Raw genomic sequence first — 115,343 nt, 5'->3', positions numbered from 1 at the left:
AGAGCGTATCGATACGAATAAATGGGCTGTCAGTGTGCGCGGTTTTAACGGCCGCTTCGCCAATAAACTGCAAGTCCTAATGGATGGGCGCAGCGTCTACTCCCCTTTATTTTCAGGCACATTGTGGGAGCATCAGGATACGTTGATGGAAGATATCGAACGTATCGAAGTGATTCGCGGGCCTGCCGCTGCGGTATGGGGCGCGAATGCGGTAAATGGCGTGATTAACATCATCACCAAGAAAGCCGCCGACACCCAGGGAACACTTCTCAGCGCGGGCGGTGGAAGTTTTGAACACGCCTTCGCCGGTGCGCGTTATGGCGGGAAAATTAATGAAGACACACCGTTCCGTGTTTATGCTAAAGGCTTCACGCGAGACAATACGGCATCGCTATCCGGAGAAAACAATCGCGACCAATGGCATTCGTCCAGGGGAGGATTCCGCGTAGACCATAACCGCGGGATTGATCAGTTCACCCTGCAAGGCGATGTTTTCTTTAATTCCAACGGCGATAGAATCAATAAAGCGGTACTCGATTTGCCAACCATTCCGGTCAACGGTTACCGTGGCTATGAAGAGGGTGGAAATATCCGTTTCCGTTGGGACCGGACAATGTCCGATCGCTCTTCCATCATGTTTCAAACCTACTATGACCGTATCCGCCAGAAGATATTGCCGGTTGTTGATTATGATGCTGAAAGCTTTGATCTTGATTTTCAGCACCGTTTTTCCTGGCTCGACCGGCATGACTTAACCTGGGGTGCGAATTACCGGCTTTATCACAATACGTTCTTCGATACCGACATCATTAATTTTAATCCGCGCACGCGCACCAATCAGCTCTTCAGCGGTTTTATTCGCGACGAAATCTCGCTAATACCGGATTACTTGCGGTTTTCAATCGGCACGCGTTTGGATCACAATGATTTTAGCGGATTGGAGGTACAGCCCAATGCACGTCTCATGTGGACTCCCGATGCTGATAACTCGCTCTGGATGGCGGTTTCACGCGCAGTTCGCACCCCTTCGCGCGCTGAACACGACATTCGTATCAATTCGGCGCAAATACGTGATTTTCCGGGATTGTCGATATTACCTTTCCCGCTATTGGCAGTAATCCAGGGCTCACACGGTTTTAATTCCGAAAAACTCATCGCTTATGAATTAGGCTATCGTCATCAATTCTCTCCGCGCGCGTCCGTCGATATTGCCGGATTTGTTAACGATTATAGCCAGCTGCGCGATGCCAGTTTTGGCGCATTGTCGCTGAGTACGGGAATGCCCATTCAACTGTTGTTGCCGGTCATGGGCAATAATAAAGCATCCGCATTAACTTACGGATTTGAGATTTCCGCCGACTGGAAACCAACCGACAAATGGCGCTTGCAAGGAAATTACAGTTTTCTGCACATGGATATCTCCGCGAGTTCCCTGACTAGAAAGTTTGATCCCATTACCAGCGGGGCTGACAAAGTCAATCCTCAACATCAAGTGTCGCTCCGTTCAAACTACGATTTTTCGGATAAATTGGAGGCTAATCTCTGGTTGCGCTACATCAGTGATATTTCGTATTACAACATCCCCGGCTATGTCACGATGGATGCCAAAATAACGTATAAACCGGTCAAAAACCTTGAGTTGTTCGTTGTCGGACAAAATCTGTTTAGTCAGAATCATCGAGAGTTCGTGGCTGATTTCCTGCCTTCATCACCGGCCTTCATTCCGCGAGGAATCTATGGCGGGGCACAGTGGCGCTTCTAATCAGAATAATGAATATGCCCACACTTAACCAGCTCATCAGACGCTCAGGCACAATCGTGAAACGATGTGTCTACGGCTTCATTTTGGCCCTGGGGTTAGGTTACGGTCTGCCGGTTACACACTCAATCGCCCAGGCGGGCGGCATCACTGAATATCAAGTCAAAGCGGCTTTTATCTATAACTTTGTCGCATTCACGCAATGGCCGGACACTACCGGACAAACCATCCATCTTTGTGTTTACGGCGAAGATTATTTTGGCAGTGAAATCGATAAATTACAGAGCAAACCATTGGATAAGCGCACTATCAAAATAGTGCGCATCAACAATCCGGAAAAATTGGCGGGTTGCCAAGTGGTATTTTTCTCCAAATCGGTCGGCAGTTCGCTATCAAACTTATTAAGCAACTTACCGGCGCAGCCTATCCTCACCTTAGCCGACAGCCCTGATGCCATAGCGCAAGGCGTGATCATCAGCATGAATCTGATCAATGAGAAAATTGTATTTGAAATTAATCTGGAAATTGCACGCAAGTCCGGATTGGATATCAGTTCAAAATTACTACAACTTGCTGTCAAAGTGTATCAATAGCCCCGGCATTCGATTGCCGGAGTCCTTCCTAAACGTCACTGCGATTATCCCTGTACAAAAATTCCTGCCTTTTGTAAGAAATAATCCTTTTTTATCAGCCAACTCCTGCCATTGCGCTGATCCATAGCATGCGAAAATTTCACCCGAATATTGATCGAGTTGTGAAGCCGTCGCAGTCATTCCAAGCGGTTGCGCTGCCACATCCGATCTAACGTGTGTTGAAACTTGTTCAGTTCAACCCTGAAAACCTTTGTAGTACCCACATCAGTGCAAAGAGACCGTTGTAGATGAAAACATCCCTATGAAGATATTTTGTCCATTTACTCAATTGCATCGCATTCACCGGCCACCAAAGCAGCAGCATCGTAAAACCTTGACGCTGCGGCTTGCAAGCTTGTTTCTGCTTGGATACCTTGCGAATCCGGCGATGGCGGAGAACCAATCGATCAATAATCAGTTTCTGAACCTGAGCATTGAAGAACTGATGAACGTCAAGGTAACCACGGTCTCGAGAAATCCGCAACGGCTTACCCAAGTGGCATCCGCAGTTTTTGTCATCACCCAGGACGACATCCGCCGCTCCGGCGCAACGAGTATTCCGGATGCGCTGCGTATGGCGCCCGGTGTGCAAGTCGAGCGCGTTGGTACCGATAAATGGGCCATCAGCGTACGCGGTTTTAATGGCCTTTATGCCAACAAGCTGCAAGTGCTAATGGACGGCCGCAGTGTCTATTCACCGATTTTCTCCGGCGTATTATGGGAGCAGCAAGACACGCTGATGGAGGATATCGAACGCATCGAAGTGATCCGCGGGCCTGCCGCCACATCGTGGGGATCCAACGCAGTCAACGGCGTCATCAATATTATCACCAAGAAAGCCGCCGATACCTAGGGCGCGCTCTTTACCGCCGGCGGCGGAAGTTTCGAGAACGGTTTTGCAGGCGCCCGCTATGGCGGCATGATCAATGAAGACACACCTTTCCGTGTCTATGCCAAAGGATTCACCCGAGGCCAGACTCAAGCGCTTTCCGGGGAAAGCGCCAACGATCAATGGCATTCGGCCAGGGGTGGATTCCGCATCGACCATAACCGTGGCATCGACCAATTTACCTTGCAAAGCGATTTCTTTTCCAATTTTGATGGCAGCACGCTGGATAAAAGCGCTTCCAATCTATCGACCAACCGCTCCGGTGACATGCGCGGACATAACGAAGGCGGCAATATCCGTTTTCGCTGGGACCGGACGTTCTCCGAGCAATCCGCTTTTATGTTGCAAGCCTACTACGACCGCAGCCGGTCGCAATTATTGCCGATCGGGAAATTCGATGCCGAAAGCTTCGATGTGGATATGCAATACCGGTTCCCTCTGTTCGAGCAGCATAATCTGACGTGGGGCGCCAATTACCGGCTATATCACAACAAAGTTCCCGATACCAATCTACTCACGCTTTCTCCACGCGAACAAACGAATCATTTAATCGGCACGTTTATCCGCGATGACATCACGCTGATACCGGATCGCTTGTTGTTTACAGTAGGCAGCCGGTTTGAGCATAACGATTTTACCGGTATGGAGATACAACCCAATGCGCGCCTGATGTGGACACCCAATACGGAGAATTCGATCTGGATGGCAGTATCCCGCGCCGTCAGGACGCCTTCTCGCGCTGAAAATGACGCCATCATCAATATCACGCCACAATTACAAAGCTCTATCGGATCACCCCTGTTGCCGTTTCCTATCAGCGCATTATTAAACGGTAGCAGTGGCTTCAATTCCGAGAAATTGATCGCGTATGAATTGGGATACCGCCATCAGTTTTCGCCCCAGGCTTCCATCGACATGACAGGTTTTATCAACGACTACAGTCAAATGCGGGATTCAGCTCTGGGCGCTTTATCACTGAGCACCGGATCCCCGAGGCAGCTTATTTTCCCTTTCACGATCAGCAACCAGGGATCCGCGCTCACCTATGGTTTTGAGACATCGGTTGATTGGAAACCCAAAGATAACTGGCGTTTGCAAAGCAGCTATAGTTTTCTCCATATCGACTTCTCCTCAAAAAATTTCCTGACGAAATCCGATCCTACCGGTGGAGGTGCAGAGAAAGTAACGCCGCAACATCAATTGTCGGTTCGTTCCAACTACGACTTTTCCGAACGGCTGCAATTCAATCTTTGGCTGCGCTATATCAGTAATATCGGGTTTTATCATATCCCCGGCTACGTCACGATGGATGCCAAGCTGGCATACAAGCCGGCAAAAAATATCGAGCTATTCGTGGTTGGACAAAATCTATTCAGTCAAAACCATAGAGAGACGGTATCCGAGTTCACGCCCATTGTTCCTGTGTTCATTCCACGGGGTGTTTATGCTGGCGTGCAGTGGCGCTTCTAGCGAGAATGTGAGCATGCACTTTTTGCATTGGCTATTGCGACTGCCGGATAGCCGCGTGACGCGCGGCATCCGGGCCTGCCTATTCGCTTTATTTCTCGGTTATGGCTTGCCTGCCGCGCACTCGCCAGTCTACGCGGGCGGCGTTTTGGAATACCAAGTTAAGGCTGCTTTCATTTACAACTTTATCGCATTCACGCAATGGCCCGGCACCACCGGCCCTACGATCAATCTGTGTGTATATGGGGAAGATTACTTTGGCAGCGAAATCGACAAATTGCAAAGCAAACCGGTCGACAAGCGGCTTATCAAGGTCGTGCGTACCACCGTCCCGGAAAAATTGGCGGATTGCCAGGTCATTATCTTCTCCAAATCGGTGAGCGGCAGCCTGTCGAGCTTACTGAGCAATTTACCCAACCAACCTATCCTGACCTTGGCCGACAGCCCCAATGCCATATCCCACGGGATAATGATCAATATGAGTCTGGTCAATGAAAAAATCATATTCGAGATTAATTTAGGAATTGTCCGCAAATCGGGATTGGATATCAGTTCAAAACTGCTTCAGCTGGCAACCAAAGTGCACCAGTAAGCACTATCTGACTTGCAATGCTCAGAAATGCTCGCTTTTTCCCGGTCAAATCCTTCTTTAGATCGAATACTTGAAATGTACAATATTTCTTATCCTTTCCATTGATGATCAAGAAGAAAGTCCATCACGGATACTTATCCATACCATCCAGTTAACCGGAGATTTAACTATGAAACGGCTCATTCTATCGGCTTGCACATTTATTATGATCGCTCACATTCAGCTTGCTTTCGCCACCCTATCCAGCGACACGGAAAAATTGCTCAATTGGGCTGAAAAGACCTTCCCGCAGTTCTTCCCTAATCCTCAAGTCACGCAAAATATCGAACCGTGGCTATTCCGCTATTATCCGGAGACTGGCGTTTATGCGGGTGTCAATAAAAGTGACAATACTGCTTATGTGCTTGGCGGGCCTTGGGGAAACAATCCGGCAGTGGTCGATACACTCGCTAACCTGATCACCCAGATCGACAGTTCCGGCGGCAGCAGCGGCATCGCAGGTTGTGATACAACTGATGCGCTTTCCGGCGTATCTTATAGTCAAAGCGGCACTGTCGTGACAGTGACAACGAACGGTCAATGCGTCACCGCACCGGATATCTCTAAAACCAATCTCTGCCAAGTGCCTCAGCAAACAGCGGCGAGCGGTGTTTCCTTGCTCGGCAGCAATACTATAACCGAATCCCGCATCGAAGGTTTGTCGACCAGTATTCCGGGATTGCCCAATCCGTTTCAAGCCATTGTAGATGCCGCGGCCAATGTTAAACACTGCACGATGAATGCACCGGCTGCTACTGCCAATCTGGTTGTGAATTCCGATCTATGTCTCGATATTACAGCGCCCATCAGCGAAACACTGGCGGATCTGCCAATCACAGGCATCGTAGTTTCTCCGCCGGTGAAATATTACACAAAAGGAACCTATACCAGTCAAACGGTCAGCGATTGCTTTGCTACCGACGCCACTACCATCAGCGACGCTTTCACAGGAGAAGTTTGGGTGAAACAAAGCGACAGTTTCGTCAAGATTCAATAACAAGCACGGATTAAGGCTGGCACGAAACCATCCGCGCGAATCATCTCAAGGTTGTGAGCTCGTTAAGTGCAGCTGACAAACGAACAAAACGAGGTTCTCCAGGCGACAATTCATTGGCCGCCTGGAGGCTATGGCGTGCTTCTTCAATCAGCTCCGGAGCCGGGCCTTTTTTCTGCATATAGGTAATGATCACATACGCCAGATTGAGTAGCACGCGTATGTTTGCCGGCATCGCACTATAGGCATCGCGCATCGCACTTAGCGCTTCTTCGTACTGCCCTTTACTGATCAGCAATACCCCACGATTCATGATCAGCATGGCTTCTTGCCGTGAAGTTTCAATCAATTGGCTGCCTTCTTCGCCCATACCAGCTTGGTCAAATATTTCTGCAACATCGCGCAGTAAAGTAGCGCTTTCAGGATTATTCTTGATTTCACTTTGCAGTAACTGAATGGCTTTCTCTTTATCGCCGGTCGTCAAGAGCAATCGGGCAATTTCCAAAGCTCCGTCAGAATCCGGATGTATGCTGTCATTGCTGATCGATTGACCCAGCTCATCGGCGATCTGTTTCGCCTTTTCGGTATTTCCACTTTGATGATGAATTAATCCTTCAACCGCCAATGCTTTCGTGCGCACTTCGTCCGCTGCAAAATTTTTATTGAGCTGCCCCAGTACTTTCAGTGCTTGTTCGGCGTTTTTATTGGCACTGCATGCTTTGGCAAGACCTAGATAGGCATCCGCCGTTCGCAACACGGAATTCTCTCCAAGCGACACACTCTTGCGAAATGCACGTTCGGCATCTTCCAGCTTACCGAGTTTCATCGCAACCTGACCGAAGTTTTTCTGCCGTGTCACTGAATTCGGCGATAACTTCACTGTACGCTCAAGAACATTCCCGGCTTCTTCCAGATCACCCATCACTTGCAACGTATGCGCCAGCAGATCTTGCGCTTCAAGATAAGCCGGATTCGCTTCTGTGGTTTCTTCCAGCAAATGCTTGGCCGCATCCAAATCATTTTTCTTCAGCAATATTTTGGCCAACGCCGCTTTGGCCCAGGGAAGATCGCGTACAGCCAGAATATCTTCCAGCACTTGTTTGGCACGGTCATACTCACCGCTAACCAGCAACAAATCACACTTAGTGCGAAGCAAGTCAGCCGCATGAGCCTTATCCGAAGCCAGACGCTGATCGCACAAATACATGGCTTTAGAATAATCTTGCTGTTTAATGGCCTTGTATATTTCCGCAAACGCCTCTTTTTTTGTCCAAATTTTGGCTAACCGTGAACGCAAGCTCGCTTCCGTGACCGGTTTCAGCAAATAGGCATCCGGCTGATATTCCGCAGTCCCGGTAACCGCTTCCATGGTTTTTTCCGCAGTGATCATGAGCCAAAGGCAAGAAGGCCCGACAAGCGATTGATACTTTGCTTCTTCAAGCACTTGCTGACCATTCTTTCCGGAACCCAAAATAAGATCGCAGAGCACAATATCAAATGGCACCTTTTTCAACCAGGCGATCGCTTCATTGCCATTGGTTGCCATATGTATCTTCTTCATTTCAGCGCCGCAACTACTGAGCATATCGCGCAGAATACTGCGCATCTCCATGTAATCATCGACGATCAATACATTTTTCCCTGAAAAATTTAACTCAGTGGCAGGTATTGAGATGTCTAGCGGATTAATATGCATGATTCAAAAATTAGGATGAATGATTGTTACGGCAGATGTAGTACGAAACAAGCGCCTTGCAGTGAGCCGCCGTTCTCCAGGCAAAGAGCGCCTTGAGCGCCTTGAGCGCCTTGATTACGATGCATTCTTGCCACCATGGCGGAAAAATAAAGCCCCAAACCGGTATTACCGCCATGGAAATCGACGCTCTGCATGACATTACCGTTTCCTTCCAGTAACTCAGGCGGATAGCCATCACCATCATCTTCAACACGCAACATTAATCCACCATCATGCTCTTCGGCACTGATCAAGATATGATCATGCGTATGGCGCATGGCATTATTTAGCGCATTACCGATGACACCGCTGATGAGATCCTCATCAAAATACCAGTACAGTCCGGGATCTACCCGGATTTCCAGGTGGATGTGGCGAAATTTGAGCAACTGCGCATATTGCGCTACGGTCGTATGCAAAAAGTCATCCAGGCAAACGGACTGCGGATCAAAGGGATATATTTTTTGACCCAGCTTATAGAGTGTCAGTAATTGAATCAGGCGGTTATTGATGCGTTTCGCTTCATGATTCATTTGCACCAGTTCGGTATGCGTGGAAAGCTCGGCCGCTTCAGCCGATGTCAGCACCTTATCCAGACCGCAAATGAGCATGCTGACCGAGTTTTTCATGTCATGCACGGAAGAAACCAGAAAGTTTGCCATATTGAACACAACCGGGGTGTTGGTTGTATTCGTCTGCTTCTTATTCGATATTCCTATCATATGATTCCCCGCATAGCATGCGTTTTCAATTCGTTATCAATGGGGAATCTAACGGCAAATCACTTTAAACCTGTAGTGTTGAAGCACAATCAGCAAGTTAGGGATAGTTTCCCAGGGAAATGCTGATTCATTGATTGCACGAGCGAATCACTTCGTTGCATTAATCAACGCTTTCCTAGAATCACATGGCACTTTCTTAAGTTCTGCAATATTTCAATGCCCCCCTGAATCACAGCGTCAGGTTGGGGGTGATTCAGCTCCGCGGCAATTTGTTGCAGCGCCATCCGTCCCGGCACAGGATCATCGCCGGAAAGCAATTGCAGCAACCGCGCAGTGACTGGGTTGATTTCGATAAAACGCACGTCAAAACCAGTGTCGCGATAAACAATCAGATGCGTTGGTTTGTCATCGGCTTCCTTGGGTTGAAAAGCCGGACCGATTCTATGCACGGGGAAGCGGTAGCTCAATGGCCAAGCTAACGGTGAAATAACAGGGACTCCCTCCAACAGATCGCCATCAACATCCATTTTCGTTGCGTCAATTTTTTCGTCCAGCAACGAAAGTGCTAACTCGATCCACTCATAATGCGCCAGCTCGAGCAGAAAAAGCGGATCATCCGGTTGCGGCTTGCGTTCATGCTCCAGATATTTCAAGAACTCGCGCGGCATTTCCGGGAACAGCGGCGTATGCGATAGGTGATGGGCGAAATAATCCCGGATCATGGTATGCCAGCGCGCATCCGGCGTGATTTGCCGCAATACCGGAAACGTGTTGGCGATAAAACCCTCCACGTTGTTATAAAACAATTCGCGGTAGATTTTCATGCGCCGGTCTTCGATCCCCTCCGGGCAAGAATTTCTCTCCGGATCGCGGATATGCGCTGCAAAAGCATATTGCTGCCGCACAAAATCGGGACGATCAGCCGTGTTGTACGTGCTCACCGGTTTGATCCTGCCATTTGGATTGCAGTGTGCGAATGACTTCCACTTCTTGCAGCAGCTCCGCCAGTGGCGGCAAATTAAAATCGCGTTCCAACAAGGTCGGAATAACGCCAAAATGCTGATATGTTTTTTCGAGTAATTGCCAGACCGGATCGACGACATCCGCGCCATGCGTATCCACAATCAGATCCTCGGCTTCCTGGTAGTGTCCAGCAACATGAACATAGCGAATGCGCGATGCGGGTAGCTGTTGCAGGAATGTTTCGGCATCGTAACGATGGTTGATGCTGTTCACATAAATATTATTCACATCCAGCAGCAAGTCGCAATCCGCCTCGTGCAGCACGGCGTTGAGGAAATCAATCTCTTTCATCTCCTGACCAGACGCCGCATAGTAGGAAACATTCTCCATTGCGATACGCTGCTCCAGGATATCCTGCACCCGCCGGATGCGCTCCGCCACATAGTGCACCGCGTCTGCGGTAAAGGGAATCGGCAGCAAATCGTACAGATGTCCGTCGTCGCTGCAATAACTCAGATGTTCACTGTAATAGCGGATTTGATGCTCGTGCAAAAACCGCTTCAGCCGTTGCAGAAAAGCTTCGTCCAACGGTGACGGCCCTCCGATCGAAAGCGATAGTCCATGACAAATAAAAGGAAATTTCTCGGTCAGCTCACGAAACTGTTTTCCGTACCGTCCGCCGACACCGATCCAGTTTTCCGGAGCAACTTCCCAGAAATTCACCGGCTGCGCGGTTTGATCCGCCAGCGCACCGAGCAGTGAACGCCGCAGACCCAAACCAGTACCATGAACTGGATAACACAGACCGTTCATGGTTTTCACGGATTACTTCTTATTCGCTCCACACTTACCTTCACCGCATTTACCTTCTTGCTCGGCTTTCTTACCGCCGCATTTACCTTCCATATTTTGTTTCATTTCTTTTTTACCGCCACACTTACCTTCACCGCACTTGCCTTCCATATCTTGCTTGGTTTCCTTGCCACCGTCTTGCGCCGGTTTATTCGCACCGCTGGCATCAGCCAATTGCATGTAGCCGCCTGATAATTCATTCATCGCAAATGGGTTGGCAACAGTGTCAGCCGACAGATTGCTAGCCGCCAAGCTGGTGACTAATGCGGTGCTTAATGCCAGTGAAATGGGTTTCATTGATTTTTTCGACATTGATTATTTTCTCCATAAAAATTGATCGTAACTGCAAACGCCAATGATAACGCCAAATCGGCGCGAAGTCGCTCGTTTCTCCCGCTCAGTCTGAACGGCGCTCGCCATGCATAACACCACTAGCCGCCAATACCGGCTAAAAACCAGCACATCCCATTTTTACGCGGCCAGCATCAATCTGGCCTATCTTACTTTTGTTGCCTGCGCCTCTCTGATAAACTCAGCGCTTCGAAAAATATTATAAAAATATGCCAGTTAACTAAGGAGCTCCGAATGTTTGACAAACCCAACCAGCTTGTTTTTTACATCAATGCCGCAATCTTTGTCTTTGGTGTATTGGTTGCACTGCTGACGAAATTCATCGTGATTGCACTGATCGTTGCAGTCTGCGCCGCGTTGCTGATTTACGAGCAAATCAGACAGAACAAACACGCGTTTTCCATCGCGGATTTAAGAAAAATACTGACGGTGCACGATACTTGCGGGAAAAAAGCGACATTGACGCAAACACAAATGACCACCGCATGTCATGTTGATAATTCAGAATACTGGTTTAAAAATATCCGCTCGATCGGCAGCATCAGCAATTTCCGCATCAATAACACCGATCCAGCCGAACTACGAAAAGAAAACGACAGCTATCAAGTCTGCATGAAATTCCCGCCGGAATTAAAAGTCATCAACGGTTCCGATTTAACCCTGACATATCAATGCGAAGGCGCTTTCACCCAGAACGAAGGCATACTCTCCCATGTCGTCGACGATGACACGAAACGATTACGCCTGATCGTTGAATTACCCGAAGGACGCGCTATTTCAACCGCCCGTTTTTTCAGCATCCATAACGGCAAAGAAGAAGCGTTGCTACCACCCGTAATCACCGGGCAAACCATTGAAGCGGATATCAAAAACCCGAAACGGGGAGTGGAATACTGTCTGCAGTGGAGTTGGGAAGAAGAAGGCTTGATCAAAAAAGTAAGCTGCATGTTCTAAGCGGCCATCAAACCGTCATCCAGCCCGTTTACAGTAACAGGATTGAATCAGCAGAACGATTACTTGAATTTCCAGCCGGGCAGATCGGATTTCTCAATCCAGTCTGCCCAGCTTCTCACCACCGCCTTGATCGCTCAAACATCGCAAACCATTGAATCTTCTTAAAGCACTCGCTGCGGTCAGCAGCATGACTTTCATATCGCGCATACTCGGTTTTGTACGCGATATCATCATCGCGCGGATTTTTGGCGCGGGTATGGAAACAGATGCTTTCTTTGTCGCATTCCGTATTCCGAATCTGTTGCGGCGGATGTTTGCCGAGGGTGCGTTTTCTCAGGCGTTTGTGCCGATTCTCGCCGAGTACAAGAACAACCGCACCATTGAAGAAACCCGCGGACTGATCGATCACATCACGATGCTGCTAGGCACCATACTATTTTTCATTTCGCTGGCCGGTATTTTTGCGGCGCCGCTGATCATTTATGTCAGCGCGCCCGGTTTTTCCGCCGATCCGGATAAATTCCAGCTCACCGTTCAGCTGCTGCAAATCACCTTCCCGTATATTTTATTTATCTCGTTGGTAGCACTGGCCGGGGGGATTCTCAACACTTACGGCAAATTCAATGTACCCGCCGTTACTCCGGCGCTGCTGAATATCGCATTTATCGGTTGCGCATTATGGTTGACGCCGCTTATCGATCCGCCGGTTCTAGCACTAGCCTGGGCGGTTTTTATCGGTGGCATTTTGCAGCTGGCGTTTCAAATACCCTATCTGTTGCGGCTCAAACTCATGCCGCGCATCCGCTTCAAAAATCCCGACACCGGTGCGTGGCGCGTGATCAAACTGATGGGCCCAGCCATTTTCGGTGTCTCGGTTAGCCAGCTCAGCCTGTTGATCAATACGATTTTTGCCTCGCTGCTGGTCACCGGTAGCGTCTCCTGGCTGTATTACGCCGACCGGCTGATGGAATTTCCCGCCGGTCTGCTCGGCGTCGCGCTCGGCACCATCCTGCTGCCATCGCTAGCAAAGCATTACAGCAATAACAGCAACGATGAATACTCCCGCCTGCTCGATTGGGGTCTGCGCATGACCATGCTGCTAACGCTCCCGGCCGCGCTAGCGCTCGCCTTGCTATCAGTGCCGCTGATCACCACACTGTTTCACCACGGCGCATTCACCGAACACGACGTATGGATGACGCGCGAAGCGCTGGTCGCATACAGCGTCGGCTTGCTCGGCATCATCCTGGTAAAAGTGCTCGCCCCCGGATTCTACGCCCGCCAGAACATCAAAACACCGGTTAAAATCGCCATCATCACGCTGCTCGCCACGCAAGTGATGAACCTCGCCTTCATCGGCTCACTCCAGCATGCCGGACTAGCGCTAGCTATCGGCTTGGGGGCTTGCTTGAATGCCGGACTGCTGTTTTACCAATTGCGCAGCCAGAAAATCTACCAACCGCAACCCGGCTGGCTGGTTTTCTTCGTCAAAATACTGCTGGCGCTGGCGGTCATGGGCATCGTGCTGTGGTTCACTGCCGGCAATGACGCAACCTGGCTGACCGGTTCGGCATTGTCCCGCGCCACACAACTCAGCGGCGTGGTATTGGCCGGCGCCGCCAGCTATTTCACCGCGCTCTGGCTGCTGGGATTCCGCCTGAAAGACTTTACGAATCGGCAAACGATGTAATACCTATTGCCGGTATGCACTGGTGGTAAATTTTCTTAGCGATTAAAACAGAGAGAATCTGCATGAGCCTGAACGAGGCGGATACCCGCTACCACCTGATTGATCCCATCCTACGTGAACCGTGAGCGTATTACGCTCGAAACCATCCTGACCCCGGCTCCGGTCGAACCCAGTGGTACCAAAGGCCGCCGCCGCAAGGGTCCGGGACGCACCGACTATTTGCTGTGCGTGCAGATTGGCGAGATGCCAAAATCCTTACCGGTCGCCGTACTCGAAGCTAAGAAGGAAAGCGAAGACCCGCTGAAGGGTATGAGCAGGCCAAAGGATATGCCAAGAACCAAGAAGATTGCGAGCGCTTCGACGTCAAATATGTTTTCTCGACCAATGGTAACTTATATGGCGAATTCGATTTTTTCACCAACTTACAAAGCGGCCCTTTTGCGTTTATCGACTTCCCGTCGCATCCCGATCTGACCACCCGCTATGCGAGGGATACCGGTATAAACATGGCCCGGCCCGAGGCTGCGATACTGTTCCAGGCCGACAGCCTTGCTTGGGCGCAAAGCCGCTATTACCAAGATGCCGCGATCCGCGCCGCTTTTGAGAAAATTCTTATCGATCAACAAGCGGGATTTGCGCCGCGCGTACTCCTGACACTGGCTACTGGCGCAGGTAAAACCATTATCGCCACTAACCTGCTGTGGCGCATGAGCCAGGCTGGACAGCTACCCAAACCGGCGTTGTTCCTGTGTGATCGCGACGAATTGCGCGAGCAGGCTTATACCAAACTCAAAGCTGCTTTCGGCGACAACGCTCGCATCGTCCACACGGAAAAAGGCAGCAATGCCGCGCAGAATGCTCGTATTCATATTGCTACTTACCAGACGCTCGGGCTGGATGATGACGAAGGTTTTGCCAGTTTCCTGTCCGAGCACTACGGCAAAGATGCCTTCAGCGTCATCATCATCGACGAATGCCATCGCTCGGCTTGGGGCAAATGGTCAGAAGTACTCAAACGTAACCCGAGTGCTATTCACATTGGTCTCACGGCCACCCCTCGGCAGCTGCATGAATCGAAAAATGCTAGCTCGGAAGATCAAGAAATTACTGCCAACAATCGCAAATATTTTGGCGAACCGGTTTATGAATACACGCTCATTCAAGCGCAGGAAGACGGTTATCTGGCCGCCTGCGAGATCGTCAAACGCAAGGCCAGTATCGACAGTGTCACCTTCACCAAGGAAGAAATCCTCCAGGCAGGCGTGAAGGACATCAAAACCGGCAAACTGCTCACTACCGAGGACCTCACCAAGAACGAATACACCGGCAAGGATTTCGACGACGAACTGTTCATCGAACTACGCACACCCAAGATGTGCGCAGACCTGTTCAAACTGCTGTGCGAAAACGGCGGGCCGGAACAAAAAGTCATCATCTTCTGCACGCGCGAAATTCACGCCGATCGCGTGGCCCAGCACATGAACAATCTCTACGTTCACTGGTGCAGGAAAAACGGGCACACGCCCAAGGATCACTACGCCTTCAAATGCATGGGCGGCGCCAATAACGGTTCGGACATGATCGAACCGATGCGCGGCTCCGGCGAGCGCGCTTTCGTCGCCTGCACCGTTGACCTGTTGGAAGCCGGTGTGGATATCGAGCGGCTGAACGCTGTGGTGTTTTTCCGCTACCTGCAATCGCCGATCAAGTTCTACCAGATGGTCGGGCGCGGCACCCGCATTCACGAAGAAACGCAAAAGTACAAATTCTGGCTTTATGACTACACCGATGTCACCAGCCTGTTCGGTACCGACTTCATCACCAAGCCGCCGCGTCCGGGCGGTGACGATGGTAATGATGGCGAGTCTCCGCGTGTAGCCGAAATACGCGGACAGTACGTCGTCGTCAATCCGCAAGGGCGCTTTATCCTGGTACAACGCGACGGGCGCGACACACCGATTCCGGTGGACGAATACCGGCGCGAAGTCATCCAACGTGTGGTGTCTGAGGCGCACAACTTCGACGACTTCCGCGCGCTATGGATCGAAGCGCAAAAACGCCGCCAACTGATTGACCACCTGCTGGGCGACAACTTCAGCCCGGAAGTGATCCGAGAAATCGACCAGATGACCGATTTCGATTTGTACGACTTCCTTGGGCACCATAGCTACCACACCCGAGCGCTCAAACGCGGCGAACGCGGCGAGTTGTTCATTCAAGGCAACCAACCGTGGTTCAAAGGCATGGACACCAAGGCTGCCATCGTGCTCAAGGGCCTGGGCCATCAGTTTGCGGCGGGCGGCACCGATGCACTGGAGACGAAAGCGCTATGGGAAGTACCGGAGATCAAGCTGGCGGGTGGATTGGATGCATTGCGGCCATTGGGTAAACCGACGGACGTGATGCGCGAAGCCAAGGGGAGGTTGTTTGGGGTATGAGTCAGTTACAGGCAACCCTTAGCGAAGTCGTCGAATTTGTTCGCGGCGTGACATTCGATAGAGGCCAACAGCTCGCTGTGCCTACGTCAACAAGCATTGCTGTTCTGCGAGCCGGAAACATTCAAGATTCACTGAATACGACCACAGATCTCATTTTTGTACCCAGTAACATTGTTTCTCCAACACAGATACTCCGTAAGGGAGATATCGCCATCTGTCTCTCTTCAGGGAGTCCACAGGTCGTTGGTAAGACAGCGCCGCTTGAATCGGAATGGTCTGGAACGATTGGAGGCTTCTGCGGGATTGTTCGGTCGAAAAACATCGACCCCACATACTTATCTTTTTGGTTGCGAGGACCGCAGTACCTGAAGTGGCGCGACGAACAAGCTCGCGGCGCAAACATTCAGAACTTGCGTTTCTCCGAGCTTGCCAAGCTGACAATTCGCCTTCCAGAGCGATTGGAGCAACGCCGCATCGCCGCCCGCCTCAAAGCCCAACTAGCCGAAGTGGAAACCACGCGCCAAGCAGTGCAAGCACAATGGACAGAGTTTCAGTTACTCAAGAGCAAAGCTTTTCAATCTCTCTTTGACAACATTGCAGACTGGCGACCAATCGGTAGTGTTGCCAGATTGCAGTCCGGTTACGCATTCAAGAGTGAAACCTTCAAACCCTCGGGCATTCGACTGCTGCGTAACGCCAACATCCTTCCTGGCAAGGTGTATTGGGACAATTCGGTACACATCAGTGAAGAAGATGCCCAGAAATTTCCTTCGTATGAGTTGGCTACGGGCGATGTCCTGATCAGTTTGGATCGTCCGATCATTTCGAGCGGCATCAAGGTGGCGCGAGTGAGTGAAACCGACTTACCAGCACTCCTGCTACAACGTGTCGGGCGGTTTTTGTTGGATAAAAGCCGGTGCGACGCCGACTACTTGTACGCTTATTTGCAGACTGATCGCTTCATTACAGAGATATCCGGTCACGACCAAAGTCTGGGCGTACCGCACATTTCGCCTACACAAGTTGAAGCAGTAGAAATCCCACTACCCGACTTACCAACTCAACGGAGAATTGCTAAACGCTTGGTTGAAATTACTGATACTTGGACGATGGCGACGAAAGCGCTACAACGGCAATTGGAAGATCTCACTGTGTTACCACAGCACTTGCTCGCCCAGGCTTTCGAGAATTAGAGATGATACGATCCAAGAAAACCGGCAAAACTCCTAAAGCTATTGCCTCCTCCCAGTCGCTATCGAGCTTCGTTAAGAGCATCTGTGACGTGATGCGCCGCTCCAACTGCGCCAGCGCGTTGCAATACGTGCCGGAGCTGACGTGGATTTTGTTTTTGCGCATTCTGGATGCGCAGGAAGCGCGCGATCAGGAAGAAGCAGAAGCCGTCGGCGCGAACTTCACACCGGCGCTGCGCAGCCCTTACCGCTGGCAAGACTGGGCTGCGCCGCCGCCCAAGAATGAGGCGGACAAATCTGGTCACCCCAAGACACCGGAAGGCCAGCCTTTTGGCTGGAAGCGGCAGGAATTGTTCGCTGCCGGTGACGGCAAGCTATTCGACTTCATCAATAAGGAGCTGTTGCCGCACTTGCACAGCTTGGACATCGACACCCGCACCGGCCTGCCTAACCCTGCGGCCAGCCGCAAGCAGCGCATCATGGGCCGCACGATGACAGCGGTGGAAAAAGTGCGCGTGGATTCTGAGGCCAATCTGCGCGACATTCTCGACAAGGTGCACCAGATCAATATCGATCACGTGGACGATCAGCACTTCTTCACCTTGTCGCAGGTCTACGAAGATTTGTTGCTGAAAATGGGCGAGAAGAATTCCGATGGCGGCCAGTTTTTCACCCCGCGCGAGGTGATCCGCGCGATGGTGCATACCGTGAATCCTTCTCTGGGCCAAACCGTGTACGACCCTTGCTGCGGCACCGGCGGCTTTCTCGCCATCGCCTACGAACACATCGCACGCAAACTCGGCAACCAAGCGCGCAGCACCGACCTCGATACACTCAAGCACGACACCTTTTTCGGCCGCGAAAAAGAAAATCTGGTATTCCCGATTGCACTGGCGAACCTAGTGCTGCACGGTATCGACCAGCCCAATTTGTGGCACGGCAATTCTTTGACGCGCCGCGCCACCTACGCGGCGTTGTTTGATCAAGCGCCTAAGACCTTTGACGTAATCCTCACCAACCCGCCCTTTGGCGGCAAGGAAGGCAAGGACGCGCAGAAAAACTTCGCCTACGAAACCAGCGCTACTCAGGTGCTGTTTGTACAGGACATCCTCGGCGAGCTGGCACCGCACAGGGCACCTGCGCGATCGTGCTGGACGAGGGCTTGCTGTTCCGCACCAACGAAAGTGCCTTCGTAGAGACAAAACGTAAGCTGGTAGACGAATGCGACCTGTGGGCCATTGTGAGTTTGCCAGGTGGCGTATTCTCGACCGCAGGCGCGGACGTTAAAACCAATTTGCTGTTTTTCACCAAGGGCAAGAAAACCCCGCTGACGTTGGCGCATTTTGGCTTTGCGCCTGATGGCGCAGTGCTGTCCGATGCGCAATTACCCGCCATTCTCACCGCCGACTGGCAAGCGGATGAGATCAACACTGGCAAGCCCTTTCCCAGCTATGCACGCATGCTGCAACTGCGCGGCAAGCCGGAAGGCGAAAGCCGTTATTCGTGGACGGTCGATTTCGCCGCCCGCCGCGCCCAGGCGCGTGAGAACATGCAACCCTTGCTGGACGAAGCAGCCAATTTCAAGGCCGAGGTGGTGGACCTCAAGGAGCGGCTGAAACGCCTAAAAAAGGACAAAGCTGCCAGTGACGCGATTGCAGCGCTTGAGGTGCAGATTCGCGAGAAAGACAGAGCGGCACGAGATCTGGAAACCCAAGCCGCCACCATTGATGCAGCAGTGTTCGATCTGAAAGCGGTTAATCCGAACACAGTAACCAAGGTGGATGAACGTACACCAGCGCAAATTATCGAGAGTATTCAGGAGCAAGGACGGATTGTTATGGACGCGCTGGCACGATTGAACGTGTTGATGGCGGAAAAAATTTGAGCCGCACGCTTTGATTGACGCCAGCAAACATCCAAACTGCTTGTAATCCCCCTTTGATTGGTTTAACGTCTCGATTGGTAATCGATTAACCCGCTGAACGCGGCAGCAAGGGCGAAACGCTATGTTCAATTTAGGTTCCATGCTCAATCTGGGCTCGACCGACCCGGTCATCGGACGGGCGCACACCATCGTGTCCTGCTCGGCTGCGGAGCTTTTCCAGTATATTGGCGCGGGCCTATTCGATAACTATCCTAAGTGGTCTCCGGAAGTGAAAGAGCTGGAGCAAATCACGCCCGGTCCCGTCCGGCTCGGAACGGAAGGGCGACAGGTGCGGGTTGATCAGGGGCGGCGCTCGGAATCGAAGTTTAAAATTTCTGCTTTTGAGCCGGGTCAGCGCATCACGCTGGTCGGCGTATCCGACCCTTTCCGCTGCACTTATGAATTACAGGAAATCAGTCCGGCGCAATCCACCAAATTGACATTTTCTTTTGAGTTGCTGGAAATTCTGGCGATTATGCGTCCTTTTGAAGGATTGGTGCGGGTTGCCATCAAAGACGGTGCGGGCAGAACAGTACAAAACATCAAGCGCTTGGTTGAGGCGAAGCAATCATGAAAATTCCCGCTCGTCCGCAACCGCTTTGGCTGATGATCTTCACTGCAATCGCTTAATGTCCAAGGAGAACTGATGACACAACATACCTCTTCCAATATTCAAATGCCGCGCGTCGATGATCGTCCGGTATGGGATGTGGTGTTCGCGGTTTATGGTTATCCGGCGTTATTGCTGGCGCACCGGCTCAAAGTTTTCGCTTTGCTGGAGGATAATCCGCGCACTTTGACGGAGATTTGCGATGCGCTCAACATCAAGCCACGTCCCGCAGAAGCGATCCTGACGGTCGCTACCGCGCTGGGCTTTTTGTCGCTACAGCAGGAGCGTTATGCGCTCACTGCGGTGGCGGAAGAATATTTGTTGCAGAAAAGCCCCAATTACTTCGGTTTTCTCTGGGATCTGATGATCGACAATTATCAGGTATGTTCCTTCACGAGCCTGGAAAAATCCATTCTGACCGACTCACCGCAAACTTACGGTGGCGGCGATATTTATCAATCGCACGAAGAACAAGTCGAGCTGTTGCATCGCTTCACCAGCGGCATGCATAGCATGAGCATGGCTTCCGCGCTGGTTTGGCCGGGGGTTTTGGATTTCTCCCGGCACCGGATGATGCTGGATATCGGCGGCAGCTCCGGCGCGCATTCGATCGGCGCGGCTTTGCGATTACCTAATCTGCAAGCGATTGTTCTGGATTTTCCACAGGTATGCGAAGTAGCCGAGGGATACATCGTTGAATACAACTTGCAAGAGCGCATTAAAACCTGCGGCGTTAATATCTGGAGCGATCATTGGCCATCCGCCGATCTGCATTTCTTTTCCAACATGTATCACGATTGGCCGCCGGAAAAATGTCATTTTCTGACCGCAAAAAGTTTCAGGTACTTGGAATCCGGCGGACGTATCGTGATTCATGAAATGCTGTGCAACGACGATAAAACCGGCCCATTCGCACCGGCGGCGTTCGGCATGATGATGATGGGCTGGACAGAAGGAAAGCAATACTCTGGTTTGGAACTCTCAACCATGCTGAAAGAAATCGGCTTTGAGGACATCCAAATCCATAAAGCTTCTGGTTATTACAGTATCGTAACCGGGCGAAAGCCTTAATTTCCGGTCATTGCGCTATCCGTCTGCGCAGCTAGGCTTTTCGCTAGGTTTATCAGTGATTCCGAATCTTCGAGCCCGTCGAGAAAGCGCTGAGGGATACCAGCCAGTCCCACCTGAGCACCAACGAGCGCACCGGTGAGAATCGCACGCGCTTGATTCTGGCCTCCGCCATTGACGGCATGTAGCACGGCGGACTCAAAATCATCCCGGAAACGAGCGGCAAGATAATACGCTGCGGGCAGTTGATGATAAATCGCGCACGGCATGCCATAGACGATCGACACCTTCCACGCCGGTTCGATGCGGATATCTGCGTCCACTGCCGCTTGAGCCATATAGGACGGTGTCAGCAATGCATCCGGTGATGCAAAACGCCCGGCACGTGGCGGATCGGGTTCGCCCGGACGCGGCGGTTGCAAACCGTCGAAGGTGACAGCATGAAAGGGCAGTTTCCCGGTTTTCACCAGTTGCATCAATTTTCCCGACAACGCCGTATCCAACGCATGCCCTTGCATCAGCATGCTCAGCACGGCCGCGTAGGCAACAGTCATTGAAATTACCGTATCGTCGATCTGGGTCAGGTGAGTATTGTTTGCGACTGTGGCAGCCAGTTCGGTTGGCTGGAAAGCATAGCGGACAGCAAGCGCCAGTGTGCGCTCAATCGCTTCGGTGGTATCCGCATGCCCGCCCGTTTTCCCCCATGGCAACTTTTGTTCTACCCGGCAGCGCCAAGCATGACGAATCGATTGACTGGTATAGCCGCCCGGCCCAGCCATCGGAGTGCCATCAAGCAATGGAAAAAGTAGTTCGTCCAGCCGACGGCAAAAATCGGCTTCGTCGTATCGGCCGTTTTCAACGAGAGAACGCAACATGTGCGTGAGAATGATGCCTGATTGGGAGAGCTGACCGGCCTTGCATCCGCTATGGTAGCGCCCCGGTTTGGGATCGGTATAGGTGGTGATCCATTCCCCGTAATCACGCCGCAGTTCGGTGAGATCATAGTACCAATGAGGGCCGAGCGCCAAAGCATCACCGATAAAAGCACCCATAATGGCACCTGCGGCGCGTTCCTGGGTAGTCGTATGCGACATGAAACCTCCTTGACCGGTCAAACGCTACGGCAACACTTCTTATGCTGCTGAAATCATGGATAACTGCGGCGCTTCCGTTTGTTACAGGTGCATTCCAGCTCTGTGCTAGCCGCAAAGAGCTTCAAAGCGGCGATTTATTCCAGCGATATCCCCGAAGAAGACCGGGCTTTATCATTTTTAATTAGCGCATACGCTGAATGATTATGAATCGATTCAAAATTCTCCGACTCAACCACATAGGCATCGATTCGTTCATCGCGATTCAACACTTCGGCGATATCCCTGACGATGTCTTCGACAAATTTGGGATTGTCGTACGCTTTCTCGGTCACGTATTTTTCGTCCGGCCGTTTCAGCAAGCCATAGAGTTCGCACGACGCATTCGTCTCGGCAATCCGGATAACATCCTCAATCCACACAAAACTGTTGGTGCGCACGGAAATCGTCACATGTGAGCGCTGATTATGCGCGCCGTAATCGGATATTTTCTTCGAGCACGGACAAAGGCTGGTGACCGGAATGATGACTTTCATAGTGAACAGGTATTCACCATCTTTAATCTCACCAATAAAGGTCACTTCGTAATCCAACAAACTTTTGACCTGAGAAACCGGAGCGGATTTATTGATGAAATACGGAAAGGACATTTCGATATGACCCGAGTCCGTTTCCAGTTTCTGAATCATTTCCCGCAAGATGGTCTGGAACGATTCAACGGAAATCTCCCGTTCATGGCTGTTGAGGATCTCGACAAAGCGGGACATGTGCGTGCCTTTGAAGTTATGCGGCAAATTCACGTACATGTTAAAAACCGCGATGGTATGTTGCACGCCATCACTTTTATCCGCCACAACCACGGGATGACGTATGGCTTTAATCCCTACCCGGTCGATCGCAATGCGCCGGGTATCGGGCGAGCTTTGCACATCGGCAATCGGCAAATCTATCTGTTTATTCATGTCTCTCTCCTGTGCGATGAGGAATTTATTCCTGGCAACATCGAATCAAATATTCAGCCGATCCCAGAAACGTTACGCAGGCAAAATTGCTCGCACTGATTTAATAATACCGTCTTTATCCAACCCGCAATCCGCCAGCATTTGCGCATGATCGCCTTGGTCGATAAAAACATCCGGCAAACCCAGTTGCAGCACCTTGACATTGATCCGCTGACTGTTGAGCGATTCTGTTACAGCACTTCCAGCGCCGCCCAAAACCGTATTCTCTTCCACAGTCACCAGCACATCGTGACTGGCTGCCAAAGATGCCACCAAATCATCATCCAAGGGCTTGATAAAACGCATATTAACGACTGTCGCATTCAACTCTTCCGCTGCATTCAAACACGGTGTCAGCATGCTGCCAAACGCCAGTAACGCAATCTTTTCCCCTTGGCGGCGGATTTCCCCCCGGCCTATGGGCAACGCCTGCATGTCCTTTTGAATCTTCACACCCGGCCCGGTTCCCCGCGGGTAACGCACCGCCGATGGCGTATCCAGTTTAAAAGCAGTATACAGCATCTGCCGACACTCATTTTCATCCGCCGGCGCCATGACGGTCATATTCGGAATACAACGCAGATAAGACAAATCAAAGCTGCCCGCATGCGTTGGCCCATCCGCGCCCACCAGACCAGCCCGGTCAATGGCAAATACCACCGGCAGATTCTGGATGGCGACATCATGAATCAGCTGATCATAAGCGCGCTGCAAAAAAGTCGAATAAATCGCCACTACCGGTTTTAAGCCGTCGCATGCCGCACCCGCAGCAAAGGTGACGGCGTGTTGCTCGGCGATACCAACATCAAAATAACGTTCGGGATATTCCTCTGAAAAACGCACCAATCCCGAGCCTTCGCGCATCGCCGGAGTAACACCGATCAAGCGGGAATCCTGCGCTGCCATATCGCACAACCAATCACCGAATATCTGCGTATAGGCCGGTTTTCCAGCCGACTTAGCAACAATGCCTTTTTTCGGATCGAATTTTCCAACGCCGTGGTACAGAATCGGATCTTCTTCGGCTACTTTGTAACCGGCGCCTTTGCGAGTCACCACGTGCAGAAATTGCGGGCCGTCCAGTTGTTTGATGTTGTTCAGCGTGGTAATCAAGACATCCAGATCGTGACCGTCGATCGGGCCGATATAATTAAATCCGAATTCTTCGAATAAAGTACCCGGCGTCACCATGCCTTTGACATGCTCTTCGGCGCGTTTGGCCAGCTCCAGCACCGGCGGTACTACCCCTAATACCTTTTCTCCGGCGCGCCGTGCCGTGGCATAGAAACGTCCGGACATCAGCTTGGCCAGATAATTGTTCAATGCACCGACCGGCCGCGATATCGACATATCGTTGTCATTCAGGATAACCAGCAAATTCGCGTCCATCACACCGGCATTGTTCAATGCTTCAAATGCCATCCCGGCGCTCATGGCGCCATCGCCGATGATCGCGATCGCGCGCCGTCCGGTATGATTCAAACGCGCGGCAACCGCCATGCCCAGCGCGGCGCTGATCGAAGTGCTGGAATGCGCGGTACCGAAGGCATCGAATTCACTCTCGTCACGACGCGGAAACCCAGCAATCCCGCCGTGCATGCGCAGCTTGCTCATCCCATCGCGCCGCCCCGTCAGAATCTTGTGTGCGTAAGTCTGATGCCCCACATCCCAAACCAGCTGATCGTGCGGCGTATTAAAGACATAGTGCAACGCAACGGTTAATTCAACCGTACCCAGATTGGAGGACAAATGCCCGCCGGTTTTTGCTACCGATTCGACAAGAAAGTCACGGAGCTCCTTGGCAAACTGCGGCAATTTCTTCTGCTCCAGTTCGCGTAACTGGGATGGCGAGTTAATGGTATCTAACAGTGGATACATTCAAGACCTGAAAATAAAAAAGAAAGAAGAAAAACTTAGAATTTACGTTTAATTATAAAATCGGTTACCTGACGCAATCTTGCCGACGCTTCACCAAAACCATCCAGCGCTTGATCGGCGTCGTGCTGCAATTTTTCCGCCAGCTCACGCGCCTGACTGATACCCAGAATGCTGACATAAGTCGGTTTATTGTTTTCCGCGTCCTTACCGGCGGTTTTGCCCAATGTGGCGGTCGTCGCCTCGGCATCCAGCAAGTCGTCGACTACCTGGAACGCCAAGCCGACACACTTGGCAAAATGATCCAGCTTGCTTAGTTGTTCATCACCCAAACGGCTGCTGCAACGCGCGCCCAGCATCACCGCCGCGCGAATTAACGCGCCGGTTTTATGGATATGCATGAATTCCAGCTCCGGCAGGCTTAGCATTTTGCCGACACTATCCAAATCAAACGCCTGTCCGCCCGCCATGCCGCGCGAACCCGAAGCCAGTGCTAATTGCGTAATCATTTCCAGTTGCGCTTGTGGTGTATCCGCCAAACGCTTTTCCGCCAACAGTTCAAAAGCCAACGTTTGCAAACTATCGCCCGTCAACAGCGCGGTTGCTTCGTCAAATTCAATATGACAGGTCGGTTTACCGCGCCGCAACACATCATCGTCCATACACGGCAGGTCGTCATGCACCAACGAATAGGCATGAATCAATTCCACCGCCGCTGCCGCGACCGTTACGCGCTCTACATCCGCTGCTGCAAGTTCACCTGCCGCAAATGACAACAGCGGGCGGACTCGTTTGCCGCCACCCAGCACGGAGTAACGCATGGCTTTATGCAATCGCACCGGAACACAATCGCTTGCGGGCAGTCTCGCATCCAGAAACGTTTCAATCCGTGCCTGACAACCGCTTGCCCAATTCTGAAAATCAACGCTCATCGCTATCGGATCTAGTGAAGTTTTTTAACATACCGGCTTCCAGCACGCGCACCTGCTGTTGCGCGCCTTGCAGTTTATTTTGACAATATTGCAACAACTCCGCTCCCCGCTGATAGGCTGCCAGAGAAGCTTCCAGTGACATTTGCCCCGCTTCCATGGCCGTCACGATTTTCTCCAATTCAGCCGACGCCGCTTCAAAGCTCTCCGGTTGCTGTGGCGTAGCCTGTTTAGATGATTTGGTCATAAGACGTCCAAGCCAGCAAGAAACTCATATGAAGAATAATAAGTAGTTTTATTACAAAAAAACAGACAAAAATAACGCAATTAGCAGTATCAGGTCAATGCAAATTTAGAAATGACGATCATCATACCTTCTTGAAGTCGGGAACCAGGACTCAAGAAGCCGCTCAAATCACCGGTTACCCGTGATTGCAGTTATCTCAGGAAAACTGATCGCTGTTTCCCGATGACTTGTTTGCAATGTCAGGTCAGTCGCGCGCGGCGATCATATTGATACATGCATATTACTATGGCAAGATACGGGCCTTGGATGGCATTATCGAAACCGGTAAGCATATGTGATGAAATAAAAATGACTGCTTGCCCATTTTGATCGCCACACCCGCTTATTTCAGCAATATTCTTGGTAGCGGTTCGCAGTATAAGAACCTATTCTATTTTTTCTAACGCACATTAATTGAGAATATCGTGAACGAAAGCCTTGATCAAATCGCCTTATATTTTGAAACCGTGCCGCTATGGCCCTTTGTCTTATTTGGCCTACTAGGGGTAGTCGCCATCATGGTGGATATCGTTAACCGCAAGCGCCGCGCTATGGCCATCGAAAATTTCCGCTATACCATCGAAATTGAATTGGCCGATATGTACCCGCAGCACAAACGCTGGCCACCTAACATCAATCATTATCTGACATCCCGGTTGCCGGAAATGTATCAAAATTTTGAAGTGCTGCGCGTTTTCATCCGGCAGGATCATTTACTGAAATACAACACGGATTGGAACAATTTCCGCGACTTCTGCCGCACGCTTACCGATGAAAAGATTGCCGCAGCTGAGCAAAATACTGCCAACGAGCCAGATCCCAAGGCCACTTTTCACCAACTGATATCAAATTTACTGAAACATACTGAAAAGTAGGAATTTCCGGCGTTGCCGGTTAGAGCAGCAAATCGGCATAAATTTATAATTCTTTTTCACGGCACTATCATTAAAACGACATCGTTCACCTGCCATGACTCCACACGATAAGCCGGCCAATCCCAGAGTAACGGTGCGTCCGGTCATGTCTTATCGTGACATGGGCAAGTTTATCGAAGTGCCTTGGCATGTTTACGCGAACGATCCGATGTGGGTGCCGCCGCTCCGGCTGGAACGGCGTTTTCATTTTTCCCGCTTCAATCCCTATTTCAAGCATGGCGAATGGCAAGCCTGGGTCGCCTTTCAAAACGGCCAGCCGGTTGGGCGCATCAGCGCGCAAATCGATGCTTTGCATCAGGAACGTTACGGCGCCGACAGCGGTCACTTCGGCCTGCTGGAATGCATCGACGATGCGGAAGTATTCGCTGCACTGCTGCTGCACGCGGAAGCCTGGCTCGCTTCACGGGAAATCCGCCGGGTCAGCGGCCCGTTTAACCTGTCGATCAACCAGGAATGCGGCATCCTGGTTGATGGATTCGATACGCCGCCGGTGGTCATGATGCCGCATTCGCCGCGCTGGTATAGCCGCTTACTCGCAGCACAAGGATATCTTCCGCAAAAGGATTTATTGGCTTACAAAGTCAAAGTCGATTTTGAAATACCGCGCGTCATGCAAACCGTGATTAACCGGTTCTCGCCGCAAATTAAATTGCGCACATTGCAACGCGATCGATTCGATCAGGAGATGGAGACGCTGCGCGACATCTTTAACGATGCCTGGTCGAAAAACTGGGGGTTTATCCCGTTCACGCAGGAAGAATTCGCCGAACTCGGCAGCAGCTTGCGTCTGTTATTGCCGGATGACTATATTCAAATCGCCGAAGTCAACGGAGAACCGGCGGCATTCATGGTCGCACTGCCCAACCTCAACGAAGTGTTGATCGAACTCAACGGCAGCCTGTTTCCATTCGGCTGGCTGAAACTAATCAATAAAGTCCGCAACCACCAGATCCACACTGGACGCATTCCACTGATGGGGGTGCGAAAAAAATATCACAATACACCGATCGGTTTGGCGCTGGCTTGCCTGGTCATCGATGCGCCCCGTCAAGTCGGCATGAAGCGGGGTGTTAAGGAAGTTGAGATGTCCTGGATATTGGAAGATAACATGGCGATGCGCGGCATCCTCGACCGCATTGGCAGCGAACAATACAAACGCTACCGTATTTATGGAAAAACACTATGAGCGCTGAATCCCGTCCGGCAACGCAGCAATTCGCCGCGGTGGTTCTGGCTGCTGACCGCACCAGCAAAGACCCCATTACGCAGCATACCGGCGCGGCCTGCAAGGCTTTCGCACCAGTGGACGGCGTACCGATGATTATTCGCGTTTTGGATACATTGAAGGCTTGCGATCTGATCTCCACGGTCATCTTGTGCGGGCCTCCCGAATCGCTGCACGATCGCTGCCCGGAATTAAAGCAGCGCATCGCTTCCGGACAAGTAATCTGGCTACCGAATTTGGATTCTCCCAGCCGTAGCGCAGATCGCGGCCTCAACCACATACCGCTCGATACACCAGTATTATTGACCACGGCCGATCATGCCTTACTCACACCCGGCATTGTGCGCAGTTTTTTACAGAATACCCTGACCATGCAGTGTGATGCCGCGGTAGGCGCTGTCAGCGGGCAGTCCATCGCCGATGCATTCCCCGGTTGCAAGCGCACCATTATCCGTTTGCGCGACGGCGGATTCCGCGGTTGCAATCTGTATGCATTCAACCCGCAAGGGCGCGCACTGGTGGGGTTCTGGCAGCAAGCCGAAGATTTGCGTAAACGCCCGTGGCGGTTGATCGGACAGGTATTGGGATTCAAAGCGGTATTGTTGTATGTCTTTGGACTGCTCACATCGCAACAGGCTTTAGCCGCGGTATCGGAAAAATCCGGAGTCAACATTCAGCTGGTTATGCTTGACGATCCCCGCGCCGGTATCGATGTCGACAAGGTTGAAGATTTAATGCTGGCGGAAACGATCCTCAGCAGGAAAACCAGTTCCGAATGCAGCACTGATCCATCTTGAGCAATCTTCACGGTATACCCGATGATGTTCGCCTTTTTATCAGTAAATAACTGATCAAACCGATGTATGAAATTAATTGAACGGTATATCGCGCGCGAAATATCACTGCCTTTCACGGTAGTTATCCTCATTTTGGTCGGTCTGTTCGCCAGTTTCATCAGCGCCCGGCTATTGGCAGGCGCCGTAACGGAAACCTTGGGTGTCTCCGCACTGCTCAAGCTGGTCTTCTTAAAAACGCTGATCGCACTGGAAGTATTAATCCCCATCGCACTCTATATTTCGGTCATCATCGGTCTCGGCAGGCTCAGCAGAGATCAGGAACTCAACATCATCCGCACGATGGGAATCAGCGGCACGCGCATTGTGCTCACTGTATTAACGGTAGCGATACCGGTTGGCCTCATCAGCGGCATGCTGTCATCGTATGTGCGCCCTTGGGCCTATGCTGAGAGCTATATACTCGATGCACAGGCGGAGGCGGAACTCAACACCAATCGTTTCCAAGCCGGGCGTTTCTATGGCAGTGAAAAAACCGGCCGGGTTGTGTATGTGCGCAGCAAAAACGACGCCGACAAGGAAATGCAGAATATTTTTCACTACATCAAGAAAAAAGAAGGCAGCGAAATTGTCATTGCCAAGCAGGCCCGTCAGATTCAACCGGCAACCAAGGAAGAAAGACCGCACATTCTGTTATCCGACGGTGTGGTGTACGAGTTGAGTAAAACAGCCAGTATCGACGATGTCATACAGTTCGAGAAGATGACTTATTTCATCGACAACGACTATGTGCTGAATTATCGGCGCAAAGCAGCCACTACCCGGACCTTATGGGAATCGGATCAGCCGCGTGACATCGCGGAACTGCAATGGCGCCTTTCCCGTCCACTCTCGGCGATTCTGATGGCTTTGATCGCGGTGACATTTATCCGTATCTCGCCGCGCCAGGATAAAACCGAGCGAACCTACCTCGCCGCCGCACTGGTTTTCGCCGCTTATTACAATCTGAGCGGATTGGCCAGAAGCTGGGTTGAACAAGGCGTGGTCGGCAGCATACCGGGCGTCTGGTGGCTGGATCTGCTGATGCTGACAGGACTCGGTATATACGCATTGTTATCAAACAAAAAACGTCTCTTCGCACGCACGCAATGATTATTTATCGCTACATTGCATACCAGGTGCTGATCGGCTTCGTGATGTCCACCGCCATCCTGCTGCCATTATTCAGTTTCTTTGACTTATTGGATCAACTGGATGACGTGGGTAGAGGAACTTACCGCGCCAAGGACGCATTCCTCTACACAGCCATGATATTACCGCGCCGATTTATTCAGATCGCACCTTTTATTGCTTCTCTCGGCACGGTGGTTGCGTTGGGAAAACTGGCGGTCAATTCGGAATTGATCGCGATGCGGATCGCCGGCGTTTCTCCGTTGCAAATCAGCTTCGCGCCGTTGAGCGTTGGTATTGCGCTACTGCTGATTGTCGCCATCTTGGAACAATTTGTCGCGCCGCAACTGCAACAAAAAGCAATCACCAATCGCGCCATCGCGCTGGAACAAAGCGCGGAATTAGGCAAGAACCTGGGAATCTGGACGCGCAATGAGCATAACATTCTGCGCATCGGCATGATCGTGCACAACAAGCGCGCGGCCGATATCGAAATCCTGCATCTGAGCGCGGCAGATCTCCTGCTCACGCATACCACTGCTGAATATGCCGACATTGTGGAAGATCAGGTATGGGAACTCAGCAATGCGGTAATCAGAACATTCCATGACGACGGACGGATCTCGGTAAGTCATGCCAGCTCGATCCGCTGGCCTTCCTTCGTCAATCCGGAGGATATTGCAACATTGACCAAGCCGCCGGAAAGCTTGTCACCGCTGGAATTGGTACGGCATGTGGAATTTCTCCGCAGCACCGGCCAGGAAGCCGACTCCTACGCCCTGGCGCTGTGGCGCAAAGCGGGCGGCGCAATAATGACGGTCGCCATGCTGTTGCTATCGGTTCCGCTGGTATTCGGGTCGATCCGCTCCGGGCTGAGCAATAAGCTCATTCTCGCCGCGCTGATCGGTCTTGCGGTTTACTTGCTCGATCAAATTATTGCCAATGCCGGTCTGATCCTGCGCTTAAACCCGGCGCTGGTCGCACTGGCGCCCGGATTGATGCTGATCGCCCTGGCCGCTCTCTGGTTACGCCGGACTTCTTAACAGTAGTGTATTAACTGCTGTTATTGTTCCCGCAAAACATCTAAAATCGCATAGTTTGGCGTAACGTGTTGCACTTGAATAATCCTAATTCTCCATCACACATGTCGACTGCAACTTATATCTATTTTTTCGGTGAAAATGAAATAACCATCTGGGGATTGACCGGACGCGAGCGTTTGCGGCGCATGTTGCAAACGCATAAGGACATCATACTGACCGATGACGTTGAAAAAATTCCCGTTACCGCTACCACCCTATTCCTGAATTCCAATTTTCTATTCGATGCCCGGGTGCTCGGCGCATTGCTCGGCATGGACAAGAAAATCGCTTTGTATAGCGATGAAGGCTGCCCCGCAGCGATCCGCACCGACGGCAATTATGCACCGCAACTGTTGCGCAATCTCAATAACAACAAGGACCAGAACTATAAATTCGCGCTGCTGACGATCCCGCGCGTTGGATTAAAAGATCTGCAAATCGATTACCAGCAGAATCTGAAAAAGAAAGATCCGCCGTACATTTTGCCGGTCAGCGAAGCCAACCGCCCGTTACTGGAACAAGAACTGTTTTCCGGATCGTACAAAGGCGTCACCGATCTGGTCACCAAATGGGTCTGGCCGGTTCCGGCATTCTGGGTCACGCATTATTGCGTGCGCCAAGGTTGGCAACCCAATCACGTCACGTATCTCAGCGTTGTATTCGCCGTGCTGGCGGGACTTGCCTTCTGGGCCGGATTCTTCGGCATCGGATTATTGATGGGCTGGTTCATGACTTTTCTCGACACAGTGGACGGAAAACTGGCGCGCGTCACGGTCACGTCAAGCCGCTTCGGCGATGTCATGGATCACGGCTTGGATATCATCCATCCGCCGCTGTGGTACCTGGCCTGGGGGTTGGGCTTGGAAGGCACGGCAACACCGCTGACCGGATTAAGTATCCTGATGTTCTTGATGTTCCTGGGGTATATCGGCGGGCGTTTGTGCGAAGGCGCATTCCAGTACTGGCTGGCGCACTTTGATATGTTCATCTGGCGCAAAATGGATTCTTTTAACCGGCTGATCACAGCCCGGCGCAATCCGAATTTATTGCTGCTCACGTGCGGATGGCTCAATGGCCACCCGGACACCGGATTGCTGCTGGTGGTGCTGTGGCACGTGATCTCAACGGGAATTCTGCTCTGGCGCTTGGCGGATGGCTGGAAAACCAAGCAGAAGGAAGGATCGTTGCGATCCTGGTTGCAGGATATCGATCCGGCGCGTGATCGCGAACAATGGGCGGTGAAAATTTTCACGCGAGCCCCGATCGATCTTAGAAAACCGTTTCCGCTTTCGTAAGCACCACATTTCATAACAATACCTGATGACGTTGCAAGCACGGATTGACCGTCTGAGAAGCGGAACAGCCAAAACCGGTTGTTTGCTCAACCCCATGGGCGGTCAGATACGTAAGCGCAAAACGGCGATCCGGCAAGCGTTGGACGACATACCCGGCATGCTGGTGTGCGAAGCCAATGATGAGATCACTTTCAAAAGTGCGGTTGATCAATTGCTCCAAGCGGATATCGACTTACTGGTGATCGCCGCCGGTGACGGCACCACGCATGCAATCTTCGGCCATTTATTCGCAGCACGCGCCCCCGCTGACTGGCCGCTCATCACGATCATACCGGGCGGTACCACGAACATGACGCCGCTGGACCTGGGCGTGCGCGGCAAGCCCGAACAAATCATCCGGCGCTTGCATGCCTATTTGCGCAAACCCTCCGCTCCGAAACTAGTGCAACGCTCGGTGTTACGTATCGAACAGGCTGGCATGAATCCGATTTACGGTATGTTCTTCGCCGTCGGACTGGTCGCGCGCGGCGTAAAATTCTCACGCAGCCCGGTGAAGCAAATCGGCATTACCGGCGGCATTTTCACCGCGATGATCATGTTGCGCTCGCTGATCGGCATGCTCGCCAACATGATTCTGGGCCGCCAGCAAAGCGAATGGGCGCCGGTTAACATGACCCTGACGGAAGCCAGCGGACGAATTCACCAGGGCACTTATCTGTTTGCATTGGTCAGCGCGTTGGATTGCCTGTTATTGAACATCCGCCCGTACTGGGGGACAGAACCGGCACCGTTGCATGTGACATTGGTCGATCAGCAACATAAGCGTCTGTGGCGCTCGGTATGGCCGATATTGTCGGGTGGCGGCGCGGTGCTACAGGAAAAAGACGGCTACTACAGCCACAATACTGGTTCCTTAACTGTGCACATGGACGACGAATATATTGTCGACGGTGAATTGTACCGGTCGGCCAATCCACAAACGCCAATCACCATCACCGCCACCGATCCCGTGACATTTCTCGTGCTATAGCTATAGGATATTGCCATGACTAACCCCTTACTCGAAGCCATTGCGCAACTGCCTGCCGAATTGATCGATGAAGTCGCGGCGGAAAGCAAAAAGGCTGTTTCCGCCGATTTCGTCCCTTTGGTGGATGCGCTCATCATGCGCTTTGGCGAATCGCTGGATGCCGTGATTCTGTATGGCTCCTGCTTGCACTCCGCCGTAAGCCTGGAAGAAGGCATCGTCGACCTGTATGTCGTCGTCGACAGCTATCACAAAGCGTACCCCGAGCGCTATTTGGCCACCCTTAATGCCTGGCTGGCGCCAAATGTGTTTTATCTGGAAGTACCGCATCAGGAAAAAACGTTGCGCGCCAAATACGCCGTCATTTCCACCGCCGATTTTGCGCGCGGCGCGCAGTTCTGGTTTCATTCCTATATCTGGGCGCGTTTTGCGCAACCGTCACGGCTGCTATATGCGCGCGACGACACGGTACGGCAACGTATTTATGCCGCATTGGCGCATTCCGTCATTACCTTTTTAAAATCCGGCGTACCCGCGCTTGAAGCCGACACTTTGGATGTCGAAGAAATCTGGACCCGTTGCCTGATCCTCACCTACGCCGCTGAATTGCGCGCCGAAAACCAATCGCGCGCGCGTCATCTGGCACAAGCCAACCGGGATGCGTTTACCCGCCTGACAGACGCCGCTAGTCCGCTATTGACAGAAATCCTGGAAAAACAGGGAAACGGGCAATATCGCTGCCTGACCCGTCCGGCCAGTCAACGGCAAGCGTTGTTGCGCTGGCGGCTGCGCCGCTGGCAGGGTAGAGTCCTGTCGATTCTGCGCTTGGCCAAAGCTACGCTGACCTTCAGCAATAGCGTCGACTACGCCGCTTGGAAAATCGAGCGGCATACCGGTGTGCGCGTGGAAGTCACACCAATGCTGCGCCGCCACCCTATCTTGTGGGGCTTGAAAGTAGCCCGGCAATTATTGCGGCGCGGCGTATTACGCTGATGAACATCATTACCATTGTTGATTAACATTCACTTTCATTGGAGACACGCATGAATCATGTCATTCGTTTACTTAGCCTATCGGTATTGTTGATGCTGACGGCTTGCACCACGATGTATCTCGAAGGCCTGGAAAAGGTCGGCATTCCCAAACGCGACGTGATGGTCTATCGCGTTGAGAAAGCGCGCGACACGCAACAAGAAACCAAGGAACAATTCAAATCCGCCCTGGAACAATTCACCGCCGCGACGAATTTCCAAGGCGGCGATCTGGAAGCCACCTACAAAAAACTGAACGACGCGTATGAAGCCAGCGCCGGCAAGGCGGAAGAAGTCAAAAGCCGCATCGCCGACATCGAAAGTGTCTCGGAAGCGCTATTCACCGAGTGGAAGCAGGAAATCACACAGTACAGCAATGCATCGCTGCGGCAAAACAGCCAGAAAAAACTCGACGCCACCCAGGTGCATTACCGTCAGCTGATCGCCGCGATGAAACAGGCGGAAGCCAAGATTGAACCGATTCTCACCGTGTTTCACGACCAAGTCATGTACCTCAAACACAATCTGAATGCGCGCGCCATCGCTTCGCTCAAGGGCGAATTGGGCAACATCAAATCCGACGTGTCGGCGCTGGTTTCCTCCATGGAGAAATCGATTAACGAGGCCAATGCGTTCATCAGCACGATGGAGAACAAATGATGCCGGTCCTGCGCTATAGGATTGATTCATGGCGCTAAAACCGACCATTTATAAATTCAAAATCGCGCTGACCGACCTCAACCGCCAGTATTACGATACGCTCAACCTGACCATCGCCCAGCATCCGTCCGAAACGCTGGAACGGATGATGGCGCGCATGCTCGCGTTCTGCCTCAATGCGCAGGAATCGCTAACGTTCACCAAAGGACTCAGCAGCGCCGAAGAACCCGACCTCTGGGTGCACACCCCGGACGGCCGGATTGCGTTATGGATCGACGTCGGCGAACCCGCTCCCGAGCGCATCAAAAAAGCCACCCGGATCGCGCAAACCGTCAAAGTGTATAGCTTCAATTCCAAATCGAACATCTGGTGGATGCAGGAACAAGCAAAATTCAACGAACTGACCGCAACCATTTTCCAGTTTCAATCGCCGGACATTCAGGCCTTGGCCAAGTTGGTACAACGAACGATGGACATCTCCGTCACCATTAGCGAACAATCGGCTTATGTGGCGGCGGAAGCAGGGGAGTGTGAGGTGAACTGGACGGTGTTACAAACGGCCGGTTGATCCGGCCAAACTGTATGTGAAGAACACTTAGTCTAATGCGGTAAGGTCTCGAGATACGCCTTGAGCACCAGCGCATGGCTATGTTCCGTATCCTTCGCACCGTAAACCAGTGTAACCGGACCACGGCGCAGATGATCGACGAGTTGTCCGACCGCTGCCGGATTTTGATCCAATTCCTGACAGTAACGCTCCCTGAATTCATCCCATTTCAACGGATCATGACCAAACCACTTACGCAGCGGTGTACTGGGCGCTATCTCCTTGAACCACCAATCAATCCGCGCTGCATCCTTGGAAACCCCGCGTGGCCATAGCCGATCCACCAAAATCCGGAATCCGTCATCCGGCCCGGGTGGTTCGTATGCACGTTTCAGCAGAATTACCATTGGCTTGTTCAGTTCGCACAAACCGTCTCTTCAATCTTCCGGAAAATCGAGCTCGCCGAGAAACCGAACCAATCGATCGATTCCTCGTGATGTGCGCCGATCACTTTGCCAGTAGCTTCTTTATCCGGGTACATCAGCATCGTGATCGAGCGTGCTTTGTTCCGCGTGCAATCGAATTCGTACAGGGTTTTTACCGCATGATGCCCGCCCTTTTGTTTTTCTTCGTAGCTGGATAGCACCCAGACTTTTCTGAATTGGCCGTCCTTCCGCACGGTGTCCGGATCGAAGTAATGCGTTTCACCGGGTTTCCCGGCAATATCCACGCCAGTCCATTGGGCTTGCGCGGGTAGCATAGTCAGCAGTAAAACAAGTACCAGTACACATTTTTTCATGATTAATCGCTATAATTGGTTGGTGCAATTTAATTTTCTTTCCCCCAGAATCCCCACGCCGCAGGTCACTCCAACCGGGGTTTCTTCTTTGTTGCAGAAAGCAATAAATGCCGGTCATTTTGCCACTAAATAGTTTCCACTGTGGGTGTTTTCAACTATTCTTAGCATCCAGTCAGCCTCGTCATGGCAGCAATGAAAATTTATTTTGTGCGGACATTTTGCATCGTTTGACTGACTGCAAGAATTTCTTGCGTGCATTAAATCCGCCGGGTACTGGAAGTCTACCGCGTTATGAATAGCATTAATCTGGAGTTAAATATAATGGAAGAATTGAATCAAGCCTGGGTCATGTTGAAGCTTGGCGGGATCATTATCGTACCGCTGGCTTTGCTGGCGATTGTCGCGCTGGCGATCATGTTTGAGAAAGCATTTATCTATTGGCGCTATGCGCGTCTTTCCAGCGATTTGCTAAACCTGGTGGAAACGTACGGCTTCAAATGGAACGATCTGGAAAAAATTCTTTCCGGGCTGGATAGCCGTCACTATTACAAGCGTTTCTTCGAAGTGGTGATTTCCAACCGGCATCAACCGGCTTGGTGGACGGAATCGCGCGCCGCCGATGAAGCGCAGATCATCGAGGAAGCGCTGGCGCGCCGCCTCTGGGCGCTGGAAACCATCGTCACCGCCGCGCCGCTGCTGGGATTGGTCGGTACCGTGGTGGGTATGATGCGCGCCTTCCAGGTGATCGGCAGCGAAGGCGTGGTGAATCCCACGGCGGTTACCGGCGGCGTTGCGGAAGCGCTGATTGCGACCGTGGTCGGTCTGGCGATTGCGCTGGTGGCGTTGTTTGGTTTCAATTATTTTTCCCGCTTGCAATCGCTGACGATGGATGAAATGGAACGCCTGGGTACGCGGCTGATCGATAACATCCGTCTGGATCAACAGGGCACTAGCGATGAAGCTCCGTAAATCGCGCACGGTTCCGAAAGGCAGGATCGAGATCATCCCGATGATCGACGTGATGTTTTTCTTGCTGGCGACATTCATGCTGGCTTCGTTATCGATGCAAAATCTCGATTCATTGCAGGTGGATCTGCCCGAAGGGCAAGCGGAAAAGCTCAGCGCGGAAAAACCGGTTACATTGACACTAACCAAGGACAGCAAAATCTATATCAATCAGACAGCCGTCACACTGGAAACACTGGCCAACACGCTCAAACCGTTACTGGCGGACTCCAAACAAAAATTGATCGTATCGGCGGATAACGATGCGCCGCAGGGCATGGTCGTGCAAGCCATGCTGCGCGCCCGCGCCGCCGGTGCCCAGCATTTTCTGATTGCAGTGAAACATAAATAACGTAAAAAAGCATGGCCAGCTCCCGATCGAGAGAAATTCGCCTATGGTGGCCGTTGCCACTGGCTGCGCTCGTCTGGGTGCTGATTATCTGGGGCTTGGGATTTTTTCTGTCCATGCCGGAGGTGGAAATTGACACACCGCCACCCATCGCCGCTAGCTTTATCGACCTGAGCGAAGACGAGAACGCCACCAGTTCGATGCCGGCTTCCGCACCCAACCCGCCCCCGCCGGAACTGGAAAAACCCAAAATTGAAGAACCCAAGCCCGCGCCCAAATCGCCGCCGCTGCCTGCTCAGGCAAGGCCACAAACCAAGCCCAAGGCAGCCGAAAAACCTGTAAAACCGAAAGCGCCCATTCCGGCGAAAGAAGTCGCAAAAACCAAAGCGCCGCCGCAACCGCCCGCCGATGCGCCATCGGATCTTTCCGAATATATCAATCAATCCAAAGCGCGCCGCCGCGCGGAAGGACTTTTCGATACGCCGGATTCCGCTCCCGCCGCCACTACCAAGCAACTGTCTGCGGATGAAATACGCATGGCCAATATCCGGCGCAATCTGCAAAACCCCGGCACCAGCGGCATATTCCAGATTATCCGTATCGGCCCGCGCACCGCCGAATTCTCATTTCGCGCCTGGACCACGGGGCAAAGCAATCCGCGCCTGCAAACGGTTCACGTCGAAGCCGGGTCGGATGGTAATGTCGAGCTCGCCATTATTCGCCGCATGATTCAATTGATCCGCGAACATTACAAGGAAGATTTCAACTGGGAATCGCACCGCCTGCACCGTGTCGTCGTGTTATCCGCTCGCGAAAAAGATACTGCGGGACTGGAAGAATTTCTGATGCGCGAGTTCTTTATTAATCCTGTACGGTAAGCCTGCCGGACTTAAGAAACACTCCAATACGTCGTAACAATAAAATATGAGAAAGCTTCCGCGCTTTCTATTTTTATTAACTCGGAATTAAACATTAAACTCAGATAGATAAATATTATTTACCTATCCGCCAGCCTTCTTAGAATGATAAGCAATAGTACAATCGAAGTGTCCGTTAATGACTTACAACTGGGAATGTTTGTCAGTGATCTTGATCGCCCTTGGCTTGAAACACCCTATCTGATTCAAGGCATCCTGATCCAGTCCCAGCATGACATTGACGAGCTTAAGCGCTATTGCATACATGTTTACGTGGATATGGATAGGAGCGAGCCATTCATTGCGCAACAACACGCACCACATGCCGCTGCACCGCCGGATTCTTCTCTGCAGCAATCTCCAGGACTGCACCGCCCCATGCCTCACACCGATTCTCGCATTTCATCCAGTGCATCGAGCTGGCACCACCCGCCTGCCTCAGCGCAAGAAACCGAATCGCTGGATGTGCTGCGGCGCGTTCAAACCTATGCGGATATTTGCACGGCGGAGCAGGAGATTCCTGCCGCCGAAAAAGCTTATAACATCGCGTCTGCTTTATTCAACGATATCAACTTCAACCTTGAACACGAAATTAAGATCGATATGCAGAAGGCTCATGAGGTTGTCGACACATTGTGTGAAAGCGTTATCCGTAATCCCGATGCAGCGATTTTACTGGCGCAGCTTAAGACCACCGGGAAAGCGCTTTACGACAACGCCATCAAAACTTCGGTGCACTTACTGGCCTTCGGACGGCATCTCGGCCTTCCGCGCAAGGAATTGTCAATATTGGGTTTGGGCGGATTGCTGATGGATATCGGCAAATTACGTTTACCCAAAGCGATTCAAGCCAAAAGAAACATGTCGCTCACGCCGGATGAACGCAAGCTGATGAAACGGCACATCGCCTATGGAGAAGAGATAGCTTCTCAGCTCAGTAACGCGCCGGAAGAAGTCATTAAAATTATTCTTCAGCACCATGAACGCGAAAACGGCAATGGCTACCCTTTCGGTTTATACGCCAATCAATTGCATGCTTATTCGCGCATGGCGGCTATCGTCGATTGCTATGAAGAGATCATCTGGGGAGAGTCCGGCATGCCGGGCATGAAACCATTCCAGGCGCTGAAGGAACTCAAGGAAAATGCGCATAACGGTCTCAATTATACTTTGGTGGAACAATTTGCCCAGTGCGTCGGCATGTTCCCGGTAGGCAGCCTGGTTGAGCTCAATACGGGCGAGATCGCCATCGTGCTCACACATAATCGCACACAACGCTTTCTTCCTTGCATCATGATCATCTGCGATGCCGGGAAGAAACCCTACAGCACCCCGTTGACCCTGGACTTAAGAACCGCTGGCGCAAACCCGAACGGTATCCAGTATGCCATCGTCAATGATTTACCCCAGGGCGCTTACGGAATCGATCCCCAGAAATATTACTTATAAGCCGCTGCACATACTGACACCGTGAATTTATGACTGTACTTGTTTATCAGGATTTCTTGCAACAGGCTTCCCGCAAATTGAACACTGCGCACCCGGCCGGTCTGCGCAGTGCCGTGCTGATCGTCAACTTTGAGCGGCTGGCGGAATTGGATGGCGCACTTGGATTTACCGTCGTCGACGACATTCTGCAACAAATCGCCGGTCAGCTCAGAAACGCTTTGGGTCCCGAAGATCTGGTCGGAATAACCGGACGCTATCAATTGTGTTGTTTGCTGGCCGATTTGCTCACCGATGCGCATGCCATGCTGGCCGCGCATAAAATTATCCGGATTTTGGCGCAGCCTTTTGCATTTGGTAGAAGAAACATCATCCTTGCTCCGCGCATTGGCGTGGCATTACTGAATGAAAACAACCACACACTCGATCAATTGATGAGTAACGCCAGCGCGGCAGTACGGCAGGCAAAACTGGAACAAAACCCGATCAAGCTTTTTCTTAACGAACGGGAAGATCCATTGCTTTTCCAGATTGATCTCTGGTCCGACCTGGGAAACGCCATCGAAACCGGCGGATTGCATTTGGGCTATCAACCGCAAATCGAGATCGCCAGCGGCAAGATCAAGGCAACCGAGGCGTTGCTGCGCTGGCATCATCCCAATCATGGGCCAATTCGAACGGATAAACTGATCCAGATCGCGGAAGGAACCGCGCTCATGCCCAAACTCACCCTGTGGGTTTTCCACACCGCTTTAAGAGAATGCGCCGAGTATCGCAAGGCCGGATTACATGCCGGGATTTCGATTAACTTTTCCGCCGACGATCTGCGCGACCCGGAACTCACGGAACTGGTCGCGCAAGGTTTAGCTTTGTGGAATGTACCGGCTGGCGATATCACCGTTGAACTGACCGAAACAGCGGTAATGGCCAATCATGCGGGCACACTGGATACTTTGTATCAGCTTAAGAAAATGGGCTTAAAACTCGCCATGGATGATTTTGGAACGGGATATTCATCGATGGCGCGCATGCTGGATTTGCCTTTGGATGAAGTGAAAATCGACATGATATTTGTCCGGCATATGGCAACCCGCCATAAGCATGAGCGTATCGTCGATTCCATGATCACTCTCGCGCACCGGCTGAATCTGTCAGTGGTTGCCGAAGGCGTGGAAGATCTTGCGACTTACCAGCGCCTACGGACATTAGGATGTGACGTCATCCAAGGCTACCTCATCGGCAAAGCCATGCCGTTGCCCGAGCTTATCGAAGCTGTTAATAATCAATCCTTCGATTTTTTGCGGACTTCGCCGGACACGGCAACCGAAAGCTGAACTGCGTTCTGCCGGATTAATCAATCCCCGGAATCTGGAATTCATCCCGGTCAGCAGGCAGGCTTGCATGATTGAAAAATTCCTCGCTTAATTTTGACACCGGCACATCCCGGCATTCCAGGTTGGCGACCAATTGCCCGCTCTTCTCCACCGCAACACCGTCTTTCGCACCCCATCCCTTGCCAATTGCGCTATACACAATGTAGTGATGCTGTCCGTTGATAAAACGCAGATAACCGCCGCCACCGCCTGCGAACATCAACGTTCGTGCTTGCACATACGACGCGGCCGGAGCAGCTTTCGTCAAATCGGGAAACACCAGCTCCGGCGCGCTTTTCAATCCGAAACGGTATTGCAGATAGCCTTTACTGGCGGAAAAATCGTTCGATGCGCATACCGAAACCATTTTCTTTCCGAATGAACACGAAAATATGATTTGCTCATCCGCTTGGCAATGCGATTCCCCGGCCCATACGGGCTCGGCGATCAGACCGAGCAATCCGCCGATTAACGCAACCGTTTTCAAGCCAATAACGCGTAGTATTGTTTGAAATGGTTAATCCTGTCATCCAGCCCCAGCGTTCCGCCATTCACCTTCTTGGTGATTCTGGTCACCACGTCATCGCTCGCACCTTGATCGGCCAGATCATTGAGCGCTCTGGTACTCCAGAACCACGCCGCGGATAACAGCGGATATTTGGTTTTGACCCAATCCGGATTGGCGGTCACATCGTCGCCGATCGTCTTGGCAAACGCGCTGTAATTGTCCTTACCGGTCAATTGAATATAACCTCGGCCACGGTATTTATAGCCTTCTTTGCTGGCTTCGTCGCCGTTTCCCATACGGTTGGCATACACGCGCGAGGCGATTTTCTCCGGTTGGCGGGCATAACTATCCGCCAGATCGCCAGGAAAGTATTTTGAAAATACTTTCCTCAACCCATCGGCGGAATAATTCAGGTTTTCTTCCAAGGCTTTGAACTCTGCGCTTTCGTGTGCGCATTGTGCGAGAAAATGCGCCAGACGCAAGGGTGAATCGATGCCAAACTTGGCGGCGCAATCCGGAATTTGGGCCAGCACGGCATCGGGAACATGGGTTTTCAGTTTATCCAGGGGTAACATTTTCGCTCTCCCAAATGTTTAACAGTGAAATGACTGGTCGGCATACAATGAACTTGATTGCTTCCGCATTATAATCACAATTTTATAACCGCAGCTTGTTATGCCCACGATTAAACCGCTCCCCGAATTATTGATTAACCAAATTGCCGCTGGTGAAGTGGTCGAACGCCCTGCGTCGGCGCTCAAGGAAATGCTGGAAAACAGTATTGATGCCGGCGCCAAAAAAATCACCGTGCAATTACAGCAAGGCGGGGTGAAGCAAATTCGCGTCACGGATGACGGCAGCGGCATCGCCAAAGACGAATTATTGCTGGCGCTGACGCGCCACAGCACCAGCAAGATCAGCACATTGGAAGACCTGCACCGGATCACCAGCCTGGGTTTTCGCGGCGAAGCACTCGCTAGTATCGCGGCCGTTTCCCGGTTGACCTTGACCAGCCGTCAAGCCGGTCAAAGCCATGCGTGGCAGATCGGCATTGAAGGCAAAGCGGTTTCGCAACCCGAACCCGCCTCGCTGGCCAGTGGAACGATGCTGGATGTCAACGATATGTACTTCAACATTCCCGCCCGGCGCAAATTCCTGAAATCAGAAGCCACCGAGTTCGCGCACTGCGACGAAACCTTCAAACGCCTGGCGCTATCGCAAGCCGGGATTGAATTCGTGCTGCAACATAACGGTAAAGTGCGCCGCCTGTTACGCGCCACGAGTTCCACGCAACGGATCGCGGCGATTCTGGGCGAGGAATTCGGACAAACAGCGGCGCCGGTAGACGAACAATCCGCTGACATGCGCTTGCATGGCCTGGTGGCATTACCGGCTTATGCGCGATCTTCTCGCGACGCGCAGTATTTTTTCGTCAACAACCGCTTTGTCAGCGATAAACTGATTTCGCACGCGCTGCGCGAAGCCTATCGCGATGTATTGCATCTGGACAAACACCCGGCTTTTGCGTTGTTTCTGGAAATCGACCCGAAAAGCGTCGATGTCAATGTGCATCCCACCAAAACCGAAGTCCGCTTCCGTGAAGCGCGCGCGCTGCATCAATTCATTTTTCATGCGATCAACAAAGCGCTCGCCACTCCCAGCAGAACCATGAATACCGCTGAACCGGAACAACCAACCCGGTCATTCCCTGCCTACCCCAAGACCGGTCAGGCACAATCCGCACCAGTGTCGCAACCCGGCAGTTTTTACGGCACCTTGTTTGGCGTGGAGCCGCGCGTATACCCGGCAACACCGGCCAATACTTTCGCTGCACAAACTGCAAAACCCGATCAAGCCGTTTCAGTGCACGAAAAGCTGGACGACCATCCGCTTGGTTTCGCATTGGGACAACTGCATGGTGTCTATATCCTGGCGCAGAATGCGCGCGGCTTGGTGGTTGTCGACATGCACGCGGCACACGAACGGATTATGTACGAACAACTCAAACAAGCGCTCGATCAGCACGAAATCGCGATGCAACCGCTGCTGATCCCAGTCGTTCTTCACGCCGATAGTCTGGAGGTTGCTGTGGTTGAAGAAAATCACAGCACGCTGGAACAACTGGGGTTTGATATCGCGATCCTGTCACCCGTCACGCTAACCGTACGCGCGGTTCCGGCCTCGCTCAAGGACGCCGACATCGCCCAGCTCGCGCGCGACATTCTGCGTGAAATCCGCGAATACGGCGCCAGTCAGATCCTCACCGCGCATCGCAATGAAATCCTCGCCACAATGGCTTGCCACGGCGCTGTCCGCGCCAACCGCAGATTGACCCTCGAGGAAATGAACGCCTTGCTGCGCGATATGGAGACTACCGAGCGCTCCGGTCAATGCAATCACGGCAGGCCGACATGGTTTGAAACCAGTCTGGCCGAACTGGATAAATTGTTCATGCGCGGGAAATAACGATTTTTGAGAGTTAATCGCTTTACGGTACAGATCATTAACATTAAGCTACCATCAATGGTCAGAAAGCAGTTCTTTTTCTTGATACCGGAAATTGAAAAAAGGGGAAATAACATGAGTGCAGGTCGCGGGGATTCCTTTGCGGAAATGAAAGAATGGGCAAAAGTTAACGTGCTATGGATCGCCGCTCATGTTATCAACTTATCGTTTGGCATATTTATCTATATCTTTAAAATACTGGATGGCGAAAGCGGCATTCCCATTCTTCCCGTCGTCATTTCCATGTGCATCATCTTTGTGCATATCTTCACTTATCCGATTGAAGCGTTACCGGCAGAAGGATCGACGCAAGATGAAAGAAAAAGAATCGAAGACATCAGATCCCGGCAACGCAATAAGTGGATGATCTTTGCGTATAGTTTCATGTTGATATCGCTGTTGCTGACTTTTTATCCCTTCATCAATCCGCTGTTCAGTTTTGTGGAAAAAACATCCAGTCATTCTGACGGAACCGTGCAACAGGAATCCACCGGACAAGAGAAGACAAAACCCGATGCAGGACGATACCTCAAAACACTGCGTGAACGGCCGATCGCTGTATTTGTCGGCTGCTCTTTGGATCCGAAAGCGAAAACCTTGCTTTGCGCAGAGCCGGAAGCTAAACCCGAAGTTAAAAATGAATCAGGCTCCCAACCCTTGCCCAAAGCCGAAAATGCAGGTAAAACGCAAAATCCGGGAGGCGGAACTGCCGGCAAAGCATGGGTCATCAACATCGGCGGACATATCGAACAGTGCACTAAAGACAGCGACCCAAACTTTGGCAAGTCGGTCACTTGCCAAGTGAAGGATGGCCTGCTCATTCCGCTCTATTTCATCATCTTGGCTTTGATGGGCGGCAGTATCAGTCTCACCCGGCGGTTACCTGAATTGCAAAAGCAAGCAGGCGCGGAGCACATCGCCACGGAACAACAACCCAAATTAACGCAATACGAATTCCGCGAGCACCTGATCTTTCAGATGGTGCAATACATTTCAGCGCCACTGCTGGCTATCCTGGCGTATTATCTGATCGAACCGGGTAATATCACCAATTCGGTCGTGTTGGCTTTCACTGCCGGATTCGCATCGGAAACAATTCTGCTGATGGTGCGGTCGATCGCCAACAAAATCACCCCAGGAAGCGGCGAAGCACTACAATATGGCGCGATTGCCGGTGTCGTCACCATTCAAGACGCAGCCGGGAAGAAAGCGGAAGTATTCCTGACTGAATTACCGCAAATTCATTCGATTACCGACGAGCAAGGATTTTATGTACTGAGTAACGTGCCGGTCGGCGAGCACAGCATCAGCGTCAAATCGATCGACAATGAAGCAATCCTGAAAAAAGACACGGTAAAAATCGAACGCGCGCAAGCCATCGTGAAAAAGAACTTGGCTATTGCCGTCGATGATGGAGGACAAAAATAACGGAATATTAGGTTCCATTATTTTCACCCGGAGCAATTCCGCCCGGATAACAAAAAACAACAATAAGGTTTTATGAGAAAAGTATTCTTTGGTTTAACCCTGATGTTCGTCAGTACCAGCACAATGGCCGAATGGACCCGCATCAGCGAAAGCGACCGCAAAGGCGGTTCAGTTCTGTATGCCGATCCAACCTCGCTCCGCAAAGCAGCGGGCCGGGCCAAAATGGCGGTTCTGTTCGATTACCAAACGTTGCAAAAAGCCGCCGGTGCGGAATTTCTATCGGAAAAAATCCGGCGCGAATACAACTGCCAGGAAAAACAAATCCGCACCTTGGCCTACTCACTTTTCAGCTTGAACATGGAACACGGCGACCTGGTGCGCTCATACAACCAGCCGCAGAAATGGGAAATGGTGAAACCGGATAGTCTGGAGGAAGTGGAATGGAAAGTGGCGTGTAGTGAGTAAAACTCATCAACCGGCCATCGGGTAGTCAAAAGCTGATAGGGTCGTGCTATCCGTAGGCCCACTTTAACACATGTTCACCCATACAATTGCCGTTTCAAGCCGCAACGATCCAAAATGATCGCACTAATTTCCTCGATGGAAATGCGTGTGGTATCGAGATACGGAATATCGTAGCGGCTAAACAACGACTCCTGCCATTGAATTTCCCGCTGGCATTGCACCAGTGAGGCGTATTGGCTGTCCGGGCGGCGTTCCTGGCGAATGAAGTGCAGTTGCGCCGGGGTCAGCGTAAGGCCGAACAGTTTGTGTTTGACCGGTTCGAGCACCGCCGGAAGCTGTTGCACGTCCATGTCGTCCGGCGTCAGCGGATAGTTCGCCGCGGCGATGCCGTATTGCAGCCCCAAATACAGGCAGGTCGGCGTTTTGCCAGAGCGCGAAACGCCGGTGAGAATGATGTCGGCATCGGTGAAATGCTTCGGATTGACGCCATCGTCGTGCGCCATCACGTAATTGATCGCGGCGATACGTTTGAAATACGACAAATGATGCTGCAAGCCGTGCGAACGCCCGGCCATGCGCGCAAACGGCTGATGCAATTCCTCTTCGATGGAGCGGATAAAGGTTTCAAAGAAATCAAATATGCGGCAGTTCGCTTGTTTGATGATCTCCAGAATTTCCGGTTTTAGCAAAGTACTGAACACCAAAGGCCGATGCCCGTCGCGCTCGGCAGCATGATTAATCTGCGCTAACACGGCTTGGGCATTATCCATGTCATCCAAAAAAGGTACGTTGATCGTCTCCCACTCGATACCGTCAAATTGCGTCAGTAAACTATGTCCGAGCGTTTCCGCAGTGATGCCGGTACGGTCGGACAAGTAGAAAACGGTGCGCTTTTGCTTCGTCATCGCTTGCTCAGCTTAGCCAGATCCAGCCAGGTCTGCATCACCGAATCGGGATTCAAGGATAGGCTGCCGATGCCTTGCTCATATAACCAAGCGGCGAAATCCGGGTAATCCGACGGCCCTTGCCCGCAAATGCCGATGTATTTGCCTTGCTTGCGGCATGCGTCAATGGCCATTGCCAGCAATTTCTTCACCGCCGGGTTGCGTTCGTCGAACACATGCGCGACCAGACTGGAGTCACGGTCAACGCCAAGCGCGAGTTGCGTCATATCGTTGGAGCCAATCGAAAAACCGTCGAAATACTGCAAGAATTCTTCCGCCAGCAGCGCATTGGATGGAATCTCGCACATCATGATCACGCGCAAACCGTTTTTGCCGCGCTCCAGCCCGTGCGAAGCAAGCAACGCAATCACTTGCTCCGCTTCTTCCAAGGTGCGGCAGAACGGAATCATGATCTCGACGTTGGTCAATCCCATGTCGTCACGCACCTTGTGCAGCGCGCGGCATTCCAGCGCAAAACAATCGCGGAACGCGGGCGCGAGATAACGCGATGCGCCACGAAAGCCGATCATCGGATTCTCTTCGTGCGGCTCGTAGCGGTCGCCCGCGAGCAAATTGGCGTACTCGTTGGATTTGAAATCGGAGGTGCGCACGATGACTGCATGCGGATAAAACGCCGCCGCCAGCGTAGCGATGCCTTCGGTCAATTTGTCCACATAGAAACTGATGGGGTTCTGATAACCGGCGATGCGGCTAGCGATTTCCCGTTTCAAATCATCGGGCAGCTGATCGAATTCCAGCAACGCCTTGGGATGGATGCCGATCATGTTGTTGATGATGAATTCCAGCCGGGCCAGCCCCACGCCTCGATTCGGCATGCGCGAAAACGAAAAAGCGTGCAACGGATTGCCGATGTTCATCATGATTTTCAGCGGCAAGTCCGGCAATTTTCCGGCATCCGCAGTGGTATGTTCAAAGGCCAGTAAGCCGTCATAAACATAACCGCTATCACCTTCCGCGCAGGAAACCGTAACTGCTGCGCCTTCCTTGATTTGCACCGTGGCATCGCCGCAGCCGACCACGGCGGGAATGCCCATTTCGCGCGCGATAATCGCCGCGTGGCAAGTCCGTCCGCCGCGATTGGTGACGATCGCCGACGCGCGTTTCATGATCGGTTCCCAATCCGGGTCGGTCATGTCGGTCACCAAGACATCGCCGGGCTGAATTTGATGCATCTGATCAATCTTCGTGATCAGGCGCGCCGTTCCCTGGCCGATCTTGCTGCCAATCGCGCGCCCTTCGGCCAGCACGGCCCCTTGGCCGGTCAGCTTAAAGCGTTCCAGCACCAATGAGGAGCGGCTTTCCACCGTTTCCGGCCGCGCCTGCACAATGTACAGTTGCCCATCCTGCCCGTCCAAGGCCCATTCGATATCCATCGGACGGCCATAATGCTGTTCGATGATCACCGCCTGACGCGCCAGCGCTTCGACTTGCTCATCCGATAGCGAAAAACGCATGCGCCGCGCGGTTTCGACATCGCGCGTCAACGTCAATGCATCGCCACCGCTTTTTTTATCCGCGTACACCATCTCGATGGCTTTAGTGCCCAGCCGCCGCGACAAAATGGCGGGATTACCGGCCGCCAACCCGCGCTTATAGACATAGAACTCGTCCGGATTGACGATGCCCTGCACGATGGTTTCACCCAATCCATACGCCGCCGTGATAAAAATCGCTTCACGGAAACCGGATTCGGTATCCAGTGTAAACATCACACCGCTGGCGCCGAGGTCGCTGCGCACCATTTTCTGAATTCCGGCAGACAGATACACTTTGTCGTGCGGGAATCGCTGGTGCACGCGGTATGCAATCGCCCGGTCGTTATACAACGAAGCAAATACCACCTTGATGGCCGCGATGATTTGATCCAGACCATGCACATTCAGCAACGTTTCCTGCTGTCCGGCAAACGATGCGTCGGCCAGATCCTCGGCAGTCGCCGACGAACGCACCGCGAACGACACATTTTCGCCGCTATTGGCGGCCAATTTTTCATAAGCTTGCGATACCGCTTGCAACAATGCTTCCGGCAGCGCGGCATCGAGCACCCAGCCGCGTATCGCTTTACCGGCAGCGGACAACGCTTGCGTGTCGTCGACATTCAAGCCGTTCAACAACTGATTGATGCGATCCGCTAGCCCATTGACATTCAAAAATTCCCGGTATGCCTCGGTGGTGGTAGCAAAACCCGCCGGTACATTAACACCGGCCTGCGCCAGATGACTGATCATCTCCCCCAGCGAAGCATTTTTACCACCGACCAGAGCAACATCGTGCATCGTTAATTGATCAAACCAGGCGATATATTGGATCATTGGAAAACTCCTATGTGAGCAAGGCTGGAATAAGCTTCCGTTTTACTATAGTTGACTTGATTGGATATAAATTTGCAGAGCGATTATTTTTATGGATTGGCAAGTATCAGGCTTCGTTGATCGACAACCCTTCATTCCTGTCTTTCAGAACAACGCTGGTATTCAGAGAACTAGCGGTTTTAGGCCAACGCGCACCACGCAATCTGTCTTTGCTCAACCACATCAGACACACTGCGTCGGATTGATTTCCACCAAGAATTTGATAGGCATCGTCATCTTCACCGGCATAGAAACCCACATGACCTTTTCCGCTCGCCAGCGATTCACGCCAGAACACCATGATAGCGCCCAAACGAGGATTGGTAGAGACGCCGAATTTTTCCCACTGACGCGCACCCAGTGGATTTCCCGGCAATACTTCCTGCTGCAGGGTGGTACCGACACAGTGCGCCACGAATAACCCGCACCACGGCACATCGTCACCGGCATAACTGATATCGAGATTCTTGGCCCAATCCATAATGTCAGGATTGTTCTTGTTGCCGAGCACTTCCTTCGTGCCCATTAAATGCTTTGCTTCTTCAAACCAAGGGAGTAATGGGGTGTTCGCTGGAATAGCCGACGGCGTGCCGGAAAAAAGCGCTGCGGAAGTTTCCGGACCCACGATACCATCCACTTCAAGACCCTGGCGCTGCTGAAATTGCATCACTGCGGCGATGGTATTGCGTCCCCAAATACCGTCGATTTCACCCGGATCAAAACCTTTATTTTTCAGCGCTTGTTGAATTTGTTTGACTGCACTGCTTGCCATCATCCCTCCCGGAATTTCTATGAATTGAATACATAGCCCAGGGTGGAATTATGCAGTATTTCTCTCTACAGCTTCCACTTCTTACGTTTCTCGATCAGGTCGGACAAATGATCGAGCAGCTCATCCTCTTTGTAAGGTTTGCCAAGAAATACGTCAACGCCCAGGTCCTTGGCAATTTTCCGGTGTTTTTCCGCAGTGCGCGACGAAATGATGATCACCGGCATATGCGCCGTTGCGGGATTGTCGCGCACTTTCTTGATCAACTCAAAACCGTTCATTTTCGGCATTTCCAAATCGATCAACATGACGTCCGGAATAGATTCCTGAAGAATGTCGATTGCTTCCGCGCCATTCTTCGCGATCAGCACATCGCAACCTTCGCGCTCCAACAGGCGGCAGGTGACTTTGCGCACAGTCAGCGAATCGTCCACCACCATGACAGCGGGTGGCGCGGCGGTTTTCTTTTTCTTCGCCGGAGTCAGTGCGGTAACCGGCGTACTGAGCACTTGTTGCACGTCGCTGCGCTGCATCAGTTTCACCGGATTCAGGATCAGAATCACTTCGCCGTCACCGGTAATGGTCGCACCTTCCACGCCGGGCGCTTGCGCCAGTTGCGCGCCGATATTCTTTGCGACCACTTCGTTGCTGCCGAGCAATTCGTCGACATGTACCGCCAGATGCTGGGTGCCGCTATGCAGGAACAAGACCTGACTGTGTTTGGCGGTTTCCGGCACAATGCCGGATTCGCCCAGCAAATGCGATAGATGTGCAAACGGATAGGTTTTCCCATTGAGGGTAACACAATGATCCTGGTAGATTTTCTGCAACGTTTCCGCATCGAATTCACATTGCTGCTCGACAATAAAAGCGGGAATCGCATAGGTTTGCTTGCCGGTGCGAACCATCAACGTTTGCGCAACCGATAAGGTCAGTGGCAGGTTAATCGTGAAAACCGTTCCCTGATTGGGCGTGGATTCCACACTGATGCGCCCGCCCAGCATGGTAATCTCATTCTTCACAATATCCAGGCCAATGCCGCGCCCCGCTATTCCCGTCACCGAATCGGTAGTCGACAAGCCGGGCATGAAAATCAGCGACATCACCTTGTCATCGCCAAGCACCGCATCGTTGCGAATCAGCCCCAGCCGCTGCGCTTCCTTGCGGATGCGCGGCAGATTCAGGCCGCGACCATCGTCGCTCAACGTGATGGTCACTTCGTTACCTTCCTGACGCAGCCGGATTTCGACTTGTCCAGTTTCGGATTTGCCGAGTCGCTGTCTCTCCTCCGGTTCTTCGATACCGTGGGCGATGGCGTTACGCAGCAGATGTTCCAGCGGCGGGTTGATTTTCTCCAGTACATTGCGGTCAATTTCAACGTCGGCACCGTGAATCTCCAGGCTGGCCTTTTTGCCCAAATCCTCGGCCACTTGCCGGGCGATACGGTAATAGCGTTCGGCATAGTTACTGAACGGGATGGTACGGATTTGCAGCAACGATTGCTGCAACTGCCGGTTCATCACCGCTTGCTGCGCAACCGCTTCCTCAGCGGCAATCTGCGTGGTCCGCAAGCTTTTTTGCACACTGATGATGTCATCGACGCTCTCGGCCATCAGCCGGGTCAATTCCTGGAAGCGCGAGAAACGATCAAACTCGAGCGGATCAAATGCCGGTTCGCTTTCCTGTTGATGGGCAAGATGCGATTGCATTTGCGTTTCCGCCTGGATTTCCACTTCGCGCAACTGATCGTGCAAGCGATGTGTGCTTTCCGTCAAATCCTGCAAGGATTGTTTGAAATTGTTCAGCTGCGCCTCGATTTTTGAGCGCAGAATGCTGGCTTCTCCGGCATCGTTGACGAGACGGTCAATCAGCTCGGAATTGATACGCAGCAACGTTTTGGATTGCAGCAACCCGGTGGTTTCGGCGGGCGGTTGCGCCATTTCGGCGATCGCCACGGCTGCGGCAGTCAGTGCATCGCTTGCTTGAATGACAGTACTTTCATCGCGCTGGAGCTGTTCGATCTCGCCGCTGATCGCGTCAAATTCGCTTTCCAGCTGATCCAGCGCGGCATCGGAAATATTGCGCGCGCGGAAAGCCGTTTCCACATGGCTTTCCATCGCATGAATCAACTCACCCAGTTGCATGGCGCCCGCCATGCGCGCGCTGCCTTTCAGGGTATGCAGCAAACGCAACAATGCATGATGAATATCCTCGTCTTGCGGCAACATGCGCCACGCACGCAGTTTTGCGCCCATGCGCGGAATGATGTCGTGCGTTTCTTCCAGAAATACCGCAAGCAATTCCGGATTGATCCGATCTGCCGGTGCGGCAGTGGGCGGTAGCTGTTCCGGCTGAACTGATTGAACCGGTTCGTCCGGAACCGGGGGTACTGGAATGGTTTTGGCACGCGTTAGCAGTTCTTGTGCCGCTCGCATTATTGCGTCCGCATCAACCTCGGCTACGCCGTGTTCGCGCAGATCGTCACACCATCCGCCATACGCCTGGCAAGCCTGGTCAACCAAGTCGAGCAGCGGATCGGAAGCGGATCTTTTTTCACTTAACCAAAGATTCAGCACTTGCTCCAGATTCCAGGCCACTTCACTCAAATCATCGAGCCTGACCATGCGGCCGCTGCCTTTCAACGTGTGAAATCCGCGCCGCGCACTCGCCAGTGCTTCTTGATCGGTTGGATTAATGCGGCATTTGCGTACATCACCGGCGATACCCGCCAGCACTTCATCCGCTTCTTCCAGGAATATGCCGAGCAGCTCGGGATCGATAGCGTCACTCACCGCCGCAGCGGATGCGGTATCCGCATTTAGCGCAGCCGTTCGCAATGGCGGGGTTGCGTGGGTTGCATTAGCGGCGATCTGGAACAGCTTGATGGCTTCCTCGACAATCTGCTCGCTATCAGGTTGCCCGCTGCGCAATGCTTCGATATAGAAACCCAAGCTGCTCAATCCATCGACGAGCAGAATTTGCTCGGTTTCGACAATCTCGTAGCCTGGCTTCGATAGTTTTTCAACCAGACCGTGGCAATGATGCAGCAGCGTATGCGCACGCTCCAGATCCAGCATAACCAAGGTACCGGAGACCTGCTTGAACAAATCCGGCAGCAGCGGCAATTCCGAACGCTGAGCGGGTTCAAAAAAGAATTTATCCAGAATGCTTTCGATGTGCGCCAGATTCGTCAGAATTTCCTGCGCCACCTGCGCCAATAATTCTTTTTCCTGTGTTTTACCATCCAGCACTTTGAATGTCGGTGCCGGTGGCAGTTCGCCGATCTGGATATCACCCGTCGTAATGCCGTGCAGACGGGAATCAATCACGTCGATCTGGTACGGCAGATCGTCAGGTAGCTTATAAAAATCGTCAATAATGCTCTCAACCAGCAGTAGTGCCGTGGCCATCTCCATCGCCAGCTCTTCACTCGTTTCCTGCGGATGATTGTGCAAGTACGTCACCGTATCGCCAATGGCGTCGATTAATTTCACCAGCGGCGCACACTCCGTTTGCCGCGCTTGATGGCTGAGCCAGTCAACGTATTCCAATAATGTAACCAGGCTTTCCTGATGCCCGGCACAGAACTCGCGCCAGATATCGTTCGCCTGCATCAACGTATCGCGCAACCTGTCCAATATGGGACGCAGCGTCTCCGCTTCTTCAAACGTCGGCGTATCCTGGTCCTTGGTTTGACCGGGCCAAGTGTAACTGTGCTTGATCGCATTGATGCGCGCGCTGTCCGATTCGCTGTGCGCGATGTGGTACAGCAATTCGCGCATTAACATGGACGTGTTACCGGTCGTACCCGCCGCCAAATGGCGGATGGTTTGCTCAATCTTTCCGCATAGACGGCGAACCGGCAAATCGATTTGGCTGCTATCCAGTTGCAGCAAATCTTCCAGAAAACCGGCCGTCACCCACCAGAATGCACGCGCATCGGTAGTTCCCGGAAACGCCTCGATTTTATCCGCCACGGCGGCCATTTGCCGCAAGCCGTCCTGATTCGATGGATCGCGCAGCCACTTCAGCAAACCGGCTTGATACTCGGCGCCCAATTGCTTGGCCAGAATCTTAGCGGCAGCCGCGTCAATAGCGGCGGCTTCGGCTTTTAATGCTGGTGCGGCCGCTAAACGGGGGAAAAACAAATCGCTTTCGGGCGCGTTTTCAAAACCGTACACCTGCATCAAACCGCGATACGCCGGGAACAGCCGCAACGGATTTTCTTCCGCTCCATCGATCAATTCATTCAAGTAAAACAGCAGCGCCTTGGTGGATTGCCTCAGCGCATCGAATACCGGCGCACTGGGTTCAATTTTCTTAGTGATCAGCGCCTCGACCAGTTGCTCCATTTTTCCGGTGACGATGGTAATGCTGGTCAATCCCAGCATCTCGAGCAAACCGTCAAGCTGATGAATATAACCGCGGCAATCCTTGATGAGATCGGTCTTGCCGGGATGCTGGCTGTACACTTCCAGATTCTGGTCGATCAATGCAAAGACTTGGTCAATCCCGTCCTTGATCCCGATAATCGAAGCAATATTCAGTTTGGCTTGCGCGCTCATATTTTTGTACCATCAATCGATAGAGAAACCGGCACTGGCATCACACCTTGAAGTTCGATACCGATGCTTTCAGTTCGGACGCGAATCCTGCGATCTGTTTTATCGATCCCGTGGTTTTCAGCGTTCCTTGTGTCGTCTGCCGGGTAATATGAAGAATTTCTTCCATATTGGCAACCACCTTATGCGCCGCGCGTGTCTGCGTATTGGTCACGTCAAAAATATGCGTGACCAGCTGCGCCAGTTGCTTGGATACTTGCTCGATTTCTTCCAGCGCCCGGCCCGCCGCGTCGGAGCGTTTCGCGCCTTTCGCCACGCCGAGCGTGCTGCGCTCCATCGCCGCAATGGCATCCTGCGTGTCGCCCTGAATGGTGATGATCAATTCGCTGATCTGCTTGCTTGCTTCCGCCGACCGTTCCGCTAGACGCTGCACTTCTTGTGCAATCACGGTAAATCCGTGCCCGGCTTCACCAGCGGCAGTGGCCTGCAGCGCTGCGTTCAGAGCCAACACGTTGGTTTGATCGGTGATGTCGGTGATCAACGCGACAATCTCGCCGATTTCCTGCGAGCTTTCGCCGAGGCGCTTAATCCGTTTCGAGGTATCTTGGATATGCGTGCGGATTTCGTTCATTCCGGCGATCGACTCACGCACCGCCAGCGTGCCTTTCTCCGCCGCGGCCAATGATTGTTTCGCGACTTTGGCGGATTCCGTGGCCATGTCCGATATGTCACTGATCGATTCCGTCATGCCGACCACCGCCAGAGTGGTTTGTTCGATTCTATCCGTTTGCTGCTGCGCCGCAGTTAACAAACCGGACGAAACTTGCTGCGCCTGATGGGATGCTTTCACCACCAATGCGCCCGCCTGATTGACCTGCTCCACCAGTGTGTGCAATTCCTCGATGGTACTGTTGATGGCGTCGGCAATCGCACCGGTCATATGGTTGGTGATGTCGGTACGCACCGTCAGATCGCCGTCAGCGATTTTTTTCATGTCATCCAACAGTGTCACAATCGCTTTTTGCGCTTTCTCGACTTCATTGCGGTTGGCCAGATCCTGATGATAGGCATTGCGGCGCACCGACCGGATTAACAAGACCAGTGCCAGCACGGCACAGGCGACCAGGATCATTGTCAGCGTATTCAGCAGCAACGCGGAATGACTGTTTTGCTGCTGTATTTCATCGTCGAGCGTTGCGGCTTGTTCCTGCATCGCAGCATGGCTGTTCACAATCTCGTCGATTGCGGATTCCATCGTCAGCGCGACAGGAATTTCTTTGCGGATAATATGTAAATGCTCGTCAAATTTTCTCAATTGCGCATACGCATGCGATAACAGATCCTGGATCACCTCGTGCTTGCTGGAAATTGCGCCAAGACCATGATTGCCTTGACTCAGGGTTTGGATCATCGCGGCAACTTGCGCATGATCCTGCGCCAGTTGCGCAGTGATTTCCGCCAGTGGCGATTCGAGCGGCAGCAGCGTCTTCACATTTTTGGCCACGGTGCGCGCGTGTATTTTGATCGTTTCCACGGTACGTATTTCTTGGGACAGATTTCCGGCTTCCGTCATGCGATTGATCAGCTCGTCCATGCGTCTCGCTAACTGGCTGTGTGCAATATTGGCCGCCTTGATGCTGTTGTTGAGCCGTATGAGAGGTTCCTGCTGATTCAGAATCAAATCGATCCTTTGATCTTCCAGTTGCCAGTTTCTGAAATAAGTGTGCAAGCCCGGCGCTAATGAATCATCCGCAACCGCCACGGTTGTGCCGCGATACGAACCGCCTTGCAATAACAGGGTAATGTCATGATTGAATTGCTGCCGGCTGTCGCGCAACCGGGTAAAGGCTGCTGCTTCGCCGAACAGCGCCTGTTGTAAGGCATTGGCGATATGCGCGTGCTGAATTTGCAACTGCGCGGCCAGCTCCGGCTGGATCGCATTCTGTCTGGCTTGGCGCACGCTGATTGTTAGCGTCATCAACAACAGCACGGTGAAAAACATCACGACACCACCCAGCACCCAGCTGTTGTTTACCAGCGCAGCATCCTTGGGAATATTTTTCTTTGCGGGCGCCGCAAGCACCGGCAACTTCTTACCTAACGCAACCAAACCGGTTGGCAATCCGAATTTAGAAAAATTGTCTTCCATTGTGTTCTCCAGCTTGAAGTCAGACTTTCTGAATGTCCGTTCTTTCAAAAACAAACGGCATCAGACAGGGGAAATACCGGACGACAGCTTAACTGCTGGAGTGCGTAATCAAAGACAGGATAAGACCTGGAAAACAATGTTTTTTATGAATCTATAGAATTTTATATCAACAAATTCAATTGATTGCAGGGCAGAACCAGAACATCCTGCTCGCGGTGTTTGAAGTCAGCGGAGAACTTACAGTGATTCAGGTATAACGAATAGCGAAGCCGTAGAATTCCAGACATGAACAACTTCTGAAGCGCTGCGAAATCAGCGCATCTAGTCTTCGTTACCCAAGAAACAATTTATACGCAGGATTCTTGGTTTCGTCCCAATAGCGATAACCCAACTGGTCAAGAAAAGCCCTGAAGCTGGATTTCTCTTCCGGCGGCACTTGGATGCCGATCAGCACGCGGCCATAGTCGGCGCCGTGATTACGGTAGTGAAACAGGCTGATATTCCAATTATGACTCAGGTTATTCAGGAAATTCATCAATGCGCCGGGACGATCGGGAAATTCGAAGCGGTAGATGATTTCATCCTTAACCGCTTGCGCACGTCCGCCGACCAAATGGCGCACATGCAGCTTGGCCATTTCGTTGTTGCTCATGTCTTCCGTAGCCAGACCGCTCTGTTTTAACTCTTTGATCAATTGCTGCGTTTCTTCCTGATTGCGCACCGATACGCCGACAAACACATGCGCGACTTTCGGATCGGCATAGCGGTAATTGAATTCAGTAATGCTCTTAGTGCCGAGTAAATTGCAGAATTTCTTGAAACTGCCGGGGTGCTCGGGAATCGCCACCGACATCACCGCCTCGCGCTGCTCGCCGATTTCCGCGCGTTCGGAAATGTGACGCAAGCGATCGAAATTCATATTGGCACCGGACGCGATCGCGACCAGCGTTTTATGCAGGATTTTCTCGCGCGCGACATACGCTTTGATACCGGCAATCGACAGCGCGCCGGAAGGTTCCAGAATCGTACGCGTATCTTCAAATACATCCTTGACTGCCGCGCAAATGGCGTCGGTATCGACCAGAATCACTTCGTCGACCAGTTCGCGGCACAAGCGGAAGGTTTCCTTACCGACATGCCGCACCGCCACGCCATCGGCAAACAAACCCACTTGCGCCAGTTTGACCCGGCGGCCGCTTTGCAGCGAGCGATACATCGCATCGGCATCGACCGGTTCGACTCCGATAATTTTAATTTTCGGGTACAACCGCTTCACATACGCAGCAATCCCGGCGATCAAACCGCCGCCGCCGATCGGCACAAAAATGGCATGAATCGGCCCGGTATGCTGGCGCAGAATTTCCATGCCGACGGTCCCTTGCCCGGCGATCACATCCGGATCATCGTACGGATGCACAAACGTGGCCTGTTCCTCCTCAGCCAGCTGTATCGCATGCTCATACGCATCGTTATACGAATCACCATGCAAAGTGACCGTGGCTCCATGCCCCATGACAGCATTCACCTTGATTTGCGGCGTGGTCACCGGCATCACAATGGTGGCGGAACAATTGAGCCGCTTGGCAGCCAGCGCCACGCCTTGCGCATGATTACCGGCGGAAGCGGCAATCACACCGCGATTGCGCACCGCGGGCGCTAACTTGATCATTTTGTTATATGCACCGCGCAACTTGAAAGAAAAAACCTGCTGCAAATCCTCCCGTTTCAACAACACCTGATTATGAATGCGCCCGGATAAATTGGCAGCAAGCTCCAATGGACTCTCGATCGCCACATCGTAAACCTGTGCGGTTAGTATTCTTTCAAGGTAATTGTTTTTCATGGTGGGAGGTGAGTAAATTCGGGCAAGCTATTAAGCTGGGACTGTTTGAGGGATTTTAGCATGATCAGAAGTGGCATGAGTTTCTTGCTGTGCTGCGCATCAATAAAAATTAAGGAGATATCATCGCATTCCACTGATCAATATGTTTTTGACGTAATATATATTGTTGCATGTCATTTCAAGCTGTCATTTTATTTAATTAGACATTTATCATGCACGTATTTATCGACACAAATATTCTCCTCAACTTCTTTCATTTTTCGAAGGACGAATTGGATGCTCTGAACAATGTTTTTGCATCCCATGAGCATGGTGCTGCTAAGGTTCATTTGACGGAACAAGTATGTGATGAATTTCGACGAAACAGAGAGAACAAAATCAAAGATGCACTGAAACGCTTCAAGGAAGTCAAATATGCCGCTCAACTGCCTTCATTTATGAAAGACTATGAAGAATACAACTCGATTAAGAGGCTTAGTGCCGAGCTACAGCAACTTGCAAAATTAATTATCGAAAAAGCTGATGCGGACATAACTGCACGACAATTACTTGCGGATAAACTTATTGAAGATATCTTCGATAGATCAGAAATCTTGAAAACAACGCAGAGTGTATATGCCACTGCGAGCATGAGAATGGCAATTGGCAATCCGCCTGGAAAAAACAATTCTATAGGTGATGCCATCAACTGGACGGTGCTTTTAGAGGCTGTTCCAAATAAAGAAGACCTACATGTAATTAGTGAAGACGGCGATTACTACTCAAGCATCAATGAAGATGCAATTCATCCATTTTTGAAAGATGAGTGGAAAAAGAAAAAATGCTCATCGTTGTTTGTGTACCGTACGCTTTCAGCGTTTATGAAACAGCACTTCGATGGAGTCGCATTCTCTTTCGACAAAACAAAGGATACCCTCATCGACGATCTAAGTTCATGTGGTTCTTTTGCAATGACGCACCAACTTATTGGCAAGCTCGAATCGTATGCATACTTCTCTCTCAAGGAAGTGGAACGAATTCTTGCGGCAGCCCTGGAAAACAATCAGTTTGGCTGGATTGTCACCGACTGTGATGTATCAGATTTCCTGAATAGGATTGCTATTCCTAGATTAACGAATATCACAGATCAGGAACAACAGGAAATTCTTAAGAAAGTTATCGAAGAGCAAGAGGAGCGAGCAAAACAAAATTCCAAAAACTAAATCCATTTCTTGGTAGGAAAAGATGTGAAATAGCCTAGATAATGCGATTATCATAAATTCAACAAATCCTTCCCCCAAACCTCCAATTCATCCAATATTTGCCTAGCACTTTCATCAGTCTTGTATGTCTCACGCAATACCGCAATCTGCGCAGAAAATTCAGCAAAAGTAATACTCTCGCCACTACCTTGTGTCAGACGCTGCGCACGCATTTGCTTCCATCGTTCTCTCTCATCCGGCGTCAAGGTTTCCGGCCAATTACGCGAGCGGTAGCGGAACAGCAGTTCGGGCAAGCGCTGGTCATGAAAATCGAAGCGCATTTTGGCCAGTTGTTTTGGTGAAGCGCGCCGGATCTGGGCTAATGACGCAGCATCGGCGTTATCCAGAAAGCCGTCATACAATGCCACATCCACATCGCCGGAAGGCTCGAACGCATGGCTGGTGTACGCAGCGGCCACACGCTGAAAAAAATCCGGTTGCGCACATAGTGCTTGCCAATGCCGGTGACATGCATCCAAATCAAGCGCGATGCGCTCGGCAGCTTCTTGATCCAACGTATTGCGTGGCGCCAGTGCCGGGCATTTGTTGATTTTTATCGATTTGACTGGCAGCCGCTGCATGCCTTCCGGCAAATCATCGTTGCGGGTAAACAGCAATTGACTCAGTTCGTCTGCGTCAAGCGATAAAAACATGTCCGGATCGTGGCGCAAGTCATACACCAGTACGCTGTTGTTGTTTCCCGGTTCGGTGATGAGCGGCATGACCAGCGAGGTGCAGCCGGTTTTAGCCGGGTACATACGCGTGGTATGCAACACCGGGTTGTGTGTGATCAGATCAAGCTGTGCTGCCGCCTTGCGCTTATCGCGCAATTGCAGCAACCAGTCGTACAGGCGCGGTTGCTGCGTGCGCAGCAGACGTGCCAAGGCAACGGTGGCGCGCACATCGGACAATGCATCGTGCGCGGATTCGTGCACGATGCCGTTGGCAGCCACCAAATGCTCCAGCTTGAAACTCGGCTGACCTTCTTCGTGTTGCGGCCAGACGATGCCATTTGGGCGCAGCGCATACGTCATGCGCACCAGATCAATGATGTCCCAGCGCGAATTGCCTTGCTGCCATTCGCGCGCATACGGATCGTAAAAATTGCGATACAGCGTAAAACGCGTGACTTCATCGTCGAACCGCAGCGAGTTATAGCCGACACCGCAGGTGCCGGGTTGCGCAAACTGCGCGTGAATGCGCGCAATGAATTCGGGTTCCAACAGTCCACGTTCGTCGGCAAGCTGCGGCGTAATTCCGGTGAGCAGGCAAGCTTCCGGATGCGGCAGGTAATCGCGCGCCGGTTTGCAATAAATTACCAAGGGCTCACCGATTTCGTTCAGCGCTTCATCAGTGCGCACGCCAGCAAACTGCGCGGGCCGGTCGCGCCTGGGATCGGCGCCGAAAGTTTCATAGTCATGCCAGTAGAATGTGGTAGCCATGGGTGTGGGTGGATTTAGATAATGGTGCCGGTAAAAAACTGGTTTGTTGCGCAATTATAGTGGTATCTTACGCAAAAATTTTCAAACCCAATCACAAGGATGACACAACATGGCGACAAAACTCATCAGTTCTGGCTCTACATTTGAGAAGGAAATCGGCTATTCACGCGCTGTGGTCGCGGATAACTGGATTCTGGTATCCGGCACAACCGGTTTCGATTACAGCAAGATGACCATTTCCGATGATTTACTGGAGCAAGCAGAGCAATGCTTCAAAAATATCGAAGCAGCATTGCAGCAAGCGGGTTCAAGCATGAAAGAAGTGGTGCGCGTTACATATGTATTTCCCGAGGCGGAGGATTTCGAAAAATGCTGGCCTGTGATGCGCAAGTACCTGGGTGATGTCAGACCATCCGCCATGATGCTGACTGCGGGGCTATCCGATCCACGCATGAAAATCGAAATTCAGGTAACGGCGTATCGCAGCACCGGAGCTTAATAATATTTGTATTTCTTGATCGGGAAAAATAAAAGGAGCGCTCGAATGAACGGGCGCTCCTTTTTTACGGCTTATATTTGTACCACCGTACTTTGATTATCAATCCATACCAAATCCGGATGGGTTTGCTGGCGCACCGGATTGCGGTGCAAACGGTGAAGCATTACCCGTTGACGAAGAACGCGAAGAAGGTGAAGCTGCGCCCGAGGAAGATTGCGGCGCAAAAGGGGAATTTGACGGTGAAGCTCCCGGTGCCGTGTTCGGCTTGGATTGATTGGAAGCCGGTGTCGATGAGCTGCCGCCCTCACCGGGTTTATAAGTAAATTTCCAATCCCGGTAAGTCAATGCTTCTGAAAATTTAGCATATTGCTCGGGAAACTTATCTTTCTTAATGGGTTTCTTTTCCGACAGGCTGTATACGCCGGTGATTCTCTTAGTGAGATTGGAACCTATACCAGGACTGCTGCTAGGTGTCGCGCTATTCGATGCCTGATTTGGCGTTGCGTTACCGGATGTCTGGCCAGTATTGGGCACCAGACTATTGCCCGAGAGCTGGTTACTGCCCGATGCTGGGTTACCGCCCGGCACTGCATTATTACCCGGCGTTGAATTCTGGCTGGCTGCCGGGCTGTTACCAGACACCGTATTACCACCGGGTGGAGATTCTTCAATGATGCCCCACTCCGTTGTATTGGTGATCGGGTCGATATAGATTTTACGCAAATGCCGCTTAGTAGCCGCTGCACGTTTATCCTCAATCAACTCCTCCAAAGTTTCGGGAAATTGTTTAGTACCGGTGTTGTAGTAGGACATAATCGCTTTGCGAAATTGTTCGCCCACGTGAAGCAATTCGGCCTCTTTCTCACGCTGCGCTTTTACCTGCCACACCTGACCTACCCCTGCCATGACAATCCCCGCCAGAGTGACTCCGAACAAGGCCCAAAGATAAACAAAACCGCTTTCCCGCCGTGACATATCATGTGCACCGCAAGAATTCGAGCAAACCCCGGTCATTTACCATTCTTGATAGTACGAGCCATCCAGGGCTCTTCCCGAGTAGCCGCTATAAACATCATAGACGCCCGATTCCGTCTCGTTCTTGGGAGGAACCTCGATCCAGGTTTTATCACTTTCGGTAAAGGGATCTTTCGGCACGCTGCGCATATAGCGTTTGTCGACCAGCTCGGTCAGGTCAATGGGATATTTACCAAAGTCCGAATAGAACTGATCGATGGCGTTACGCATGATACCCAAGTCCTGCCGCAACACGGCTTCTTTGGCTTTATCGATAGAATTAAAATACTTCGGCGCGACAATACTCAACAACGTCGCGATAATCGCCATAACCACCAGCAGTTCGATTAAGGTAAATCCTCTGGATTTCCGGGTTCCGGATAAGTTGATCATCACCACTCCCGGTAAGGAATGCCGTTCAGGCCGATGGCTTCCGAACGTGAATAAACGTCATAAACATCGTCGCCTTCTTTGGGACTATCCCATGGGCTTTCATAACTGCGTTTCCCCCAGGTATCCGCAGCCGGAGTCGCGGAAACACCGGCGACATCCAGTTCGACAAACAGCGGATCAGGGGGCAAGCGGCGCAGGAAATAAATAATCTTCTTATCCGGACTCTTGATATCCGGCACGCCCATGAATAATTCCTCCAGCCGGGGTGGGTAACCCGATTCATCGGCTTTTTTGGTGATACGCCCCTCATCCGAAGCCTGCTTGTAGGCATCGATGGCTGTTCGTATCTGGCGCAATGCAACGCGCAACTCCTGCTCCTTCTCGCGTTTCACCATCAGTTCCCGCAGTGGCAATGCGGCTGTCGCTAAAATAGCCATGATCGCCACCACGATCATTAATTCAATCAGCGTAAATCCTCTGTGCTTCACGAAAACTCTGGATACAGCCATAAGCCGATTATTTGATATTGACACTGACTGGCGGCGGCGGCGTCACTTCGACCGCTTGACCATTTTCCATATCTTCCGCGTTTACATTCTGGATATTGATTTCTGTTGTACCCGGGTTTGCTGCGATCACCTTGAAGCGAAGCTGCGCCGCCAGACCGGAAGGCTGATCCTTGCCTAATTTGATCACGCGTGTACCTGACTTATCCCCACCATCCAGCGCTTCCAGCGAACTCGCTTCATAATTCAACACCAAGTCGGAATTAACCGTCGCTTTTGCGCCAACCAGCCGCACACTGACAGAAAATTCCTTACCCAGACCCACATTGGTTGGTGATTGCAGAGTAAGCGAAGGCACTCCGGATGCGGAAGCTGCAACACTGGCAAATGGATTCGGCGGTGGTTCTTGACCTTCGGCTGGCGGAGAAAAAGCATCCTGAAGCGCAGCCGCAACACCGCGCCCCGACCCAGCCGGTGCGATGGATAGAGATTGCGCCGCCGTTTTCTTGATGGCAACGGGCAATTTACCCGCTTCACTGGCGGTGCCGAAATGGTATTCGCTTTCCAAGTTCATCGGTTTTGGAATATTACGCACAATACGCGGTGTAATTAACAATACAATTTCAGTTTTTGTGCGGCCTATTGTTTGACTGGATGTTAATCTATCAAGCCCGGGAATATTTAATAACCCCGCGAGCCCCGTAACTGCTTTTGTTTCCCTGTTATCAATAAGCCCCGCTAATACTTGTGTCTCTCCATCTTTCACCGTTAGGATTGTTTCAGCACTCCGGTTCCCAACGATTGGAGCTCTAGGTGCGCTTGATGTGCCACCTGCAGATGGACCAGTTTCAAATCCACTAATATTGCTGACTTCAAGCGTTACTTTCATTGTCACATCATCGTTCAAACCAATACGGGGCTCAACATCCAGCTTGATGCCAATTTCGATAAAAGTCGGTGTTGACGTAACAATGGAATTAATACCTGGCTGAACATTAGCTGTAAACACAGGTTGTTTTGTACCTATATGGATCTTAGCTTTCTCACGATTACTAACCCGGATTCTGGGATTCGCAAGTATCTCTGTATTTGAAAGGCTTTGCTTGAAATCAATAGTCGCTTGACTGTTCATGCCAAAGCTCTTCAGTCCATCAAATCCAAATTGATTGAGCAAAATCCCACCTGGCCCCACTGTGGCCGCTGTGGTCGCTGTGGCCGCTGTGGCACCAAAACCGCTAAATGTCATTTGGTTAGGAATTTTAGGCCCCAACAGAAAATCATTATTGCGTGCAATCTCGAGAATAGCCACATCCAACACAACTTCCGGTTCCGCTAAATCATTTAGCGACACCAACCGTTCTGTAAGGCGAACAGCTTCTAAAGTATCGCGCATGATAAATAAATTAAGCTGCTCATTGACATAGATATCTTTCGCCTTGACGATTCCCCGGATCATTGCAACCATCTGCTTCACATCGGTATGCGCAACTTGAAAACTACGCACAACCAGCTCCTGATAATCTTTCAGTTTTGCCGGCGTATTCGGATAAATCAAGAGTGAATTACTGTTTAGAACCTTATAAGCTAACTGATTAGTCGTCAGTATTAATTTGAGAATATCTTCGACGGTATTATTCCGAACAAAAATAGAGAGTTTCGTTTCTTGCCGGATATCCTTATCGAAAACGAAATTGATACCGGCAGTACGAGACATTAGCTCAAACACTGTTTTCAGGTCAGTGTCTTTAAATTCCATAGACAACGCTTTCTTGAAAGCGGACTCAAGCATCAGATCGGACACTTCTGGCCGCGTCATTCGGGAATTAATTTCCGAGATCAATTGACGGGCATGCGATTGTTGCGGGTTCTCCTGTAATATCGACCGGATAATTATTTCCGCTTTGCCAACTTCATTGCGTGCCAATAATTCTTTTGCTTCATTAACAGAAGCAATATGACGACGCTCTAAGCGAACGGATTCCAAACCTTCCTTCGCTCGCTCATGAAATGGGAACATATTCAAGACACGCTGATAACCCATCTCAGCTTGGTTTATATCACCCGAAAAACGCAGACTATCTGCATCAGATAGAAATTTACTAATCACTTCTTCACGCGCACGTATCAGCACTGTACGAACCTCTTTATTCTCAGGTTCTTCGCGTAACGCTTGCTCCAATTTTGCAAGTCCGTTCTCAAATTGACCGGCGGCAATTAGCTTTTGCCCTTCATCAAATGCAATATTTCTGGTTCCGAATGTTCTGTTATTGATTGCGCACCCTGCAGTAGCGGCAAGCAAAATAATGAGGATATAGATTCTCCAGCTTTTCATCGGAACGTTCCTGCGATTTTATTGTTAATAGTGAGCGTCTGTTTTATATTGAGCGGTAGATAAGTGACGGCAATTGTACTGTCATTGATGGAATCCAACCGGTATTTGTCATTAATTTTTCCACCGATCTTGGTAACGAAATTTTCTCCCGATTGCGACAGAAAAACCCAAGTTTCGTCGTCCGTAACAGCCTTGCCGCTATATTTGAACTGTAGCGGCGGTGCTGTGGGTGCGGGAGGAGGCGTGGCCTTTTTTATTTGCTCAGCCAGCGCGGCTTGCTGCTCGAAGCTGACTGGCGGTTGTTTAGGTGCCCATGTCGTGGATACAAACAATTCTCCCGCCAATGGATTGAATTTCCGCTGTCCAAGTTTACCGACATCCAACAGCTCCGCGCTGCTTTCTTGATTTTTTGCCCGGTCTCTGCCCGTGCTTGCTGTCTTTACCGGTTGCACGGTTTCTACGATATCCGTCGATGTTTCTTCCTCCTCAACCAGCACCACAGCGATTAATGTGGCCAGCAATGCGCCGCCTATCATCAATTTCCGCTTTCTCTCAGCTTGATCCATTGCGCTTATTTGTTCAAGTAAAGGTTAATTTCAAGGCGGACTTCAAGCTTGTCGGAAGTTATATTTTCACGTTTAAGCGCAATCGCGGAAATAGCCATGGCAGGAACTTTGACCAACGCTTCCGCCATAAACGCACGAATTTGCGGATAGCGGCCTTTTACCGGCAATATCATCTCGTAGCGAGCCAAACGCGCGTCACTCTCATTCATCAGACGATATTCACTACTGCTCAGATCAACGCCATGCTTTTTAGCCAATTGCACCAATTCACGAATCCAGAAAGGCGATGAGTCGATAGGCGGGAAGTAATCATAAAATACTTGCAACGCCTGATCACTACTCAATTTCTTCCCGCCCTCCATTTCTCCCGGCGACTGCTTCGCAAATTCTTGCAGTTGCAGTGTTTCAGCGCGTTCCTTCAGCTTTTGCAGATCGGAATCTTGCGGCAAAACCGCCGAAAAGAAATAAATACCGGCAACCACAATCAGGCCCAAACCGATCTTTCCAATCGTGCCGAGGCGGCCTGCCTGCCAGCGCAGTTGCAGCATCAATCGGTCTAGTTGTGCTTGGATTGTTCCGGTCTTCAAGAAACTTGCATCCATGCAGCAGTCAGGAGAAAAATAATGGGCCGGTGCGGATTATCTTGTTTAACTTTGTAGTTTAACAAATGCACATTTTCAAAAATCAGCTCACGCTCAAGTGCTTCGACAAAATCGAGCAGTTCAGACATACTCTTCGCTTCACCGCTGAGACGCAGTGTCCGGCTGGCGACATTCGGCTGCAAGGATAATAAGGCGATTTCTTCCGTTGCCGCATGTTCGATGGCGTCGAATAAAGTCTCCCAAGGCAAATTGATCTGATCCAGTATTGCATTGGCTTGCGTGATTTCCTTACGGATTTCCTGGCTGAATTCTTTTATCCGCGAGGTTGATCGTGTGCGCGGCGCAGCTTTCTGCTGCTGTTGTTTTTCCAGCCGCTCGACCCGGTTGGTCCAGTGATTCACTTCTTCAGTCACTTGGCGGAATTGCAGCAGCACACCGGCAAGCACGAGTAATCCGATCAGCAGAATGGAAAAATCGATATGCGGAACGGATTGACCACGATCCGGGAACCTAAGTCTCAAGCGTGGCATCGATTTACCCCGTCATCATCAACCGGCCCGGATGGGTAATGCGGCAATGCCGGTATTTTCTCAACCGGCATCGGCACAATGCACCATCCGCACTGTTCCGGCAGCTTCAAATCCGCATGTTCCGGCGCAAACACATGAACCCATTCAACCGCTTCCTTACTTCCGGTCAAGATGGCTTCTTGATCCAATGCCGCGAGCAATTCAGCCGCGGCATTGTGCAAAATGCGCTGATTACGGATACTGTGCCAGCTTCCGTTGATCAGTACAGCCAAGCAAATGCGTCCGGCTTCGATGACCGCAAAATAGGTTTTATTGCCATCGAGCAATTTTTGCCAGCGATCATAAACAGAGGCAAAATAAGGTTCGATCTCTTTAAGTGTGCAGCGGCACCGCGACGCCATCTCTTCCAGCTGCACCATCAAATCGCGCGGAATCGCGGCGCACACCGCACCGCTCAGCGGCGTCCATTCGCTCACACTCAGCGCCCACGCATCAACCCGTTCCGCATACACCTCGCGCATGCGGAACGTGGCATAGGCATTTACCTCTTCCGGCGTTGCGATTTCAGCTTGCGGCAATAGGGCGACGTAACGTACAAAATGATTGGATACCGTAACGCTCAATTCCGCTCCAGGCTCATCAATCAAGTGTTTTTCCAATTGCTGCAAAGCTGCCTGCCAAACCGGGGCATCCTGCGCAGGCTCGCACCACACGGTAACCTTGGCTGCCTGTACCGGTTTGAAACCGCGCGTTGAACGCACCAGATCAATTCGTCCGGGCGCCAGGAAGACCTGCACCTGATTACGCCACAATGGTGACACGATTGGCCTCCTCTAAACTGGTTAATCCTTGCTTGACCATATCCAAAGCGGCCTCCCGCAGGAATCGAGTGCCATTGTTCCTGGCCGCTTCTTTGATGCGACGTATCGGCTCCTGCGCTACGATCAGCTCACGAATCTCATCGTTCAGAATCAAAATCTCGGCAATTGCATTTCTTCCCCGGTAACCGCTGCCACGGCATTGACCGCAACCGCGTCCGCTGCGAAACTTGAATTGATCCGCTTCGTCGATGGGAATTCCGGATTCTTCGATCAACTTATCATCCGGACGCTCATCAACAGAGCAGTGCGGACATAACAAACGCACTAAGCGCTGCGCGGCAATTCCATTCAGCGCAGACACGAAACTGTAAGGATCCACACCCATATGCGAAAACCGGCCGATGACATCAAATACGTTATTGGCGTGTACTGTGGTAAAAACCAAGTGACCGGTCAGCGCCGCCTGGATGGCAATCTGCGCCGTTTCCGAGTCGCGAATTTCTCCCACCATGATTTTATCGGGATCATGCCGCAGGATTGAACGCAATCCGCGCGCAAACGTCAGTCCTTTTTTCTCATTCACCGGGATTTGCAGCACCCCGGGAAGCTGATACTCGATCGGATCTTCGATGGTAATAATTTTATCGCTGCCTTTATTCACTTCGGAAATTGCGGCGTAGAGCGATGTCGTTTTACCACTTCCGGTTGGTCCGGTAACCAGCAGCATGCCATACGGCTCCGAACTCAGACGGCGGATACTGGCAATCGCCGCCTGATTAAAACCCAATTGGTTTAACGTCAATCCTTCAATATGATCGGACAACGCTTGCCGGTCGAGAATACGCAAGACGGCATCCTCGCCGAAAATGCTCGGCATGATGGAAACGCGAAAATCGATTTCCCGTCCCTGGATGGAAACTTTAAAACGGCCATCCTGCGGCACGCGGCGTTCGGCAATATCCAGTTCGGACATCACTTTAATCCGGGAAATGACTTGCTCGGCCAAATCCGCGCCCTGGATCACGCCGATCGAGCTCAGTACGCCATCAATGCGGTATTTTATCGACAGTGCACCTGCCGTCATTTCCAAATGAATATCGCTGGCCTGCGATTTATGTGCGTCATACAAGGTGGAATGCACCAAGCGCACCACCTGGCTGGTACCTTCGTTAATGCTTTTTAACGATAAATCCTCAACACCGCTTTGTGTTTTATCCAGCTCTGTGGAAGGCAGCACTTGATCCATGGCACGCATGGTTTTTTCCTGCTGAGCAAAAAAAGCACTTAAATCAGCAGGATGCACCAAATACCACTCAGCGGCGACAGCAAAGCGTTCTTCCGCCCATGCCCGTAATTTAGTTGAAAATGGATTACTGACTGCCAGCAGATAGTCTTGTTCGCGGCGAAATAAAACACATTCATGCATCATGGCTTCGGCAAACGAGAGCACATCAAAAGTGGGACTGAGTGCGTGAATCGTTTTCATGTCCAATACCGGCATATGTAGAAGCTGGCCGAGCTGCTGCATGAGCTCATCGGGCGTATAACCGCCTTTTTCTTCCAGAACCTGAATGACGGACACATTCTGCTCGAGCGCTTTTTGCTGCGCATCGGCCAGATAATTTATCTCCATCAACGGCTTGTTTACGGATTGCACCTGCGCCTCAATCAATTGATACTTCCCGCCAATTCAAATATGGGCATATACATGAGAATAATAATCCCGCCAATTACAATGCCGATAACCGCCATCAACAATGGCTCTATCAATTTGGTTGTCCATTCGACCCAACGCGCAATTTCCTCATCGTGAAAATTACCGATCCGTTCCATCATATCGCCCATTAAACCCGTTCTCTCGCCCACGCGGAGCATGCGATTGCCCACTGCCGTTGTCAGTCCTTCCAATTCCATTGCACTGGAAATCGTTCTGCCTTCGCGGATATGCTTGGCCGCGGCTGCCACTTTGGGGCGGAAATGCGCTTGCAATAATCCGCTGACCATTTCCAGCGCTTGCGTGATGGGAATGCCACCACGCAGCAGCATACCCAATGTCTTGTAGAAGCGCGCCAGCTGATACACTCGCATGCGCTCGCCGATCGCCGGAATGCGCCACAGCAACTGCATGACACTGGCACGAAAGGTTGGACGGCTTACTGTGTAGCCTGCCGCAATCAGCAGCGCCAATGCTGCAACGGCCAATTCCCAGCCGCGTTCATGAACGAATTGGCCCCATTTAATCAGCAATAACGATAACCAGGGTAAATCGCTGCCCATATCATCATAAATAGCGCTGAATTTAGGCACCACAAAAACCATCAGAAAAATCGACACCAGAAAACCGATCACCAATAACAGCACGGGATAAATTGACGCGCCAACCAGTTTTTTGCGCACAAACTCCATCTGTGTCTGGTAAGTGATAAAACGGGTCAGCGCTTCCGCAAGATCACCGGTACGTTCGCTGGCGCGGACCGTGGCGATATAGAGCGGCGGAAATGCTTGCGGAAATTCTTGCAACGCTTGTGAGAATGTCACTCCCTCATACAATCGATCCAGGATATTCTGGATAATTTTGCGATTACTACTATCCTGTTCTTTCTCGAGCAGCGTTTCGATGCTTTCAACCAGACTTAAGCCGGCAATCTGCAATGACAGTAATTCCTGGCTGAAATGAACCAGCGGAAAATGGCTCTTCGCTTTCAGCGAAAAACCCGAGAAGCTGCGCCGTATGCTTAAAACCATACCGCCTTGTTCAACAACCTGACGGCGAGCTTCCTCTTCGCTGTTCGCTTCCAGCTCAAGATGCACGGTACCTTGTCCGGACATCACGGCCTTCACTTCATAACGCATGCGCGGAATTTACCAGTTGGTAATATCAGCCGCCTCGCCCTCACCGCCAGGCTGCCCGTCCTTGCCGTACGAGAGTAAATCAAACTCGGCGCGTTCACCCGGATATTTGTATACATAAGGGCGGCCCCAGGGATCGGCTGGCGGCAGCTTGGATAAGTAAGGCCCTTGCCAGCGCGCCTCATTATTGGGGCGCGTAACCAGCGCGGTCAAGCCTTGTTCCGTGCCCGGATAGCTACCCACATCCAGACGGTATTGATGCAACGATTTTTCCAGTGCATCGATTTGCGCTTGCGCCATTTTTATTTCCGATTTGCCGACCTGCGAAAAGTACTTAGGCCCGACATAGGCAGCCAGCAAACCGATGATAACCATGACCACGAGTAATTCAAGCAGTGTAAAACCGCGTACTGCTTTTGCCTTTTGTTGCCCAACCAATTGCACCATATTTATCCTCTAACAAAAAATACTGATCCCTAGTGGATTAGCCTATCAATTCAATTTCGAATCTTGTATGGTAAGTTGCCCGTATGACAGGGTCAAGACGGAATATCACACACATACTGCGGAATTCCGGCAATTCAGCAGCATTAGCGCCGGAGAATCGCCCACCACCGGCCGATATTGAGTAATGCCATGAGCGAAGCGGATACATAAGTCCACGCAGCGGCACGCAAAATTCTGCGCGCATGCGGTTCGTCGCCTTGAATGAGATACTTGCCTTGCTCCAGCATCGGTAGCGCCCGCGCGAAGCTGGCATGTAATTCCATCGGTAGCGTCACCATATGCACGATCACTGCACTACCCAACGTCAACAAGCCACCCGCGAGAAACAGAGCACCCGCTGCCGGTGCACGCAGGCCCACTGCAACAATCGGTGCGATCATCAAAATCACCGCGCCCAATTTTTCCGCCGGAGCGGCTATTTGCACCAAGCGTGTCCGCCATTTTAACGGCAAGTAGCCATCACGGTCCTGGATGGCGTGCCCGACTTCATGCGCCGCAACCGTAATCGCCGTGAGCGATTTGCCGTTAAATTTATCCGCGGTCAGCCGCACTACTTTTTCGATCGGATCATAGTGATCGCCCTGTTCCGTCACTTCGACCTTTACCGTCTGCAAATTGGCCCAATCGAGCAAAATACGCGCCAGCTCAGCACCGGTGCCCGGATAACGATCTTCAGGATGACTGTATTTTGCCAGGGTATGCTTAACCCAGTAAGACGGGCCCACTATGAGCACAGCGATAACGATGACAAGTATTAAATAAAGCATAGACTTGAGATATCAGTACGAATAATTGGTTCCACACAAGACTTGCCCGCCATTTCACACAAGTCCGGAAATATCTCTTGTTAATCAAGTATCAGGAGAATACTACTGAATTATACCGCTTGCTTCAAAGATAAACTCAGAAATAAAGTATCACATTAAGTTGCTGAGACTACCGGTAAATCAATTATTTCGATTTGCCGATCAGAACAATCAAATGACGTCATTTATTTGATCAATCGGATAAAACCTACCGCCCCTCCTCCTTTATTCAGCGTCAATCAATGGTTTTACGCCGGAACGAATAATCGATTCAGTCAATGTTGGAATACAAAGCTCGATAAACCGGTACGCATAGCTACGCAGATAATGATTACGTCGAACCGAAACAAAAGTGGTATTCATTTCAAACAGATATTCACTTTCAAGCTTGACTAATGTCTCATCTCTTCTGGGTGAAAATGCTACAGAAGCAATAATGCCTATACCCAATCCCAATTTCACGTAAGTTTTAATCACATCGGCATCCAAAGCGGACATGGCGATATCAGGTATCAATCCCGCTTTGGCAAATACCTGGTCGATGCGGGACCGCCCGGTCAAACCTTGGTGGTAAGTAATAATCGGAAACTCTGCAATGGCTTCCAGCGTAAGCGGCCGTAGCGATTGCAACGGGTGCCCCGCAGGGACAATGACGGCGTGCTGCCACGTATAGTACGGAAAGGATACGAGATCAACAGCATTTTCCAATGCTTCCGTCGCAATGCCGATATCGGCCTCGCCGTTGATGAGCATTGATAATATCTCCCCAGGTCTGGATTCATGAAGTATCAGCTGAACTTTGGGAAATATTTTCTTGAACTCCGTCACCACGGGCGGTAATGCATATTGCGCTTGCGTATGCGTCGTCGCGATAATTAATTGCCCTTGATCATAATTACTGAACTGCTCGGCCAGACGCTTGATATTCTTGGTGTCGAATAAAATACGCTCGACAATTTTCACCAATTCCTTGCCAGGTTCCGTCAGGCCAATCAGCCGCTTACCTTTACGAATAAAGAGTTCAATATTCAACTCGTCTTCGAGATCCTTGATATGCTTGCTCACACCGGATTGTGATGTAAATAAAGCATTGGCTACCTCGGTCAGATTATAATTCTGCCGGACTGTTTCATTAATAATTCGAAGTTGTTGGAAATTCATTTCCTATCTCTCAGCTATTTAATCATCAACATGCATGCGATTTTTGCGGCCAGCGGTTTCGTGTATTCCAGCCCATCACGATCAAATAATCGGACAAGCCGGAAAACCAGGAGAAACCTGCCGTTTGCCGCTATAACAAAAACTACCCGGGGGATTGGTTCACTTCGAGGCCAGACACTTACCTCGGCTCAAAAGCTGAATTAGGCACTCTCCGGCGATACCGCCTGCTATGGCCTTCAATGATTTATCCCGGGCATTGTACGACGCTATCCGGCCAGACAAAACACCAGATTCCATAACCGTTTTTTTAAACCAAGTTATCACAGAATATCCTCATACGATGGAGCCGTATTTATTCTGACAAAGGCACGGAATACAAATACAAAAGCATGCTTCAGCATGCACTTGTTTATTTCTGCACAACATATGAGATTTTCGGGTGCGATGGTCCCAAACCCATGACAAGACTCATATAACAGCAGGCGCCTGTGTGACCAGAACGCCTGCCGGGGAACTGCAGAAACAGCTGTATTACGGTGCAGGTGGTTCCACCAGTTGCAATGGCGCAGTGGAATTACCGAAACGTGTTCCATGGGCGCGGAATGCATCCAGCGTTGCATTACCGGTTTCAGGAAACTCGGCCGGATCGAGCACAGTGCCCGCTACGGTCGTGATTACCGCAGGGTCTTTTGCTTTATTGATGAATGCGTTCGCCAGCGCAAGTTGGTCGCCGGTCACGCTTTTGCGTAAGTTGACCGAAGCCTGGAAGAAATAATCGTACTGGCCTGTAATCGCCTGTTGCTTGTCGAAAGCAGTACCTGCCGGATTTGTTGCTCTTGCACCGTTAATGGCCACGAATCGCCATTTGCTTGTCACGGATGGCGCGTTTTCCAGCCCCAGAATACCGATTCCATAAGCGCCTTTATTGAATACATTGTCAAGCGCACCGGGCACGTTGCCTGAACTGGGTTCGGTACGCACGGCATATGCGGCAAAATTAACAATATCGCCAATACCGGCTTCGGCTCCTTGGTTCGCCGGAGAAACGGCGCCGTTAAACGCCGCTCCTCCCGGATTATTCAGGAAATACTGATTAGCGGCTGCCTTAGCACCAGAACCGGCATTGCGGTCAATCAGTATGACCGGTTTGTCCAGCGCTTCCAGACCCTGTACTTGAGTCCAATTCGTGATGGTACCTGAGAGAATACCGGCAATTTCGGCTTTACTCAGTCCATTATCCAGGCTGGCTGGGCGGTGACCGGCCAGCGTTGCTGCCACGAGGGCGTCGGCGAGATTGTTGGTTGCAGCAATCCCGTTCACCACGTTATAAAGCGGCGTTTGAACTAATTGAGCTAATTGGCCAGCAGTAAGCGCGCTGGCACCAGCAGGCAGATTCGAACCGGTAAATATTGCCAGCTCCAGATTTGCCAAGCCAACGGCCGGTCTTTGACCCGGTACAAAACTTGATAAATTGGTAATCTTGAAAGTTGGATTAGCGAGGCCGGTAGACGTTATATTGTTTTGAATCTGATAGTAATTGGTCAACGGTGGATTTGGTGTAACCAGCGGAGCGATTCCGTTGGCGAACACGCCACCGAGGGACCGATAAGCAACGATCCAGTTCTGACCGGCCAGACTGCCCACCGATACTGTGCCGGCTACTGCGCGGAACGATCTGCCCTTGGCGGGAGGAGCAGCCGTATCATCCGTGATGTATGATACCGAACCTGCGGTGAACAGCTTGGAGGCTATGGTTTCAAATACACCGTTTTGCTCTGCGCCACCACCAACATAGAGAACGTGTGTAGGCGGTATTGCGTTGATTTCATCCACACTGAGCGCGTAGGCCTGACTGGATAACACCATGCTGAGAGACGCGATAATATGTCCGAATTTCAGTTTCATTTTAATATTCCTTAAAAATGAGTTATGCATCGGGTGATTCTGCATTTTTCAGGCAAAATCACCCTCACACCGGCATCTACAGACGCCGATTTCTTTAATAAAACAGAGTAATGCGCTGCGAAGAAACTAAGACATGGATCCTGCGCGGCGGCGGATTGTCACGCCCATCAAACCAAGGCCAACTAATAGCATGGCCCAAGTATCCGCTTCCGGCACAGGAGAAATAGGTGAGATTGAGAGCAAGCCGTCGTTGGTCAGTGTTACGGTTCCCAGTAAATCTGTTGTTATTCTGGTCAGGCTGACTACCCCACCGCTCGGCGATTTCGTTATGTTAGCTTCATAGAAATTGAGGGTTTCACCCAGTGCCCCGGTGGTGTCAAATTTCGCTTTACCGCTCCAGTTACTACCGATGGAAATTTCATATGACGCAAAGTCGGTTGGGCCTTCTTTTAAATGCACCGTGGAAGGTTGGCCGCCAAAGCCGAAAACTGTCCCATCCCCGCCATTGCTTGCATTAATAAACGCATTGTAATTAACACTCCATTGGTTCAACTGGGCATTGGTTGTACCACTGCCGTTGGTGCCAATATCCACTCCGTTGGCTGCGGTGGTCAGATAACTTCTGAGATCGCCATCCACAACACTGGTATCACCGGCAGTTACAGCCCATCTGATATCAGAAAAGTGCGCCGCACCTACGCCAGCCAGAAAAGTATTCCAGTTGGTATCCAGCGCGAGATTAAAATTGAGGGGAGTAAACAATGGAATGGATGCAGAGTAGTCATCTCTACGGTTACCTGTATCCAGGGTAAAAGAATAACCGCTTACAGACTCGTAGGCGCTAAACAACAATGAACTGCTTCCACCGGCGCTTTGATCGCCATTGAAAGCCGCGAATGCAGGACCTGATACAGCCAGAGCTAACACTGCTCCTAGATACTTAGTTTTACGATCTCTCATTTAGACTCTCCTTGATTTCGATTAACAGAAAAAAACAGACTGCAGTGACCTTCGAGATAGCTCATCAATGTGAACCAGATATTCGCATTAGAAAAATGAGTAGACTCCATCCCTAAACCCTTGCAGCCACCTCATACAGTTTCCTGTGCTTGCAGTGTATTAACTATTAAAAGATTCCACAAAGAAGAAAAAATTGTTAAGTTATGAAGTTTATTCATATAAAAGACCGGCACGGCAAAAGCGGCGGCAAACGAGATGAAATGGGAAACACAGGGAACTCAGCAACCGGGATCTATCCGGCAATCCGCTCACGTCATCGATTAAGCAGGGCTCAGTAGAATCAAACGTATCCGAAGACTGCATCACCATGCGTGCATAAAGCCGCCATTATCATGGAACACAAGTCCGGAGGGCGATAAAATGATTACAGATCAGTTGGATACCGGTTTAAGTAATGCGGAAGCAGCCACCCTGCTAAAGCAGCACGGCGCAAACGAGATTAAACCCGTCAGGCAGCGCAACATCCTCGTGCAGTTTCTTGCTCATTTCTACAATCCGCTGGTATTGATACTGCTCGTCGCAGTGAGCATTTCAGCGTTGAATGGTGACGGAGTCAGCGCGCTCATTATCGGCGTCATCATCCTGATGAGCGTCACGCTGGACTTCATTCAAGAGTACCGTGCCGGTCAGGCGGCGACCAAACTGGCGGCGCAAGTCGCGGTAACCGCCACGGTACTGCGGGACGGGAAATTATCCGAGATTCCGGTGGCACAGTTAGTGCCGGGCGATATCATTTCCCTGTCGGCGGGCGATCTGATTCCAGCCGACGGTCAATTGCTCGACGCAAAAGATCTGTTTATCAATCAATCGCAGCTCACTGGTGAAGCCTATCCGGTTGAGAAACATGCCGACGCACCGGTCAGCGCCGATCCCTGGGACTTGGAAGCAAAAGCTGCGGTATTCATGGGCAGTACGGTGATCAGCGGCACAGCCCGGGCCAGAATCACCCGCACTGGGCAATCGACAGCGCTAGGGCAAATTGCCGACAGTCTCGAGAAAAAGCCGCCCCCCACTTCATTCGAACTCGGCATACGTCAGTTTGGCATGTTGATCATGCGCTTTACCTTCCTGCTAGTTCTGTTCACCTTGCTGGTCAATATCGTTTTGCATCGCCCTTTGCTCGAATCTTTCTTATTTGCAGTGGCATTGGCGGTAGGACTCACACCGGAATTATTGCCCATGGTGGTATCGGTCACACTCACGCGCGGAGCATTGCGCATGGCTGCATTGAACGTGATCGTCAAGCGGCCATCCGCGATTCAGGATATGGGGGCGATGGATATCCTCTGCACCGATAAAACCGGAACGCTGACCGAAGCGAAAATCCATCTGGAACATCACGTCAACGCATTGGGTCAAGGCTCCCAACGTGTATTGGAACTTGCCTATTTGAACAGTTATTTTGAAAGCGGACTCAAAAGCCCGCTCGACGATGCCATTCTGCTGCACCACGACGTTGCGGTCACCGGCTGGAAAAAAATTGACGAAGTTCCGTTTGATTTCGAGCGACGCCGCGTATCGGTGCTGGTAGAGCGTGAAGAAATCCGGATACTGGCAGTCAAAGGGGCTCCTGAAGACATCCTGAACCTTTGCACCCAGTATGAAGATGAAACCGGTGACATCGTTTCGCTGGATGAAACCGCACGGCAATCGATTACTCAACTGCTCGATCAATTCGGCAATGATGGTTTTCGCGTATTGGCTATCGCTTGGCGCGAAGTTGCAGCGGATCACCCCTATGCTGTCGTAAACGATGAAAGCGAATTGGTATTTGCCGGTCTCGCGGCTTTTCTCGATCCACCCAAAATCAGCGCCGGACCGGTTTTAGCCGCACTACAGGCCAGTGGTGTACAGGTCAAGATCTTAACCGGGGATAATGAACGGGTAACGCGCTATATTTGCAACCAGTTGAATTTGCCGGTTACCGGCGTGCTGACCGGAAATGAAATTGCCGCCATGCAGGATGATGCATTGCTCGCCCGCGTGGAAGAAGTGAATCTATTTTGCCGCGTCAATCCGGCGCAAAAGAATCGCGTGTTGCTGGCGCTCAAGGCACGCAAACATGTCGTCGGTTATCTGGGTGACGGCATCAACGATGCGCCTTCCTTGCATACGGCGGACATCGGCATTTCGGTGGACGGCGCGGTCGATGTAGCCAAGCAGGCAGCGTCCATGATCATGCTGGAACACGATTTGAAAGTGCTACATGCCGGTGTAATGGAAGGGCGCCGCACCTTCGGCAATGTGATGAAATACATCATGATGGCGACCAGCTCGAACTTCGGCAACATGTTCAGCATGGCCGCGTCAACACTCTTTTTGCCGTTCCTGCCGCTGCTGCCGTTGCAAATTCTGCTGAACAATTTATTGTACGATCTCTCCGAAATCACCTTGCCGATGGACAATGTCGATGAGGAAGATCTGGCGCAACCGAGCCAATGGGACATGAATTTTATCCGCAATTTCATGATGACCATCGGCCCGATCAGCTCGATATTCGACTTCGTTACCTTCTATCTGCTTATCAGCGTATTTGAGGCGGATGAAACCCTGTTCCGCACCGGATGGTTTGTGGAATCGATCGCCACGCAAGTACTGGTCATTTTCATCATCCGGACCCGGCGCAATCCTTTGCACAGCCACCCCAACCACTGGCTAACGACCACATCGCTCAGTATCGTCGCCATTGCCATGTTGCTCCCCATCAGCCCGATGGCTCATTACCTGGGCTTCACAGCACTGCCATTGACGTTTTTTGGATTGTTGGCTGTTTTGATCATCACTTATCTGCTGACAGTGGAATACTGTAAACAGTGGTTCTATAAACGTCTGAACAAATCCCGGAACAACCCGGCCGTGCCATAGGGTAGTTGATAGAATGCCTGCATCCGTCGTTCGTTTTCTCTGCAAAGACGGTGATTCTTTATAGCCATTAAAAAAGCACATTTTGTTTTAATTTCCACCGTGATAATCTCCACCTTATGTCACATCAAGCGATATTTATAGCCCAATCCGCATTAACCGCCGATTCAGTCGATTTCTTGCCTTTACATGTTCAGTAACCATCAGCCGGTTTCCTATCGTCATTATATTTTTCAGCTCACTGCAATCGCTGCTTTGTATTTTGTATTTGGCCATATCAGTTTTTTGATCTCTGTCTCACATTTCATTGTCACACCGGTTTTCTTTGTCGCGGAAGGTATTGCACTGGCTGCCGCCATCTTGCTTGGCCGCAAGGTCTGGCCAGGCATTTTCGTTGGACAGCTAGCACTCGCTTTAAGCAGCGGACTGGAGTTTCCACCTGCGCTGGCTATCTCCGCCATTAACAGCATTGAAGCCGTGATTGCGGCGGCTCTATTCAAGCGCTGGAAATTGAATCCAACGCTCACCAGAGTGCATGACCTCAGCCGTCTGGTCGCCATGATCTTTTTAGTGCTGCAACCCTTTAGCGCCACCTTCGGAACGGTGGCGCTGTCATTCTTTAATGTCATCCAGGAATCACAGAACTACTTCCAGGCTTGGGCCTATTGGTGGTTTGGCAACTGCTTGGGACAATTGCTGGTAACGCCGTTTCTGCTGATTTTGTTTTCTTCGCGCGGCCGCGGCATCCGGCAATCCATGCGCAATGCGCTCGTGCCGATCATCTTGATGCTGCCCGCCACATGGCTGGTTTTCGGCAACTCCACTTTCAGCGGCATTTCCCTCGCCTTGGTGATTTATGTTCCCTTGTTGTTATGGATTGCAATTAAAAGTGAATTAGCCGTCGTATCCCTGATATGCAGTGCAATCACGGTACTGGCGTTGTTTGAAACAGCGCGCAAATTCGGCCCTTTTGTTGTGGATGAGATTCCGCAAATCTTCGACATGAATATCTTCATTCTGGGGATTTCGCTCACGGCGCAATTTGTCAGCGTGCTATTCACCGAGCGTAACCAAGTGGAGATAGAGTTGCGGAGAAGTGAAGCCAGGCTTTACGCGATTATCGACAACTCCCCCATACCCAAGGCAATCAACGATGACCAGCAGAATATCACTTTCCTGAACAAAGCTTTCGTGCAGACATTTGGCTATACCTTGGACGATATTCCAACGTTAGCGGAGTGGTGGCCCAAGGCCTATCCGGACCCAGCGTACCGCCAGCGGGTAGAAACCACTTGGCGCCAGCATCTGGAAAAAGCCTCCAGGGAAAATACCGGCTTTGAACCGCTCGATGTCATTATTCACTGCAAGGATGGCTCCCTGCGCAGTGTTATTGCAACCGCTTCACCGCTTGAATCTGAAGATACGCTGGCCAAGAATCATTTGGTTACCTTAGTAGATATCACCTTGCGCAAGAATCTTGAAACTCAGCTCATCAAAAGCCATAAATTTCTCGAAGATTTATCCAATAATATTCCCGGCTTTATTTACCAGTTCCAGCTTTTTCCGGATGGGCGGAATTGCGTACCGTATGCCAGCAGAGGAATAACCGGGATCCTCGGTGTATCGCCGGAAAGCATTACCAAGGATGCGTCGGCCATTTTTTCCATCATTCATGCCGAGGACATCGAAACATTTAACCGGTCGATTCAGGAATCTGCCGCCACATTGACTGATTGGCACGCTGATTTCCGCGTCATGACCGCGCAAAATGAAGTCCGGTGGATACACGCACACTCAAAACCAGAGAAACAAGCAGACGGCAGTATTATCTGGAATGGCTACGCCAGCGATATCACCGAGTTGAAAAATATATCGCTGAAATTTGAAGCCTTACTGGAACTCGCCAGCGATGGTGTTCACATCCTCGATGAAGATGGCAATATCGTGGAATTCAGCCACGCCTTCGCCAAGATGCTGGGCTATTCCAACGAAGAAACCGCCCGGCTCAATGTCATGGATTGGGATGCCATGATTCCGAAAGATAAATTGATTGCGGCGGTACGTGAAGTTTCCAAAACGCCGCGCGTTTTTGAAACGCTGCACCGGCGTAAAGACGGCACGATCATGAATGTTGAAATCAACGCCAGCAGACTGGAAGTTTCGGGAAAAATACTGATTTACGCTTCGTCACGCGACATTACCGACCGCAAGCAGCACGAAAAAGAACTGGAATATCAACGCCTGCGTTTATCCAACATCATTGAAGGAACGCACATTGGCACCTGGGAATGGAACGTGCAAACCGGAGAAGTTATTTTCAATCAGCGCTGGGCCGAAATGCTTGGCTATTCCCTCGAGGAACTTGCTCCAACATCGATTGCAACCTGGCTGAAGTATGCGCACCCAGATGATTTGAAGCAATCCGAAGCGCTGCTTAACGATCACTTCACGGGAAAAATTCCTTTTTACGAATGCGAAGCACGCATGCGTCACCAAGCAGGACATTGGATTTGGGTGCTGGATCGCGGCAAAGTGTCCAGCTGGACCGCCGATGGCAAACCGCTCATGATGTTCGGCACTCATCAGGACATCACCGAACGAAAAGAGCGCGAAACCATGCTGATCGAAGCGCGCCAACAAGCGGAAGCCGCCAGTCACGCCAAAACCCGCTTCCTGGCGATGATGTCGCATGAGATCCGCACGCCGATGAATGCCGTGCTGGGCATGGCGTATTTATTAAGCAAAACCACACTGGACGCGCGCCAAAGCGGGTACCTGCGCAATATTGAAGGCTCCTCCAATATTTTATTGGGCGTTATCAATGACATTCTGGATTATTCCAAAATAGAAGCCAACAAAATTGAATTGGATCATATCGCTTTCGATTTGAATACAATTCTGGAAAACCTATCCGCCATTGCTTCAATCGCCGCGAAAGACAAAGCCATTGATGTGCTTTTTTATGTCGAACCTGATGTACCCCGCAGGTTTATCGGCGATCCGTTGAGACTCAGCCAGATTTTCGTAAACCTTACCAACAATGCGATCAAGTTTACCGATCGCGGCGAAGTCATTATCCGCATCGCCATCGCCCCAGCTGGTGATGCCGAAACCGCTACGCTGGTTTTCAGCATCACCGATAGCGGTATCGGCATGACTTCCGAGCAAATGGCGCACCTTTTCCAAGCGTTCAACCAAGCCGATTCATCCATTTCGCGGCGTTTCGGCGGCACGGGCCTGGGTTTGTCGATTTCATACCGACTGGCGCAGCTCATGGGGGGCAATATCATGGCCGAAAGCGAACATGGCCAGGGCAGCCGGTTTCATTGCACGGTCCAGTTACACTACAAAAATCTGCAGCGGGAACCTTGGGTGACCATTCCCGCTCACCTGCAATCACTCAAAGTCATGATCATTGACGATCGTGCAGTTACGCGCAGTGTCATCGCGGAAATTGTTCAATCCATGGGGTGGAGCGCAGTTGCTGTGGATAACAGCACGGCATCGCTTAGCATGTTCGCTGATCCCAGTCTGGTGCCGTTTGATTTGCTGCTATTGATGACGCGCCTAGCCGATACGAGTTATCGCGACACCATCCATGCGATAGAAGCCGCATTACCTGCTGCGCGCCGTCCCAAAATCATCGTGATCAGCAATAATATCGATCCCGCGTTCTCGAATCAGTTTGAAGTCAATAGCACCATCAACGTGCTGATTAAACCTTTCACACCGCTGAACTTGCTGGACACCGTTGCCGCATTGTTTAGCGAAACCGAAAACCATCAAGCGCAGCAGCAAGCACTTTCAGGTCAGCAGCCATTCAGCGGCGCTCATATCCTGATCGTGGAAGACAATGAATTCAATCAATTGCTGATCACCGAATTGCTAACCAGCTGGGATATCAAGGTGAGTCTGGCACAAAATGGCGTGGAATGCCTGGATTTACTGAAAACAGCCGGATCTTCGTTCGATCTGATTTTTATGGACATCCAGATGCCGAAAATGGATGGATTGGAAGCAACCCGGCGTATTCGCCAGGACTTGCACTTGAACAGCATCCCGATTGTCGCTTTGACCGCCAATATCATGGAACACGATCAACAGGAGTTTCTAGCAGCGGGCATGAACGCTTACCTGCCCAAACCTTTCGACCCCAATCAGCTCAATCAAGTTTTGGATCAGTATTTACAACCCGGCGGGCAAAAAACGCCAACCTGATTGCAGCGTCCCTTAATTCTCATCCAGCAACGCTTCCACCAATTTTGCTTCTATCTCCAAATACTGCGTATTGCCGTTGCGCGCAGCGGATGGTTCCTGCCAAGCCGGGTTTTGGCGTAACGCGCTGGTCAGTTTGGTCCAGTTTGCGGGCAATTTCTCGCTGTCGGCTTTGTCCACCTGTAGCCTGTCCTGCGCGGCATGGCCGCGGTGCATCAATTTTCTCAGCAAATGCTTCTGACGCAGATACAAAACTTGCAGCGTGGTTTCGTCGGCGCACTGCCATTGCGTGCCTTTGACGGTCGCTTTGATCTCGTCGCCATAGCGTTTGAAGGTTGACCAGCCGGCGCCCGCGATTGCGCCTAACGCGCTGGCTGCACCCAGACTCATGCCGCCGACCATCAAATCAATTCCGGCACCCGCTGCAGCGCCTTTGGCCGCGGCGCTGCCGAGATCCAATCCGTATGCTTTGAGAATGCCGGGCGCAAAAATATCCAATTGCCATTGCCCGTTACTGACCGGGATTTTTTGGATGGCAACGTCTTTTTCCGAAAAATTGAAAATGGCTAATAGATCGTGCAAGCAGTGCTGCTCGGCCTTGCGGACAAAATCGTGCAACCGGTCTTCAACCAGCGAATGCGCAATCACATTATTCTGCGCGGACTTACTTTCACGATAACAAGCGACCGTAACAATCAATCCGGCAATCCGCTTGGCGCCCAACAAACACAGCTGGTTCCATAATTGGGCACGGTAATCGATCAGCTTCTGCAACCGATCGTAGTGAGATTCCACCAGGGTCTGCATCTTCTGATACAAGCGCTTTTCCGCTTCAAACGTAAACGCGACGGTATCGAATTCCAGCGTGGCGTGCATGTGGAAAGCCGCCAGATGCTCGCGCCATTTTGCCAGTTCCCGGTCATGCCCGGCGATAAAGTTAAAGACCGGAATAATCGGTTTACTGACCTGCGTCAGAATCTCCAATTCCAGCCGGTATTTTTCCAGGAAAGGCTCGCGCACATCGATGATGTAGAGCAGGATATCGCTGCGCAATACCTGGCGGATTACTTTCGCTTCCTGTTCCAGCGGGTCGTTGACCGTTACTTGCGCAATAAACTGCTCCAGAATCTGGGTAGGAGACAACGATTTTGCCTTGGCTTGCAGCTTCTTGATATGCGCAAACAAAGCCCTGGAATCCTCCAGACCGGGTGTGTCATACAACTTCAGAATCGCTTCATTGTCGGCGGATATCGCCGCTTGCTCGACATGCCGCGTGGTACCCGCGCCATCTTCAATCACACCAAATTCAGTGCTGCGCAACATGGTGCGGATCAGCGATGTCTTGCCGGTGTTGGTATGCCCGACGACGGCTATATTCAGCAATGAATCCGCCTGCGGATGCTGTGTGTTAGGGATGCTCATGATTTACCGGGTGATGACATGTTCTGCCGGAATGCCGCAGAGCTCCGCCAGGCGGAACCAGGCGAATTCGCGTGCGCTGGTCACCGGCGCCGATGGTTTGCTCAACAGGATCAGCCACGGCTTAGCGTTGCTGCCGTCGACCAACTCCTTGATCAATCGCTGCACGCCGCGATCGGGTAAACGGTGCGCCGCCACGCCCAGCAACAACGGACCGTTGAGATTTTTTATCAATGTCATGGCCTCGTCATGCGATTCCTGATCGACGATATTCAAGCGGCAGGCAACGGATTCCGGCCAGTGCGTGGCATCGTCCAGCTCAATGCCAAAGGCTTGCGCATTAGCCGGAATGGCAACATTCTCCGGCGGACGGACAACTTCCGCAGGTTTCATACCGGCCTGCGGATCGGCATCGATGACTTGCGCTTTCACTTCGCGCGCCATCAGACGCTGACGCAATTCAATGTAATAAGGCAAGTAAAGATCGAGCTTGAAACGGCTCTCACTCCACTGCTGCATGAACCAGGAAAAACCAAGCAGTAACAGGCGCGGAAAAATCCCGTACACCAGCAAGGCGCCTATCAAGAAAACCGCCCATGCGGTGCGTGTTTCCGCGTCTTGTTTGCCTGTCCCGATGCGGCTAGCAACCGTTTGCGGGTTATCCGGAATTTTTAATCCCATCGCTTCTAATGGCGTGCCAAGGATTTCCGTGAGTCTTGGCAACGTGCTATCCGGCAGCAATGTGGTGCCCCAGATGAAATTATATTGCCTGGCCAGCATGAGCAAGATCAACAACACCAGACCGGCGGTTAAATAGGTCAGCCAGAATTGATGCGTTAATACGCTGATACGCCATTTGCCCACAGTGCCGGTTAAACAACTTTCCCACCAGGCATGCGATGCCAGTGATGCAACTGTCGGATCTTTCTTGTACCGGTAAGGCAGCCAACTAGCCAATTGCGCCACGACACCGCTACTCAAGCTTTGCAGATTCAGCGCAATACCCGATAGCCACAATAATAGCGAAATCATGTTGAAGCCAAGCAGCACCGCGAGCAACCAATAAATATTCAGTGTGGAAGATTCGCTGACTGCCTGGCTGGCTGCCAATCCACCCAAAGTCAGCGCAGCAATCAAACAGATCCAGCGCGCCCGGGTAAACTGCTTGCGCGGTTGCTGCAATACCTCATCCAGCGCGTTATCGCGGGTCAAGTACTTGGCGCGAAGCGTCAGGCGATGAATAAATTCCGTATAGTTGAAGTCACCGGCCGCAGAGCCGGGCATATTTTTAATACCCTCGTACGATAGCTCACCGGCTTTGACGGACTCGATTTTGCGCAACTGTTCAATGCGCACCAAATCAGCGAAGGTATGTTTGTTTACAGACATGAAAGAATCAATTCCGGCAGAATGTCCACTCGGATTTCACAATGGGCGATAGCGTTATGTTTCACAGGTAACAAAAAAAGATTTATCCGGATTTTCAGCAGAATTTGCTACAAAACAAGCTAAAATCCGTTATCAGATCGTTCAAAAAATTATGCAGGGAAATTCCATGAAGCCGGTTGCAATATTCAGACATATACCCATCGAAGGGCCTGGCTATTTTGCCACATTTCTCGACAACAATCATATTCCGTGGCGCCTGATCAAAATCGACGCCGGAGAAAAACCACCTACCAGCATTGATGCATTCAGCGGTTTAGTGTTTATGGGCGGAACGATGAGCGTCAACGATGACTTACCGTGGATTGAGCAGGAATTGACATTAATCCGCCAGGCGATTGCTCAAGACGTTCCAGTTCTAGGCCACTGCCTGGGCGGTCAGCTCATGGCCAAAGCTTTGGGCGGTACGATCAGCGCCAATCCGGTCAAGGAAATGGGCTGGGGTGAAGTTACCGTGCCGGATAATGCAGTGGCGCGCGAATGGTTCGGCGATTTAACCGGTTTCAATTCGTTTCATTGGCACGGCGAAGCGTTCAGCATCCCGCAAGGCGCCACTTGCATTCTGTCCAGCCCTTACTGCGAAAATCAAGCATTTGCACTCGGCATGCACCTCGGTATGCAATGCCATGTCGAAATGACCGAACGCCTGGTGATCGACTGGTGCAGCGTCGGCGCGGAAGAACTCGCCAGTTTGAACGCACCATCGGTGCAAACGCTGGAAGAAATTGAAAAGGATCTACCGAAACGGGTGGCTGCGCTAAATGTAGTCGCTGAAAGACTGTACCGGAAATGGATTGTGCATCTGAAATAGCTACTATCTGATGATTTCAATCAATCCAACATATGCTCACCCAGCAGCAACTTCAAAAACTTTTCGCGCGTCACACTGGATGAATCGCGGTAAAGCTTGTATTTCGCATGCTGATCCGGTTGCTCCGGATTGATTTCGATGCCCCAGAGCGGCGCGGTTGTCGTTGGCAAATTGGAGTAGCGCACATCGACCAGTACATTCGGTTGTTCCGGGCGGATGGCGAGGTATCCAGACGAGAAGTGGCTGAAGCGCGCAATATCCTGCGCCAGCACGGATGCCGCCGGTAGCGTGTTCAGATCGCGTTCCAGCACAAATTTCTCAATTGATTCTCCCGGATAGATGCGCGGCTCGGAAAACAAACTGGCGCGGATGGCATTCACATAGAATTTGCCTTCAAATTCGTAAATAGAGCGCCATAAAACCAGATTAGCGAGTGTCGGTTTGACCAGCAGTTGTTCCGCACGATGCCCTCTTTCCGCGATCAATGTTTCCGCAATGGTTTCAGCGCGGTGCAATTGCATCCAACCGAACGATAAATAGACCGCCGCAAGCAGTAACCCAATCCGGGCCACAGCAAGGCTATATTTCCTGAAAGCAATCACTCCGGCGATCAGTAAGATCAATGTGAAAGCCGGATCCAATACTGAAATGATATTTAACGCCACACGCGCATCGCTCACCGGCCAAAGTAGATTGGTACCATAGCTGGTAAACGCATCCAGCACGCCACTCAAGCAATAACCGAGAAAGGCAAACAGATACAACCGCGCAAAAGTCAGGCGTTTGCGCAAAAATGGCCAGAGCAGTAGCGCGACAATCAGCGCGCCGAGCGGCACGAAAAACAGCGAGTGCGTGAAATGCCGGTGAAATTCGATATTCAGCAGCGGATCGTTCTCCGATTGAATCAGAATATCGACATCCGCCGCAATACCGGCAACAAAGCCTATACCGGTTGCGATGCGTGTTTCTTGCTGTTTCGCGCCTGACTGCGCCATCGTGGCGCCGAGGAGTCCTTGGGTTAATAAATCCATAGTGTCGTAACAATAGTAAATAAAAAATCTCTTCTGCAGAAGATACGTAGTATAAAAGAGGCGCGTGATTCTTTATGATTTTTCGCGCAAACACAGCGAAACATAAAATACTGCAAGGCAATGCAGTTGTGATATCTTGTTAAAGCGTTGAAACGAAGCTAATCAGACCTGTATTAATCGAATTAAAAGTCAATTCAATACTTGCGGCCCTATGCAATTGATACAATGGAAAAACTCTTAAAGACCGGATTCCTGATCCTGATCAGCCTCGCCATTTTTGCCGGGGCAGGTCTTTATGTTTTCCGCAATCCTTTGCTGGAAACCTTGATCGGCCAGCAATTGAATAAGCGAGGCTTACCGCTGCAATCCATTGCTGACTTGAATCTCTCTTTCAATGCTTTCCACTTGAATGGTTTGTCGGCAGGTAAAAATAAAGAATTGCGCTTGGACAACATGCTCGTAGCATGGAATGTTCCAGATCTGCTCGCCGGGAAGCCGATCTCGATTGAGATCAGCGGTTTGCACGTGACATTCGACTTGAACGCGGTGTACCCGCCGTTGAGTTCCACTACACCGATGACTGCCGCATCTGGAAAAAGTATCAACCTTCCCTGGCTGCCAAACTTTTCACTCAAGGATTCGGCAATTCATCTGCGCTCAACAGCAGGTGAAGCGACCATCGCGCTATCCGGCGGCATTGCGCAAAACCAGCCGGATGCACAGACGATGCACATGAGTGTAATCGTTTCCGGTTCACTTGCACAAAGCAAAAGCTTACTGACCGCGACACTGGATAGAAAGGGAAATATACAAGGTAAGTTCGCCGTTTCTGAAGGTATGCTGGGACTGCCCGAAGCGAATATCTCCAGTTTTTCAGGTGAAACGGCATTTTCGTTCGCAGCATTGCAGCTACAGCATATTCAAACCGAATTCACATTATCCGGCATCAAACTGCCAGGAAAAACAGTCATAAAACCCATATCCGATTCCGCTGATAAAAATCCGGTGACACCAGCGTTAGGAAATACAACCATCGATCGTATCACGCTGAAAGGTAATATCCGCGCGTCAGCACAATCATTGACAGGATCATTGGATCTCGAAGCCGACGGCGGTCAATATGCTGCGGAACCGCTCAAAATTCAGCAGCTCTCTGTTTCTCTGCCTGTGCAAATCACTTTCAATCGGGATAATTGGCAAGTTGCATTGCGCAATCCAGGGCAGATCACTTTTGGCAAGATTGACTCCGGCACGCCTGTGCATTTGTTGAATGCGTTCAAGTTTTCAATCCCGCAAGCCAATCTGGAACTGGAAAAGCATTTGCAGGGCTGGTCACTTTCACACGATATCGCTGTGACTCCTGGTAACCTGAACGTGCGTGTCAATCGTACGGAATCCCCCGCTATTGAGGCGCAGATTCATCCCGGAAAAATAACCTTGACCGGAAAACTCAGTGCGGGTAGCGACTACCAAGGGCGTTTTACCCTCAACGAGGCGGGCTTTACATTGCCGCAATCCGATCTGCAAATGAAGGATTTTTCCGCCACCGTACATTGGAATGATGCCGAGATGGGCACTGCGGCGGATTTCGCTATCGCCCGGCTGCAACACCTTGCGTCCGAACCGCTATTTGCTGCGCTGTCTATCACCGGCAGTATCCGCAATGAAGCGGCGGCTGGAGAACCAGCCGTGTATGCGCTGAACGTCACAGGCGGTGTGCCGGATTTGCGCTATTTAACAATCAGCGGCCGTCATGCACCCGCTAGTGGCGATGGCACGATACAAGCGGAAATTATTCCTATCCGTTTCTCACCGAAGGGTTTGCAGCCCAGCGTGCTCTCCCCCGCTCTTGCACAACTTGAGAATGTCAGCGGAAATCTCAACGCCAACGCTCAACTCAACTGGTCCAAGGAAGGTGTGCGGAACAGTCAGGCAGCATTTGAATTACGCAATTTATCGTTTGCCCGTGAAAATACAAAACTCAGCGATCTAAATATCAATCTTAACTTGGTGGATTTATTAACGCCCCGTACCCCGCCGCACCAGACAATCACCATTCGGCACATTGACGCCGGTGTTCCACTGGAAAATCTGCTAGTCTCCTATCATATCGAAGGCACCAGCCCGCCCCGCATCGCCATCGAAAAAGCGCAATTCTCCGTGCTGGAAGGTACAATAGCCGTCGTACCTACCGTCATCGACCCGGCCGCAGCGCGTTCTGACACGCTGATCCGCATCAGCAACATCGACCTGGAAACCCTCTTTAATGTCATTAAGGTTGATGGATTGACCGGAACCGGTCATCTGGACGGTCAGATCCCGCTGACGCTGGCGGAAAACCAAGTGACCATCACCAATGGCCACCTAGCCGCGCAAGCTCCGGGGATTCTGCGTTTCAAATCGGAAAAAGCCTCAAAACTGATGGCTTCCGCCGGTAAGGAAATGAATTTATTACTGCAAGCGGCACAGGATTTTCACTACACCGAACTGTCGTTGGATCTCGACAAATCGGTTACACACGATCTGGTAGCCAAACTGTCGTTGTTGGGGAATAATCCCAAGGTAAAAGACGGGCAGGCATTCCGCTTGAATATTAAGCTCGAAACGGATATCGATAAAATTCTGCAAACGATTAATCAAGGTTACAACTTATCGCATGAAATTCTGCGCGGCTCATTAAGGTTCCATTAAGTCCGCTCGCGCTAAATTGAAATCATGGAACACAGTATGCTAATTATCGGATTCCCAGTCAGAATAGAGTGCGGGAATCCATCAGAAAAGGAGTGCAATCATGCGTAAAATTGATCGAATAACCAACGCGACATTAGTCAAAGTCATCCTGATTCTATTCTGCCTGACGATCACTGCATGCGCGCCGACCGTTAAAGTGGAGACACCGCAAGAACCGATCACAATTAATCTCAATATCAAGCTGGATGCGGACATCCGGGTCAAGCTTGAAGAGCAAGCCAAAAAAGATATCGCGGCCAATCCTGGCATCTTCTGATATCAACGAGACGAGGAGAACACTATGCAGCGTATTGCACACATGACAGTTAAAAAACCTTTCGCAAAAATCGGCCAAGCCATGCTGTTGGCATTCATGCTTAACGCGATACCCGCCTGGGCTGATTCCATCGAGAATCTGCGCGCATCGGGCGCAGTCGGCGAAAGTTACGATGGCTATGTCGTCGCGCGCGAACCGGGCGCTCGCGGGGAAGCGGATGAAATCAACGCAAAACGCCGGTCGATTTACCAGGAAAAAGCCACCGCCCAGGGAATCGATATCGAACAAGTCGGGAAAGTTTATGCTGAAGAAATCATCCGCAAAGTTCCATCCGGAACTTGGATTCAACTGAATGGCCAATGGAAACAAAAATAGCAAGCCATGCAAATGGAAGACAGCTAAAACCGGCCAGCATCAGGCGCTGCGCAATCCGATCTAACAGTAATCCATCCGTTAATCCGCCATCAACTGATTGACCTCGGCATACCAGCTGCAATGACGATAAGGTTCGGCGTGCAATAATGTTTTGTAGTTATCCGGTAAATCGCGCGCAATCGCCCGGAATTCCTGTTTATCCTGCGCCGTAATGATAGTCGGACCCATAAATGGGGTTTTGTTGCGGCGCAAATTCAGGTTAAACACGGTCTGATGTGGTAAATCAAAAAATCGAACCATGTCCTTCAACACCGCCTCCCGTTTGAGATCAACGTCGACATCGATAAAAAACACGCGATCCTGCCACTGGTGATCCCGGATCAGCTGCATCGCCCGGTGTTCGATTTCCAGCCATTGCAACAAATAAAACTGAAAACGGCTGAGTGTGCCCGGGTAGTGCCGGAACAACGCTTCATGCCCGGTTAAAGCCCAACGGAACAAACGCTCGCCGGTATCACTGGTATATTCCGCAAATGGTAGATGCCATTGGCGTATCGCCTGCTCGCGCACATATTCGCTTTTCGCCACGAGCAATGGATTTCGTACCAAATGAATAAAACCGGGGTTGCGCAACAGCACCCCAGCGTGACGGTTAAAAGCTTTCAGGAAAGCATGATTCGATTCAAAATAAAACGGTTGCTGGCGGCCCGCGATAAAACGGCATTTACGTTCCAGCACCGGGATTAATGCACTATCGTTACCTTGCGTGTTCCATTCAATCGGTTTACCGAACAGCGTGGGATTACCCGGCGTAAAGTAAGGCTCGTGCGTGCTGTAACACTGCGTAATATTTTTTGTGAAGAAATCAGCAAGATAGCTGGTGCCCGAACGGCCACTGGCGAGGGCGAATAATACAAGCTGAGGGGAATTCATAGCCTTACAGGCAAACTATTCAGTAGCGCCATAAACACCATGTTGACTCTTAACTGTATCAGGCGAGAGCGTGATGAATTAGCTCTACTGCCTATTTCAGAAACTTATCCTTGATTATCTGCGCAACAATCAATCCAGCAATCAATGCAATTACAGAGTAAATAGTAATTTCTATTAAATCAGTCATCTGACAAGGTATCCCATCTCAATCAATGCAAACGCAAGCATTCTATATGAGATACATGCAGCCAATGGAAAAATATTCGCCGCACAGGATCCCGGGATTTAGAAATTCTTACCGCTGATTGACACAAGCTGAAATTATTCTCAAAATTGCGGCGCACGTTGACGGCTTAACATTTCACGACATGCAAAGAGCACCCTCTAGGGCATGAAGCGTATGCCATCGCATCGAGATTGGATGGTAAAATGCCATCAAGCTACGCTTATAACAATAAGCTTGCATCTGTCACAAAAACAGAAGTCGTTGATGTTGATCGCAACGGACTGGTTACTTTAATTTAAGATTAATTTTTATAGGCTTAATACAATATGAAGAAATTACTTTTTGTTGTTCTGATTTCCTTAGCGTTTACAAACAACCTGTACGCGAAAAGCAGCAAAGGCAGTAAAGGCAGCGTATCAAAAGCGCCAGTAAGCTCCAAACCAGCCGCACAACAAAAACAAGCGAATACGCCGAACCAACCTGCGCCAGCGCAAGCAGCCAACGCAAATGCACCAGCCGCAGCACCGAATGCACAGGCTCAAAACCCATCTCTTTTGCAATCCGCAATGCCCGCATTAGTCGGTGGCGCAGTGGGAAGCTATATCGGCAGCAAATTGGCCAGTGATGGCGAGGATGCAAAAGCAGCGGAAGAAAGCGCGGAAAAAAAGGACGAGCAATTTCTAAAATAATAAGCCATAGCTGTTCGGCTTAACTTCATATACCCTGCCAAACAAAGAGCGTTACCATTCCTAACAACAAAGAAAGGTAACGCTCGGACTAATGAACCCTGGTACAAAAAAAACAACCTGATGAGCTTGCCGGAAAATAATGGCAGCTCATTCAGGAATTTTTAGCGCCACTTGCCCAGAGTCACATATTCCATCGGTTTGCTAAAGCTAGATAACACCCTGTCCCAGCATGGCTTCAGCCACTTTGACAAAACCGGCGATATTGGCGCCATCGACATAGTTCACGCTGCCGTCGGCTTTGGTGCCGTATTTCAAACAGGATTTATGGATTGCTTGCATGATTTCTTTCAGGCGCGCATCCACTTCCTCGCGCGTCCAGGATATCCGCATGGCATTCTGGCTCATTTCCAGGCCTGATGTTGCGACACCACCGGCATTACTGGCTTTGCCCGGCGCATAGAGCACTTTGTTATGCAGGAAACACTCAACGGCTTCCGCAGTCGATGGCATGTTGGCGCCTTCGGCCACGCAAATCACGCCATTTTTGACCAGTGCCCGCGCATCTTCACCGTTCAATTCATTCTGTGTTGCGCAGGGCAATGCCACTTGGACGGGTACATGCCAGGGCTTCGCACCGGGTAGATACGTGACGTTGACCCGTTTGGCATATTCATCAAGACGAGCGTACAGGTGATTTTTAACCTCGGCCAGGATCGCCAGTTTTTCGGGAGTGAAGCCCGCTTCGTCGACGATCGTGCCGCTCGAATCGGACACGGTCACCACTTTGGCGCCCTGCGACATGGCTTTTTCCACGGCAAATTGCGCCACATTACCGGAACCGGAGACCGAAACGCGCATGCCTTCGAGAGAACGTCCTGCGTGCTTCAGTATTTCTTGCGCGAAATAAACCGTGCCGTAACCGGTCGCTTCCGGGCGTATCAATGACCCGCCAAAACTCAATCCTTTACCGGTAAATACACAATCCGCACGGTTGGATAATTTCTTCATCATGCCTGCCATGAAACCGACTTCCCGCCCTCCGACGCCGATATCGCCCGCAGGCACATCGGTATCCGAACCGATATGACGGAACAATTCGCTGATAAACGCTTGGCAGAAACGCATGATCTCGCCCGGGCTTTTACCTTTCGGATCGAAATCGGAACCACCCTTGCCCCCGCCCATCGGTAATGTGGTCAACGCATTCTTGAAAGTCTGCTCAAACGCCAGGAATTTAAGAATCGACAAATTAACCGAGGGATGAAACCGGATGCCGCCTTTATAAGGCCCGATGGAAGAACTGTGCTGTATGCGATAACCGCGATTGACCCGGACCTCGCCGTGATCATCCACCCAGGATACCCGAAATATAATCACCCGTTCCGGCTCGACCAAACGATCCAGCAAGCCGTGTTCGGCATAACGAGGATGCTCCAATATAAACGGCCACAAACTTTCGATCACTTCAGTGACCGCCTGCATATATTCTGGTTGGTTCGGATTGCGCCCCGCCACATCGGCGCTGAACTCTTGAAGACTTTTATATTTCATTTTATTTCCCCGGTAAGTGAAAGGTTATCAGCAAATGGCCCAATTTTGCCAAATTAATGTACAAGCTGCACTGTATTTTTATTAAAAAAGGGGTTTTTATACAAGAAACCTCTGCATGGCCCAAAGCGGATGGTTGCCGATAGGAATCTGGAATGGTAGTTTAGGCGGCAAACCAGTTTCAGTGTCCGGCTGGCGATGGTCATATTCAAATTGTGTGTAAACCGGCAAATACAAGCGCGCAATAGCACGATGAGAGGAGAATATCATGCCTATATCAGTAGTATGCAAAATCCGCACAAACTTAAAACCAAACCTGCAAATGAATAAAACCTAATCGTGCTTATCTGCCTGACTTTCTTTATAACATCGCCGATTCATGCGGCAGGAAAAGCGAGCGAACAAAAGCTGGATGAGGTCGCCGGACGCGCTTCGCATGTCATGCCGTTCGATCTGGAGAAAACCACGCATATTTTTTCCAAGACTGACACGGGCGGTATTCTGCAGATAATTACGAAGAACAAATCCGATAGCGGACAAATCAGCCTGATACGGGTACATTTGTCCGGAATTACCCAGGAATTTCAGCAAGGTGATTATTCGAATCCAGAAAAAATTCATGTCGCTGGCACACCTGGATTGGCGGAATTAAAATCACCACCCGCGATAGGGGATGACAGGACATGAGCAATCCGATCAAGTTATGTTCAATTCGCTAGCAGCCATTTGTTTGGGAGCATCTCTCGGCGCTGCGCTGGTTGCTGGGCATGTCGCTCAACGCGCTATTTCCCGCCATACCGCCCGGCACACTGGTAGCGAATCTGATCGGCGGTTACCTGATCGGTGTCGCGCTGGCCGTTTTTGCCCATCACCCCGGCTTAGCACCCGAGTGGCGCCTGTTCGTCATCACCGGTTTCTTGGGCGGATTGACCACATTTTCCACGTTCTCCGCCGAAGTCACGACGCTGATTCAAGAAGGGCGCATGCTGTGGGCTTTGGGTGCGATCAGCGCGCATGTGATCGGTTCTTTGGTAATGACGATGCTTGGACTAGCAACCGTTTCCACGTTCAAGACCCTTTGATTTTAGGGAGAGAGCTATGAGAGGCTATCAGCTGACTTTTTTCACTCAACAAGACCGCCAGCACAACCACCAGCCGCTCGGAGAATGGCTGCTGCAAGCTGCTATGAAACTGGGCATCGGTGGTGCAACGCTGATCGCCGCTAGCGAAGGCTTCGGACATGACCGCAAACTGCACGCCGCGCATTTCTTTGAACTGGCTGATCAACCGATCGAGGTGACGATGGCCGTCAGCGAACAGCAGGCAGAACTCATGTTCGAGCATCTGAGGCAGGAAAGCGTAAAAGTGTTTTACGTCAAAACACCGATAGAATTCGGTATGACCGGAAAATTGTGATGCTGCAAAGATAAATTGCTGGGTAACATCGAAACAAAGGATTTGCCCGATATCGGCAAAGACCTCAGGAAATATAGGGCCCAAGAAATCGTACACCATTGAAATGAATTAGATGTGAAGGAGCATCAGCCACCCACACTTCTGTTTCCCAAGCAATTTCACTAAGGTAGCGGCTCATTATGGAACGGTTCGGGAAAGCGGTCACATAGACCAGCCCGGCATTGGAGTCCGCAAAGAGTTGGGCGAGTTCGGCGTGGCGCTTGCCATCGACCGGACCGTGACTGGTGACGGACTCCACTAGCAGTAGCCAGTTTTTCTCGGTGAAGTGCAGAACCACATCAGGCATCTTCCCGTGCGACTCTACCTCCACGCCCAGCTTGGCCAGCAACACGGCGTCGAAGTAACCCCACTTGTCGCCGGTGTCACCGGCATAGACCAGCACGCTACTTGGTGCAAAGCGGGGCGCGAAATCCTCAATGATGGCCCGGATCAGTTCGCTGTGTTCGCCGGGGCTGAGAGTGATTTCCTTCCCCGGGGCAATCTCAACCGGGACGCGGTTCTGTTCGCGCTCCATCGCGTACATGGCAACCAGCGTTTCACGCTCGGCCAGATAGGCGGTGAGATTGTCGTGCCACTTGGTCGTGCCGAAGCTGCGCAGCAACTTGAGCGCGGCGGGTTCGATCTGATAGACCGCCTTCGGGCTGTTTACCGGGCGGTCTGGCATATCAGGGTTGTAGAGGACTAGGCCAGCATCGCAGAACTGGTGCATTGTCTGACGTCGGAATGTCTCGCGAGTATTCGGCGCGTACTCCCTGTCGTAGTGCTTCCGTACCCAATCCATGGTCGGCGTAATGCCAACAAGCGGGTTTTCTGCCTGTGACCACGGCTTTCCCGGTGTGAGGTTTAGCAGAGCCAGCAGAGATAGGGCGGATCGCTCGTTTTGCTGCGCTCGGGGTAAGCCTAAAGACATGATGATCTGGTGGGCGGCCTCGATGTACTCGTTCTTCTTGTCGTTCAAGTAGTCAGCTTCCCTAGTTGTTCATCCATCATTTCCTGCGTGATTTCGCTGTGCTGCTTGGCCCACTTGCCCAGCTCGATCAGCGCCTCACGGCTCGGGTATTTCATTAGCTTGAGGTCGGTTGCATTGACCTGCGTATGGCCATTGAAGCGGCGAAAGCTCTCGTCAACTGCGGTCGTATTCAAAAAAACGGCCAAGCCCCTTGCCAGCAACTCAGGTAAGCCACGCTTGTTCATGTGAAAGAGGTTGATGTGATTCTCGAATCCCAATACGGTATGGTCGCCGAATGCCGAAGGTTCGACCACGCTTGCCACCACACGCCGCTTCTCTTCCTTCGATGAGAAGCGGCGCACTGCGCAGTAGAAGCCATTGGGATAAAGCCACTTTTCGGTCGCCTCGTTGCGCAGGATCGCGTTCGGCTTCTTCAAGCCCGGCACCGGCCACATCGTCCCGTTGATGCTTAGGTGGCCAGGATAAACCAAGGGCACGGCGCCCTTTTCGGGCATGTCCCGCAGATGCTCTTTCAAGCGGAAGTCCACCACGGGGCCGGTCGATACTTTGATGCCCAGATCAGCCAGCGAGTAGCGCACAGCGGGGGATAGCTCGATGGCGCTTTTCTCGGTCGTGGTGGGTACATGGATAAATCGCTCAGGGTCGCCCGGAAACACGATCCGATCGAACGAGTGTTCGTGTGTGGCAAGATCGGTGAAGCTGTCGTCGGTCGAAGTGGTGATTGTCACCGGCCCTTGCTGACCGCCTCGCTCAATGCGAATGATGACATTCTCTTGCAGCACTTTGTCATCCTTGAAAGCCTTGGTGCGTGACTTGAAGAGGTGCATATGGCGGATGGCTGTTCGTTCAAAGATGAAGTCACGGAACGGGCGGTAGTATGGCCCATTGCAGAAACTACGCGGAATAATTGCCACGATCTGGCCGCCCGGTGCTGCTTGTGCCACGGCCAGCGCAACAAAAGCCGAATACAGATTCACCGTCTCAATGCCAACAGAGCGCAAGGCTAGCCGGTAAGCTGAGTTGCTGCTGATCTTTTTGTAGGGCGGATTAAGAATCGCGTGAGTGTAATAAATAGGTGCCTCGGAAAATAAGCTGTTAGATAGTGACTCAGTAGCTGCATAGATAAAATCATGACTCCGGATATTTACTTCAAAATTGCTGAAATCCTTGTACTTCTCGAAAGATTGAAACAAAAAATCATGCAACGCTCTATCAATTTCAAATGCGTTAAGTTCAACACTTTTGAAATGAAGCCCGCCCGCTCTCCACCTCTCAATAAAAGCTACAGATAGCGAACCAATACCGGCACCCGCATCAAGAAGACGGCAAATCCCATTGGCAGCAGGAAATAAGCTAGCCATAAATTTTGCAATTTTCTCAGGCGTAAGAAATTGTCCAAACTGCGATTTCTTTTGCGCATTAGTGCTACGCGAAACATATATTCTTTTTTGCTCAACGGCAGATAGCAATGAGGATTCTCCTGTTGTAAGTTCTGAGCACACAAGTTTTTTGTTCAATAATTCCAAACTTCAAAATGTAGCACCTAGGAATTTAAATAATGACCAATCATCTTTATGCATATTAATACAAATCAGAAAATGAACAAGATGAATGGTATCTCCACTATAAATCTAACTGCCAGACCTATTGTGGCGGGGCGTGCCGAGCTGCTAAAGTCGGGCTTCGATTTTCACTTCAAGGAGCATCAAATGCGAAAAACGCGAATGATCATTGCCTGCTTGCTGATTTCCACATCAGCGATTGCGGCGGATATGGATAGCCGGCAAACGCTCTCACTCTCCGAAGTTCAGCGCAGTCACGTGCTGGAGGAAATGCGGGCATTGTTGTCTGGCACGCGGGACATTCTGGCGGCGCTTGCGATGGATGATATGGCATCAGTTTCCAAATTTGCCCGCCCCCTGGGATTGGGTATGACGCATAAAGCCGAGGATCACCTCAAGAGTGTGCTGCCCAGGGAATTCATGCAGCTTGGCATGTCCTTGCATCAGGATTTCGATCAAATTGCCGCGGATGCCGAATCCAAGAAGGATTCCAAGCTCACACTGCGGCAGTTGAGCGACGCCATGGCCAAGTGCGTTGCCTGCCATGACGCTTATCAGATCAATAAGGCACCGGCATCCGGACAACCGGTGCAAACTAAGGAGCATGGGCACCACCATCATCATTAGAGCTTAAAACAGACTACAAGGAATATCCGGTTTTGCTGCGTTGAAATCAGATTCGAGTAGTCTTTGTGTTACTCAAAGCAATCGCACTTACTATACAAATAGCGGTCGAATCACCAATCATGAAAAAAATTTCCCGCAGAAAAATGATCCAGTTCGGTGTATTGAGCGGTCTAGCCAGTGCATTGGGAGTTAATGCCGGTATTGCCAAAGCATCGGTGCTGATACCGACTCCCGATGAAACCGAAGGGCCGTTTTATCCGGTGAAAGATCAGCAAGACAAAGATGCCGATTTAACGCAAATCAAGGGACATACGGCTGCTGCGCAAGGTCAGCACATTGTTGTGAGCGGTCAAGTTCAGGATGTGGCAGGGCATCCGGTTGCGCAGGCTGCATTGGATATTTGGCAGGCTGATGCCCATGGGCGTTACCATCATCCGCGCGATCCTAATCCAGCGCGTCCGGATGAAAATTTCCAAGGCTGGGCGATCATCCATAGCGACGAGAACGGTTTATTCCGCTTCAAGACGGTGATGCCCGGGGCCTATCCCGCCAGCGGATCCTGGATCCGGCCGCCGCACATTCATTTTAAGGTCTCAAAACCAGGCTACCGTGTTCTGACTACGCAAATGTATTTTCCCGCTGAAAAGCTCAACCGCAGCGATTTATTGTGGAACGCAAAATCGGAGCGGGAACGCACCGCGATGACAGCACAGCTGGTTGCCAAGCAAGGCAATTTACCCGTTTACGAGTACAATATCGTTCTTGATTTACTTCGCCGATAAAACATGACAACCAAACATAATACATTGCTCATTCTGGGCTCCGGACCTGCCGGTTATACCGCTGCCGTCTATGCCGCGCGTGCAAATCTGAAACCAGTTTTGATCACCGGATTGGCGCAAGGCGGACAGTTGATGACGACTACCGATGTCGACAATTGGCCGGCCGATGCAATGGGCGTGCAAGGCCCGGAACTGATGGAACGGTTTCAGAAACATGCCGAGCGCTTTCAAACCGAAATCATTTTTGACCATATCCATACCGCCAAACTGACGGAAAAACCGATTACGCTGATCGGCGATCAAGGCACTTATACCTGCGATGCGCTCATTATCGCTACCGGCGCTTCCGCGCAATATCTCGGTCTGCCGTCGGAAGAAGCATTCATGGGACGCGGCGTATCCGGTTGCGCGACCTGTGACGGTTTTTTCTATAAAGGACAGGACGTTGCCGTGATCGGTGGCGGCAATACTGCGGTAGAGGAAGCACTTTATCTGGCCAATATCGCGCGCAGCGTGACCGTGGTGCATCGACGCGATCAGTTCCGCTCGGAAAAAATTCTGATTGATAAATTGATGGAAAAAGTCCGCAACGGCAATATCAAACTGGCATTGAATCATGTGCTGGAAGAAGTGCTCGGCGATCAATCCGGCGTAACTGGCATGCGTATCAAAAGCACGCAGGACAATTCCACGCAGACGATCAACTTGCAGGGCGTATTCATCGCCATTGGCCATAAACCCAATACCGATATTTTCACCGGACAACTGGACATGGAAAACGGCTATATCGTCACGCGCGGCGGCGGTCAGGGCAATGCGACAGCAACCAGCATCCCCGGTGTTTTTGCTGCGGGCGACGTGCAGGATCACATTTATCGTCAAGCAGTCACAAGCGCCGCGAGCGGCTGCATGGCGGCATTGGATGCGGAAAAATACCTCGATCATTTGAAATAGCCCATGCGCCGGGAACTCTGCAGCAAGCAGCCAGTGATATGGAATGAAGGACAAGAATCCCACGCAAGATGACGATGAAATGGCGCTGTTTCACGCCGCAATGCGCGACGTAGCGCCGTTACCCGCCACCGGCACGGTCGTCCAGCATAAGCCTTCCGTCCCTCCGGTTCCCCGTAAAAGTAATCTGCAGGAACAGCCCATCACAGCGGATGCACTCTCTGATCATATTGCCATCGAAATGGAAGCAGGTGATGATTGGTCCTATGTGCGCCCCGGTATGCCGCGTCTGACATTGCGGAAATTGCGGCGCGGTCATTGGGGAATCCAGGACAATCTCGATCTGCACGGATTTACTCGTGACGAAGCCAGACAGGAATTAAGTATTTTCCTGAATGCTTGTTCGCAGAATAAGTTTCGCTGTGTCCGCATCATTCACGGCAAAGGGTTGAGCTCGAAGAATCGCGAACCGGTTCTGAAAACCCGGATTGGAAACTGGTTGCTGCAACACGCGGATGTGCTGGCTTTTTGTCAGGCTAAAGCGGAAGACGGCGGTGGCGGTGCAATCCTGGTTTTGCTTAAAAGCAAAGCATAGATCGATCGAACCCTACCTTTACAGCGAAGGACTGGATTCCTGCGGAAAAGCTTTTTCGTATTTGCTTTGGCACTCAATACAGCGTTGTGCGGACGGGTACGCCAGCAAACGCTCAAACCCGATTTCGTTGCCGCAATCGATACAATCACCGAATTCCAGCTCGTTGAGATACTCCATCGACATTTCCAGCTCGCGCATCTCGTTGATCTGCCGGTCAATCAGTGCGGTATCGATGTCATCCGGAGTATCATCCAAATATTCCGACCGCTCAGAGTCACGAATATCATTGGTATGCGCCAATTCGTTTTGAACCTCTTCCTGCAACGCAAGATATCGCTCATGGAGTGCCGTTTTTAAATGCGCTAATTGATCTTCTGTGAAATTTGCCATTCAGTCTCCTTTCAATTTTAGCTTTCATATATTGTCTGAGATGTGATTTTCAATCCTTGATCGAAGTCAAATGAACATGTCCCTATCAGGGCTCTGCCGGATCAAGCCGCTTGTAAATGCTTCAAATCCGCGATCACTTCGGCAGAGTTACGGGCTGCGCTCGCTGACAGATACATCCGTGCGATTTTCCCCTGCGGATCGATCAAGAAGGTATTGCGCTGGGCGAATTTGATAATGCCCAGATTAATCAGGGAATGATAACGTGCCGCCGTTTCTGCTGTGGTATCCGCCAGTAAAGGAAACTGCAGCTGAAACTTCTTAGCGAAATCAGCATGACTGCTTGTGTTATCGACACTCACGCCGACCACATCCGCACCCAAGTCCACCAATTCCTGTAAGCCGTCACGAAAAGCGCAAGCTTGTTTGGTGCAACCAGGCGTATCGTCCTTAGGATAAAAATATAATGCCAGCCATTTGCCGCGAAAGTCAGCCAAAGCGTGCGTTTTTCCATGCTGATCATTCAATTTGAAATCGGGTGCAAGCTGACCCAGCTCGAGTGACTTTCTATTCCTGGAAAAAAACCAGAACATGAATCCCAGCGTGAGGATTGATAAGGTAATAGTCAACCATTCCATCATATTTTCGTCCTTATTCGTTGTTATTCGAATGCCGCAACGGCCAGGCCCATAGCCGTAATAATACAATAGCCAGCAACGCCAGCAGACTGGCGAACATAAAAGCCGCCGCCGCGCTGTATACATGCCATATCACCCCGAACAATAGCCCCGCCGGAATAGCCGCGATACCGCTGACTAGATGATACCAGCCAAAAGCGGTGCCGCGTTCGTCAGGCGCAGCATAGTCGCTAATCAACGCACGTTCGGCGCCCTCGCTCAAACCCATCAGCAATCCGTAAAAAACACTGATGATCCATAACCCGGTGCTCGTTGTGATCTGACTCAGCGCCATAAACGACAGTGCGAGCGCGGACCAGCCGATTAGAATCAATGCGCCGCGGCCGAAATGATCCGCTAATTGCCCTCCCTGCGTGGAAGTAATCGCCTTGGCGAGATTGAGCGCCGCCCATAGCAACAGTAATTCAACCACACCAATACCTAATTCATGACCGAATAGCAAAATAAAAGTTTCAGAGGCGCGTGCGAAGGTGAACACCATCAACACCCATAAGTAATGCTGCATCGGCACAGACAATGCAGACCAGCGCAACGGCGTAAGTACCCGCTGCGCTGCTGGGGATGGGGATGGGGATGGGGATGGGGATGGGGATGGGGATGGGGATGGGATTTGGCTGGCCGTGGTTTTCACTCCTGCGCCCAAAAGCGCCACCGCGACAAAGCCGGGTACTGCCGACCATAGAATCACTTCACTCAGACTTAAATCCGACCACGCCAGAATAGCCGCAGCCGCCAGAGCGCCTGCAACCGCGCCGGCATTATCCAATGCGCGATGAAAACCGAATGCATAGCCGCGGATCTGCGGCGGTGTTGCGTCGGCGACCATCGCATCGCGCGGCGCGCTGCGCAATCCCTTGCCAATACGATCCACACTCCGCAGCAATAATACGGTTAGCCAGGAACCCGCCAAGCCAAGGAGCGGACGCGTCAGATTGGAAAGCGTATAGCCCGCCAACGCGAGCTTTTTACGCCGCCCGCTCATCACATCGGAATGCCGTCCCGCCCATAACTTGAGAAAACAGGCTAACGCATCCGCTACCCCTTCGATCAATCCCAGCGCAATCGGCCCCGCAGCCAGCACAGTTGCCAGCAAAATTGGGATCAATGGCACCACGATATCAGATGCAAAATCATTGAAAAAGCTAACTAATCCGAGAACAACGACCGTTCCTGGCAGTTTTTTTGAGGTTTCCGGACTGGAAGGATCCGGTTGACCAGGTTTATTCATGGTGTGATATTAGCGTAAAATATCAAGTTCGCCCTGGTAGCTCAGTGGATAGAGCAACCCCCTCCTAAGGGGTAGGTCGCACGTTCGATTCGTGTTCAGGGCGCCAATAAATCAGCATGTTACACAATTGAATAGCTTTCTAAAATCAATCGGTGCCACACCGGTGCCACGTCAGAGAAGAATAATAAACAAATAAATACCCTCATAAATAATAAGCTTAGCGGGTCTTTAAAATAAATACCTTTTCTTCTAAAGTTTTTTCAGAGCATACCGATAGAACAATCTCGTTTAGCAGAACACCATTAAAAACTATGGGGCTGTAGTAGATCAGTTTAAATCTGAGTCCAAAGTTTAAGTATTTTTAGTTGTTGTTTAGGTGTTCCATAGTTGAACCTGAATTCACATTCTTTGAGGAACAGTGGGAATGATCCTTTAGGGATACCATTGTATTTTCTTAAGACGCGTTTAGCCTGATTCCAAAAGTTTTCAATGCCGTTGATGTGATTCTTGCCTTGAGCAAATAGTGTGGAATGATTGATTCGTTCATGGTAAAAATGATTCACGTCGAGCGCATTGTAACTGCGGTAACAGTTTGTATAAACTATGCTGCCAGGTGCTATTTTCCTAGTAATGAGCGGCATCAACGTTTCCGTCTTGGCATCTCCAACAACCTTCATATAGACCTTACCACCACGTTTCAATATGCCAAACACAGCAACCTTACCCGCAGCCCTTCTACCTCGCTTGCCCTTACGGACACCGCCAAAGTAGCTTTCATCTAATTCCACCACGCCATCAAAGATTTCGTGAGATTCCTGCTCCAGATGATGCACAATCACTTCGCGTATTTTGCGATAAAACAGTGCTGTACTATTGGGCTGTATTTCCAGCATATCGGCTGCCGATCTTGCTGTAACCTCCAACACAAAATATTCCAGTAGCTTTAATTGTATTTAATAATCTACAATGACTTATCTTCATTCAATTAGCTTAGCATCTAAGCTAATCTACTACAGCCCCAAAACTATTCTTCGCAATGTAAATCAGTAAGCCGAGATAAGCGGATTCTTTAGGGAAGCGCTGAACAAATCCCGAGGTTTGCTGAGATAATAGATTTTTCTGACGACCTTCTAAATACGCCATGCCACACCAAACGAGCTTTGCCGATCTTGATTACAATCACAAGAAACGCCGGACACGGCGGGAGGTTTTCTTAAGCGAGATGGAAGGGGTAATACCCTGGCAAGTGTTGCTGTCGCACATAGAACCGCATTACCCCAAGAGTGGACGACGGGGCCGTCAGCCGATGGCGCTGGGAAGCATGTTTCGCATCTACTGCCTGCAAAACTGGTTCAACCTGTCAGACCGGCAAATGGAAGATGCTCTGTATGAGATCGAAAGCATGCGCCGGTTTGCAGGATTTAGTGGCGTTACCGATACCCTGCCAGACAAGACCACGATACTGAATTTCCGTCATCTTTTGGAGAAGCACGAACTGACAACGGTATTGCTGGAGGCGATCAATGCTCATCTCAAGTCGCAGGGCCTGCTAGTTTCTAAAGGTACGATGGTAGATGCCACACTCATTCATGCCGCAAGTTCGACCAAGAATCGTGAACAGGCGCGAGATCCTGAAATGCACCAGACGAAGAAGGGAAAGCAATGGTACTTTGGCATGAAGGTGCATGTTGGGGCCGATGTGGATTGCGGGGCGGTGCACACGGTTGAGATTACCGCAGCCCATGAAGCTGACATCAACATTCTCCCTAAGCTGCTGCGGGCGGAAGACGAGGTTATTTTTGGCGATGCGGGCTACGCCAGCGATGAATACAAACGGGGATCGCGGCAATTGGGAATACGCTGGTGCGTACAAGACAAACGCAAGCCCGGACAGAATCTCTCGGAGAGTCAGAAGAAGCGTAACCGGAAGCATTCCTCGATCCGGGCGCGGGTAGAACATGTATTCCGGGTGATCAAGCGGCAGTTTGGATTCACCAAGACCCGCTACCGCGGGCTGATGAAGAATGCCGTTCAGGTGAACATGTTGATGGGCCTGGCCAACCTGTACCTGCTGCGCAGGCGGCTGCTGACGGCTTGAGGGACAAGTCCGTCCGTCATACCCCGGCGGCGGATGATGACGCCCAAACAGGGGAAATCCGGCTACAAAACACCACTGAAAAATGAATTGCCGGGAATTCGTGTTCAAAAAAATGGCAGGATTACCGGGAAATCTGGAAATCACTAATTGTTCAGCGCTTCCTTAATGAATTCAGGAGCATTCGCTATCTGCGTTATGGCGTCATAGCCTCTTATCTCTTGTACTTTTAGTATCTCTATCCCATATTCCTCACTTCCTAAACGGAATGTCAGAAATTCATTCGCCATTTGATTCATCGCCGAACCAGATGAATCAGTGACTTTATTTATTGCCTGTTCCTGAAACATAATTTAAGCTCCTTTCGTCTTCTATCTAAAACCGATTCAACGATCGTTAATGCATCGTATTTATGGCTTCTTAATTAAACTAATGAGGCTTTTCTTACGGGAAAATGAAAAATCTTCTTTAATCATTTTTAAAATTCCGATTGCAATATTGATTTATCATCATTGAATAGAAGACTTTTCATCATTTATTTACGAGTTCAGCACGATGACAATTGAAGGAATGAATCATTTCACTGTAGTGAGCAATGATTTGGAAAGAAGCAAGGCTTTTTATATGAATATCCTTGGATTGAAAGAAGGCTACCGCCCGCCGTTTGCATTTCCGGGCGCATGGCTTTACGCCGGCAATCAAGCGATTCTGCATATCATGGCGGGCAAGCCCATGCCGCCTAATGCGACCGGTGTAATCGATCACATGGCTTTTACGGCAACCAATCTGCAGGCTACGGTCGATTGCCTAAAACTGCACGGTATTCAGTTCGATTTGCACCGCTTGAAAGGGCTGGAAATCTGGCAATTGTTTTGCCATGATCCGGACGGCGCCAAGGTGGAATTGGATTTTCCGGCCAGTGAACCAGAACCCAAGGTTTAGATCGTTACTTAGCACACTTCGGATTCTTACCCGCAGCACGCGCTTGCTGCATCAATGCCGTAGCTTTGGGTAAATGCGCACGTAAATCGTCGATACGTGTTTCGTGTGAAGGATGGGTTGATAGGAATTCAGCCGGTTGCGCTCCCTGACTGGCTTGCGCCATTTTCTGCCATAACGTGATGCTTTCGGCGGGATTAAATCCTGCTTTTGCCATTAACTCAACGCCTATCATATCCGCCTCACTTTCGTGCAAGCGACTAAACGGCATGATCACCCCATATTGCGCGCCAACCCCAAGTAGACTCACTGCCGTTTGTCCCATGGGCGTCGTTGGCGCAGCGACTGCGGCAATCAGTGAAATTCCCATTTGCGCGCCCAGCTTTTGCGACATCCGCTCATTACTGTGCCGCGCCTGCACATGGCCAATCTCATGACCGATTACCGAGGCCAGTTGATCCTGATTATCCACAAGCTCAACCAAACCGGTGTGCACACCAATCTTGTTGCCCGGCAAAGCAAAGGCATTCAGCGTGGCATCTTCAAATACGACCACTTCCCAATTACCGCCTACTTCACGGGTGATCGCATCGGTAACGCAGGTTACAAACTGGTTTTCTTTTGTGTCTTGACTAATTTTCTTTCCCTGCTTCAAATCCGAGAAAGCTTGCAACCCCATCGCGTCTACCTCATTGTCAGGCATAAAAACCAGCTGAGTTCTACCCATCGGTGAAGTGGCGCAGGCCGTCAAAGAAAATATAATCAACAAAGCACATAGTATTCTGAACTTCATATCAAACTCTCTCCATAGCGTGGATGTAAGGGATTTTTCTCGTCGCCGTCATGATATTCCTTTTAACCAGCAAAAAAGCAATTTTCTTTACCATCATTACATTAAGATTCAGACGTAGCAGATCACTTAAAGTATGATATAACGCATTTTTTAACAAACAAAAGGAGCACCAAAATGAGCGATCATGTGTACAAAGTTATCGAAATCGTTGGTTCGTCGACTAAAAGCAGTGATGATGCGATTCAGCAAGCCGTCGCTAAAGCGGGTGCATCCTTGCATAACCTGGATTGGTTCGAAGTAGTGGAAACGCGCGGACATATTACGAATGGCAAGATTGCACATTACCAGGTTAAGTTAAAGATCGGTTTCCGCCTGGATTGAGGCGATTAGCGCATCGATAATACTGCAACAAAGCCTCAGAACTTGAGGCTTAATCCCAGCAAAACCTCACACTCTCCCGGTAACGGTTTATTGATCAAGCATCACACCGCAAACAGCACAAGTTGCTCCCTCTCGCGCCCTCATTGCAGCGCCCTCTCTTCCACATGCCAGCGTCAAGCCCACCGGTTCGCGGTATAATCAAACAATTTACCCAATAAAAACATCGTCCCCATGCAAGAAAAATATCATCCCCAGGAAATTGAGAAAAAAGCCCAGCAGCACTGGGAGCAAACCGCCGCATTTAAAGCCGTTGAAACCCCCGGCAAATCGAAATATTACTGTCTGTCGATGTTTCCCTATCCCTCCGGCAAGCTGCATATGGGACATGTGCGCAATTACACCATCGGCGATGTGCTGTCGCGTTACCGCCGCATGCAAGGTTATAACGTATTGCAACCGATGGGGTGGGATGCATTCGGGCTGCCAGCGGAGAATGCCGCGATGCAAAATAATGTGTCGCCGGCCAAGTGGACCTACGACAACATCGCCTACATGCGCAAGCAACTGAAAAGCCTGGGGTTGAGCATCGATTGGACACGTGAAATCGCCACTTGCGATCCAAGTTACTATCACTGGAATCAATGGTTGTTTTTGCGCATGCTGGAGAAAGGGCTGGCGTATCAAACCACCGGCGTGGTCAACTGGGATCCGATCGATCAAACCGTGCTGGCGAATGAACAAGTCATCGACGGTTGCGGCTGGCGCACCGGCGCACCGGTGGAAAAGCGCGAAATCCCGATGTATTACCTGAAAATCACGCAGTACGCCGATGAATTGCTGGCCGCACTGGATACGTTGGGCGGCTGGCCGGAGCGGGTCAGAACCATGCAAGCCAACTGGATCGGCAAAAGCTATGGCGTCGACATCACCTTCCCTGCCGATCAGGAATCGGGTACGCCGCAAGATTTGAAAGTATTCACCACCCGCGCGGATACGCTGATGGGCGCCACTTATGTAGCCGTCGCCGCTGAGCACCCGATCGCCCTGCATGCCGCACAGAACAATCCAGCGCTGCAAGCCTTCATCCAGGAATGCAAACTCGGCTCCGCCAAGGAGGCCGACCTCGCCACGCAGGAAAAGAAAGGCATGGATACCGGTTTGTTCGTGATCCATCCGCTCAATGGTGAGAAACTGCCGGTGTGGGTCGCCAATTATGTGTTGATGGGTTACGGCGAAGGCGCGGTTATGGCTGTATCGGCACATGACGAACGTGATTTTGCTTTTGCCACGCAGTACCGGTTACCGATCAAAGCGGTTATCAAACCTCTGGAAGGCAATTTGGCACTACCGCTCACCGAAGCCTACACTGAACATGGCATCACGTTCGACTCAGGCGAATTCTCAGGATTGGAATTTCAGCCAGCAGTCGATGCGATTGCCTCTGCATTGGAACGGAAAAACCTGGGCAGCAAACGCGTGCAATATCGCCTGCGCGACTGGGGCATTTCCCGGCAGCGCTACTGGGGCTGTCCGATTCCATTGATTCATTGCGCCGATTGCGGCGTGGTACCGGTACCCGACGATCAATTACCGGTAGTGCTGCCGCAGGATCTGGTACCGGATGGTTCCGGTAATCCGCTCGGTAAAACACCGTCCTTTTATGAGTGCGCTTGTCCTAAATGCGGTAAGCCCGCGCGCCGGGAAACCGATACCATGGACACGTTTGTCGATTCTTCCTGGTATTACGCCCGCTACGCTTGTCCGGATCAGCATAACGCCATGACCGACGAGCGCGTCAATTACTGGCTGCCTGCCGATCAGTATATCGGTGGTATCGAACACGCCATTCTGCATCTGCTGTATTCGCGCTTCTGGAGCAAGATCATGCGCGACCTGGGCTTACTGAAACTGGACGAACCGTTTACCAATTTGCTAACGCAAGGTATGGTGCTGAATGAAATTTTTTACCGCAAATCCGGCAACGGGCGCATCACCTATTTCAACCCGACCGAAGTCAGCCTTCAGCATGACGAGCAAGGCAAACGTTGTGGCGCGATCTTACTGTCGGATAATCAGCCGGTCGAATCTGGCGGCATCGGCACGATGTCGAAATCCAAGAACAATGGCGTTGATCCGCAAAAACTGGTGGAAGAATATGGTGCCGATACCGCGCGCCTGTTTATGATGTTCGCCAGCCCGCCGACGCAAACACTAGAATGGGCGGATGCTGGCGTCGATGGCGCTTACCGTTTTCTGAAACGCCTGTGGCGGCAAGCCTTCTTGCATCTCCAAGATGGCGCGGTCCAAATCGACCCGGCATTGCATGCCACGCTGTCTGCGGAACTCAAAGCCCTGCGCTGCCAGTTGCACCAGACCATCGCCAAGGTAACCGATGACCTGGAGCGCCGCCATACCTTCAATACTGCGATTGCCGCAGTAATGGAATTAATGAATGGCTTGGCAAAATGCCAGGACACCGGCGCCGCCAGCCGCAATCTGATGCAGGAAGCGCTGGAAAGCATCGTGCTGCTGCTGTCCCCGATCGTACCGCACATCTGTCATGAGCTCTGGCGCGAACTCAGACCGGGCACCGAGCTATCCGGTCAACCCTGGCCGCAGGCGGATAACGCCGCGATGGCGCAGGATGAAATCAAGTTGATCGTGCAAGTGAATGGTAAGCTGCGCGGACAAATCAATGTCGCCAAAGATGCCGACAAAGAAGCCATTGAGCGCACTGCCATGGCCAACGAGCATGTGCAGAAATTTATCGAAGGGCAAACAGTGAAAAAAATCATTGTCGTACCCGGTAGATTGATCAACATAGTCGTATAAAAATACTGACGCCCATACCCCTATGAAACTGAGTAAACAGCACATTCTTATCCTGGTGATCTTGCTCCTGTTGACGGCTTGCGGTTTTAAACTACGCGGGCAAATTTCCTCGCTGCCATTCAAAACCCTGTATATTTCAGCGCCGGACGGAAACACCATCGGCATGAATCTGGAGCGCGCCATTGGCACGTCGTCAACAACCAAGGTGGTTGCCAATGCGGAAGATGCCGAGGCTACTTTGGAGGTCATCAGCGCCACCAGTGAAAGGATCATCCTGTCGCTGTCCGGAGGCGGCCGGGTACGTGACTTTAACCTGCTTTACCGCGTCAGATACCGTCTTTACGACAAACAGAATGTAGAAATCGTCCCACACACGGAAGTTACCTTAACGCGCGTCCTCCCGTTCCTGGATGCGCAAATCCTAGCGAAGGAAGCGGAAGAGCGGTTGCTACAAAAAGATATGGAAGCCGACGCGATTCAGCAAATGCTGTGGCGCTTGTCGACCATCCAGCGATAGCCGAACCCGGGGATCGGGGATCGGAGATCTCTCTGCTTTTAATCCACGCGGCGCCATCATGCGGATAAAACTCGAACAGCTTCACCAGCAGTTGCAGAAACAAACCGCCCCGCTGTATACGTTATTTGGCAGCGAACCTTTGCTGATTCTGGAAGCAACCGATCAGATCCGCACACACGCACGTCAGCAAGGTTACACCGAGCGCGAATTGCTCACAGTCGATCAGCATTTCGATTGGGCGGAACTGCTCAATGCCGGCAATAACCTATCGCTGTTTGGTGACCGCAGAATCATGGATCTCCGTATCCCTTCCGGCAAACCCGGCAGGGAGGGTGGCAAAGCACTCGAATCCTATTGCATCTCATTACCGCCTGATACCGTGACACTGATCACGCTGCCGCGCATCGACAAACAAGGGCAAGCCAGCAAATGGTTCAAAGCGCTCGAAACGGCGGGGACGTTGATCGCAGTTTATCCCATCGAACGCGATCAATTACCCGGCTGGATTGGCCAGCGTCTCGCCAAACAACAGCAAAAAACCGATGCCGCCACCTTGCAATTTCTCGCTGGCCAAGTCGAAGGCAACCTGCTCGCGGCGCATCAGGAAATCCAGAAACTTGCGCTGCTCTATCCTACCGGTAACCTGACATTTGAGCAGGTGAAAGACGTGGTTCTGAATGTCGCGCGCTACGATGTCTATCAGCTATCCGACGCCATGATTACAGGCGACATCGCTCGCTTTATGCGCGTTCTGACCGGATTACAAGGCGAAGGCGCCGCCCCGCTGCTGATCCTTTCCACCTTGGCTGAACAAATCCGCCAATTGATCGTCATCCGTAAAGGCCTGGATAACGGCCAGTCACCTGCGCAATTACTGCAAGCCGTCAGAATTTGGGGCGACCGGCAAAAACCGGTCATGGCTGCCGCCCAGCGCATCAGTCTGCGTACGCTGATGCAAGGACTATCCGATGCTGCGGAAATAGACCGGATGATTAAGGGTGTGGCGCAAGGAGATGCCTGGGAGGGATTGTTGCAATTGGGGTTGAGTTTTACCCGCCACAAACTTGGCAGTTAACCGCAACTGATCCCAGTGCATTCGATCGCCGCAAAAAATCAGTTAAATTTCCCGCTACTTTTTCTGATCCTCAACCTTTTTGTCCTTTGTAATCGGATTCTGCACACCATACCCAGCTTCCTTGGCCTTGTAGCCACCGTAGGCACCGGCTCCCCCTACCGCAAGAAGCCAGCAACCCGATAGCATGGGGATCATGAGCAAAATGACCATGTAATGTAATAATCTCGCTCTCATCGCAACCTCCAGAAAAATTCATCGAAATCTTTATACTCGCTTTCTCATTCTATTACCGGCCCTTGTAACTAGGGAATAAGCATAATGCTTATTCCCAATTCTATTCTTGATCAAGCACCTGAATAATAATGAGAGTCGGCAAGTGCATCATGCAGTATCACGCTCATAAGATCGCAAAAAAATGGGAGCCAAAGCTCCCATTTCTAATACACGATCAATCCGGATTATTACACTTGCGCTGCTTTTCTACGGCGTGCGGCGAAACCCGTTAACACTAAACCGGCCAGTAACATGGCATACGTTTCAGGTTCGGGAACCGGAGTTACCTCAAATCCTGCATATCTCACATTTGCCTGTGAATTATTGTAGAAACCAAACTGCCCGGAAGTAAATGTGGTATCAACGACAGTGACGTTCCACAATTCGGTAGCACCTTGGCTTACAACAACATGAATTTCGCCTGGATTCACATTAAAATCAAGGTGGAAATTGTATAGCACATTGTCCGCCCACCCCTTAGAACTGGAGTGATTGGTAGCAAGAACTTCCATATCGCCAAAATTAGTCGTGTTTTCCCAGAACTCTTCCAATGACAAGTCTGCTAGGCCATTACCTGTAGCGCCATGAAATTCCTTAATGGTCATGCCTTCCGCTGCGGTACGGCCAACATAGCCTTGCGTCGCTTGTTTCCAGTCAAACAAATAAAAATTACTCGAATTCTGGTAACCAAAGACAAAACCCATGTAATCATCATCGCTTCCTGTCGTAACTTGCCATGAGCCGTCGACTGAATAGTTGCTAAGATTCAGGTTATTCAAAAAGAAAGAAGGGTCGGCATTAATGACTTGCTTAACTGCCGTATTGCCAGGTTCCAACACCCAGCTACCAGCACCTTGCCCGCCTGGATAATTCAGCGTTAATGGTGTCCAGCTCGATAAGTCGATCGGTGCAGCGTGAGTAGCGAGTGGAGTTAATAAGAATAATCCAGCTGTTGCCAGGTAACGTAAATTTTTTTTCATCATGATAGGTTCCTCTAAAAAGTTTTTATTCTAACAAGGCACTCCCTCATCAATAGTATTTTATTAGGGTCTTAGGAAGTTAAGCACTTACTAAAGTGTGCTAACTTTCTGAGATGAATGCCAAAAACAGATACTATTTTCGTTCTCGAATCAGAGAAGCAAAATTCAGGCAAC

At 51.1% G+C, this 115,343-nt stretch carries 103 protein-coding genes, 1 tRNA gene and 3 pseudogenes (1 of these 107 running past the window's edge); 56 read left to right on the top strand and 51 right to left on the bottom strand.

Annotation, left to right across the window (positions count from 1 at the left end; all coding sequences use genetic code 11):
* The 6 genes from DU481_RS03120 to DU481_RS03095 all read left to right on the top strand — a co-directional run.
* A protein-coding gene (locus DU481_RS03120; protein WP_350132451.1) for a TOL_0244 family TonB-dependent receptor crosses the window boundary here: on the top strand, positions 1-1,762 show its 3' portion. 356 nt of this gene lie to the left of the window's left edge; only the last 1,762 of its 2,118 coding nucleotides appear in the window; its start codon lies off the left edge, out of view; it ends in the stop codon at positions 1,760-1,762.
* A gap of 56 nt (positions 1,763-1,818) precedes the next feature.
* A complete protein-coding gene (locus DU481_RS03115) occupies positions 1,819-2,352 on the top strand; it encodes a YfiR family protein (RefSeq protein ID WP_350132448.1) in 534 nt (177 codons plus the stop codon).
* Positions 2,353-2,653: 301 nt separating this feature from the next.
* Positions 2,654-3,244: a TonB-dependent receptor plug domain-containing protein gene (locus DU481_RS03110; RefSeq protein WP_350132445.1), complete on the top strand. Its 591-nt coding sequence runs from the start codon at positions 2,654-2,656 to the stop codon at positions 3,242-3,244.
* 66 nt (positions 3,245-3,310) lie between these two features.
* Positions 3,311-4,750 carry a TonB-dependent receptor plug domain-containing protein gene (locus tag DU481_RS03105; protein ID WP_350132442.1) on the top strand — a complete coding sequence of 480 codons (1,440 nt, stop codon included), beginning with the start codon at positions 3,311-3,313 and terminating at the stop codon, positions 4,748-4,750.
* Entirely contained in the window at positions 4,725-5,339 is a 615-nt protein-coding gene (locus DU481_RS03100) for a YfiR family protein (protein ID WP_256206101.1), read from the top strand. Before DU481_RS03105 ends, DU481_RS03100 begins: the two co-directional genes overlap by 26 nt.
* Positions 5,340-5,508: 169 nt before the next feature.
* Positions 5,509-6,375, top strand: coding sequence for a hypothetical protein (locus DU481_RS03095; RefSeq protein WP_350132439.1), 867 nt, complete (start codon positions 5,509-5,511; stop codon positions 6,373-6,375).
* A gap of 40 nt (positions 6,376-6,415) precedes the next feature.
* On the opposite strand, the gene DU481_RS03090 is transcribed toward DU481_RS03095, so the two are convergent.
* The 5 genes from DU481_RS03090 to DU481_RS03070 form a co-directional block, all read right to left on the bottom strand.
* Positions 6,416-8,068 carry a tetratricopeptide repeat protein gene (locus tag DU481_RS03090; protein WP_350132436.1) on the bottom strand — a complete coding sequence of 551 codons (1,653 nt, stop codon included), beginning with the start codon at positions 8,066-8,068 and terminating at the stop codon, positions 6,416-6,418.
* Between the two features lie 26 nt (positions 8,069-8,094).
* Positions 8,095-8,829 carry a sensor histidine kinase gene (locus DU481_RS03085; RefSeq protein ID WP_350132433.1) on the bottom strand — a complete coding sequence of 245 codons (735 nt, stop codon included), beginning with the start codon at positions 8,827-8,829 and terminating at the stop codon, positions 8,095-8,097.
* A gap of 164 nt (positions 8,830-8,993) precedes the next feature.
* Entirely contained in the window at positions 8,994-9,770 is a 777-nt protein-coding gene (locus DU481_RS03080) for an HvfC family RiPP maturation protein (RefSeq protein WP_350132430.1), read from the bottom strand.
* Complete coding sequence (locus DU481_RS03075) at positions 9,748-10,605, bottom strand: HvfB family MNIO-type RiPP peptide maturase (protein WP_350132498.1); 858 nt, start codon at positions 10,603-10,605, stop codon at positions 9,748-9,750. Before DU481_RS03075 ends, DU481_RS03080 begins: the two co-directional genes overlap by 23 nt.
* Positions 10,606-10,617: 12 nt before the next feature.
* The gene (locus DU481_RS03070) at positions 10,618-10,956 is read right to left on the bottom strand and encodes an HvfA family oxazolone/thioamide-modified RiPP metallophore (RefSeq protein WP_292667193.1); all 339 of its coding nucleotides are present in this window, start codon (positions 10,954-10,956) and stop codon (positions 10,618-10,620) included.
* Between the two features lie 273 nt (positions 10,957-11,229).
* Here DU481_RS03070 and DU481_RS03065 point away from each other — a divergent pair, with 273 nt between their 5' ends.
* The 9 genes from DU481_RS03065 to DU481_RS03025 all read left to right on the top strand — a co-directional run bounded on the left by DU481_RS03065 (position 11,230) and on the right by DU481_RS03025 (position 20,872).
* Positions 11,230-11,949, top strand: coding sequence for a hypothetical protein (locus DU481_RS03065; protein WP_350132427.1), 720 nt, complete (start codon positions 11,230-11,232; stop codon positions 11,947-11,949).
* 151 nt (positions 11,950-12,100) lie between these two features.
* The gene (murJ, locus tag DU481_RS03060) at positions 12,101-13,639 is read left to right on the top strand and encodes a murein biosynthesis integral membrane protein MurJ (RefSeq protein ID WP_350132424.1); all 1,539 of its coding nucleotides are present in this window, start codon (positions 12,101-12,103) and stop codon (positions 13,637-13,639) included.
* Positions 13,640-13,753: 114 nt separating this feature from the next.
* Positions 13,754-14,113 (top strand): hypothetical protein, encoded by a 360-nt coding sequence (locus tag DU481_RS03055; RefSeq protein WP_350132421.1) that lies wholly within the window; start codon positions 13,754-13,756, stop codon positions 14,111-14,113.
* 32 nt (positions 14,114-14,145) lie between these two features.
* Positions 14,146-16,077 (top strand): DEAD/DEAH box helicase family protein, encoded by a 1,932-nt coding sequence (locus tag DU481_RS03050; protein ID WP_350132418.1) that lies wholly within the window; start codon positions 14,146-14,148, stop codon positions 16,075-16,077.
* 347 nt (positions 16,078-16,424) lie between these two features.
* Positions 16,425-17,270, top strand: a complete 846-nt coding sequence (locus DU481_RS03045) for a restriction endonuclease subunit S (RefSeq protein WP_350132415.1) — start codon at positions 16,425-16,427, stop codon at positions 17,268-17,270.
* A gap of 2 nt (positions 17,271-17,272) precedes the next feature.
* Entirely contained in the window at positions 17,273-18,463 is a 1,191-nt protein-coding gene (locus DU481_RS03040; protein WP_350132412.1) for a class I SAM-dependent DNA methyltransferase, read from the top strand.
* Entirely contained in the window at positions 18,415-19,152 is a 738-nt protein-coding gene (locus tag DU481_RS03035) for an N-6 DNA methylase (RefSeq protein WP_350132409.1), read from the top strand. Before DU481_RS03040 ends, DU481_RS03035 begins: the two co-directional genes overlap by 49 nt.
* Positions 19,153-19,273: 121 nt before the next feature.
* Complete coding sequence (locus tag DU481_RS03030; RefSeq protein WP_350132406.1) at positions 19,274-19,765, top strand: SRPBCC family protein; 492 nt, start codon at positions 19,274-19,276, stop codon at positions 19,763-19,765.
* A 72-nt stretch (positions 19,766-19,837) separates the two neighbouring features.
* On the top strand, positions 19,838-20,872 hold the full coding sequence (locus DU481_RS03025; protein WP_350132403.1) for a methyltransferase: 1,035 nt from the start codon (positions 19,838-19,840) through the stop codon (positions 20,870-20,872).
* On the opposite strand, the gene DU481_RS03020 is transcribed toward DU481_RS03025, so the two are convergent.
* The 5 genes from DU481_RS03020 to DU481_RS03000 all read right to left on the bottom strand — a co-directional run bounded on the left by DU481_RS03020 (position 20,869) and on the right by DU481_RS03000 (position 26,012).
* Positions 20,869-21,963 (bottom strand): ADP-ribosylglycohydrolase family protein, encoded by a 1,095-nt coding sequence (locus tag DU481_RS03020; protein ID WP_350132401.1) that lies wholly within the window; start codon positions 21,961-21,963, stop codon positions 20,869-20,871. The genes DU481_RS03025 and DU481_RS03020 overlap by 4 nt on opposite strands.
* Before the next feature lie 134 nt (positions 21,964-22,097).
* On the bottom strand, positions 22,098-22,922 hold the full coding sequence (gene folE2 / locus DU481_RS03015) for a GTP cyclohydrolase FolE2 (RefSeq protein WP_350132398.1): 825 nt from the start codon (positions 22,920-22,922) through the stop codon (positions 22,098-22,100).
* Positions 22,923-22,994: 72 nt separating this feature from the next.
* On the bottom strand, positions 22,995-24,839 hold the full coding sequence (gene dxs / locus DU481_RS03010) for a 1-deoxy-D-xylulose-5-phosphate synthase (protein WP_350132395.1): 1,845 nt from the start codon (positions 24,837-24,839) through the stop codon (positions 22,995-22,997).
* A 35-nt stretch (positions 24,840-24,874) separates the two neighbouring features.
* Complete coding sequence (locus DU481_RS03005) at positions 24,875-25,768, bottom strand: polyprenyl synthetase family protein (RefSeq protein WP_350132392.1); 894 nt, start codon at positions 25,766-25,768, stop codon at positions 24,875-24,877.
* On the bottom strand, positions 25,758-26,012 hold the full coding sequence (locus DU481_RS03000) for an exodeoxyribonuclease VII small subunit (protein ID WP_350132389.1): 255 nt from the start codon (positions 26,010-26,012) through the stop codon (positions 25,758-25,760). The genes DU481_RS03005 and DU481_RS03000 overlap by 11 nt, the downstream gene beginning before the upstream one ends.
* 464 nt (positions 26,013-26,476) lie before the next feature.
* Between DU481_RS03000 and DU481_RS02995 the strand changes: the two genes are divergently transcribed.
* The 10 genes from DU481_RS02995 to DU481_RS02950 all read left to right on the top strand — a co-directional run bounded on the left by DU481_RS02995 (position 26,477) and on the right by DU481_RS02950 (position 35,838).
* Entirely contained in the window at positions 26,477-26,926 is a 450-nt protein-coding gene (locus DU481_RS02995; protein ID WP_350132386.1) for a hypothetical protein, read from the top strand.
* Between the two features lie 94 nt (positions 26,927-27,020).
* The gene (locus DU481_RS02990) at positions 27,021-28,172 is read left to right on the top strand and encodes an N-acetyltransferase (RefSeq protein WP_350132383.1); all 1,152 of its coding nucleotides are present in this window, start codon (positions 27,021-27,023) and stop codon (positions 28,170-28,172) included.
* Positions 28,169-29,008 (top strand): nucleotidyltransferase family protein, encoded by an 840-nt coding sequence (locus tag DU481_RS02985; RefSeq protein WP_350132380.1) that lies wholly within the window; start codon positions 28,169-28,171, stop codon positions 29,006-29,008. The genes DU481_RS02990 and DU481_RS02985 overlap by 4 nt, the downstream gene beginning before the upstream one ends.
* Before the next feature lie 66 nt (positions 29,009-29,074).
* Entirely contained in the window at positions 29,075-30,157 is a 1,083-nt protein-coding gene (gene lptF / locus DU481_RS02980) for an LPS export ABC transporter permease LptF (protein WP_350132377.1), read from the top strand.
* Complete coding sequence (gene lptG, locus DU481_RS02975) at positions 30,154-31,218, top strand: LPS export ABC transporter permease LptG (RefSeq protein ID WP_350132374.1); 1,065 nt, start codon at positions 30,154-30,156, stop codon at positions 31,216-31,218. Before lptF ends, lptG begins: the two co-directional genes overlap by 4 nt.
* A 101-nt stretch (positions 31,219-31,319) precedes the next feature.
* A complete protein-coding gene (locus tag DU481_RS02970; protein WP_350132371.1) occupies positions 31,320-32,552 on the top strand; it encodes a CDP-alcohol phosphatidyltransferase family protein in 1,233 nt (410 codons plus the stop codon).
* Between the two features lie 25 nt (positions 32,553-32,577).
* Positions 32,578-33,582, top strand: coding sequence for a diacylglycerol kinase family protein (locus tag DU481_RS02965; RefSeq protein ID WP_350132368.1), 1,005 nt, complete (start codon positions 32,578-32,580; stop codon positions 33,580-33,582).
* A gap of 15 nt (positions 33,583-33,597) precedes the next feature.
* The gene (locus DU481_RS02960; RefSeq protein WP_350132366.1) at positions 33,598-34,572 is read left to right on the top strand and encodes a hypothetical protein; all 975 of its coding nucleotides are present in this window, start codon (positions 33,598-33,600) and stop codon (positions 34,570-34,572) included.
* Positions 34,573-34,622: 50 nt separating this feature from the next.
* The gene (locus tag DU481_RS02955) at positions 34,623-35,270 is read left to right on the top strand and encodes a DUF2959 domain-containing protein (RefSeq protein WP_350132363.1); all 648 of its coding nucleotides are present in this window, start codon (positions 34,623-34,625) and stop codon (positions 35,268-35,270) included.
* A gap of 28 nt (positions 35,271-35,298) precedes the next feature.
* A complete protein-coding gene (locus DU481_RS02950) occupies positions 35,299-35,838 on the top strand; it encodes a YaeQ family protein (protein ID WP_350132361.1) in 540 nt (179 codons plus the stop codon).
* 32 nt (positions 35,839-35,870) lie between these two features.
* Here the strand turns inward: DU481_RS02950 and DU481_RS02945 are convergent, their stop codons facing one another.
* Together DU481_RS02945 and DU481_RS02940 are read right to left on the bottom strand one after the other, a co-directional pair.
* The gene (locus tag DU481_RS02945) at positions 35,871-36,224 is read right to left on the bottom strand and encodes a DUF488 domain-containing protein (protein ID WP_350132358.1); all 354 of its coding nucleotides are present in this window, start codon (positions 36,222-36,224) and stop codon (positions 35,871-35,873) included.
* Between the two features lie 8 nt (positions 36,225-36,232).
* On the bottom strand, positions 36,233-36,616 hold the full coding sequence (locus DU481_RS02940) for a surface-adhesin E family protein (protein WP_350132355.1): 384 nt from the start codon (positions 36,614-36,616) through the stop codon (positions 36,233-36,235).
* A 321-nt stretch (positions 36,617-36,937) separates the two neighbouring features.
* Between DU481_RS02940 and DU481_RS02935 the strand changes: the two genes are divergently transcribed.
* The 5 genes from DU481_RS02935 to DU481_RS02915 all read left to right on the top strand — a co-directional run bounded on the left by DU481_RS02935 (position 36,938) and on the right by DU481_RS02915 (position 41,667).
* Complete coding sequence (locus DU481_RS02935) at positions 36,938-37,585, top strand: MotA/TolQ/ExbB proton channel family protein (protein ID WP_107803602.1); 648 nt, start codon at positions 36,938-36,940, stop codon at positions 37,583-37,585.
* A complete protein-coding gene (locus DU481_RS02930; protein WP_350132352.1) occupies positions 37,572-37,973 on the top strand; it encodes an ExbD/TolR family protein in 402 nt (133 codons plus the stop codon). The genes DU481_RS02935 and DU481_RS02930 overlap by 14 nt, the downstream gene beginning before the upstream one ends.
* A gap of 11 nt (positions 37,974-37,984) precedes the next feature.
* Positions 37,985-38,848, top strand: a complete 864-nt coding sequence (locus tag DU481_RS02925; RefSeq protein WP_350132349.1) for a hypothetical protein — start codon at positions 37,985-37,987, stop codon at positions 38,846-38,848.
* A 144-nt stretch (positions 38,849-38,992) separates the two neighbouring features.
* Positions 38,993-40,336: a cyclic di-GMP phosphodiesterase gene (locus DU481_RS02920; RefSeq protein WP_350132347.1), complete on the top strand. Its 1,344-nt coding sequence runs from the start codon at positions 38,993-38,995 to the stop codon at positions 40,334-40,336.
* 29 nt (positions 40,337-40,365) lie between these two features.
* Positions 40,366-41,667 (top strand): putative bifunctional diguanylate cyclase/phosphodiesterase, encoded by a 1,302-nt coding sequence (locus DU481_RS02915; RefSeq protein WP_350132345.1) that lies wholly within the window; start codon positions 40,366-40,368, stop codon positions 41,665-41,667.
* 16 nt (positions 41,668-41,683) lie between these two features.
* On the opposite strand, the gene DU481_RS02910 is transcribed toward DU481_RS02915, so the two are convergent.
* Positions 41,684-42,193 carry a hypothetical protein gene (locus DU481_RS02910; RefSeq protein WP_350132342.1) on the bottom strand — a complete coding sequence of 170 codons (510 nt, stop codon included), beginning with the start codon at positions 42,191-42,193 and terminating at the stop codon, positions 41,684-41,686.
* The gene (locus DU481_RS02905) at positions 42,190-42,789 is read right to left on the bottom strand and encodes a glycoside hydrolase family 19 protein (RefSeq protein WP_350132340.1); all 600 of its coding nucleotides are present in this window, start codon (positions 42,787-42,789) and stop codon (positions 42,190-42,192) included. Before DU481_RS02905 ends, DU481_RS02910 begins: the two co-directional genes overlap by 4 nt.
* A gap of 100 nt (positions 42,790-42,889) precedes the next feature.
* On the opposite strand from DU481_RS02905, the gene mutL reads away from it, so the two are divergent.
* The 3 genes from mutL (at position 42,890) to DU481_RS02890 (ending at position 46,612) form a co-directional block, all read left to right on the top strand.
* The gene (gene mutL / locus DU481_RS02900; RefSeq protein ID WP_350132337.1) at positions 42,890-44,680 is read left to right on the top strand and encodes a DNA mismatch repair endonuclease MutL; all 1,791 of its coding nucleotides are present in this window, start codon (positions 42,890-42,892) and stop codon (positions 44,678-44,680) included.
* Between the two features lie 114 nt (positions 44,681-44,794).
* Complete coding sequence (locus DU481_RS02895) at positions 44,795-46,147, top strand: carboxypeptidase-like regulatory domain-containing protein (protein ID WP_350132334.1); 1,353 nt, start codon at positions 44,795-44,797, stop codon at positions 46,145-46,147.
* Positions 46,148-46,219: 72 nt separating this feature from the next.
* Positions 46,220-46,612, top strand: coding sequence for a surface-adhesin E family protein (locus DU481_RS02890; protein ID WP_350132331.1), 393 nt, complete (start codon positions 46,220-46,222; stop codon positions 46,610-46,612).
* A 74-nt stretch (positions 46,613-46,686) separates the two neighbouring features.
* Here DU481_RS02890 and ppsR read toward each other — a convergent pair whose 3' ends face one another.
* The 6 genes from ppsR to ilvA form a co-directional block, all read right to left on the bottom strand.
* Positions 46,687-47,517: a posphoenolpyruvate synthetase regulatory kinase/phosphorylase PpsR gene (gene ppsR / locus DU481_RS02885; RefSeq protein ID WP_350132329.1), complete on the bottom strand. Its 831-nt coding sequence runs from the start codon at positions 47,515-47,517 to the stop codon at positions 46,687-46,689.
* The gene (gene ppsA / locus DU481_RS02880) at positions 47,514-49,889 is read right to left on the bottom strand and encodes a phosphoenolpyruvate synthase (protein WP_350132326.1); all 2,376 of its coding nucleotides are present in this window, start codon (positions 49,887-49,889) and stop codon (positions 47,514-47,516) included. The genes ppsR and ppsA overlap by 4 nt, the downstream gene beginning before the upstream one ends.
* Before the next feature lie 106 nt (positions 49,890-49,995).
* A complete protein-coding gene (locus DU481_RS02875) occupies positions 49,996-50,703 on the bottom strand; it encodes an NlpC/P60 family protein (protein WP_350132323.1) in 708 nt (235 codons plus the stop codon).
* A gap of 62 nt (positions 50,704-50,765) precedes the next feature.
* Complete coding sequence (locus DU481_RS02870) at positions 50,766-55,262, bottom strand: hybrid sensor histidine kinase/response regulator (RefSeq protein ID WP_350132320.1); 4,497 nt, start codon at positions 55,260-55,262, stop codon at positions 50,766-50,768.
* A 40-nt stretch (positions 55,263-55,302) separates the two neighbouring features.
* On the bottom strand, positions 55,303-57,408 hold the full coding sequence (locus tag DU481_RS02865; protein ID WP_350132318.1) for a methyl-accepting chemotaxis protein: 2,106 nt from the start codon (positions 57,406-57,408) through the stop codon (positions 55,303-55,305).
* A 331-nt stretch (positions 57,409-57,739) separates the two neighbouring features.
* Positions 57,740-59,251, bottom strand: a complete 1,512-nt coding sequence (gene ilvA, locus DU481_RS02860; protein WP_350132315.1) for a threonine ammonia-lyase, biosynthetic — start codon at positions 59,249-59,251, stop codon at positions 57,740-57,742.
* Positions 59,252-59,463: 212 nt separating this feature from the next.
* Between ilvA and DU481_RS02855 the strand changes: the two genes are divergently transcribed.
* Entirely contained in the window at positions 59,464-60,453 is a 990-nt protein-coding gene (locus DU481_RS02855) for a PIN domain-containing protein (RefSeq protein WP_350132313.1), read from the top strand.
* Positions 60,454-60,503: 50 nt separating this feature from the next.
* Here DU481_RS02855 and sbcB read toward each other — a convergent pair whose 3' ends face one another.
* A complete protein-coding gene (sbcB, locus tag DU481_RS02850; RefSeq protein WP_350132310.1) occupies positions 60,504-61,934 on the bottom strand; it encodes an exodeoxyribonuclease I in 1,431 nt (476 codons plus the stop codon).
* A 109-nt stretch (positions 61,935-62,043) separates the two neighbouring features.
* On the opposite strand from sbcB, the gene DU481_RS02845 reads away from it, so the two are divergent.
* The gene (locus DU481_RS02845; protein ID WP_107803592.1) at positions 62,044-62,433 is read left to right on the top strand and encodes a RidA family protein; all 390 of its coding nucleotides are present in this window, start codon (positions 62,044-62,046) and stop codon (positions 62,431-62,433) included.
* 99 nt (positions 62,434-62,532) lie between these two features.
* On the opposite strand, the gene DU481_RS02840 is transcribed toward DU481_RS02845, so the two are convergent.
* The 15 genes from DU481_RS02840 to DU481_RS02770 all read right to left on the bottom strand — a co-directional run bounded on the left by DU481_RS02840 (position 62,533) and on the right by DU481_RS02770 (position 77,386).
* Positions 62,533-63,408, bottom strand: a complete 876-nt coding sequence (locus tag DU481_RS02840) for a type II secretion system protein (RefSeq protein WP_350132307.1) — start codon at positions 63,406-63,408, stop codon at positions 62,533-62,535.
* A gap of 39 nt (positions 63,409-63,447) precedes the next feature.
* Positions 63,448-63,840: a type II secretion system protein gene (locus tag DU481_RS02835; RefSeq protein ID WP_350132304.1), complete on the bottom strand. Its 393-nt coding sequence runs from the start codon at positions 63,838-63,840 to the stop codon at positions 63,448-63,450.
* Entirely contained in the window at positions 63,840-64,349 is a 510-nt protein-coding gene (locus DU481_RS02830) for a type II secretion system protein (protein WP_107803594.1), read from the bottom strand. Before DU481_RS02830 ends, DU481_RS02835 begins: the two co-directional genes overlap by 1 nt.
* A 7-nt stretch (positions 64,350-64,356) precedes the next feature.
* Positions 64,357-66,678 (bottom strand): secretin GspD/PilQ domain-containing protein, encoded by a 2,322-nt coding sequence (locus DU481_RS02825; RefSeq protein ID WP_350132301.1) that lies wholly within the window; start codon positions 66,676-66,678, stop codon positions 64,357-64,359.
* A complete protein-coding gene (locus DU481_RS02820; RefSeq protein WP_350132298.1) occupies positions 66,675-67,244 on the bottom strand; it encodes a hypothetical protein in 570 nt (189 codons plus the stop codon). The genes DU481_RS02825 and DU481_RS02820 overlap by 4 nt, the downstream gene beginning before the upstream one ends.
* A 5-nt stretch (positions 67,245-67,249) precedes the next feature.
* A complete protein-coding gene (locus DU481_RS02815; protein WP_350132295.1) occupies positions 67,250-67,831 on the bottom strand; it encodes a hypothetical protein in 582 nt (193 codons plus the stop codon).
* Positions 67,828-68,376 (bottom strand): PilN domain-containing protein, encoded by a 549-nt coding sequence (locus tag DU481_RS02810; protein WP_350132292.1) that lies wholly within the window; start codon positions 68,374-68,376, stop codon positions 67,828-67,830. The genes DU481_RS02815 and DU481_RS02810 overlap by 4 nt, the downstream gene beginning before the upstream one ends.
* Positions 68,364-69,197 (bottom strand): hypothetical protein, encoded by an 834-nt coding sequence (locus DU481_RS02805; RefSeq protein ID WP_350132290.1) that lies wholly within the window; start codon positions 69,195-69,197, stop codon positions 68,364-68,366. The genes DU481_RS02810 and DU481_RS02805 overlap by 13 nt, the downstream gene beginning before the upstream one ends.
* Positions 69,178-70,830, bottom strand: coding sequence for a GspE/PulE family protein (locus tag DU481_RS02800; protein WP_350132495.1), 1,653 nt, complete (start codon positions 70,828-70,830; stop codon positions 69,178-69,180). Before DU481_RS02800 ends, DU481_RS02805 begins: the two co-directional genes overlap by 20 nt.
* Before the next feature lie 35 nt (positions 70,831-70,865).
* Positions 70,866-72,050 carry a type II secretion system F family protein gene (locus tag DU481_RS02795; protein WP_350132287.1) on the bottom strand — a complete coding sequence of 395 codons (1,185 nt, stop codon included), beginning with the start codon at positions 72,048-72,050 and terminating at the stop codon, positions 70,866-70,868.
* Between the two features lie 9 nt (positions 72,051-72,059).
* Positions 72,060-72,494, bottom strand: a complete 435-nt coding sequence (gspG, locus tag DU481_RS02790; protein WP_107803600.1) for a type II secretion system major pseudopilin GspG — start codon at positions 72,492-72,494, stop codon at positions 72,060-72,062.
* A 143-nt stretch (positions 72,495-72,637) separates the two neighbouring features.
* Positions 72,638-73,321 (bottom strand): zinc metallopeptidase, encoded by a 684-nt coding sequence (locus DU481_RS02785; RefSeq protein ID WP_121166872.1) that lies wholly within the window; start codon positions 73,319-73,321, stop codon positions 72,638-72,640.
* A 264-nt stretch (positions 73,322-73,585) separates the two neighbouring features.
* Entirely contained in the window at positions 73,586-74,521 is a 936-nt protein-coding gene (locus tag DU481_RS02780) for a CysB family HTH-type transcriptional regulator (RefSeq protein ID WP_350132284.1), read from the bottom strand.
* A 531-nt stretch (positions 74,522-75,052) separates the two neighbouring features.
* A complete protein-coding gene (locus DU481_RS02775; protein WP_350132282.1) occupies positions 75,053-76,426 on the bottom strand; it encodes a substrate-binding domain-containing protein in 1,374 nt (457 codons plus the stop codon).
* 126 nt (positions 76,427-76,552) lie between these two features.
* Entirely contained in the window at positions 76,553-77,386 is an 834-nt protein-coding gene (locus tag DU481_RS02770; protein WP_350132279.1) for a PEP-CTERM sorting domain-containing protein, read from the bottom strand.
* Between the two features lie 420 nt (positions 77,387-77,806).
* On the opposite strand from DU481_RS02770, the gene mgtA reads away from it, so the two are divergent.
* Together mgtA and DU481_RS02760 are read left to right on the top strand one after the other, a co-directional pair.
* Positions 77,807-80,311 (top strand): magnesium-translocating P-type ATPase, encoded by a 2,505-nt coding sequence (mgtA, locus tag DU481_RS02765; protein ID WP_350132276.1) that lies wholly within the window; start codon positions 77,807-77,809, stop codon positions 80,309-80,311.
* Between the two features lie 186 nt (positions 80,312-80,497).
* Positions 80,498-84,526 (top strand): PAS domain S-box protein, encoded by a 4,029-nt coding sequence (locus DU481_RS02760; protein ID WP_350132274.1) that lies wholly within the window; start codon positions 80,498-80,500, stop codon positions 84,524-84,526.
* A 12-nt stretch (positions 84,527-84,538) separates the two neighbouring features.
* On the opposite strand, the gene DU481_RS02755 is transcribed toward DU481_RS02760, so the two are convergent.
* Positions 84,539-85,945 carry a GTPase/DUF3482 domain-containing protein gene (locus tag DU481_RS02755; protein WP_350132271.1) on the bottom strand — a complete coding sequence of 469 codons (1,407 nt, stop codon included), beginning with the start codon at positions 85,943-85,945 and terminating at the stop codon, positions 84,539-84,541.
* A 3-nt stretch (positions 85,946-85,948) separates the two neighbouring features.
* The gene (locus tag DU481_RS02750; protein WP_350132268.1) at positions 85,949-87,331 is read right to left on the bottom strand and encodes a DUF2868 domain-containing protein; all 1,383 of its coding nucleotides are present in this window, start codon (positions 87,329-87,331) and stop codon (positions 85,949-85,951) included.
* Between the two features lie 166 nt (positions 87,332-87,497).
* On the opposite strand from DU481_RS02750, the gene DU481_RS02745 reads away from it, so the two are divergent.
* Positions 87,498-88,199, top strand: coding sequence for a type 1 glutamine amidotransferase (locus DU481_RS02745; RefSeq protein WP_350132265.1), 702 nt, complete (start codon positions 87,498-87,500; stop codon positions 88,197-88,199).
* A 20-nt stretch (positions 88,200-88,219) separates the two neighbouring features.
* Here DU481_RS02745 and DU481_RS02740 read toward each other — a convergent pair whose 3' ends face one another.
* Positions 88,220-89,230, bottom strand: coding sequence for a metal-dependent hydrolase (locus DU481_RS02740; protein WP_350132262.1), 1,011 nt, complete (start codon positions 89,228-89,230; stop codon positions 88,220-88,222).
* A gap of 225 nt (positions 89,231-89,455) precedes the next feature.
* Here DU481_RS02740 and DU481_RS02735 point away from each other — a divergent pair, with 225 nt between their 5' ends.
* The 3 genes from DU481_RS02735 to DU481_RS02725 all read left to right on the top strand — a co-directional run bounded on the left by DU481_RS02735 (position 89,456) and on the right by DU481_RS02725 (position 92,612).
* The gene (locus tag DU481_RS02735) at positions 89,456-91,921 is read left to right on the top strand and encodes an intermembrane phospholipid transport YdbH family protein (protein WP_350132259.1); all 2,466 of its coding nucleotides are present in this window, start codon (positions 89,456-89,458) and stop codon (positions 91,919-91,921) included.
* 100 nt (positions 91,922-92,021) lie between these two features.
* Positions 92,022-92,237, top strand: coding sequence for a YnbE family lipoprotein (locus DU481_RS02730; protein WP_090322184.1), 216 nt, complete (start codon positions 92,022-92,024; stop codon positions 92,235-92,237).
* Positions 92,238-92,261: 24 nt separating this feature from the next.
* The gene (locus tag DU481_RS02725) at positions 92,262-92,612 is read left to right on the top strand and encodes a YdbL family probable chaperone protein (protein WP_107803911.1); all 351 of its coding nucleotides are present in this window, start codon (positions 92,262-92,264) and stop codon (positions 92,610-92,612) included.
* 78 nt (positions 92,613-92,690) lie between these two features.
* Here DU481_RS02725 and DU481_RS02720 read toward each other — a convergent pair whose 3' ends face one another.
* Positions 92,691-93,545 (bottom strand): hypothetical protein, encoded by an 855-nt coding sequence (locus DU481_RS02720; protein WP_350132256.1) that lies wholly within the window; start codon positions 93,543-93,545, stop codon positions 92,691-92,693.
* Between the two features lie 552 nt (positions 93,546-94,097).
* Between DU481_RS02720 and DU481_RS02715 the strand changes: the two genes are divergently transcribed.
* A complete protein-coding gene (locus tag DU481_RS02715) occupies positions 94,098-94,460 on the top strand; it encodes a hypothetical protein (RefSeq protein WP_350132253.1) in 363 nt (120 codons plus the stop codon).
* A 207-nt stretch (positions 94,461-94,667) separates the two neighbouring features.
* Here the strand turns inward: DU481_RS02715 and gdhA are convergent, their stop codons facing one another.
* Positions 94,668-96,011: an NADP-specific glutamate dehydrogenase gene (gene gdhA, locus DU481_RS02710; protein ID WP_090322177.1), complete on the bottom strand. Its 1,344-nt coding sequence runs from the start codon at positions 96,009-96,011 to the stop codon at positions 94,668-94,670.
* A gap of 336 nt (positions 96,012-96,347) precedes the next feature.
* On the opposite strand from gdhA, the gene DU481_RS02705 reads away from it, so the two are divergent.
* The 3 genes and pseudogenes from DU481_RS02705 (at position 96,348) to DU481_RS02695 (ending at position 97,424) form a co-directional block, all read left to right on the top strand.
* Positions 96,348-96,695, top strand: coding sequence for a hypothetical protein (locus DU481_RS02705; RefSeq protein ID WP_350132250.1), 348 nt, complete (start codon positions 96,348-96,350; stop codon positions 96,693-96,695).
* Positions 96,696-96,711: 16 nt separating this feature from the next.
* Positions 96,712-97,090: pseudogene (gene crcB, locus DU481_RS02700) on the top strand (fluoride efflux transporter CrcB).
* Positions 97,091-97,106: 16 nt separating this feature from the next.
* A complete protein-coding gene (locus tag DU481_RS02695; protein WP_350132248.1) occupies positions 97,107-97,424 on the top strand; it encodes a DUF190 domain-containing protein in 318 nt (105 codons plus the stop codon).
* Positions 97,425-97,488: 64 nt separating this feature from the next.
* Here DU481_RS02695 and DU481_RS02690 read toward each other — a convergent pair whose 3' ends face one another.
* Positions 97,489-98,442 (bottom strand): BsuBI/PstI family type II restriction endonuclease, encoded by a 954-nt coding sequence (locus DU481_RS02690; RefSeq protein ID WP_350132245.1) that lies wholly within the window; start codon positions 98,440-98,442, stop codon positions 97,489-97,491.
* Positions 98,439-99,923 (bottom strand): Eco57I restriction-modification methylase domain-containing protein, encoded by a 1,485-nt coding sequence (locus DU481_RS02685; protein ID WP_350132242.1) that lies wholly within the window; start codon positions 99,921-99,923, stop codon positions 98,439-98,441. The genes DU481_RS02690 and DU481_RS02685 overlap by 4 nt, the downstream gene beginning before the upstream one ends.
* Positions 99,924-100,163: 240 nt before the next feature.
* Between DU481_RS02685 and DU481_RS02680 the strand changes: the two genes are divergently transcribed.
* From DU481_RS02680 to DU481_RS02665, 4 genes are all read left to right on the top strand, one after another.
* Positions 100,164-100,643 carry a hypothetical protein gene (locus DU481_RS02680; RefSeq protein ID WP_350132239.1) on the top strand — a complete coding sequence of 160 codons (480 nt, stop codon included), beginning with the start codon at positions 100,164-100,166 and terminating at the stop codon, positions 100,641-100,643.
* Between the two features lie 119 nt (positions 100,644-100,762).
* Entirely contained in the window at positions 100,763-101,425 is a 663-nt protein-coding gene (locus DU481_RS02675) for a dioxygenase family protein (RefSeq protein ID WP_350132236.1), read from the top strand.
* A 3-nt stretch (positions 101,426-101,428) separates the two neighbouring features.
* The gene (gene trxB, locus DU481_RS02670; RefSeq protein ID WP_090321280.1) at positions 101,429-102,379 is read left to right on the top strand and encodes a thioredoxin-disulfide reductase; all 951 of its coding nucleotides are present in this window, start codon (positions 101,429-101,431) and stop codon (positions 102,377-102,379) included.
* 43 nt (positions 102,380-102,422) lie between these two features.
* Entirely contained in the window at positions 102,423-102,971 is a 549-nt protein-coding gene (locus DU481_RS02665) for a Smr/MutS family protein (protein WP_350132233.1), read from the top strand.
* Positions 102,972-102,989: 18 nt separating this feature from the next.
* Here DU481_RS02665 and DU481_RS02660 read toward each other — a convergent pair whose 3' ends face one another.
* The 3 genes from DU481_RS02660 to DU481_RS02650 form a co-directional block, all read right to left on the bottom strand.
* Positions 102,990-103,361 (bottom strand): TraR/DksA family transcriptional regulator, encoded by a 372-nt coding sequence (locus tag DU481_RS02660; RefSeq protein WP_350132230.1) that lies wholly within the window; start codon positions 103,359-103,361, stop codon positions 102,990-102,992.
* A gap of 101 nt (positions 103,362-103,462) precedes the next feature.
* Positions 103,463-103,996, bottom strand: a complete 534-nt coding sequence (locus tag DU481_RS02655) for a peroxiredoxin (protein ID WP_350132492.1) — start codon at positions 103,994-103,996, stop codon at positions 103,463-103,465.
* A gap of 13 nt (positions 103,997-104,009) precedes the next feature.
* Complete coding sequence (locus DU481_RS02650) at positions 104,010-105,284, bottom strand: MFS transporter (RefSeq protein ID WP_350132227.1); 1,275 nt, start codon at positions 105,282-105,284, stop codon at positions 104,010-104,012.
* Positions 105,285-105,314: 30 nt separating this feature from the next.
* On the opposite strand from DU481_RS02650, the gene DU481_RS02645 reads away from it, so the two are divergent.
* Positions 105,315-105,390, top strand: a tRNA-Arg gene (locus DU481_RS02645).
* 226 nt (positions 105,391-105,616) lie between these two features.
* On the opposite strand, the pseudogene DU481_RS02640 reads toward DU481_RS02645, so the two are convergent.
* Positions 105,617-106,265 (bottom strand): annotated as a pseudogene (locus DU481_RS02640) (IS1595 family transposase).
* A gap of 160 nt (positions 106,266-106,425) precedes the next feature.
* Here DU481_RS02640 and DU481_RS02635 point away from each other — a divergent pair.
* On the top strand, positions 106,426-107,382 hold the full coding sequence (locus DU481_RS02635; protein ID WP_350132225.1) for an IS5 family transposase: 957 nt from the start codon (positions 106,426-106,428) through the stop codon (positions 107,380-107,382).
* Between the two features lie 149 nt (positions 107,383-107,531).
* Here DU481_RS02635 and DU481_RS02630 read toward each other — a convergent pair.
* A pseudogene (locus DU481_RS02630) lies at positions 107,532-107,678 on the bottom strand (chemotaxis protein CheW); the annotation flags it as partial.
* A 256-nt stretch (positions 107,679-107,934) separates the two neighbouring features.
* On the opposite strand from DU481_RS02630, the gene DU481_RS02625 reads away from it, so the two are divergent.
* Positions 107,935-108,321: a VOC family protein gene (locus tag DU481_RS02625; RefSeq protein ID WP_350132222.1), complete on the top strand. Its 387-nt coding sequence runs from the start codon at positions 107,935-107,937 to the stop codon at positions 108,319-108,321.
* A 4-nt stretch (positions 108,322-108,325) separates the two neighbouring features.
* Here DU481_RS02625 and DU481_RS02620 read toward each other — a convergent pair whose 3' ends face one another.
* Entirely contained in the window at positions 108,326-109,021 is a 696-nt protein-coding gene (locus DU481_RS02620) for a M48 family metallopeptidase (RefSeq protein WP_350132219.1), read from the bottom strand.
* A gap of 264 nt (positions 109,022-109,285) precedes the next feature.
* On the opposite strand from DU481_RS02620, the gene DU481_RS02615 reads away from it, so the two are divergent.
* The 4 genes from DU481_RS02615 to holA all read left to right on the top strand — a co-directional run bounded on the left by DU481_RS02615 (position 109,286) and on the right by holA (position 113,916).
* Positions 109,286-109,492 (top strand): dodecin, encoded by a 207-nt coding sequence (locus DU481_RS02615; protein WP_107803513.1) that lies wholly within the window; start codon positions 109,286-109,288, stop codon positions 109,490-109,492.
* A 231-nt stretch (positions 109,493-109,723) separates the two neighbouring features.
* A complete protein-coding gene (gene leuS, locus DU481_RS02610; RefSeq protein ID WP_350132215.1) occupies positions 109,724-112,324 on the top strand; it encodes a leucine--tRNA ligase in 2,601 nt (866 codons plus the stop codon).
* A gap of 22 nt (positions 112,325-112,346) precedes the next feature.
* A complete protein-coding gene (locus tag DU481_RS02605; RefSeq protein ID WP_107803515.1) occupies positions 112,347-112,841 on the top strand; it encodes an LPS-assembly lipoprotein LptE in 495 nt (164 codons plus the stop codon).
* 58 nt (positions 112,842-112,899) lie between these two features.
* Positions 112,900-113,916, top strand: a complete 1,017-nt coding sequence (gene holA / locus DU481_RS02600) for a DNA polymerase III subunit delta (RefSeq protein ID WP_350132212.1) — start codon at positions 112,900-112,902, stop codon at positions 113,914-113,916.
* Positions 113,917-113,970: 54 nt separating this feature from the next.
* Here holA and DU481_RS02595 read toward each other — a convergent pair whose 3' ends face one another.
* Both DU481_RS02595 and DU481_RS02590 read right to left on the bottom strand, forming a co-directional pair.
* The gene (locus DU481_RS02595; protein WP_121167618.1) at positions 113,971-114,150 is read right to left on the bottom strand and encodes a hypothetical protein; all 180 of its coding nucleotides are present in this window, start codon (positions 114,148-114,150) and stop codon (positions 113,971-113,973) included.
* A 227-nt stretch (positions 114,151-114,377) separates the two neighbouring features.
* Positions 114,378-115,172 carry an FxDxF family PEP-CTERM protein gene (locus tag DU481_RS02590; RefSeq protein WP_350132209.1) on the bottom strand — a complete coding sequence of 265 codons (795 nt, stop codon included), beginning with the start codon at positions 115,170-115,172 and terminating at the stop codon, positions 114,378-114,380.
* Positions 115,173-115,343: the final 171 nt, after the last annotated feature.

The organism is Nitrosomonas sp., from assembly GCF_040240425.1.
GTDB lineage: Bacteria > Pseudomonadota > Gammaproteobacteria > Burkholderiales > Nitrosomonadaceae > Nitrosomonas.
Note: the sequence above shows the minus strand (reverse complement) of the source record. Positions and strands in the feature narration are given on the sequence as shown.

Bases quoted from the DNA above. Each gene is read 5' to 3' on its own strand.
- DU481_RS03110 (WP_350132445.1), top strand. From the start codon at position 2,654: ATGAAGATATTTTGTCCATTTACTCAATTGCATCGCATTCACCGGCCA.
- DU481_RS03105 (WP_350132442.1), top strand. From the start codon at position 3,311: ATGATCAATGAAGACACACCTTTCCGTGTCTATGCCAAAGGATTCACC.
- DU481_RS03100 (WP_256206101.1), top strand. From the start codon at position 4,725: ATGCTGGCGTGCAGTGGCGCTTCTAGCGAGAATGTGAGCATGCACTTT.
- DU481_RS03095 (WP_350132439.1), top strand. From the start codon at position 5,509: ATGAAACGGCTCATTCTATCGGCTTGCACATTTATTATGATCGCTCAC.
- DU481_RS03090 (WP_350132436.1), bottom strand. From the start codon at position 8,068: ATGCATATTAATCCGCTAGACATCTCAATACCTGCCACTGAGTTAAAT.
- DU481_RS03085 (WP_350132433.1), bottom strand. From the start codon at position 8,829: ATGATAGGAATATCGAATAAGAAGCAGACGAATACAACCAACACCCCG.
- DU481_RS03075 (WP_350132498.1), bottom strand. From the start codon at position 10,605: ATGAACGGTCTGTGTTATCCAGTTCATGGTACTGGTTTGGGTCTGCGG.
- DU481_RS03070 (WP_292667193.1), bottom strand. From the start codon at position 10,956: ATGTCGAAAAAATCAATGAAACCCATTTCACTGGCATTAAGCACCGCA.
- DU481_RS03065 (WP_350132427.1), top strand. From the start codon at position 11,230: ATGTTTGACAAACCCAACCAGCTTGTTTTTTACATCAATGCCGCAATC.
- DU481_RS03050 (WP_350132418.1), top strand. From the start codon at position 14,146: ATGGCCCGGCCCGAGGCTGCGATACTGTTCCAGGCCGACAGCCTTGCT.
- DU481_RS03040 (WP_350132412.1), top strand. From the start codon at position 17,273: ATGATACGATCCAAGAAAACCGGCAAAACTCCTAAAGCTATTGCCTCC.
- DU481_RS03030 (WP_350132406.1), top strand. From the start codon at position 19,274: ATGTTCAATTTAGGTTCCATGCTCAATCTGGGCTCGACCGACCCGGTC.
- DU481_RS03025 (WP_350132403.1), top strand. From the start codon at position 19,838: ATGACACAACATACCTCTTCCAATATTCAAATGCCGCGCGTCGATGAT.
- DU481_RS03020 (WP_350132401.1), bottom strand. From the start codon at position 21,963: ATGTCGCATACGACTACCCAGGAACGCGCCGCAGGTGCCATTATGGGT.
- folE2 (WP_350132398.1), bottom strand. From the start codon at position 22,922: ATGAATAAACAGATAGATTTGCCGATTGCCGATGTGCAAAGCTCGCCC.
- dxs (WP_350132395.1), bottom strand. From the start codon at position 24,839: ATGTATCCACTGTTAGATACCATTAACTCGCCATCCCAGTTACGCGAA.
- DU481_RS03005 (WP_350132392.1), bottom strand. From the start codon at position 25,768: ATGAGCGTTGATTTTCAGAATTGGGCAAGCGGTTGTCAGGCACGGATT.
- DU481_RS03000 (WP_350132389.1), bottom strand. From the start codon at position 26,012: ATGACCAAATCATCTAAACAGGCTACGCCACAGCAACCGGAGAGCTTT.
- DU481_RS02990 (WP_350132383.1), top strand. From the start codon at position 27,021: ATGACTCCACACGATAAGCCGGCCAATCCCAGAGTAACGGTGCGTCCG.
- DU481_RS02985 (WP_350132380.1), top strand. From the start codon at position 28,169: ATGAGCGCTGAATCCCGTCCGGCAACGCAGCAATTCGCCGCGGTGGTT.
- lptF (WP_350132377.1), top strand. From the start codon at position 29,075: ATGAAATTAATTGAACGGTATATCGCGCGCGAAATATCACTGCCTTTC.
- lptG (WP_350132374.1), top strand. From the start codon at position 30,154: ATGATTATTTATCGCTACATTGCATACCAGGTGCTGATCGGCTTCGTG.
- DU481_RS02970 (WP_350132371.1), top strand. From the start codon at position 31,320: ATGTCGACTGCAACTTATATCTATTTTTTCGGTGAAAATGAAATAACC.
- DU481_RS02965 (WP_350132368.1), top strand. From the start codon at position 32,578: ATGACGTTGCAAGCACGGATTGACCGTCTGAGAAGCGGAACAGCCAAA.
- DU481_RS02960 (WP_350132366.1), top strand. From the start codon at position 33,598: ATGACTAACCCCTTACTCGAAGCCATTGCGCAACTGCCTGCCGAATTG.
- DU481_RS02955 (WP_350132363.1), top strand. From the start codon at position 34,623: ATGAATCATGTCATTCGTTTACTTAGCCTATCGGTATTGTTGATGCTG.
- DU481_RS02950 (WP_350132361.1), top strand. From the start codon at position 35,299: ATGGCGCTAAAACCGACCATTTATAAATTCAAAATCGCGCTGACCGAC.
- DU481_RS02945 (WP_350132358.1), bottom strand. From the start codon at position 36,224: ATGGTAATTCTGCTGAAACGTGCATACGAACCACCCGGGCCGGATGAC.
- DU481_RS02940 (WP_350132355.1), bottom strand. From the start codon at position 36,616: ATGAAAAAATGTGTACTGGTACTTGTTTTACTGCTGACTATGCTACCC.
- DU481_RS02935 (WP_107803602.1), top strand. From the start codon at position 36,938: ATGGAAGAATTGAATCAAGCCTGGGTCATGTTGAAGCTTGGCGGGATC.
- DU481_RS02930 (WP_350132352.1), top strand. From the start codon at position 37,572: ATGAAGCTCCGTAAATCGCGCACGGTTCCGAAAGGCAGGATCGAGATC.
- DU481_RS02925 (WP_350132349.1), top strand. From the start codon at position 37,985: ATGGCCAGCTCCCGATCGAGAGAAATTCGCCTATGGTGGCCGTTGCCA.
- DU481_RS02920 (WP_350132347.1), top strand. From the start codon at position 38,993: ATGATAAGCAATAGTACAATCGAAGTGTCCGTTAATGACTTACAACTG.
- DU481_RS02915 (WP_350132345.1), top strand. From the start codon at position 40,366: ATGACTGTACTTGTTTATCAGGATTTCTTGCAACAGGCTTCCCGCAAA.
- DU481_RS02905 (WP_350132340.1), bottom strand. From the start codon at position 42,789: ATGTTACCCCTGGATAAACTGAAAACCCATGTTCCCGATGCCGTGCTG.
- mutL (WP_350132337.1), top strand. From the start codon at position 42,890: ATGCCCACGATTAAACCGCTCCCCGAATTATTGATTAACCAAATTGCC.
- DU481_RS02895 (WP_350132334.1), top strand. From the start codon at position 44,795: ATGAGTGCAGGTCGCGGGGATTCCTTTGCGGAAATGAAAGAATGGGCA.
- DU481_RS02890 (WP_350132331.1), top strand. From the start codon at position 46,220: ATGAGAAAAGTATTCTTTGGTTTAACCCTGATGTTCGTCAGTACCAGC.
- ppsR (WP_350132329.1), bottom strand. From the start codon at position 47,517: ATGACGAAGCAAAAGCGCACCGTTTTCTACTTGTCCGACCGTACCGGC.
- ppsA (WP_350132326.1), bottom strand. From the start codon at position 49,889: ATGATCCAATATATCGCCTGGTTTGATCAATTAACGATGCACGATGTT.
- DU481_RS02875 (WP_350132323.1), bottom strand. From the start codon at position 50,703: ATGATGGCAAGCAGTGCAGTCAAACAAATTCAACAAGCGCTGAAAAAT.
- DU481_RS02870 (WP_350132320.1), bottom strand. From the start codon at position 55,262: ATGAGCGCGCAAGCCAAACTGAATATTGCTTCGATTATCGGGATCAAG.
- DU481_RS02865 (WP_350132318.1), bottom strand. From the start codon at position 57,408: ATGGAAGACAATTTTTCTAAATTCGGATTGCCAACCGGTTTGGTTGCG.
- ilvA (WP_350132315.1), bottom strand. From the start codon at position 59,251: ATGAAAAACAATTACCTTGAAAGAATACTAACCGCACAGGTTTACGAT.
- DU481_RS02855 (WP_350132313.1), top strand. From the start codon at position 59,464: ATGCACGTATTTATCGACACAAATATTCTCCTCAACTTCTTTCATTTT.
- sbcB (WP_350132310.1), bottom strand. From the start codon at position 61,934: ATGGCTACCACATTCTACTGGCATGACTATGAAACTTTCGGCGCCGAT.
- DU481_RS02845 (WP_107803592.1), top strand. From the start codon at position 62,044: ATGGCGACAAAACTCATCAGTTCTGGCTCTACATTTGAGAAGGAAATC.
- DU481_RS02840 (WP_350132307.1), bottom strand. From the start codon at position 63,408: ATGTCACGGCGGGAAAGCGGTTTTGTTTATCTTTGGGCCTTGTTCGGA.
- DU481_RS02835 (WP_350132304.1), bottom strand. From the start codon at position 63,840: ATGATCAACTTATCCGGAACCCGGAAATCCAGAGGATTTACCTTAATC.
- DU481_RS02830 (WP_107803594.1), bottom strand. From the start codon at position 64,349: ATGGCTGTATCCAGAGTTTTCGTGAAGCACAGAGGATTTACGCTGATT.
- DU481_RS02825 (WP_350132301.1), bottom strand. From the start codon at position 66,678: ATGAAAAGCTGGAGAATCTATATCCTCATTATTTTGCTTGCCGCTACT.
- DU481_RS02820 (WP_350132298.1), bottom strand. From the start codon at position 67,244: ATGGATCAAGCTGAGAGAAAGCGGAAATTGATGATAGGCGGCGCATTG.
- DU481_RS02810 (WP_350132292.1), bottom strand. From the start codon at position 68,376: ATGCCACGCTTGAGACTTAGGTTCCCGGATCGTGGTCAATCCGTTCCG.
- DU481_RS02800 (WP_350132495.1), bottom strand. From the start codon at position 70,830: ATGGAGATAAATTATCTGGCCGATGCGCAGCAAAAAGCGCTCGAGCAG.
- DU481_RS02795 (WP_350132287.1), bottom strand. From the start codon at position 72,050: ATGCGTTATGAAGTGAAGGCCGTGATGTCCGGACAAGGTACCGTGCAT.
- gspG (WP_107803600.1), bottom strand. From the start codon at position 72,494: ATGGTGCAATTGGTTGGGCAACAAAAGGCAAAAGCAGTACGCGGTTTT.
- DU481_RS02785 (WP_121166872.1), bottom strand. From the start codon at position 73,321: ATGCTTTATTTAATACTTGTCATCGTTATCGCTGTGCTCATAGTGGGC.
- DU481_RS02780 (WP_350132284.1), bottom strand. From the start codon at position 74,521: ATGAATTTCCAACAACTTCGAATTATTAATGAAACAGTCCGGCAGAAT.
- DU481_RS02775 (WP_350132282.1), bottom strand. From the start codon at position 76,426: ATGAAACTGAAATTCGGACATATTATCGCGTCTCTCAGCATGGTGTTA.
- DU481_RS02770 (WP_350132279.1), bottom strand. From the start codon at position 77,386: ATGAGAGATCGTAAAACTAAGTATCTAGGAGCAGTGTTAGCTCTGGCT.
- mgtA (WP_350132276.1), top strand. From the start codon at position 77,807: ATGATTACAGATCAGTTGGATACCGGTTTAAGTAATGCGGAAGCAGCC.
- DU481_RS02760 (WP_350132274.1), top strand. From the start codon at position 80,498: ATGTTCAGTAACCATCAGCCGGTTTCCTATCGTCATTATATTTTTCAG.
- DU481_RS02755 (WP_350132271.1), bottom strand. From the start codon at position 85,945: ATGAGCATCCCTAACACACAGCATCCGCAGGCGGATTCATTGCTGAAT.
- DU481_RS02750 (WP_350132268.1), bottom strand. From the start codon at position 87,331: ATGTCTGTAAACAAACATACCTTCGCTGATTTGGTGCGCATTGAACAG.
- DU481_RS02745 (WP_350132265.1), top strand. From the start codon at position 87,498: ATGAAGCCGGTTGCAATATTCAGACATATACCCATCGAAGGGCCTGGC.
- DU481_RS02740 (WP_350132262.1), bottom strand. From the start codon at position 89,230: ATGGATTTATTAACCCAAGGACTCCTCGGCGCCACGATGGCGCAGTCA.
- DU481_RS02735 (WP_350132259.1), top strand. From the start codon at position 89,456: ATGGAAAAACTCTTAAAGACCGGATTCCTGATCCTGATCAGCCTCGCC.
- DU481_RS02730 (WP_090322184.1), top strand. From the start codon at position 92,022: ATGCGTAAAATTGATCGAATAACCAACGCGACATTAGTCAAAGTCATC.
- DU481_RS02725 (WP_107803911.1), top strand. From the start codon at position 92,262: ATGCAGCGTATTGCACACATGACAGTTAAAAAACCTTTCGCAAAAATC.
- DU481_RS02720 (WP_350132256.1), bottom strand. From the start codon at position 93,545: ATGAATTCCCCTCAGCTTGTATTATTCGCCCTCGCCAGTGGCCGTTCG.
- DU481_RS02715 (WP_350132253.1), top strand. From the start codon at position 94,098: ATGAAGAAATTACTTTTTGTTGTTCTGATTTCCTTAGCGTTTACAAAC.
- gdhA (WP_090322177.1), bottom strand. From the start codon at position 96,011: ATGAAATATAAAAGTCTTCAAGAGTTCAGCGCCGATGTGGCGGGGCGC.
- DU481_RS02695 (WP_350132248.1), top strand. From the start codon at position 97,107: ATGAGAGGCTATCAGCTGACTTTTTTCACTCAACAAGACCGCCAGCAC.
- DU481_RS02680 (WP_350132239.1), top strand. From the start codon at position 100,164: ATGCGAAAAACGCGAATGATCATTGCCTGCTTGCTGATTTCCACATCA.
- DU481_RS02675 (WP_350132236.1), top strand. From the start codon at position 100,763: ATGAAAAAAATTTCCCGCAGAAAAATGATCCAGTTCGGTGTATTGAGC.
- trxB (WP_090321280.1), top strand. From the start codon at position 101,429: ATGACAACCAAACATAATACATTGCTCATTCTGGGCTCCGGACCTGCC.
- DU481_RS02665 (WP_350132233.1), top strand. From the start codon at position 102,423: ATGAAGGACAAGAATCCCACGCAAGATGACGATGAAATGGCGCTGTTT.
- DU481_RS02660 (WP_350132230.1), bottom strand. From the start codon at position 103,361: ATGGCAAATTTCACAGAAGATCAATTAGCGCATTTAAAAACGGCACTC.
- DU481_RS02655 (WP_350132492.1), bottom strand. From the start codon at position 103,996: ATGGAATGGTTGACTATTACCTTATCAATCCTCACGCTGGGATTCATG.
- DU481_RS02650 (WP_350132227.1), bottom strand. From the start codon at position 105,284: ATGAATAAACCTGGTCAACCGGATCCTTCCAGTCCGGAAACCTCAAAA.
- DU481_RS02635 (WP_350132225.1), top strand. From the start codon at position 106,426: ATGCCACACCAAACGAGCTTTGCCGATCTTGATTACAATCACAAGAAA.
- DU481_RS02625 (WP_350132222.1), top strand. From the start codon at position 107,935: ATGACAATTGAAGGAATGAATCATTTCACTGTAGTGAGCAATGATTTG.
- DU481_RS02620 (WP_350132219.1), bottom strand. From the start codon at position 109,021: ATGCCTGACAATGAGGTAGACGCGATGGGGTTGCAAGCTTTCTCGGAT.
- DU481_RS02615 (WP_107803513.1), top strand. From the start codon at position 109,286: ATGAGCGATCATGTGTACAAAGTTATCGAAATCGTTGGTTCGTCGACT.
- leuS (WP_350132215.1), top strand. From the start codon at position 109,724: ATGCAAGAAAAATATCATCCCCAGGAAATTGAGAAAAAAGCCCAGCAG.
- DU481_RS02605 (WP_107803515.1), top strand. From the start codon at position 112,347: ATGAAACTGAGTAAACAGCACATTCTTATCCTGGTGATCTTGCTCCTG.
- holA (WP_350132212.1), top strand. From the start codon at position 112,900: ATGCGGATAAAACTCGAACAGCTTCACCAGCAGTTGCAGAAACAAACC.
- DU481_RS02595 (WP_121167618.1), bottom strand. From the start codon at position 114,150: ATGAGAGCGAGATTATTACATTACATGGTCATTTTGCTCATGATCCCC.
- DU481_RS02590 (WP_350132209.1), bottom strand. From the start codon at position 115,172: ATGATGAAAAAAAATTTACGTTACCTGGCAACAGCTGGATTATTCTTA.